This is a genomic window from Streptomyces sp. NPDC026538 (genome assembly GCF_055567535.1).
The window spans coordinates 1-115343 of sequence record NZ_JBVHQG010000003.1 but is presented as its reverse complement, the minus strand read 5'-3'; the positions used below and the strand labels follow the sequence as shown (position 1 = coordinate 115343).

The following is a 115343-nucleotide window of genomic DNA, read 5'->3' as shown; positions in this document are numbered from 1 at the left end:
GACGTCCGCCCACTGCCGGGTGCTCTCCCGGCCGTGGTCGGGGTACGGCCGGCCGTTTCCGATGCGCTTGAAGATCACACGGAAAGCCTACCGGTCCTGACGTTCCGGGCGCAGCCATGGCGACCGAGTGCGACGCTGGAAAAGACGCCGTAAAGGCAACCAAAAAGGTAAAACGGGAACAGGGGTTCGATGATGAGTGCCGGTGAAGCCGCCGCGGCCGGCGACCCGCCCTCGCCTGAGCCCCCGGCCGCCGCCGCGATCGCCACCGGGTACGCCTTCACCGGGCAGGCCTTGGACCTCGGTGCCCTCCTCTGGGACGGTCGGTGCCGTGCCGACGCCCCGATCCGCATCCCGCTCCCCATGCTCAACCGGCACGGCCTGGTCGCCGGCGCCACCGGCACCGGCAAGACCAAGACGCTCCAGCTGATCGCCGAACAGCTCTCGGCGCAGGGCGTCCCGGTGTTCCTGGCGGACGTCAAGGGCGACCTGTCCGGCATCGCCCGCCCCGGCCGGCGCGACGGGAGGGTCCTGGAGCGGGCGGGTGAAGTGGGTCAGGCGTGGACGGCCACCGGCTTCCCCGCCGAGTTCCTCGCACTCGGCGGCCTCGGCCACGGCGTCCCGGTGCGCGCCACGATCACCAGCTTCGGCCCGGTGCTGCTCTCGAAGGTGCTCCAGCTGAACCGGACCCAGGAACAGTCCCTCGGCCTGGTCTTCCACTACGCCGACACCAAGGGCCTCGAGCTGATCGACCTCAAGGACCTGCGCGCGGTGGTCGCCTTCCTCACCTCCGACGAGGGCCGTTCCGAACTGAAGGACATCGGAGGGCTGTCGACGGCCACGGCCGGGGTGATCCTGCGTTCGCTGACCGCGTTCGAGGCGCAGGGCATGGCGGACTTCTTCGGCGAGCCGGAGTTCGACACGGCCGACTTCCTCCGTACGGCACCGGACGGCCGGGGCATCGTCTCGGTCCTGGAACTCCCAGCCGTGCAGGACAAGCCGCTCCTCTTCTCCACCTTCCTGATGTGGCTGCTGGCCGACCTCTTCCACGACCTTCCCGAGATCGGCGACGCCGACAAGCCGAAGCTGGTCTTCTTCTTCGACGAGGCGCACCTGCTGTTCGACGACGCCTCGAAGGCGTTCCTGGAATCGATCACCCAGACAGTGCGCCTGATTCGCTCGAAAGGGGTCGGCGTCTTCTTCGTCACGCAGACCCCGAAGGACGTACCGTCCGACGTCCTGGCCCAGCTCGGCAACCGCGTCCAGCACGCGCTCCGCGCCTTCACCCCCGAGGACCAGAAGGCGCTGCGGGCGACCGTGCAGACCTTCCCCAAGTCGTCGTACGACCTCGAAGAGCTGCTCACCGGCCTCGGCACCGGCGAGGCCGTGGTCACCGTGCTCAGCGAGAAGGGCGCCCCGACGCCGGTCGCGGCGACCCGGCTGCGGGCCCCGGAGTCCCTGATGGCCCCGGTCGACGCGGCGGAACTCGACGAGGCGGTACGGGCGTCCGACCTCCACGGACGTTATGCACAGGCTGTGGACCGGGAGTCGGCGTTCGAGAAGCTGCGGCGGACCCCGGCCGCCGCGCCGAAGGCCGCGCCCCGCGACGAGAAGCCCCCGCCCGAAGAGGAACCCTCCCTGGTCGAACAAGTGGTCGGCAGCGGGATGTTCAGGTCCCTCGCCCGTTCCGTCGGCACACAGCTCGGCCGCGAGATCACCCGATCGCTGTTCGGCACGGCGCGCCGGCGCAGGTGAGCCGGGTCCCTGGGTGAGCCGGCTCCCGGGTGAGCTGGATCCCCGGGTGAGCCGAGTGGCCCGAGTGGCCCGGGTGACCACGTGGGCCAGGTGCGACAGGTGGGCCGGGCGCCCCGTGCGGGCCGCCCGGCTGCCGACCGACCGATCAACCGCGTTTCTGTTCCTGAGGCAGCGGCCTCGGCGGCTCCACCAACTTCGCCTCCGGCTTCGGCGCGCTGCGGACGGCCTCCGCGCGCAGCAGGGCGCGCAGGACCGCGTACGGGTCTGAGGACATGGCTGTGTTCCTTGCGTCGTACTGACTGACCTGGGGGAGTGCGGGACCTGTCGGTCGGTCAGCAGCGCAGGACCACGGTGCGCAGCAGGGGCGTGGCGTACGGCGGACGCGGTGCCGTCGCGCACGGGCGGTGGCGGTCCGCCGGGTCGGCGGGCGCCGCGTCGGGGAGCGGCGCGAGGCGCTGGGGTACGTCGGCGCGGTGCACGGCGCGGGCGGGGAGCCGCAGCGGGGTGTCGAGGACGTCGTACTCGGCGGTCTCCGCCGAGGCGGCCGGGGCGGTCGCGGCAAGGGCCTCCGCCGCCGTCGGGGCGCCGGGCAGCAGCAGGGCGAGCAGCAGCACGAGCGCCCGCAGCCAGGCGTGTCCTGGCTGCGGGCGCCCGGAGGGGGAACCGCTGCTCATGGCGGTCATCTCCCCACGCGGCGGACGGTGTTCATCGCACCCGGCGCGAGATCCGCTCGCTCGGCGTACCGGCGGGGCGCGAGGTTGACGCCGCTCACAGGGCCTGCGGGATGTGCTTGGCCCGGCTGCGGATGCCGAACGAGGAGATGATCTCCACGATGCCGACGACCACCAGCCAGATACCGGCGACCAGGGTCAGCACGGCGACCGACTGGAACGGCGAGACGATCAGCACGATGCCGGCGATGAAGGTGACGATCCCGAGGAAGACCATCCAGCCGCGGGCGGGCATCCCGGGGTCGTGCACGGCGGCGATCGTCTGGGTGATCCCGCGGATCAGCCAGCCGATCCCGATCCACAGGGCGAGCAGCAGGATCGACTCCAGCGGGCCGCGGAAGCAGAACAGACCCAGCAGGATCGACAGTGCGCCGCTGATGAAGGCCAGCACGCGCAGCGAGGTCGTCTTGTGCGTGCCGAACGCGGCGACCAGCTGGAAGACGCCGCTGATCAGCAGGTAGACGCCGAAGAGCACACCGGCGGCGAGCAGCGAGGCGCCCGGCCAGACGAGGACCAGGATGCCCAGGATCAGGGAGGCGATCCCGGTGACCAGTACGGTCTGCCAGGCCGCCTTCGAGAGGGCGTGCAGGGGCCCCTCGAAGGGCGGCTCGGGCTCATGCCGGTAGGCGCTCGCGGGTGCGGGCGCGGGCGTGGAGGCTGCGGCGGACGCGGACGCCGGGACCGAGGCCGAGGCCGGGGTGGTCGGGGCCGGGGCGGTGTGAGCCGTGCGGTCGTCGTCGGCGGGGCCGGTGCTGGGAGGCTCGCTCATGCCTCCAGCTGAAACCGACGGGAGCGGCCCTGCCAGCAGGGAGGGGCTGATCGGGTGACAGAGCCCTCACCGTCCCGGCCGCTTTCTCCGGCTGCTTCTCCGGGCTGCTTCTCCCCGGTCCGCGCAGCCTCGGCCGCGGTCCGCCGGCCACTTCCGCGGGCTGCTTCTCCCCGTCTCGCGCCCCGTCCCAGCCGCCCCCCGGCTGCCTACTTCTCCCCGGCCTTCGCCGCCTTCGCCGCCGCCTTCATCTCCTGCTTGTGCGCCCGCACCTTCGCCAGTGACTCGGGTCCCGTGATGTCGGCCACCGACCGGAACGACTCCGCCTCCCCGTACGCACCCGCCGCCTCCCGCCACCCCTTCGGCCGTACCCCCAGCTGTTTGCCCAGCAGGGCGAGGAAGATCTGCGCCTTCTGCCTGCCGAACCCGGGCAGTTCCTGGAGCCGCTTCAGCAGTTCCGTGCCGCTGTCGACGTCGCGCCAGATGCCTTCGGCGTCACCGTCGTAGTGGTCGACGAGGTACTGACACAGCTGCTGGATCCTCTTGGCCATGGAGCCGGGGTAGCGGTGCACCGCCGGCTTCTCGGAGAGCAGCGCGGCGAAGGCCTCGGGGTCCTGGGCGGCGATCTCGTGCGCGTCCAGGTCGTCCGTCCCCATCCGCTGGGCGATGGTCGCCGGCCCCTTGAACGCCCACTCCATCGGGACCTGCTGGTCGAGCAGCATGCCGGTGAGCGCGGCGAGTCTGCTGCGGCTGAGGAGTCCGTCGGCCTCGGGGTCCTGGGCGAGATGCAGAGTCGTGGCGTCGGCCCCGGTGTCGGGCCTGCCCTTGGCGTTGGCGTTCATGGCTCGATGATCCCGCGCCCGGACCCGCCCCGCGCGCCTGCGGCGGGGCGGCCTCCGCCGCTCCCGCACCCCTCACGTACGATTCCCCACGATTCAACTTAGGCAAGGCTAACCTTAGGTAAGAGGTGTCGCAGGGTGACCATCAAGACGTACCGAGACCCCTGGGGCATCCCGCACCTGCGGGCCGCCGACGCCCGTGAACTCGCCCGTGCGCAGGGCCGGGTCACCGCCCACGACCGGGCCTGGCAGCTGGAGGTCGAACGGCACCGGGCCCAGGGCACGTCGGCGTCCTTCCTCGGCTCCCCGGCCGTCGCGTGGGACGTGTTCGCCCGCCGGGCCCGCCTGGCGGACACCGCGCGACGCTGTTTCGAGGCGCTGCGGAGACAGGACCCGGAGACGGCGGCCTGGGTGCGCGCGTACGTGGCCGGGGTGAACGAGGGCCTGGCGGGCGGAGCCGCCCGCACGCCCGAGTTCGCCCGCACCGGCCTCGCCCCCGGCGTCTGGAAGCCCTGGCACCCCCTGGGCGTCTGGCTGGCCACCCATATCCTGTTCGCCGGCTTCCCGGCCAAGCTGTGGCGCGAGGAGGCGATACGGCACCTGGGGGAGGACGCGGTCCCCTTGTTCGCCACGGACGGGCCGGGCACCTCCGGCAGCAACGGCTGGCTGCTCGCGGGCCCCCGCACGACCACCGGCCAGGCACTGCTGGCCGGCGACCCGCACCGCTTCATCGAGGCGCCCGGCGTCTACCAGCAGATCCGCCTCTCCTGCCCGGAGTTCGACGTGGTCGGCCTGGCCGTCCCGGGCGTCCCCGGCATCGCCCACTTCGCCCACACGGGCACGGTCGCCTGGTCCATCACCAACGCGATGGCCGACTACCAGGACGTCTACCGCGAACGCCTGCGCTTTACGGAGACCGGCGTGGAGGCCCTGGGTCCGGACGGCACCTGGCACCGGGCCGAACGGCACACGGAGACGGTGGAGGTGGCGGGAGAGCCACCGATGCGCATCGAGGTGCTCGAAACCGAACGCGGCCCGGTGATCACGGCACCCGACCTGACAGCCGCCGACGGCGGCCGGCCCCCGCAGGGGCCACCCGCACCCGACGACGAAAGCCGCACGGGTAGGGGTGCGGGTGGGAAGAAGCACGCCGATGGCGAAGCCGAGGCGTTGGCGTTGCGCTACCCGCCCCGCGTCACCGCCGACCTCGGCTTCAGCGCCCTCCTCCCCCTCCTCCGGGCTCGCCGCGTCGCCGACGTCGACCGTGCCTTCGACGCCTGGACCGAGCCCGTCAACGTCGTGCACGCCGCCGACACCGACGGAGGCCTCCTGCACCGCGTCGCCGGCCGCGTCCCGGTCCGCTCCCACACCAACCGCACCCGCCTCGCCCCCGCCTGGCTCCCCGGCCACGCCTGGCAGGGCTGGCACCAGATGCCGTACGGCGACCTCACCGACGGCGTGGCCGTGATGGCGAACCAGCGTGGCCCGGCGGCCCCCCTCGGCGTCGAGTTCGCCCCGCCCCACCGCGCCGACCGCATCCGCGCGCTCCTCGACGAGCGCCGCACCTGGTCCGCCGCCGACCTGCCCGCGATCCACACCGACACCCACCTCGCGTCCGCCGCCCCCCTCCTCGACCTCCTCGCGGCCCTCGACGGCCTCACCGCCGGGGCCGCCGGACTCCGCGACCGGCTCCTGGCCTGGGACCGCCGGATGGACGCCGACAGCGCCGGCGCCGCCGCCTACGCGGCCGTACGTTCGGCGGTCGTACGACACCTCGCCGCGCACCCCGCCTTCGCCGCCCTCGCCGAACCCCCCGCCCACCCCGAGGTCCTGCTCCCCTGGCTGGCCCTCACCCCGCGCATCGCCTTCGCCCTGGAACACCTCCTGAGGGCGGAGGAGCTGTACGGCATCGACCGTCCCGCCGTCGTCCGTAGGGCAGTCGAGGAGGTCGCCGCCGGCAGAAGCGCCGGTACCGACACCGGCACCGGCACCTGGGGCGACACCCACCGCCTCGCCCCCTGGCAGGCGCTGCCCGAGCCGTCGTACGACGGACCGGCCCTGTCCGGTGACCACGACTGCGTGCTGTGCACCTCGGCCGTGCCCGGTCTCACCGACCTCTCCGCGCGTGGCCCGGCCGCCCGGTACGTCTGGGACCTGGCGGACCGCGACAACAGCCTCTGGGTGGTGCCGCTCGGCGCCGACGGCGTCCCCGGCGCACCGCACCACACCGACCAACTCGCCCTGTGGCTCAGGGGCGATCTGGCCCCGGTCAGCACCGACTGGGACCGACTGGAACTCGTGGAGGAAACCGATGTCTGAGCAATCGATCTCCCAGGGACTGATGTCCGAGCAACCGATCTCCCAGCGACCGATGTCCGAGCAGCCGGACGCCTCCGTCACCACCCCCGTCCCCGTCCCCTCCTCCGTCTCGGAACACATCGTCGGCGACTTCGGCACCGTCCGTCTCCGCCCCCTCGACGCCGAGCGGGACGCGGACGTCGTCCACACCTGGGTCAGCGCGGAACGCGCCGTCTTCTGGGGCATGACCGGCCTCACCCGCGCCGAGGTCGGCGAGATCTACGCCCATATGGCCACCCTCGACACCCACCACGCCTACCTCGCCGAGAGGGACGGCACCCCGGTCGCGCTCCTCCAGACGTACGAGCCGGAGGCCGACCGCGTGAGCGAGTGCTACGACGTCCGCCCCGGAGACATCGGCATCCACGTCCTCCTCGCCCCGGCCGGACCGGAAGGCCCCCGCCCCGGCTGGACGGAAGCCCTCCTCTCCGCCTTCACGGAGTTCGCCCTGCGCACCCTCGACCGCCGGCGCATCGTCGTCGACCCGGACGTCCGCAACGCGAAGGCGATCGCCCGCTTCGTCCGCCAGGGATTCACCCCCGGCCCGGCCGTCGTACTCCCCGAGATCGACCTCCCCGACGTCCACCTGCCCGAGAAGCACGCTCAACTGGCTTTCCTCACCCGGCCGGTAGCCTTCCCGGATGTCCTCCCCGATGCTGACCCCCGACGACCTGATCGCCCACTACGACCTGGAGCCGATCCCTCGTGAAGGCGGCCTGTTCCGGCAGACCTGGGCCGGTCCCGAACGTGCCGACGGCCGCCCCGAGGGCACCGCGATCGTCGGCCTCCTCATCGCCGACGACTTCTCGGCCCTGCACCGCCTCCCCACCGACGAGATCTGGCACCACTACCTGGGCGACCCCCTGAACCTCCTGCTCCTCGCCCCCGACGGCACCATCCGCACCCCCGTCCTCGGCCCGGACCTCCGCGCCGGCCAGCAGATCCAGCTCACCGTCCCGGCCGGCACCTGGATGGGCGGCCGGGTGGCACCGCCCGGCTCCTGGACCCTGTTCGGCTGCACCATGGCCCCCGGATTCACCTTCGAGGGGTACGAACACGGGAACGCGGCCCACCTCACGGCGCGTTACCCCTCCGAAGCGGCCCGCATCACGGGACTCTGCCGTCCATGACCCACCTACTGGACGGACAGGTCGCCCTGGTCACGGGCGCGAGCGGCGGCATCGGCCGGGCCATCGCGCTGCGCCTCGGCGAGGAGGGCGCGGCGGTGGCCGTGCACTGCCGCACGGCGGTGACGGCGGCGCGGGAGGTCGCCTCGGCGATCGGCGACCGAGCGGTCGTCGTGCAGGGCGACCTGACCGACGAGGCGACCTGCCACCGGATCGTCCGGGAGGCCGCGGACCGGTTCGGCGGCCGGCTGACCGCGCTGGTCAACAACGCGGCCGTACAACCCGTACAGCCCCTGCCCGGCATGACCGCGGCCGACTGGCGTGCGGTCGTCGACACCGACCTCGGCAGCGTCTTCGCCTGCACCCAGGCGGCCGCCGACCTCATGCGCGACCAGCCCGACGGCGGCACGATCACCCACATCGCCTCCATCGAGGCGTCCCACCCGGCCGTCGGCCACGCCCACTACAGCGCGGCCAAGGCGGCGGTGGTGATGCACGCGAGAGCGGCGGCCCTGGAGTACGGCCGCCTCGGCATCCGCGTCAACACGGTCTCCCCCGGCCTGATCGACCGGGAGGGCCTGGCGGACGCCTGGCCGGAGGGGGTGCGGAGATGGCAGGAGGCGGTGCCCACGGGTCGCCTGGGCCGCCCGGAGGACGTGGCGGACGCGGTGGTCTTCCTGGCCTCCTCGCTGGCGTCGTGGATCACCGGCCACGACCTGGTGGTGGACGGTGGGGTGTCCGCCCGGCCGACCTGGTGACGGCCCCTGAGGGACGCGGGGCCGTATCCGACGTGCGGCTACCGCCGAGCAGGCCGCGGCAAGGCCCCAACCGGCCGCAGGCACAATGAGCGCTACCGGCCCCCCATCCGTATGACCCATGAACGCCTGCTTCCGAACTCAGGACGGTGACGTGAGCGAAGAACACGGCCGGCGGTGCATATCCACCCCCCACAGGGCAGACCCACGCGGTACGTTGCGCACCCTCGCCCTCCTCGGCACCCTCCTCACCGCGCTCTTCCTCGCGTCGGCCGCCCCCGCCTCCGCGCACGCGGCCCTGCGCGGCAGCGACCCCGCCGACGGCGCCGTACTGAAGTCGTCGCCCGGGTCGGTCACCCTGACCTTCACCGAGTCCGTCGGCCTACTCGACGACTCGTTCCGGGTGTACGACCCCACCAACCACCGGGTGACCACCGGCGACGCCGAACACGGCCCCGCCGGCTCGGACACCGCCCGGATCACCTTCCCGAAGAAACTCGGCACCGGCACGTTCACCGTGTCCTGGCGGGTCGTGTCGGCGGACAGTCACCCCGTCTCCGGTGCCCTCACCTTCTCCGTGGGCAAACCGTCGGCGACCACGGCGGCCGTCCCCACCGGCCCGGTCGAGAACCCGGCCACCGGCAGCCTCTACGACATCGGCCGCTACGCCGCGTACCTCGCCGTGGCGCTGCTGATAGGCACCGTCGCCTTCATAGCCGTCTGCCGTCCGCCGGACGCGGCCCCGCTGCGCAAGCCGGTCCGGACGGCCTGGTGGGCCCTGCTGGCCGCCACCCTCTTCCTCTTCGTCCTCCGCTCCCCGTACGAGGAGGGCACCTCCCCGGCGACGGCCTTCGACCTGTCCGCACTCGCCAAGAGCGCGACGGGCCGTCCGGGCCTGGTCCTGCTGGCCAGGGTCGCCCTCCTGGCGGTCACGGCAGGTCTGTACGCCTTCTTCCGCCGCGGGCGTGCGGACCGGCTCCGCCCGTCGTCCCGCCCCTTCCTGGTCACGGCCGCCGTCCTCGCCGTCGCCCTGGCCCTGACCTGGGCGACGGCCGAACACGCCTCGGCCGGCATCCAGGTGCCCCTGGCGATGACGTCCTCGGTGCTGCACCTCCTGGCGATGTCGCTCTGGCTGGGCGGCCTCACGGCCCTCCTCACCACCCTCTACCGGGCCACAACTCCCCTCCCGGCCGCCGTCGTCACCCGCTTCTCCCGGGTGGCCTTCGCCTCGGTGACGGTCCTCGTGGTCACCGGCGTGTACCAGTCCTGGCGCGGCCTGGGCTCCTGGCAGGCGCTCACCGACACCACGTACGGCCGTCTCCTGCTCGTGAAACTCGCCGCCGTGACCGTGCTGCTGGCGGCGGCCTCCCAGTCCCGCCGCTGGACGGCGAAGCTGGCGGGCGTCCCGGCGGCGACCGCGGCGACGACCCGCGACCGCGTCCCGCAGACGGTCGGCGCGCCGCCCCAGGAGATCCCGCCGGCCGCGGCGGAGCCGGTCCCCGGGCCGGACCACCGGGCCCTGCGCCGCTCGGTCCTCGCCGAAGTCGCCATCGGCGTCGCCGTCCTGGTCGTCACCACGATCCTGACGGGCACGCTGCCCGGCCGCGCGGCCGCCGAGGCGGCCGGGTCGGGCACGGGAACGGCCGCGGCCGGCGGCATCCCGGCGACCTCCGTGGCGATGGTCCCCTTCGACGTCGGCACCCCGAACGGCCACGGCAAGGTGCAGATCACCCTGGACCCGGGCCGGGTCGGCGGCAACTCCGTACAGGCGGTCGTCTTCGGCCCCGACGACGGCATCTCCGCCGTCCCCGAACTCCGTCTCTCCTTCACCCTCACCGCCCAGAAGATCGGCCCCCTCCCCGCCGACCTCACCGACCGAGGCGGCTACTGGGCCACCAACTCCGTCAACCTCCCCATCGCGGGCGAGTGGACGATGAACCTGACGGTCCGGGTATCGGACCTGGACCAGGTGACGGTGGCGAGGAAGATCCGAATCACCGGGTGACGGGCCGGCCGCGGCGGTCGGCGCCCGTCCGTAGGAGCGGGTGGGGGCGGAACTGAGACCGAGAACGTCGATGGGCCCCCTGTTTCTCCGGGGGCCCATCGACGCCTATGTGCCGCTCTCCGGGCCGTACCACTGGAGAGCGTGGCCGGTCACTGCCGCGATGCGGGCGAAGTCGTGGGCTGCCGTACGCCGGTGAAGGCAACCAGAACCGCAACCACAGAAGTACAGCCGTTGCTCACGCCCTGCGCCAGGCGCTGAGCAGTTCCTCGGGGCCGTACACCGCTTGAAGGCCGGAACAACCGACCCCGCTTCGGGAGACCGCGACGAGCGGTACGGGCTCGTCGGTGATCGCCGCCCGGTGCTTCTGCAGTGCGGCCAGGTCGTGGCTGTCGAACGCGGAGTTCTCCAGCCACTTGACCGAGCCGAGGAAGAGCAAGTGCTTGGCCACCGGCTGCCGGTCGGCACCCACCAAGTCGATTTCGACGTCGTTGCTGCGGGTCCAGTACCCGCCGATCGCCGGGGCTGCGGGCAGGAGCCCGTCCGGCAGGAGGCGGGCGAGGGATTCCCGGACGAGAGGTTCGATCGCGCGGCCCCGCCAACTCGTCCACTGTTCTTTGATCCGGCCCAGCGTGAGATCTCCCCGCATCCGCTCGATCTCCGCCATGTGCGGATCCAGAAATGCGAGCCAGAAGCGCAGATAGGGATCTGCCACCCGGTAGCGGCGTTCCTTCGACGGCCTCAATGAGAGCGGCAGCTCGGCGGCCACGACCCGTTTCTCGGTCAGGACGTCCGTGGCTCGGGTGAGAGTGGTGTGGGCGATGCCACCGGCCGCGCGGGCGATGTTGGTGAAGGTCCGCTCCCCGCTTCCGATGGCCCGCAGCACCTCCCTGCTCATCGCCTGCGGTGGAAACTCCGCGGCAAGTGAGCGCTCGGCGGAGACCAGCAGCGCAGAGATCGGGTTGTCCAGCGAGTCGCGGAGGAACTCCCAGATGTCGGCTCCGGCCTGCCACTCCGCGCAGATCAGCGGGAGACCGCCCGTGATCAGGGCGGCGTCGAACGCGTCTGCCGGCGACAGGTCGAGCATCTCGCCGATGTCGGCGGGGTTCAGCGGCCCCACGATCATTTCCCGGCCCCGCTGATGGAAGGGGCGGTCGTAGCTGTTCAGCGCCTCCATCATGGAGAGGTCGGATCCGACCAGGAGGAGGAGTACCGGCTTGCGGCTGAGCAGGCGGTCCCATGCCCGCTGGAGCATGCCCTCGAAGGCGTCGATGCGGTCCATGAGATAGGGAACCTCGTCGATGACGATCACGCTCGGGCTGTCGTCGGGAAGGATCTCCGCGAGCAGCCTGAACGCCGCGTTCCACTGTTCCGGGGCCTCCTCCGTGAACAGTTCCCGTTCCGGGAGGGTGGATCTGGCGACGGCGTCGAGCAGTTCCGTCAGCTCGTCCTCCGTGGTGCCGCCCGCCGCGGTGTAGAAGACGTACGGCATCTCCGTACGCCGGAGGAACTCCTCGACCAGGCTGGACTTGCCGACCCGCCGCCTTCCCCGCATGAGGACGCACTGTCCCGGTTTCGCCGACCCGACGGCAGAGCGAACCGCCTGCAAGGCGTTGCCGAGGACGCTCAGTTCGCGATCCCGCCCGATGAAACGACGCACACAAACCTCCCGACAGGAATAGTATCTCCAGCGATACTATTGACGTCGATACCATCCTGCCTCTATTTGGGCATGAGGCTCATGACGCCGTGGCCACGGGAGACGGCGACAGCTAGCTCGCACCCGGCGATGATCGATGCCGTTACGGAAGGCATCCGATGTCGAACGGGGTGGGCTTAAACCGGGCTGAGTGAGACGGAAAGTGAGACGGGCAGCGGCGCCGTTGGTGGACGCTCACCAGCCACGCTCGCGGGCCATGGTGATGAGCGTTTCGGCCTCGGAGGAGCGGTCGGCCAGTTCGCCGGCGCTGCGGATCTGCTCTTCGGTCATGCCGCGCTTCACCAGCTGGATCGCTTCGTGGATCCCGTCTCCGTTGCCGCGGTCGAGCATGGCCAGGAACCACCGCACGGCCTGGACGGGGTCCGGCGCTGTTCCCAGACCGTCGCGGTACCAGCAAGCGGCGGCGAACATCGCACCCGCGTGGCCCCGCTCCGCGGCATGCAGGTACCAGCTCAGCGCTTCGGCGTCCTCATCGATCGCGGCGAGGCGATCACCGAGTACGGCAGCGGCCTGTGTCACGCCCCCTTCGACTGCTTGGCGCAGCAAGCGCAGGCACTCGTCGTGGTCTCTCACCCGCGCATCGCCGTTGATGTGCATGCCCGCCAAGTTGAACGCGGCGTACGCGTCACCGGCCTCCGCGGCCGCTGTGAAGAGGGCCTCGGCCTGGAATGCGTCTGCCGGGACGCCGCGGCCGGTGCGGTACAAGAAGCCCAAAGTCCGTTGGGCTGCCGGATGCCCGGCCCGTGCTGCGGCTGTCGCGTAGGTCAGCACCATCGGCAGAGCCGAATCGTCCACGAAGTCGAGCAGCGCTCCGGCCACCAGGGCCTGCGCGTCGACGTCCCCGGCATCGGCCAGAGCCTTCAGAGGCGCGATCCCCGTGACCACCAGGTTCGCCGACTCCACACTGCCGGCATTGGAACCAGCGATCCAGACAGTGACAGCGGCCTTCCAGTCTTCCCTGGCAGCGGCTTGCCGACCTCGCTCGATGAACTCGGCGGCTCTGTCAGGAGGGACGGGAACATCGCTCATAGCGAGAGATCCTGCCGCACGGCATGTCCGCACGGACCACGAGGATCTGATCTTGGAAAGTGAGACGGACAACGTCGAAGGGCCCCCTGTTTCCAGGGGGCCCTTCGACATCGTGCCCGGTGAGGCACTGGCGGAGGATACGAGATTCGAACTCGTGAGGGGTTGCCCCCAACACGCTTTCCAAATGTTCGTCTGGGGGTTCGGGAGTGATCAGGAGTGTCCTGACCTGCGGCGGAGTGGGGCTGGGGGCGGGTGGCGGACGGCGCTGGACGGGAGTGAATGCAACCAGAACTGCAACCAGTACTGGCAGCCCAGGGCGGACGTGCTGGCCGCCACGGGTAGCCCGCCACGCAGTGGCAGGATGCTGACGACTGGCTCCTGGCTGCTTCGGTCAGTCCTCGTCAGGCACGGCCTGCGCCCCGTCGCGCCCGCGCATGCGGACGAAGATTGGGTTGGTGGCAGCGGAGGTCTCCTCCAGGCTGATGGCCGAGGTCCGCAGCCACCTCGCCGACGTCATCGAGCGCGCGCGACGGGAGGAAACCCCGACGATCACCACTCGGCGCGGCAAGCAGGAAGCTGTCGTGATCGACGTTCAGGAGTACCAGCGTCTGCAACCACGGCACAGCGCATTCGGCCTGGCTAGACGCTTGTCCCTTTGGGCTCGGTCTCTGTTGGGCCATGATCCATGACAACGGTCTGGTGCGCATCAACGCGATTGGCTGTGCTCCGTGTGCCCCTCCGCCGGCACGCCGACGTCCGAGAAGATGTCCGACGCCTGCTGCCTCATGAGTTCAGCGGCAGCGCTGTCGGTCTTGTGCAGTGCGCGGGCGAGTGCGACGAGAGCGCGGGCCTCCCCCAGCCGGTGGCCGGTCTCGCGATGGATGGCCAGGGCCTCGTGGCCGAGGGCGACGGCTGTGGAGTGCGCAGCCTCGGACGCCGTCGCCTGGCACAGCACCGTGAGCGCCTGACCCTCCACCACCTGGAAGCTGTACTCACGGGCCAGGCGCAGCGCCTCCTCGGCTCGACGGCGGGCGTCTTCGTGGCGGCCGAAGTGCTGGTGAGTGAGGGCGAGCCCCAGGAGACTGTCCGCCGCGGCGCGCCGGAAGCGTGCCTCGTGGGCCAGGGCGAGAGCCCGACGGTCGGTCTGAAGTGCCTGTTCGTCGTGGGCCAGTTGGCGGTGGGCGGCGGCGATCGTGTTGAGGATGGCGGCCTGGATCCAGCGCCGTTCCGGGGCCCGGACCATGGCCAGGGCGCGCTCGGTCCGTTTCAGGGCCTCGTCCGGGCGGCCGCACTCGATGTCGATCTTCGCGAGGGCGTCGAGCATCATCGCGTGGCCGTCGCGGTAACCGGCCCTCTTCTCATCGGCCAGCTCGGGACCGAGGAGGTCACGCGCGTCGGTGAAGCGGCCGAGTTCCCAGTACACCCAGCCCAGAATCTGCAGCGCCAGGCCGTCGTCCCACCCGCTGCTCCCCTCTTCGCGGCCAAGGGTCCCCTCGATATGACCGGCGGCCTCGTGCAGTCGGCCCAGATCCCGGCAGGCCATACCGAGACCGATCGTCCCATACCCTACGAAGTAACGGTTCCCGGTCTCCCGGAAGCGGCGCAGGCCGGCGGTGAAATGCTCGTAAGCGCTGTCGAGGCGCGCCATGCTCCAGTCCACGAAGCCCCGGACCCCGTATGCTGCCGCTTCGCCGGTCGCCCAGCCGAGTTCACGGCTGAGGTCCAGCGCGCGCACGTGATGATCCATCGCCTGCCTGGCATCCGCTCGTTCCCACAGGATGATGCCGAGGACGAAATGCATGGCGGCCTGACCGTACCGGTCGCCCTCGGCCGTGGCCGCTTCCAGTGCCGTCTGCGTGGTGGACTGCCAGGTTGCCCGGGGCAGATAGAGCCAGAAGTGGCCGAACAGAGAGTTGGCGAGGTGCCAGGCGACAGCGCGCGGGCCGTGCTGGCCGGCGTGGGCGATGACGGCGAGAAGGTTCGTGCGCTCGGCCTCCAGCCACTGGGCGCCGTCGGACGGAAGCTTCGGAAGGTCGTCGGCGGCGAGGGCGGCGGGCAGATCCGGGAAGATCCAGGTTCCCGCGGCGGCACGGGCGGCATTGACGTACCAGATCAGGATCCGTTTGAGCGCGGCGTCACGATCCGCCGCCGCCTCTTCCACCTGCACCCGCTCCCGCGCGTACTCATGAAGGAGATCATGGAAGCGGTAACGGCCCTCCGCCACGGGCTCGATCAGATGCGCGGCGGCCAAGGCGCTGAGCAGACGGCGAGCCTGTGACAGCGGTGCGTCCAGGACGGCGGCGGCGACTTCGGCGGTGAACTCCGGTCCGGGGAACAGACCGAGTAGGCAGAACAGCCGGCGCGCGAGTGGAACCAGCACTCGGTACGACGCCGAAAACGCTTTCTGCAAGGGTGAGTTGGGCTCACCGTCCGGCACCAGGGCCGTCAGTCGACCACCCTCCGACATCTCGCCCACCAGATCGGCCAGCCGTAGACCGGGATCGCCCGCCAGCCGGGCCGCGGCCAAGCACAGCGCCAGCGGAAGGCTGCCGCATAGTCGGATCAGTTCGTCGACGGCGTGGGGTTCGGCGGACAGGCGGTCCGGGCCGAGTGCCTCGCCGAGCAGCGCGCGGGCGTCGGCCGGCTGGAGGAGGTCCAGTGGCAGGGGGTGTGCTCCGTCGCGGGCCACGAGGTCGCCGAGCCGGTTGCGGCTGGTGACGACGACACAGCAGGACGGGGTGCCGGGGAGCAGTGGACGGACCTGCTCCGCCGAGGCCGCGTTGTCCAGCAGGACCAGCAGGCGTCGGCCGGCCAGCAGGGTCCGGTACGTGCGTGCCTGCGTCTCGTCGTCGGCGGGGATCTCCGACGCCGCCAGCCCCAGACTCCGAAGCAAGAGCTCAAGTGCTTCGCCAGCCTTGAGCGGTGGCCGGTCGTGGTCGAACCCGTGCAGGTTGACGTACAACTGGCCGTCCGGGAAACGATTCCGCACCTGATGTGCCCAGTGCACCGCCAGCGCGGTCTTGCCGATGCCGGCGGCGCCGCCGATGGCCGAGATGACCACCGTGTTCGCCGACCCCTGCCCCTGCTCCGGCGAAAGCAACGTGTGCAGTCTGGCGAGTTCGCCGGTGCGGCCGGCGAATCCCGCGGCATCGTGCGGCAACTCGGCCGGCGTCGGCGGAGCGCTGTCGCGCGGTGGGTGAGTGCTCCGACCCGGTGATCCCGGTGGTACCGGCGCGCCTGCTGCCGGACCATCACGGAGGAGGAGCTCTGAGCGTGTCTGCCCGGGCGGGGCCGTCCGGCCGAGGAGACTTGCGTCATTCTGGCGCAGTACCGCCTCGTGCACCCGGCGGAGTTCCTCACCGGGATCGACGCCGAGCTCGTCGCGGAGGCGTACGCGCATGTCCTCGTAGGCGTTCAGCGCGTCCGCCTGACGTTCGCAGCCGTACAGAGCCCGCATACGCAACGCCACCAGTGACTCGTCGTACCGCTCCGGCGCGGACTGCGCGGCGAGGTCGTCCATGGCATCGCCGAACCGGCCTAGCAGAACAAGGCATTCGAGCCGGGCCAGCCGGAGCGTCCGCCGGCGTTCCCGCAGTCGCTCCCGCTCGGCCTGTGCAAACGGCCCCGGCAGGTTGGCCAAGGGCTCGCCCTGGAACAGCAGGAGTGCCGCGGACAACTGGCCCGTTGCGGTGGCCAGGTCTCCGGACGCTTTGGTGCGAAGCGCCTCATCGCCCCGCTCGGTCAGGTCCGCCACATCGAGCCGGGCGTCGTCGGCGACGAAGCGGTACCAGCCCTTGCCGCTGCGGATCACCGACTCGGTGTGGCGGGTGCCTTCGGCATCCAGTGCCCTGCGCAGCGGGTTGACGTGACTGGCCAGCACCTTGTGGCCGGAGGCGGGTGGCTCCGAAGCCCACACCGAATCGAGCAGTTGATCATGGCTCACCACAGCTCCCCGACGGAGCAGCAACGCGGCCAGCACAGCCTGCCGCTTTACGGGTCCCAGATCCAGAAGCGTTCCGCCCCGCCAGGCCCGTAACCGTCCGAGCACCTCGATCCGAAGCCGATGAGGAGTTCCCCCGTCCACCGCGAAGCCTCCGCTCCCGCACATCACCGGAATTTCATCAGCATTGCAGCACCCCGGGCCATGGTGACGGACACGACATTGCACAACCCGCACAACTGAAGGGGAACCAGTGACCGAAGTGGAGTCGGTGGCCACAGCGTTGGCTACAGGGGTGGCAGCCGGACTCACGGACTCCGGGCTCGGAGCCGTCCACGATCTGCATGCCGTGCTCAAGGAGGCGGTCCGCCGACGGTTGGCCGAGGGTGGTGGCAACAGGGGGAAGAGCGGCTACGGCGTACGGGTGCTTGACGCATACGAGACGGACCCCGACGTGTGGTGGACCCGGCTGCTGCAGGTCCTGACGGGCTCCGGGGTGGACACGGACGAGGAGATCCTCGCGGCGGCCCGCGCCGTGCTCCGCGCGGAGCGCCGGACGAGCCACATCACCCTGGACGTTCCCGGCACCCATGGGGCCCTGGTCGGGGAAAGCGCTACACGGCACAACGCGTTTGGCCGATGATGCAGTGGAGGACTCTCCTGGCCACTCTGTTGGGCGCGGGTGTCGCCATGGGGACCTCCCTGTTGGTGGAGGCGCATAAAGGCCACCGCGAGTTGATGCTGGAGTCACGAAAGCACAAACGCGACGTCACGTCCGAGTGGCAGAGGACCGGACCCGGCGCGACCTGTGCACGGGCTTTCTCGCAGTGCTGACCCAGGGCCGCAGCGAGCTGAGGCACCTGAGCGGGAGCACTGAGATGTCGGAGGCGGAGCGCACCCGGACGGCTCGACGGGCCTTCGCGCGCTGCTATGAACTGCGTTACCAACTTGAGCTCTTCGCTCCGGCGGAGGTGGTGGATCCCGCACTTGCCTATTTCCGATGCGTGCGCAGCTTCCGCTGCGCGGCACATCAGGCGGCGACCGCCCAGCGGGTCCGGGCCGGGATCGGGGCGACGGGGGCGGTGGTGATGCGGTGCATGGTGTTCTCCGGTGGATTGATTTGGTCCGTGGCATGTGGCTGGGCGGTCGGCGTCACGCGTGCCGGCTCAGCGCCCGCAGCGCCAGCCGGCCGCACAGCGCGGCGAGCGGCAGCTCGGCGCCGAGCGCCATGGCGACCGCGGTGGCGAAGTCGCCGCCCGGGGCCGCGGTCGTGGTGTCGAACCAGGCGTCCACCACAAGCAGCGTCGCGGTCGCGGCGGCTGCCAGGGCGTGCCGCCGGTCGCCGCGGGCGGCGAGGAGGCCGGTGGCGATCAGGCCGAGCGCCTCCAGCGCGTCGAGCCCGACCCAGGCGACCGGCCAGTGCGCCGCGGTCGCGGTGGCCGGCAGGCCGGTGGCCAGCACGTACAGCCACGGCAGCAGGGCGAGCCCGCAGGCGACCAGCAGCCCCCCGGCCCGCCGCATGCCCCGCGCCGGGCGCGGCTCCTCCGCCTCTTCGTGGAGCGGGATGACCTCGGCGCGGTCGAAGCCCTCGGCACCGGCCAATTCGTCATTGCGCAACACCAGTTGACGCATCGTCTTCCCCCGCTCCCCGTCGGCTGTCCCCTTCACGTACTCCAGCCTCCGGCGTGCACTGGGGCGCCGTCAGTCACGCAGGGTTCCGACCCGGGGTGGAGAAAAGTGCACCCCCGAACAGGGCGGCAGCGTCATGGCATGGGGATGGCCTGCGGCTTTACCGTTTGACGCATGCAACTCACGACGTGGCTGCAGCTGGTGCTGGGCCGGCCGTTCCGCAGGGCGGGACACCGGACCGCGCTCGTCGCCGCCGGCCTGCCGCTCCACCTCGCCGTGGTGCCACTGTGGCTCTGGCTGGCCGGCACGATGGCGGCGTTGGTGCCGGCCGTGACTCCGCTGCCCGTGCTGCTCACGCTCGTGGCGCTGCCCGTGCTGCTCACGCTCGTGGTGACACCCCTGCTGACCGTCGGGCAGCGGCGGCGCTACCGGGCACTCGTCGGCAAGGACCTCCCGCGCCCCGCCGCACCCGGGCCCGGACGCAACTGGAAGTCGGCGGTGCGCCGGCTGACCGGCCGGGCCTTGTGGCGGCAGGTCTGCTACCACGCCGTGGCGGGTCCGCTGCTCGCCGTCCTGGACCTCGCCGTCCTCGCCGTCTGGGCCGCCGCTCTCGTGGCCGCCTCCATCTACGTGTGGATCTGGGCGCTGCCCCCGCAGTGGCGGGTCACCGACCTCGGATACACCACGCAGGCCGCGTACATCACCGCCGGCGGCCTCGCCCTGCTGTTCCTCGGGCCCCGGCTGACCGGCGCTCTGGTGCGGCTGGACACCCGGGCGGCCGAGGCCCTGCTCGGCCCCAGCCGCACGGAGAAGCTGGCCCGCCGGGTAGCCGACCTCGCCGAGAGCCGGGCCGGTGTGCTCGACGCCGCCGACGCCGAGCGGCGGCGGATCGAGCGCGACCTGCACGACGGCGCACAGCAGCGCCTCGTCGCACTCGCCGTCAACCTGGGCCTGGCCAGGTCCACCCTCGGCGACCTGCCGGAGGACGCCCGCAAGGTGATCGACGAGGCGCACCGCGAGGCGAAGGAGGCGATCGCCGAGCTGAACGACCTGGTGCGCGGCCTGCATCCGGCCGTCCTTGAGGACCGCGGCCTCGACGCCGCGCTGTCCGGGGTCGCCGCCCGCCTCCCGATCCCGGTGCGCGTGGCGGTGGACCTGCCGCAGCGCCCCTCACCCACGGTCGAGGCCGTCGCGTACTTCGTGGTCTCCGAAGCCCTGACGAACGTGGTCAAACACGCCCAGGCGACCCGGGCGGACGTGACCGTGGAGCGGATCGGGGAGACACTGCTGGTGGTCGTCGCGGACGACGGCGCGGGCGGCGCGGATCTCGCGGCGGCCGGCGGTGGCACCGGGCTCGCCGGGCTCGCCAAGCGCGTCGCGTCCGTCGACGGCACGTTCTCCTGCCGCAGCCCCGCCGGGGGCCCGACCGTCATCACCGTGGAGCTGCCGTGCGCGCCGTGATCGCCGAGGATTCCCTCTTGCTGCGCATCGGCGTGGTCAAGGTGCTGGAGGCGGCCGGTTTCGAGATGTGCGCGCAAGTCGCCGACGCAGAAGGGCTGCTGGCAGCCGTCGAGGAGCACCGGCCCGACATCGCCGTGGTCGACGTGCGCATGCCGCCCGGCTTCACCGACGAGGGAGTGCGCGCCGCGCTGGTGATCCGCCGCCAGTACCCGCGTACCGCCGTGCTCCTGCTGTCGCAGTACGTGGAGGAGCGGTACGCCGCCGATCTGCTCGCCGCCAACACCTCGGGTGTCGGCTATCTGCTCAAGCAACGGGTCGCCGACGTCGAGGAGTTCGCCGAGGCGGTACGCCGGGTGGCGGCCGGCGGCACCGCGCTCGACCCGCAGGTCGTCGCGCAGCTGCTGGTGCGCCGGCACAGCGGTCCGCTCGACCGGCTGACACCGCGCGAGCGGGAGGTGCTGGAGCTGATGGCGGGCGGCCGGTCCAACTCCGGCGTCGCCGCCGAGCTGGTCGTGAGCGAGAGCGCGGTCGCCAAGCACATCAACAGCATCTTCACCAAGCTCGACCTGCCCAAGGCCGACGCCGACCACCGCCGCGTCCTGGCGGTGCTGCGCTTCCTGGGCGTTGCGACCGCATAGTGCGCGATCACGCCCGCATGCCCAGTCGACAACGGTGCTGAGCAGCACTTAGTGGGGAATGCGGCGCCTTCGGACAGGTGCTCTCCACCAGGCTTTGCCGCGCTGGGTGCCGAAGGCGGTGGCCGTCGTGCGGAGGGCCATGGCATGGGTGGGGCTGGTCATCACTGCTGTCCTCGCAGTCTTCGGGGTTGGGCGCGGTGGCTCGGGCTGGTCGGTCGGCTGTTGTCCGGAGCGGACGTGATGTCAGGGCGGTCGTCGCGTCAGCGCCTTCGTCCCGGGTTCGGCGGCGCCGGTGCGTGGTGGCACAGGCCGACGCCGACGAGGAGCTGAACTGGGTCGTCTCGGTGGACTCCACGATCGTGCGAGCCCATCAGCACGCGGCCGGAGCCCGCAAAAAGGGGCCCCGGCCGAAGAGCCGTACGACCACGCCATCGGCCGGTCCCGTGGCGGACTGACCACGAAGATCCATCTCGCGGCCGATGGCAACTGCCGGCCCCTGGCCTTCCATCTCACCGCCGGACAGGCCGGTGACGCGCCTGCCTTCGCTCACGTGATGGCGCGGCTGCGTGTTCCCCGACAGCGGCAGTCCTCGCAGACAAGGCGTATTCGTCGCGGGCCATCCGTGAACACCTCAGGCGGCGCGGCATCCGGGCGGTCATCCCGTGCCGGCCGATCAACGCGGCCACCGTCTGCGACGCGGCAGCCGGGGTGGCGGGCCACCCGCCTTCGACCGCGAGACCTACAAGCAACGCAACACGGTCGAACGCTGCATCAACCGCTTGAACCAGTGGCGAGGCATCGCCACCCGCTACGAGAAGACAGCAGCCATCTACCTGGCCGGACTCCACGTTGCGAGCATCTTCCTCTGGTCAGCCAGGTGATCCAAACGAAACCGCCTAGATGTCAGCTGCCTCGCTGACGTCCCCTGACCCGCGGATCGTGAGGCAAAGGTGTTTGCGGGGTCACAGGACGTATCGCCCTCTTGTAGGGGGCGATACGCCCTGCCGCGCCGCTGGCTAACCCATGGTCTTGGCGCCGTCCAGGGACTCGCGGATGATGTCGGCGTGGCCGGCGTGCTGGGCGGTCTCGGTGATGATGTGCATCAGTACCCGGCGGGCCGACCATCGCGCGCCCGGCTCTGACCACGGGGCCTTCGGTAGTGGTTGTGTGGCGTCCAGGTCGGGGAGGGTGGCGACCAGTTCGTCGGTTCGGCGGGCTACCTCAGCGTAGACGGCGAGCACGCCGGTCAGCGTCTCGGCGGGCAGCATCCGGAACTCGTCGGCCCGTCGGGCCCAGTCGGCCTCGGTCATGGTGGTGAAGTCGGGCATCGCCGACGGGCCGTCCAGGATGAACTGTGCCCAGGCTCGCTCGACCGCAGTGACATGTTTGATCAGGCCGCCCAGGCACAGCTGGCTGATGGTGGTCCGGCGCCCGGCCTCCTCATCGGTGAGGTCACGGGTGGTGAATTGCAAGAAGTGCCGATGCTTGGCCAGGGCCTCCAGCAAGTCGGCGCGCTCGCCGGTGGCGGTCGGCTCATGGGCCGAGTCGTGCGTGGCCAGTTGGTTGACAGTGGTCTCGCTCATGGTCGCTCTGCCTTCCGTGGTTCGTGTTCAGCCGGGCCAGGAGGACGCTAGGGGGCATGGAGGCCAGATCCTGACCTAAATGACCGGACGGGTGAGCATGCTCGGCGCACCATCGGCCTGCCCGATCCGCTGATCAGGATTCTCCGCCAGCACCAGGAAGCCCAGGAGCGGGAGCGGATCGCCGTCGGTGCTGACTGGGAGGGCAAGGGGTACGTCTTCGCCTCGCCGATCGGCGGAGCGCTGAGCCCGAATACCGACTTCCACACCTGGAAGCGGCTGCTTCGGGATGCCGGGGTCCGGATCGGCCGTCTCCATGACGCTCGCCACACCACCGCGACCGTCCTCCTGATCCTCGGCGTCCCGGACGTCGTGATCGACTCGATCATGGGTTGGGAGCCCGGGGGAGCGGCCCGGATGCGCGCCCGGTACATGCACGTGACCGGGGCCATGCTTCGAAAGGTCGCGCAGCAAGTTGGCGACGCGCTCTGGGAGCTCCCGGAAACGAACTGAGACGGAAACTGAGACGGACAACGTCGAAGGGCCCCACCGCGAACGGTGGGGCCCTTCGACATCGTGCCCGGTGAGGCACTGGCGGAGGATACGAGATTCGAACTCGTGAGGGGTTGCCCCCAACACGCTTTCCAACTGTCCGCGCGGCCGTCCGGGAGCGTCCGCAGACGTTCGCGGGGCAGGCCAGAGGGAGTGCGCGTACGGCGGTGAACAGTGACGGCCGTGGGCGCACTGGACAAAGACCAGGACAAGGAGACGACAACACCCGCTTTAGGAGCGAAGCTTGAGCGAGTGTCCCTCCGGCCTGCGTACTGTCCATTAGGGCGGACGCCGTGGGTCAGGTCTGCTCTGTGGTGCGAACGGCCGGTGGCCAGGGTGGGTGCGCGGGTACGGTCGGGATGCTGGTTGGGACCGGGTTCGGGGGAGTTGTGGTGATGGACGGGGAGGCGCGGTACGGCGCTGACGGTGGGGACCATGTGGATTTCCGTGGCGGGTCGTTCAACGGCCGGGTCACGGGCAAGGAGGTTCACCATCACTACGGGGCCGGGCGGCCGGCTGTCGTGTGGCCGTATCAGGTGGGGGTGATTCCGCCGCGGGCGGGTTGTTTCCAGTCCCGTGCCGAGGTGTTGCGTCTGCGGGAGGGACTCTCGGGTGGGCAGGCCGCGGTCCTGGTGGGGCAGGACACGGTTCAGGGTCAGGTGCTGGCTGGGATGGGCGGGGTGGGCAAGACCCAGCTCGCTGCCGACTACGCTCGCACCGCCTTGCAGGCGGGTGAGCTGGATCTGCTGGTGTGGGTCAACGCGAGTAACGCCACCGCGGCCGCGTCCGGGTATGCGCAGGCCGGCGTGGAGATCTTGGGTGCCGATGCGGCGGACCGGGAAACGGCCAGCCGTGCGTTCCTGGCTTGGCTGGAGCCCAAAGCTGGTGCCACGGCGTGCCGGTGGCTGGTCGTCCTGGACGACGTCACCGATCCCGCTGGCCTGAACGGGCTGTGGCCGCCGAACAGCCCGCACGGCCGGACTCTGGTCACCACCCGCCGTCGGGACGCTGCCCTGCCCGGCCGGCTGATCAAGGTCGGTCTGTTCACCGAGGACGAATCTCTCGCCTACCTCACCTCCTCGCTGGACGCTCGTAACTGCCACGAGCCCGACGACCAGCTGATCGCGCTCGCCAACGATCTGGGCCACTTGCCGCTCGCGTTGTCACAGGCCGCTGCCTATCTCATCGACGCCGGCATCAGCGCCGCCGACTACCGGGAGCTGCTGGCCGACCGCGCCACCCTGCTCGCCGACACCGCCCCCGAAGTACTGCCCGACGGCCAGACCCAGAGTGCGGCGGCGGCGTGGTCGCTGTCCGTCGACCGCGCCGACACCCTGCGCCCGGCCGGCCTGGCCCGGCCGATGCTCCAGCTGGCCGCGTTCCTCAGCCCCAGCGGCATCCCCGAAGCCGTCCTGACCAGCACTCCCGCCCTCGACCACCTGACCTGGCACAGCGCCGACAACGACTCCCCGGCAGCATCCCAGATCACACCGCGACCAGAACAGAAGGCTGAGGCTCTTCCGTCGGTCACTGTGGCTCAGGCGGTCGGTGCTCTGCGGGCGCTGGCCCGGCTCAGCCTTATCGACCACACCCCCGCCACCCCCCACCAAGCCGTGCGTGTGCACCAGCTCATCCAACGCGCCACCCGTGACACCCTCACCACCGACCAGCACGACCAGCTTGCCCGCACCGCTGGTGACGCTCTGCTCACCGCCTGGCCGGACATTGAACGAGACACCGAACTCGCCCAAGCCCTGCGCGCCAATGCCACCACCCTCATCCGCACCACCGGAGACGCCCTGTACCGGCCCGACGCGCATACCGTGCTGTACGAGACCGGACGAAGCCTCGGCGAAGCCGGCCAGGTCACCGCCGCCACAGCCCACTTTCATGGCCTGACCGAGACCACCGGACACCTCTTCGGCCCCGACCACCCAGGCACCCTGGCCGCCCGCCACAACCTCGCCCGGTGGCGGGGGGAGGCGGGAGATGCGGCTGGTGCCGCGGCCGCGTTCGAGCAGCTGCTTGCCGATCAGCTACGTGTGCAGGGTGCGGACCACCTCCACACCCTGGCCGCCCGCCACGACCTCGCCCGGTGGCGGGGGGAGGCGGGAGATGCGGCTGGTGCCGCGGCCGCGTTGGAGCAGCTGCTTGCCGACCGACTGCGGGTGCAGGGTGCGGACCACCCCCACACCCTGGCCGCCCGCCACAACCTCGCCCGGTGGCGGGGGGAGGCGGGAGATGCGGCTGGTGCCGCGGCCGCGTTGGAGCAGCTGCTTGCCGACCGACTGCGGGTGCAGAGTGTGGACGACCCTCAGACCCTGACCACCCGCAGCAACCTCGCCTACTGGCGGGGGGCGGCGGGAGATGCGGCTGGTGCCGCGGCCGCGTTCGAGCAGCTGCTTGCCGACCGACTGCGGGTGCAGGGTGCGGACCACCCTGACACCCTGACCACTCGCCACAGTCTGGCCTTCTGGCGGGGGGAGGCGGGAGATGCGGCTGGTGCCGCGGCCGCGTTCGAGCAGCTGCTTGCCGACCGACTGCGGGTGCTCGGTGCGGACCACCCCCACACCCTGACCACCCGCAGCAACCTCGCCCGGCGGCGGGGGGAGGCGGGAGATGCGGCTGGTGCCGCGGCCGCGTTGGAGCAGCTGCTTGCCGACCGACTGCGGGTGCTCGGTGCGGACCACCCTCAGACCCTGTCCACCCGCCACAACCTCGCCCACTGGCGGCGGAAAACAACTGAAACACCTCGCACCTGAAGGCCAGCGAGATCCGAGGCCCTCTCCGAACCAGACGGGCTACCGCAGACGTTGCTGGGTACTGCGACGGCGACGGTTTTCAAGACCGGCCCTGGCTCAGGCAATAAACCCCTCTCGACCTGCGCCAACATGTCCACGGGGCGGGCGATCATCATCGTGTTGGCCGTAGGTTGGCCAACACGAACAGCGGGTCAACGCGAGCAGCCTGCTCAGGAAGCAGTACGACCATCCAACGGTCTGACTAGGAAACTTGAACCGGAAGGCAGCGCAACAGCTCCCACGCGCACTACGCTTGGCCTGGCCAACGAGGTCTAGCTAGGGGGAGACCGTGGACCCTGCACTTCTTGCTCTCGCTACTGCTGGAGCTAACTCGCTAATCAGTCTGATGACTTCGGACGCTTGGCAGCAGGCGAAGCAGGGCATCTCCCGGCTCTTCGGACGTTCTGAGGGGCCGAGAGCGGAGGACGTAAGCCGAGAGTTCGAAGAGAATCGCCAAGAGCTAACCCGAGCTATAGCTCGCGAAGACTCGGACACAGCAGACGAACTGCGCGTCGCGTGGCGAGGGAAATTCCGCCGCCTCCTGATCGAATCTCCCGATGCTGCAGAAATTTTGCGTGAACTCATCAAGGAGTGGAACTCCGCGGAGGCGAGCGGTTCGACGCCAACAACTGTCGTCACTCAGTCAGCCTCAGCCAGGGATCACGGGCGCATCTACCAGCAGGGCAGCGGAACGCAGATCAATCACTGAGGCAGGGACATGCATGAAACGCAGCCAACCTGGAATTATCTAGAGGGTTCCAGCAGAGGCAGGGGGCGCGTCTATCAGCATGGCTCCGGCTTGCAGATCAATGCCGAGAACCTGCACCTAAGCGCTCTCGAAGAATTGTCAGACCAGGCTTTCCCGTCGGCATTTTTCGCGCCAGAAAGCCTCAGCGACATTCCTCCACTTCAGCTCGGAGTCCATCGTTCCGAGGATATGGATAAAGGACTACCGCCCTACGTTCCTCGCAGCATCGATGAGCGACTAAGGAATCGAATTCGCCGTAGCTTTTCGACTGGTGAAATTGTACTTGTCGTAGGGGACTCCACTGCCGGCAAGACAAGGGCTACGTACGAGGCTCTACTTAATTGCTTCCCGGATGTCCTGACTTTCGCTCCCATCGACGGTCAAGAGGTCGTCGCCTGCATCCGAGACATACTTGCGTGTGCCGATAAGCTGGTCATCTGGCTTGACAACTTCGAGCGATACGTCGGCGTAGAAGGATTGACCCCGACCCTAGTCTCTCTCCTCAGGCGTCAAAAAATTCCCGTAGTAGCGACACTTCGTGCCGAGCAGTACCAACGCTTGTATCCTGATTTCGGCATCGCGGACAGCCACGAGCATGCATCACCTGTGGGGAGAATACTTGAACAGATCGATCCAATTATTCTCCCCCGCCTGTGGACCACTGAGGAGATCGCAAATGCGCAAGGAGAGACTGATGAGCGAATTCTGAAGGCAGTTGCATACAGTAACTACTACGGCGTCGCAGAATATCTGGCGGCTGGTCCACGACTGTACCAGCAATGGTCATTGGCCTGGGGGCCGGGATCTAATCCGCGCGGAGCAGCAATTGTAGCGGCCGCAATTGATTGCGTCCGTATGGGAATGACTAATGCCGTACCCGCGTCCCTGCTAAACAGCATGCACGAGACGTACCTAACGCGAGTAGGCGGTGCTCTGCTACGGCCTGAAAGCTTGGAAGAAGCGTTCTCATGGGCAACGAGGCGAAGGTTTGGCGTCACCAGCCTCTTGGTTGCGACGGATGACGCCGATAATTACCGGGTGTTCGATTACCTTGCTGACGCTGTTGCGCGCTCAAACGAAACACCCAGCATCCCCATGGAGTCATGGGAGGCAGCCATTGAGCACTCTAGGAACTCTCGGAAGACCCTCAGCGATATAGGCGTAGCCGCAGCATCACACAAAGAGCGCGAGATCGCGGAAAGGGCCTGGAAACTCTGCGTTCAATTGGGTTCTGTTTCAGCCCTGGTAAATCTTGGGTTGCTCTACCAGGAGGAAGGGCGCGAGACTGCCGCGATAGAGGTTTTCACTGAGGCTATGGAGAAGGGTAGTGGAAGAGCAAGCATTGAACTTGGCTTTCACTACGAGGACCACGGACAGACCGAAAAAGCGATCGAGATGTACCGAAAGGAAGCCAACAAGGGAGACATTCACGCTATTTACCACATGGGGAAGATTCTAGGAGTATCCCCTGAAGCCGAACATTATTGGCGATCTCTGGTTGAGTTGAGAGCAGAAGAAGATGCTGCACTCGACCTGATTGCTTATTATAACAAGATAGGCGACGAGGGCAAGGAAAGAGAAGCGCTCGTTTCGGGCACCGAAAAGGGCTTTCCCGGAGTAATGAACCAACTGGGAATCTTCTATGCTGAACGCAATGACAGGAAGTTGGCCCAGAAGTGGTTCACCGCAGCATCCGAAAATGGCGAGCCGCGTGGAGCATGTAATCTAGGCCGTCTTCTATATTTGGAAGGACAGGCCGACGCCGCGAAAAGAGTCCTCACTGAGGCTGCCACTTCAGGGAATCTAGCGGCTACGGGTTATTTGGGATACATCTATCATGCAGAATCAAACGACGCAGAGGCCGAGAAGTGGTGGCGCAAAGGCGTTGAGGCGGAGATAGATGATGCCTGTTATCTTCTCGCCAAGTGCATTGAAGAGAAGCGTGATGCAGAAGCCGCAAGACGCCTGTACGAAAAGGCTGCCGAGTTGGGGCACAAAAGGGCCATCACAGCGGTTGCAAAAATAGCCATAGAGGACGGGAAATACGAAAAGGCTGTCGGTCTTTTTGACCCCGTTGCCGAGAAGGTCTCTAGCGGTGCATTGTGCGACGTTGCACGGAGCATCACGCGCAAATTTCACCTGATGTCTGCCGATGTCAGGGAGTCTTCAATCGAAGCCGCTAAGTCATGGCACGAATTGGCGATGGAAAAGGGTCATAGCCACAGCGGCTGCCCCCTGGGTCTTATCCTGATACAGGAGGGCAATCTTACGGACGCCGAAAATGCGCTCAAGGCGGCAGCCAACGGTGGGCACCAACACGCCGCCGAGGTTCTCGCGGATTTGCTCGCGAGGCAGGGGCGCGGCAAAGAGGCCGCTTACTGGTCACGCGTGTCGAAGGGATTCCGAAATAATCGCATTCAACCCAAAAGGGGAAAGAAGCGCAAAAAACGACACTAAAAAGTGGATCTATTGAGGAGTAAGATTCCGAACTTCACGAGCTGGGCAGTCCGGTCGTCGTCACACTCGGCTGCCCGCCGGACCGGCCCGGCGGGCAAGGCTGTCTACGTCCTGGTCACATTGGGACCTCGGCTACGGGTTTCCGCTCCAGAACAACTGGGTCACGTCACCCCGTTTGAGGCATCATGCACTGGGACGAGCAGCAACATCAGCTGGCAGGAGTCGGCTGGTGAAGCCCTCGATACACAGCCGCTCATAGGCGGCTACGGCGGCGTCGGGTACATCCTGCTCAATGGCCAGACCCCATCCCGGGAAGACGAGCACTCGCTGCAGGGCGCCCACGATCATGTCGATCACCTTGCGAGCGTCCCCGATGGAGTCGGTGTACTCCTCCAGACCCATCGGGGTGGACGCGCACACTACTTCGACCTCAGGCCAGAGCTTCCTCATCATGGCGTACGAGCGCCGTTCTTCGTACGGCTTGCTCACGAGCAGGACGGACGAGGCCTTTACGCCGGCCTCTGCCAGCACGGCCTTGCTGAACTCGATGTTCTCCCCGGTGTTGGTCGCACGCGGCTCCAGCAAGATGGCGGAGTCCGGTACCCCGAGTTCAAGGGCGCGCTCGCGATAGTGGACCGCCTCACCGCGCGGCATGGGCGCTCGGGTCGTGGGGCTGGTGGCCCCGGTGAACACAATGACTGGCGCCATACGCTGGTGGTACAGCTCCGCTGTCACGTCAGCCACTCCCAAGTCGTGACTGCCCAAGCCAACGGCCACCGAACAGGGCCGCGGGTCATGGTGCATGCGGTGGTAGTTCCACAGAAGCTGAGCGTCCGCCCACGCCTGCGCCGAGATCATTTCTGGTCCTTCCCGTCCTGCGCCGAATCCGGAACCTTGAAGTCGTACTCCCACGCGAAGCGCGATGCCGCGTGGATGCCGACGGCGAACTCAACGACCGTGCCGTCCGCGATGTAGGTCGTGCGGTGCAGCTCCACGACGGCCTCCCCCGGCGGCAACTGCAAGAGCTTCACTTCATCCGCCGTTGGGACACGGGCGAACAAGGCTTCCCTCATGTGGTCGATCTCGTACCCCGCGTCATACAAAACCCTGTATCCGCCGCCACGGCCGGCGGGGCCCGGCGTGGGGTCGACGATGCGCGTCCCCTCTACGTGTTCAGGGCGGTAGTAGCTGGTCAGGGTGTGGGTGGGCTGGGTGCCTTCCTTCACCAAGCGGGCGCGCGCGTACACCACGGACCCAACAGGGATGCCGAGACCCTCGGCGACGAGGTCGCTCGCCTCGGTGCGGCTCACCGTCTGCGTCTGCTCGTTGCGCTTGTACTCACGCCCTGACGCCACTCGGTCGGCGATGAACGCGACCTCATCGCCGTCACGCCACTTCACCTTGTCGTATCGGGCGATGCCGAGCCGTTTGAGCGGAGTGCGCGGACGCACGACCGTCCCGTGCCCGCGCGACGACGTCACCAGCCCCTCGGCTTCAAGGGCCTTGTACGCCTGATGGACCGTGGACTTCGAGCCTTCCCCAGCCTCGACAAGGTCTCTGATCTGGGGCAACTGAGCCCCGGGGGCGTACTCGCCGTTCCTGATCTGTTCCGCAAGCCGATCCGCCAGCTCGCGCCACTTCGGTGCCACAGGCGAACTCCCTTCAACGCGAACCAGTGAAGCACAGTCCCAGGACTGTTGACAGTCCTGGGACTGCGTGTCATCTTCAATCTCAGGCCGCTCGCAGTCCTAGGACAGCGAGCGAGAAGGGCCCTTTCTTTGGGCTGCTTCAACGCCGCGTCGGTTCGGGATAGCTCGTGCACGTGGGGCCCTGAGCTGGTCGTTCCTTGACAACTGAATGGGGATCACGCCGCCTCTCCTCGGCCAAGTAGGCGGCCACGCGGGATCTCTCGCGTGATGTACAGCGCAATCCGACCTATCCGCAGCTCAGCGGCTGCGGGCCGGTTGCCTCCGCTGCGCGTCTCGTACGTGCAGCGCTGAGGGGAGCCGGAACACCCCTTCACCTGTCTGGGAGTCCGCATGGCTGCAACCGTCGAGATCGTTTCGTTCGGCTACCTGCACGACGCGCCCCCGGCGGCGCATCTCACCATTGACCTGCGTCACCACTTCCGCGACCCGCACGTCAGCCCGGAACTGCGGTACATGACCGCCGACGACGAGCCGGTACGGGCCGCCGTGCTGGCCACTCCCGGCATCGCCGCTCTGGTCGACGCCACCGCGACAGCGGTCGCCGCATTCGTGTCCGGCCCGAGTGCCGGATCCGTGATCGTCGCCGACGGATGCGCCGGTGGCCGGCATCGTGCACCCACCTTCGCCCGCGCCCTGGCCGACCGGCTGACCGCCGCCGGCCACACGGTGAGCATCCGCCACCGCGACATGGGCAAGGACGTCGTCCAGCGCTGACCCCCTTGTTCCACTGCCCCGGCAACCAGCCGTGAGGGCGCTCGTTCGAAGCGGGCCCGGGGCGCGCACGACCCGCATCACTCACTCGAAGACGGAGAAATCAACCATGTTCCGAAAGAGCCCTTCCCCGGCGGTCGAGGACAACCAGAGCCGTTCCACCGAGGACCTGCGAAACGAGTACGCGCTGATCAACCGGGAGCGAGCGGGCGGCGCGAACTCCCTGGGCGCCTTGGCCGACCAGAACGACATCGCCCGCGAGCTGGAACGGCGCGGCGAGCTGTAGGCGGCACGCCGCTATCAGCCCCGGACCCGCCGTGTGCGGGGGCCGCGACGACGCCGGATCGAATCCGGTCCGGGGGCACCGGCCGCCTACGCGCGGCCCGCCGCACGCGTGAGTGCGGCCAATCCACCACAACGGCGCGCGGCCCCAGTGCTGGAACACCGGGGCCGCTGTTCGGGCCGTTCCTATCCGAGAGGAACACGACCCAATGGAGCACATCGTCACTGTTCAGGACGCTGTTACCGCGTTCGCCGACTGGAACGAGCCGACGGACGCGGAACTGGACGCGATCGAGCAGGAGATGCCCGTGATCCTCGCGGACGTCGACCTGTTGGACGCGTACATCATCACCCTGGACCGCACCCCGACCGTCCTGGACGCCCGCCGGATCCGCCGGGCCCGCCGCCGCGCGCTCGCCGCCCGCGCGGCCCTGGTCAACCGCACGGCGAGCGAGACCCTGCCCGGCGGTGCGGCGTGAACGACGACACCCGCGAGTTCCTGGCTGCCGTCCTGGACGCCATCAACATCCCCTCCCCGGCCACCTACGGCGACCACGAAGCGTTCCAGCGCCTGCTGGAAGACCGCGCACTGGACGCGATCGTGGCCCTGCGCGGCGCTCTGGGTGAGCCGCCGGACGCCGACTGGGGGCTTGGCTGGCACACCGGTTACCTGCGTAAGCAACTCGCGCAGAAGCCGCCGACCACCTACCGCTACTACGACGCGGACGGGGGCACGGCATGAGGTACGTCAACGTCAAGCGGCTGGTGACCGTGCTGCCGGCGGTCGCGATGACCGGCGTGTCCATGGTGCTCACCCTAGCCGTGGTCGTGATGTGGCTGGGGGAATCGATGCCCAAGGGCGTCGCCCTGGTCGTCGGTCTCGGAATCGACGGCGGATGGCTGGCCACCCTCGCTTATGAGCGCCGGCTCGCCGCGCAGGGCGACCACAGCAACGCCGTGACCGGCGTCGGCTGGTCCTTCGGCGCCGTTGCCTCCGGGGTCCTGGTCACTCACGCCCTGCTTGCCGACTCAACGTCGCGGGGGGCGTGGCTGGCCGTGGCGTGGCTACCGATCGCCGCCAAGGCCCTGTGGCTGGTCCACGGCCTGTGGGAGCGCACCGCACTCACCCCGGCCGCGCTGGACATGATCCGAGGCATTCAGCAGGACGCCCGCGACGATGCCGCCGTGGCCCGTGCCCGCCTGCGGGCCGAAGCGTCTACGGAAGAGACCCGGCTGACGGCCGTGACACAGGCAGGTGCGCGCGTCGCCCGTGTCCAAGCCAGGACCGCTGACACTCTCGCCGACGCGTGGTCGAAGCTGGAGACGGCCCGCAAGGGCGAGAGCACCGGACGCGCCCTGACCAGTGTGACGGGCCGCGTCACACCCGACGTCACACCGTCCTGGGAGCTCCCAGTGTGGGGCCCGGTCGAGCCGGTTGCGGCGCTGGAGCAGGGGCCCGCGCTCACCGATGACGCGCTGGACGTCGTGGTGGACGCGATCCGGCTGAGTGAGCAGCCGCCGTTGTCGTACCGGGAGATGGCCACCCGCTTCCGCGCCGCCGGCCACTCTGCCAGTGAGGTCCGGCTCCGGGCTTCTTGGAAGCGGGTTGCCTGATGGCCGCGCTGCCGGTCTACCGGTGGCACCTCGCGCCGGACGGCTACGCCACCCGCCGCCAACTGCGGGCCCGCAACCTGCGCCCCGGCGGTCAGGACGTCGCCGCTCAGCTCGAACGCCCCCGCCGCCGACGGTCCCCGCTGGTCGCCTACCTGTACCGCGTCGACCTGGCCAAACCGGTCCGGCCCATGACGCCCGGCCGGTGGGCGGCGCTCGCCAAGGCCAATACCGCCCGCCGCACCTGCCCCGCCTGCCGGCGCGATGCCGGCTACGTCATCCCCACCGCGCTCGGTGCCTGCGCGCCCTGCGCCTACCCCGAAGGGACCGCCTGACATGGGCAAGCCCGACACCCGCCGCGTGGACCGCGAGATCACCAAGACCCAGAAGAAGCTGGAAGCGGTCCGCCGGGGTGAGTGGTGGCCGCTAACCGGCCGCGAGCGCCGGGACATGTTCCGTGCGATGGCCGGCGGCGCCCGCAGCATCCACCAGGGCCGCAGCACCGGCCGCGCCGAGACTCGCATGGACTCCATCGGATCCTCGGTCGAGAACCGGCTGAACGCCGAACTCACCGCCCTGTACGGCGAGCGCCAGCGGATCGTCAGCGAGTACGCGCAGGCCAAGGCCAAGAACAAGTCGTCGTCTGGCTGGTGGTGACCAGCCGCAACACCGGGGCCGCCGCCTCTTTGGCCGGACACGGCGGCCCCGTGCTCTCCCACTCATTCCGCCCCATGCCTGGGGCAGTCAGGAGAAGTTCCAGCATGACCGAGAACGTCATCAACCTCCACAAGCCCACCGACCCGCCCACCGACCCGCCCACCGGTCCGAACGCCCCGACCGTCCTCACGGTCGTCCCCGACCCGGCACCCGCCCCGCGGCTGCCGTTGTGGATCCGCTCCGGGCGCGCGATCCGTACGGCCGTGACGCACGACGTCACGAAGACGTCGGCCCGTGCGGCGGCCCGGCACGCCCTCTACGTCTACGGCGGCACCCGCATCGTCACCCGCCGCGCGTGGGAGGCCCGCACCCCCGCCCGTTACGAGCGGCTCATGCGCGCCGCGGAAGCGGCGGGGAACCTGGAAGAGGCCCGCGAGTGGGAAGAGCGCGGCCAGCACTTCCGGGAGGCACGCCACCGCCGCCGCATGGACCTCCTGCACTCCCCGGTCGAAGCGGCCAAGGGCGCCGCCGTCTCCGCCGGCACCGGGGTTGGGTTACTGGTCGCGCTCGGGGTGTGCATGGCCATCGCCACGAAGGACGTGACCGAGGTGGTCACGCCGCTGATGGCGGTCATCAAGTTCATCAACCTGATGATCACCATCGTTCAGGTCGTGTGGGGCCCCGCGGTCACGATCGGCCCGTTCCTCGTCCTGCTCGCCTTGTGGTCGGTGGGCGCGCACCAGAAGGCGGCGCCGTCGTGGTCCATGCCGGAGCAGCAGCGATCGAGCGAGGGTGAGCCGATCACCCCGTCGATCGTGGTCAAGGCCCTGCGCGACCTCGGAGTACCGGCCCTGCGCAACGCCATCAAGGAGATGGGTGACGCTGGCGCCGCGATGCTCGGACCGATCCGGATCGCCGGATGCGGCGTCGAGGTTGATGTCACGCTTCCTTCTGGGGTGTCCACGATCGAGGTGCAGAACCGGCGCCGGAAGCTTGCGGAGAACCTGACTCGGCATGAGCACGAGGTGTTCATCATGCTCCCCGTGGCCGCGCGCACGGTCCGGCTGTGGATCGCCGACTCGGGGGCGCTGGATGAGCCGATCGGTCCGTCTCCGCTGGCCACCGACGAGACCTTGACCGCCGACTACAAGAAGGGCCGTGCTCCGTGGGGTCAGGACCTGCGCGGCGACGCCGCGGCGCTGAGCCTGTTCCAGCGTCACCTCCTGGTCACCGGCCTGTCCAACCAGGGCAAGACCGCCTCCCTGCGCGCGCTCGCCCTGTGGGCGGCGCTCGATCGCGCGGTGGAGTTCCGGATCGCCGACCTCAAGGGCGTCGGGGACTGGGGCATGTTCGACGGTCTCGCGAGCGTTCTGATCCAGGGCCCTACCGATGACGACGTGGTCGACGCCACGTGGATGGTGGAAGACGCGCTGGAGGAGATGAACCGGCGGATCACGGTCCGGCAGCAGGACCCGAAAGCGCAGTTCAGTCCGCTGGTGGTCATCGTGGACGAAGCGCAGGTCGCGTTCATGTGCCCGGTCAAGGACGACCAGAAGAACCCCTACGGCGGCTCCAAAGCCACCAGCCGGTACTTCATGGCGGTCCGCCGGATCCACAACCAGGGCCGCGCGGTGGACGTCCTGATGTGGCAGGGCACCCAGGACCCCACCGACCAGAACCTTCCCAAGCTCGTGCGCGAGGGTGCCCACACCCGTGCCTCACTCGCGCTGGGCACGGAGTCGCAGGCCCGTATGGCGCTGGGGGACAAGGCCGTTGACGGCGGCGCCGCCCCGCACCTGCTCCGGCAGGGACTGGACAAGGGAACGCTGGTGGTCGCCTCGGACGGGATCACGGTCCCGGCCGGCCAGGCGTCCATCACGGTGCGCACGCACTACATCAACGACGACGACGCCAAGGCCATCTGCGAGCGAGCCAAGGCCCTGCGCGCCGGCATCACCACCCTGCGCGCGGTCGACCGCACCGAGGAGCGCGACGCCCTCGCCGACATTCTCACCGTCCTCGGGGACGCGCCGCGCCTGCTCACCCAGGACGTTCTCAAGCGGCTCGCCGTGCTCAGTGAGGACGCCTACGGGGCGTGGACGTTCAGCGACCTCAAGGACGCGATGGAGGCCTTCGGCGAGGAGCCCCGCAAGTCCCACGGGCGCATGTCCGTCCACCGCGATCACGTCCTTCGGGCCATCGCCAACCGCGACGAGACGGGTTCCGCTTCCACTTCCGAGTAGCGGGGAGGCAACCACCCCGTGTTCGGGGAGGCGGGGAGAACTCCCCAACCGCCTCCCCAACCCGCCTCCCCCACGTTGATCAGCGAAAACATCGTTTCAGGGAGGCGGGGAGGCGCCCAGCTCAGCGCCCTCAAACCCCCCTCTCAGCGCCCCCGGCAGGGGGTGTCCCTGCCTCCCCCGATCTGCACTGAAAGGGATTCCGCATGTACCCCAACACCACCCCCCAGACGCCCCCGCCGGGCGTCCGGATGAGCGACGACGTCGCCGCCGCCGAAGCGCGCCGGATCATCGCCGACGCCTACAAGCCCGCCCCCGACATGCCGACCTCCTACCGCGACGACTCGCCACTTCCCGCGTACGGCGACACGCCCCCGGTACTCCAGCCGGACCGGCGGATCGTGCCCGCGTGGGCCGCCGGAACCGCGGTGGCCGGCATCGGCGTCGGAGCCGCATTCGTGGGCGTCGGCTGCGGCGTCTGGCTCGCCTGCCAGGGGTTCGCCGCCGTCTCCCTCACCAGCGTTCTGTTCGTCACCCTGCCCATCGCCGCCGTCGCCGGCGTCTTCGCCGCGATCGGCACCGCACTGCGGTCGCTCAGGGGCGTGCACACCGAAACCCACCACCACTACCGGGCCCCGGTGAGCCAGCACCACAGCAGCAGCAAGACGTACGGCCTGTCCGCCCGCACCACCAACCAGCACACGAGTTGAGGAGACAACTGACGTGAGCGCCACGCTCTTCCCCGTCGCGGCCCGCATCGCCGCCGCCCTGAACCACGTCAACGGGCACGGCGAGCACGAGACCGCCATGCGCCTGATCAAGGTCACCGAAGAGGCCGGTGAGGCATCCGCCGCCTACATCGGCATGACCGGCCATAACCCCCGCAAGAACATCACCCACACCACGGCGGACGTCGCCGACGAACTGTGTGACGTCATCATCGCCGCCACCGTCGCCCTGCACTCGTTCAGCGCCACCCCGGCCGCCGACCTGACCGCGAAGTTGGACGCCGTCGCCCGCCGCCTGACCCGACGGCCGTAGCTGCGCCAAGGGCGGCCCCCCTCATCTCGCCAAAGATCACGGGGCCGCCCTTGTCCCACCAGGACCAACCAAGGAACTGGAGACATCCAGGATGACGCAACCCACCCACAACCCGCGAGCGGTCCACACGCCCTTAACGGCGGTGCACTACCGGACCGAGCCGCGCCCGGACGGCAGCACCGTCCTTGCCCTGCTCACGGTCACCGGGCCCTACGTCCTGACCGAGCACCGTTTCGAGCTGGACAAGCACCTCACCCGCTACCTGCTCAACGACCTCAAGCGGGCACTGCGCGACGTCCCGAACCCCGGACCGCGCTCGGAGGCAGCCGCGATGCTCGCCGCCCTCGACAGCGACGACCCCACCGCGTTCGACACGGCCGTGGACGCCTACACCGCCCGCCTGCACCACCTGTGGACGAACGGGGGCACGGCATGAGCGAAAACCTGATGGCGGCCGCTCTGGACGCGGCCGGCCGCGGCTGGCATGTCTTCCCCCTGCGTCCCGGAGCCAAGCCGCCCGCCCTGCACGGCGAGCGGGCATGCCCCGGCACCGGGGAGTGCACGGCCGGACACCGGAAGTGGGAGCAGCGCGCCACGACCGACCCGGACCGCATCCGCGCCGCGTGGTCGCGGGCCCCGTTCAACGTCGGTATCGCGTGCGGCCCCTCCGGGCTGCTCGTGGTCGACCTGGACGTGCCCAAGGACAAGGGCAGTGCGGACGCGCCTGACGGCGCGACAACCTTCGGAGCGCTCTGCGAGCGCGCCGGGCACGCCGTCCCCGACACCTACCGGGTCCGGACCGCGAGCGGCGGGGAGCACCTGTACTTCACCGCCCCCACCGGGATCCGGCTCGCCAACACCGCTCGGACCGTGGCCCCTTCGGTCGACACACGGGCATGGGGCGGGTACGTCGTCGCTGCCGGCTCCACCACCCCCACCGGAGCCTACGAAGCCCTGTGCGCCCCCGTGGCGGCCCCTCTGCCGGTCTGGCTCCAAACCATCCTGCAACCCGCCCCCAAGCCCGCGCAGGCCCCCTTGATGGCCGTAGCGGGGCAATCAAGGGGATATGTGGATGTAGCGCTCGCCAACGAGACGCGGACCGTCGCGGCGGCCCAACAGGGTTCGCGGGAAGGCTCGTTGTTCCGGGCGGCGCGCGCTCTGGGGCGCTTCGTCGCGTGGGGCGACCTCCCCCGGCACGTGGTCGAGCAGGCTCTTCAGGAGGCGGGGCAGGCGGCCGGCCTGTCCGCCGCCGAGTGCCGGTCGACCCTGCGCAGCGCCCTGGACTGGTCCATCACCCACAACACCGGTCGCAGGGAGGCGGCATGAGCCCCCGAACCCGCCCCCTCCTGAAGAGCATCACCACCACCCCGGACCGCCCGCACGCCGCTCCACAGCCTGTGGACACGGCGGCCGTGGGCGAGCCGGAAGGCGCCGCCCGCAAGGGCGTCCGAACAAGCCCTGACCCGCACGGGGGCACCTTCCCGGATCCGACGCCGGAGCGGCCCGGCATCCGGATCTACGCGCCGCCGGTCTACCGCCACCCCTACGACGGCGCCCGCTGGTCCAAGCGCTACGGCGACACCCCCACCGCCGCCTACGCCTGCGCGTGCGGCCTCACCGCCACCGCGACAGGCGCCGCCGACGTCGCCGCGCTGATCGCTGACTACGAGTACCACCGGGCCAAGGAGTGCACCGGGGCCGCCGCCTCGCTCACCGAAGGGAGGGCCGCCGCATGACCGACGTCATCGACGGCGCCACGCTGCTCAACGAGGTGGAGGCCTTCCACCGCCGCTTCAACGTCTTCCCGACCGAGGCCGCCTACGTCGCCGTCGCGCTGTGGGACGCGCATGCCCATCTGCTCGACTGCTTCGACTCCACGCCCCGCCTGGCTTTCCTGTCCCCGGAGCCGGGGTCGGGGAAGTCCAGGGCGCTGGAGATCGTGGAAACCCTCGTGCCTTCACCGATGACGGCGGTCAACGCGTCCGCCGCCGCCCTGTTCCGCTCCGTGTCCAACCCGTCCGGCCGGCCGACGATCCTCTTTGACGAGATCGATACGGTGTTCGGGCCGAAGGCGGGGGAGAACGAGGAGCTGCGGGGGTTCCTGAACGCCGGGCACCGGCGCACCGGGGTCACCTACCGGTGCATCGGTGACGGCGGGAACCAGACCGTTCAGGCCTTCCCGTCGTACTGCGCGGTCGCGGTCGCCGGACTCGGCTCACTCCCGGACACGATCATGACCCGGTCGGTCATCATCCGGATGCGTCGCCGGGCCCGCAACGAACGCGTGGAAGCCTTCCGGGCCCGCGTCCACGAAGGGGAAGGGCACAAGCTCCGTGACCGGCTCGCCCAATGGGCCGAACGCGCCCGCGGGTTCGTGATGGGCGCCTGGCCCGACATGCCGGACGGGGTCACCGACCGGCCTGCGGACGTGTGGGAGCCCCTGTTGGCCATCGCGGACGCGGTCGGCGGGGAGTGGCCGGAGCGGGCCCGTGCCGCGTGTGTGGCGCTGGTGACCGCGTCCAAGGCCAACGACAAAGGCAGTCTCGGGATCCGGCTGCTCGCCGACCTGCGCGACCACGTCATGGTCGGTATCGACCGCCTGCCCACCGTGGCCATCCTGGACCGGCTCAACGCCCTGGACGACGCGCCGTGGGCCGATCTGCACGGCAAGCCGCTCGACAACCGCAGGTTGTCGCGGATGCTCGCCGAGTACATGACGGCGGACAACGAGCCGATCGCCTCCCGCAACATCAAGACCGCCGGGAGCGTCCTCAAGGGCTATCACGCCGCCGATCTGTGGGACGCGTGGGCCCGCTACTGCCCCCCACCCCCGGAAAGTCCGCTACCTCCGCTACCCGGCACCGAAAACCTGACCTGACCAGCAACAACGCGGTAGCGGCAACCACCCCGAGTTGCCGCTACCGTCCCGCTACCCATCCGCTACCGCTACCCCTTACCGCTACCCCGAACAGGCCCCTGACCTGCGCGGTAGCGGCGGTAGCGGAAGTAGCGCCCCTCAGAAGGGGGTCCGGAAGGGCCCCGCTCCCAACTCCCACCACGCGAGACGAAGGAGCGTCATCCACATGGACACGGTCCAGGTCGCCGATGTCATGGACTCCACCCTCGTGCTCCTGACGGTCGAAGAGGCTGCCCGGCGCCTCCGTATCGGCAGGACCACCTGTTACGCGCTCATCCGCTCCGGAGAGCTGGAGTCCGTACCCGTCGGCCGGCTCCGTCGCGTCCCCGCCGACGCACCGGCCGCGTACGTCGCTCGCCTCCGCACCACCTACCGCGTCGCTTGAGGGCGCCTGGGGTGGCGGCACTGCCGGTCGGGCAGTCCGCCGCCCCGGTTTCCAATCCCGAGATCAAGAAGCAGGAGTCCGCCTGTGGCAGAAAAGAAGAAGGGCACCCGCCGCGCCAACGGTGAATCCGCCATCTACCTGGGCGCGGACAGCCGGTGGCACGCGCGAGTCCCGATGGGCTACAAGGACAACGGGGAGCCCTACCGGCGGCACCTGACGCGCAAGACGCGCGAGGACCTGGTTGAGGAAGTCAAGAAGCTGGAGAAGCAGCGCGACGGGGGTTCGGCACAGCAGCCGGGCAGGGCGTGGACCGTTGAGAAATGGCTTCAACACTGGGTTGAGGACATCGCCAAGCCGACCGTCAGCGAGAACACCTACGACGGCTACGAGGTCGCTGTCCGGGTGCACCTCGTGCCGGGCATCGGCAAGCACCGTCTTGACCGCTTGCAGCCCGAGCATCTGGAGAGTCTGTACGGCCGTATGCAGGCGAATGGAGCGCGCAAGGCGGGAACGGCTCACCAGGCTCACCGCACCGCTCGCACTGCGCTGGGGGAGGCGGTACGGCGCGGCTATGTGGCCAGGAACGCCGCCGCGCTGGCGAAGCCGCCCCGGATGGAAGAGGACGAATCCGAGGTGGAGCCGTACTCGGTGGAAGAGGTGCAGTGCCTGCTGCTAGAAGCCAACAAGCGCCGGAACACCGCCCGGTGGATGCTGGCGCTGGCGCTCGGTCTGAGGCAGGGGGAGACGCTCGGACTGCGCTGGTCCGACGTCGACCTGGCCAACGAGTACCTCAAGCTGCGGCGGAACCGTTTGCGCCCCCGGTATGAGCATGGATGCCCGGAGGGTTCACCCTGCGGTCGCAAGCCGGGGTACTGCCCGGACAAGGTGCAGGTCCGTCGCGAGACCAAGAACACTAAATCCCGCGCCGGCCGCCGTGCCGTGCTTCTGCCGGGCCCGCTGGTCGCCATGCTCCGGGCCCATGCCGAGACGCAGGAGCGTGAGCGCAAGGCGGCCGGCAGCCTGTGGACCGAGTCGGACTACGTGTTCACCAAACCGCTGGGTGGACCGCTGAGCCCGAACACGGACTATCACGACTGGAAGCGGCTGCTGGAGGACGCGGGGGTGAGGAACGGCCGGCTGCACGACGCCCGGCACACCGCCGCCACCGTGCTCATGCTGCTCGGTGTCCCGGACCGGGTCATCGATCAGATCATGGGGTGGGAGCCGGGCACCTCCGCGGGCATGCGGGCCCGATACCTTCACGTGCCGGACGCCATGCTCAAGGACGTGGCCCGGAAGATCGCCGAAGCCATCTGGGGAGCCCCGGAGAAACCCGCTGTGGACAAAAACCAGGACAACGAGGTCTGAGGACAACGTCGAAGGGCCCCCTGTTTCCAGGGGGCCCTTCGACATCGTGCCCGGTGAGGCACTGGCGGAGGATACGAGATTCGAACTCGTGAGGGGTTGCCCCCAACACGCTTTCCAAGCGTGCGCCCTAGGCCTCTAGGCGAATCCTCCGCTCGGAACATTACATGACCGAGAGGAGTGCTCGCGAACTCGTTCCCACCCCCTGACGTCGGGTACTCTGTGCAGAGCCCCTCACGCGGCGCTATCTGACTGAACTCCCCCAGGGCCGGAAGGCAGCAAGGGTAGGTTGGCTCTGGCGGGTGCGTGGGGGGCGCTTGCGTTTGCCGACGGGGCTGGTTGTCAGTGGGCGCCTATAACCTCGTATGCGTGTCGTCTCTCGCGCTGTACCGCCGCTATCGCCCGGAGTCGTTCGCCGAGGTCATCGGGCAGGAGCATGTCACCGGCCCGTTGCAGCAGGCGCTGCGGAACAACCGGGTCAATCACGCGTACCTGTTCAGCGGACCGCGTGGGTGCGGGAAGACGACCAGCGCACGGATCCTCGCTCGCTGCCTGAACTGCGAGAAGGGGCCGACGCCGACCCCCTGCGGCGAGTGCCAGTCATGCCAGGACCTCGCCCGTAACGGGCCCGGTTCCATCGACGTCATCGAGATCGACGCGGCCTCTCACGGTGGTGTGGACGACGCCCGTGAGCTGCGCGAGAAGGCGTTCTTCGGGCCCGCGGGCAGCCGCTACAAGATCTACATCATCGACGAGGCCCACATGGTCACGTCGGCCGGCTTCAACGCCCTGCTCAAGGTCGTCGAGGAGCCCCCGGAGCACCTGAAGTTCATCTTCGCCACCACCGAGCCCGAGAAGGTCATCGGGACCATCCGGTCGCGGACCCATCACTATCCCTTCCGGCTGGTACCGCCGGGCACGCTGCGGGACTACCTCGGCGAGGTGTGCGGCAAGGAGGACATCCCCGTCGAGGAGGGCGTGCTGCCCCTCGTCGTCCGCGCCGGCGCCGGTTCGGTGCGTGACTCCATGTCCGTCATGGACCAGCTGCTCGCCGGAGCGGGAGCGGAGGGTGTGACCTATGCCATGGCCACCTCCCTGCTCGGCTACACCGACGGGTCCCTGCTCGACTCCGTCGTCGAGGCCTTCGCGACCGGGGACGGCGCCGCCGCCTTCGAGGTCGTCGACCGCATCATCGAGGGCGGCAACGACCCCCGCCGCTTCGTCGCCGACCTGCTGGAGCGGCTGCGGGACCTGGTGATCCTCGCCGCCGTCCCGGACGCCGCGGAGAAGGGGCTGTTCGACGCCCCCGCCGACGTTCTGGAGCGTATGCAGGCCCAGGCCGGCACGTTCGGCGCCGCCGAGCTCAGCCGCGCCGCCGACCTCGTCAACGAGGGCCTCACCGAGATGCGTGGCGCCACCTCCCCCCGCCTCCAGCTGGAGCTGATCTGCGCGCGCGTGCTGCTGCCGGCCGCCTACGGCGACGAGCGGTCCATGATGGCCCGCCTGGACCGGCTGGAGCGGGGCGTCAACTTCTCGGGCGGCGGCGGCGCGCCCGCGATGGGGTACGTCCCCGGACCCGAGGCACACCTGGCGACGCCCGGAGGAGCTCCGGCGGGTGCGGTTCCCGCTCCGGTTGCTCCGGTCCCGCAGGGGGGCGGGCCTGCGGCGGCCCGTGCGGCGGTACGAGGGGGAGCAGCGCCCGAGCCGGCGCCGGCACCCGCACCCGCGCCGGTACAGGCATCCGCGCCGGCACAGGCTCCGGCACCGGCCCCGGCCGCCCCTCAGCCGCCTGTCCCCACGCCGGCCGCCCCACCGGCTCCTCCTGCCGCCACGCCCGGTGCCTGGCCGACGGCCGCCCCCGCGGGAGGCGGCGCCGCCCGGCGTCCCGGCGGCTGGCCCACGGCCACGGCCGCGGGTACGGCCACAGGCGCCCCCGCGGCCGCCCCGGCGCCGGCTGCCCAAGCCTCCGCCGCCGCACCCGTCTCCGCCCCCACCGGCGGCCCGGACCCCCGTGTCCTGTGGCCGAACATCCTGGAAGCGGTCAAGAACCGCCGCCGCTTCACCTGGATCCTGCTCAGCCAGAACGCCCAGGTCGCCGGTTTCGACGGCACCACCCTCCAGCTCGGCTTCGTCAACGCCGGCGCCCGCGACAACTTCGCGAGCAGCGGCAGCGAGGACGTACTGCGCCAGGCGCTGACCGAGCAGTTCGGCGTGCAGTGGCGGATCGAGGCCGTCGTCGACCCGACGGGCGGCGGCTCGGCCGCGGCCGGCCCCGGGTACGGCGGCGGTCAGCCCGGTGGCGGTTACGGCGGCGCACCCGCGGCGTCGTCCGGGTACGGCGGCTCCACCCCGGCGGCCCCGGCCCGCCCGGCGACGCCCCAGCCCGGGCCGCCGACGTCCACACCCCAGGGTTCCCCCGCGTCCGCCCCGAGGGCATCGGCTCCCACCGCGCCGCCCGCCGCCCCCGAACCGCCCCCGGTGTCCCCCGAGGACGACATCCCCGAGGAGGACGACCCCGACCTCGACGAGTCGGCGCTCTCCGGCCACGAACTGATCGTGCGGGAACTGGGGGCGACGGTGGTGGAGGAGATCCAGAACGAGTGACGCGGGGTGACCGCGAGGGTGCTGCGGCCGTGTGACCGGCTGCGGGCCGTCGTGGGCGCCGCGCGGTTCCCCGCGCCCCTGGGTTTGTCGGCGCATCCGACGCTGGAGGGCGACGGCGCCCAGCCGCCTGAATGAGCCCGTCCGGCGTTCGAGGACGAGGCCGTCCAGGCCGAAGCGGGGTTTGGGGGCGGCAGCCCCCGCGCACGAGCACTTCGACAGACGGCCAATCCCTCAGCCGAGCCCCCTTGGAGGATCCTCCAGTCGGTGCATCCGGCTACGCTGGCCCCCGTGAAGGTCCTCGTCATCGGCAGCGGCGCCCGCGAACACGCCCTGTGCCGCTCTCTGTCCCTCGATTCCGACGTCACCGCGCTGCACTGCGCCCCCGGCAACGCCGGTATCGGCGAGGTCGCCGAGCTGCACCGGGTCGACGCCCTGGACGGTGCTGCCGTCAGCGCCCTGGCCCGGGAGCTCGGCGCCGACCTCGTCGTCGTGGGCCCGGAGGCCCCGCTGGTCGCCGGGGTCGCCGACGCCGTCCGCGAGGCGGGTATCCCGGTCTTCGGCCCCTCCGGGGAGGCCGCGCAGATCGAGGGGTCCAAGGCGTTCGCCAAGGCCGTGATGGCGGCGGCCGGAGTGCCCACCGCCCGTTCGTACGTTTGCACAGACGCCGACGAGGTCGCCGAGGCCCTCGACGCCTTCGGAGCGCCGTACGTCGTGAAGGACGACGGACTCGCCGCCGGCAAGGGCGTCGTCGTCACCGACGACCTGGCCGCCGCCACGGCGCACGCCGCCGAGTGCGACCGCGTCGTCATCGAGGAGTTCCTCGACGGCCCCGAGGTCTCCCTCTTCGCGATCACCGACGGTGTGACGGTCCTCCCACTGCAGCCCGCCCAGGACTTCAAGCGCGCCCTGGACGGGGACCAGGGGCCGAACACCGGCGGCATGGGGGCTTACTCCCCGCTGCCCTGGGCCGACCCCAAGCTGGTCGACGAGGTGATGGAGACCGTTCTCCAGCCGACCGTCGACGAGATGCGGCGGCGCGGCACGCCGTTCTCCGGTCTCCTCTACGCCGGCCTCGCGATCACCTCGCGCGGTGTCCGGGTCATCGAGTTCAACGCCCGCTTCGGCGACCCGGAGACCCAGGTGGTCCTCGCCCGCCTGAAGACCCCGCTGGCCGGCGTCCTGCTCGCCGCCGCGAACGGCACCCTCGACGGCCTCCCGCCGCTGCGCTGGCGCGACGACGCAGCGGTCACCGTGGTGGTCGCCTCCCACAACTACCCGGACACCCCGCGCACCGGTGACCCCATCACCGGTCTCGACACGGTGGCCGCCGAGGACGCCCCGCACGCCTATGTCCTGCACGCGGGGACGAAGCGGGACGGCGACGCGGTCGTCAGCGCCGGTGGCCGCGTTCTCTCCGTGACCGCGACCGGTCAGGATCTGACGCAGGCGCGCGAGCGGGCGTATGCGGCCGTGGCGCGGATCGGGCTCGACGGATCCCAGCACCGTACGGACATCGCGGCGAAGGCGGCGGCCGAGGCGGTCGAGACGGCCGAGGCCTGAGCGCCCTCGAAGCATGCTCGAAGCGTGCACCACTCCTGTTCAGGCCCCGGACCCCGAAAATCCGGGGCCTGATCGTTGCTGTCTGTCGATCACCTCTGACCAAAGCCATTCCATCGAGTGACCGATGCCCCATCCGGCTGACGGGGGCCGAGGCCCCAACTAGGGTGCGGCGCAAGCGTTCCGGCACTTGGCCCACCGGCATTGCGATGTCAGTGGCGGGTGCCACAGTGGGGGAGTGAGCAACAGCCAGGACGGCGCCAGGACAGCAGGGAGGGGGTGAGGTCCGGACGTGACCAGTACCGGTATCGGTGTGGAGGCGGGAGCGCAGGCAGCGCGTACCCGGGCCCTTGCCGTGCTGCGCATCCGCGGCCGGGCCCTGGCCGTGGCGCTGCTGCCCGCGGCGGCCACGGTGATCCTGCTGTCCGGCGGTTCCACCGGCCATTTCGTGGGCCGGGGCTGGGACACGGCCCGCTGGATCGTCGGCGTGCTCGCCGTCGTCGTCCTGCTGGCCGCCGCCGGTATCGCCCTGGTCGTGGCCCGCGCCCGGCCGGCCGTGAGCCCGACGGTCCCGATCCCCGAGACATCCGCCCCGGACCTGTACCGGATGGTGCGCGACCTCGCCGACCGCCTCGACGTCCCGGTGCCCTCCGCCATAGCGCTCACCCCGGACTGCGACAGCTGGCTGGAGGACCGTACCCACCCGGCGCACGGGCCGCCCGCGCCCAAGGGCGGCGACGAACTCGGCAACCCGGGCCCGCACCGGCGTGTGCCGGCTGCCCCCGTGCTCGTCATCGGCTCCCCGTTCCTATGGTGGATGCGCGTCGGCGAGCTGCGTGCGGTCCTCGCCCCGGTCGTCGCCGGTACCGGACCTTCGGCGCACCCGGACATAGCCGCCGCCCGCCGCTTCGTGCGCGGGCTGGACGCGGCGGTCGCCGTCTCCTCCACGACCGGCCGATGTCCGGCGACCCGCCTGGTCTGCGCGGGCCTCGGCTGGGTGGCCCGGGTGCTGCTGCGGGGCTGCCGGGAGCACGCGGCGCTGATGGAGCGCGGCGTCGCCGCCGCGGCCGCCGAGCGCGCCCAGGCCGTGGACTACGGACTGCGGATCGTCGCCCAGGAGCAGGTCGGCCTCGCCTACGCCGGCTGGGACCGCCTTCTCACCCGGGTCGCGCTGCCCGCCTGGCGGATGGGCCGCTGGCCGTCCCGGCTGGACGCGGGCGTGGTCGCGGCGCTCACCGAGCTGTCCCGGCGCGACCGGCTGGCCGAGGGCTTCGCCTCCCGGCTCGGCGAGCGGCCCGCCTGCGACCTGCTGGAGGAGCCGGGTCTGGTGGACGAGGCCGCCTCGCTGCTCGCCGCCCGCCTGTTCCACGGCGGCCCCGCCGAGCCGGGCCCGGACTGGTCGCCGGTGGCCTGGCAGGAGTATCCGGACGAGGTCGTCGACCGCACCTGGCGCACCGAGGCGGCCCGGCTGCACCGCGTCCTGGACTCGCTCGGTGTCCGCGCCACCCTGGATCCCGCGGCCCCCGACCCCGGCGGCCCCACCCTGGCCCGGGTCCTGGACCACCTGACCGACCCGGCCGCCCACCGCAGGCCCAAGGAGCTCCCGGCCTACGACGAGGACACCGAGGAAGCCACCGGTACCGAGCGCAGCGCCGCCCTGGCCGGCGGCCTCACCGCGGCTCTCGCCCGTGAGGAAGCCGCCGTCGTCCCCCTGCCCCCCGGCACGCCCGCAGCCGCCGGACAGGGCCCCGACAGCGCCCGCTGGGACGACTGCGCGCTGCCCCTCGTCCCCCTCCAGCCCCCGCGCACCGCCCGCGAACTGCTCGCCGACCACGTCCGGGCGATGGTGTGCTGCGCGGCCGTGGACACCGCCGGAGCCACTCCCGGCCTGGACTGGCTCGACGGCCCGTCCCTGCTGGTCGACGGCGAGCGGGCCGCCGACCTGACGCCCAGAGTTCTCAGCCTCATCGAGGAGGGAGACCCGGCCCCGCTGCGAGCCTGGCTGGTCGAGTCCGGGATACGTCCCGAGAAGCCCGTACGGCTGGTCTGACCTCGGCGTTTCGACGCTTTAGCGGAGCGAACTGTTCCACTTCAGGCAAATTCGCAACGAACCGTGACCGGACGCGTGCGTTATGTGATGTGCTGGGACCGTTCGGTGAAATGGCAAGCGCATCCGACATAAGACAGACGCCACAGTCACAGCGCACGCAGCACCACGAGCGAGACCGAAACCAGGAAAGAACCAGGAACGAACCAGGCACAGTCCAGGCTCGACCGGAACAGAACAAGCTCGGCCACGAGCCCCCGTTTCACCGCACCACCGCACAACGACTCGTATCAGCAGACTTCACGGGGGCACGAGGGAGGGGAGCCACCATGGCATCGGACCACATCCGCCGCTGGGAGTCGGGAGCACTCGCGCACGCCGTCACGGACCCCTTCGGCCTGGGTCCCGTCCCCTGGCTGCGCGGCAGCGAGACCTATTTCGACGACACCGGTCATGTCGTCCCCTGGTACGTCGACCCGAGCCGGCCACAGCCCACCGGCGAGAACCCGCGGATCCCCGCACCCCGCAGTGCGGGCGGCCCCCGCTCGGCGGACGACGTGCACCGGCAGATCAAAGGATTCACCTCGACCGGCGCGGTCTCCCCGGGCGAGGCCGTCGACTTCCACATCACCGTCGACCCGCCGCAGGAATTCAGCGTCGACATCTACCGCATCGGCCACTACGGCGGCCACGGCGCCGCCAAGATCACCACCAGCCCGCGGCTGTCCGGCATCGTGCAGCCGCCGCCGCTGGCCGCCGACCGTACGGTCTCCTGCCACCACTGGTGGCTGTCCTGGCGGTTGCAGGTCCCCTCGTACTGGAGCAACGGCGCGTACGTCGCCGTGCTCACCACGGCCGACGGCTACCGCTCCCACGTGCCCTTCACGATCCGCGACAACCACCCGGCCGACCTGCTCCTGCTGCTGCCGGACATCACCTGGCAGGCCTACAACCTCTACCCCGAGGACGGCCACAGCGGCGCCAGCCTCTACCACGCCTGGGACGAGCGGGGCCGGCTGCTCGGCGAGGCCGACGCGGCGACCACCGTCTCCTTCGACCGGCCGTACGCGGGCGCGGGCCTGCCCCTGCACGTCGGCCACGCCTACGACTTCATCCGCTGGGCCGAGCGCTACGGCTACGACCTCGCCTACGCCGACGCCCGCGACCTGCACGCCGGCCGCGTCGACCCGGCCCGCTACCGGGGCCTGGTCTTCCCGGGCCACGACGAGTACTGGTCCCCGCGGATGCGCCGCACGGTCGACCTGGCCCGGGACAGCGGCACCTCGCTGGTCTTCCTCTCCGCCAACACCATGTACTGGCAGGTGGAGTTGGGGCCGTCCCCGTCCGGGGTCGCGGACCGTCTGCTCACCTGCCGAAAACGCAAGGGCCCGGGCAAACCCGTGCTCTGGCGCGAGATCGACCGGCCCGAGCAGCAGACGGTCGGCATCCAGTACGCGGGCCGGGTGCCCGAGCCGCGTCCCCTGATCGTGCGCAACGCGCGCCACTGGCTCTGGGAGGCCACCGGCGCGCAGGAGGGCGACGAACTGCCGGGCCTGGTGGCCGGTGAGGCCGACCGCTACTTCCCGCGCACCGCGCTGCCCGAGCACGAGGAGCGCATCCTGCTGGCGCACTCCCCCTACACCGACACCGACGGGGCCCTGCGCCACCAGGAGACCTCCCTCTACCGCGCCCCCTCCGGCGCCCTGGTCTTCGCCTCCGGGACCTTCGCCTGGTCACCGGCCCTGGACCGGCCCGGCCATGTCGACCCCCGTGTCCAGCGCGCCACCGCCAACCTCCTGGACCGCATCTGCAAACGGGACTGACCCAGTGTCCGAAGACAACCCGGCATACGGGAGAATCGGGGGCACCTGTACAGAACCACGGGGAGGAACCGTGTCCGGATTCGTCGAAAAGCCCGAGCCCGTCGAGGTGCCGGGACTGGTGCATCTGCACACCGGCAAGGTGCGCGAGCTGTACCAGAACGCGGCCGGGGACCTCGTGATGGTCGCCAGCGACCGCTTGTCCGCGTACGACTGGGTGCTGCCGACCGAGATCCCCGACAAGGGCCGGGTGCTCACCCAGCTCTCCCTGTGGTGGTTCGACAAGCTCGCCGACCTCGCCCCCAACCACGTCATCAGCACCGAGCTGCCCGAGGGCGCCCCCGCCGACTGGGCGGGCCGCACCCTGGTCTGCAAGTCGCTGAAGATGCTCCCGGTCGAGTGCGTGGCGCGCGGCTATCTCACCGGCTCGGGCCTGGCCGAGTACCAGGAGTCCCGTACGGTCTGCGGCCTCGCCCTGCCCGAGGGCCTGGTCGACGGCTCCGAGCTGCCCGCCCCGATCTTCACCCCGGCCACCAAGGCCGAGGTCGGCGAGCACGACGAGAACGTGTCGTACGAGGAGGTCGCCCGGCAGGTCGGCGCCGAGACGGCCGCCCAGCTGCGCCAGGCCACCCTCGCGGTGTACGGGCGGGCCCGGGACATCGCCCGGGACCGGGGGATCATCCTGGCCGACACCAAGTTCGAGTTCGGCCTGGAGCAGGGCGCCGACGGCGACGTCGCCCTGGTCCTCGCCGACGAGGTCCTCACCCCGGACTCCTCCCGCTTCTGGCCGGCCGACGAGTGGGAGCCGGGCCGGGCCCAGCCGTCGTTCGACAAGCAGTTCGTGCGCGACTGGCTGACCTCGGCCGAGTCCGGCTGGGACCGGAAGAGCGAGCAGCCCCCGCCGCCGCTGCCGCAGCGGGTGGTCGAGGCGACCCGGGCGAAGTACATCGAGGCGTACGAGCGGCTGACCGGCCAGAGCTGGAGCTGACCGCTCGAGGGGCCGCACAGAGGACCGCGTAAAGGACCGTACAAAGGACCGCGCCAAGGCAAGGGGGCCCTGCACGGCAGGGCCCACGCGAAAGGCCCCCGGTGGAGACCGGGGGCCTTTTTCGGAGCGGACGACGAGGCTCGAACTCGCGACCTCAACCTTGGCAAGGTTGCGCTCTACCAACTGAGCTACGTCCGCATGCGCCGTGGCGCGAGAGCAACTATACCCAACCTCGCTCCCGAGCGAGACGCACTGCCGTATGACGGTTCTCCGCACCGAGCTTGGTGACGGCCGAGGAGAGGTAGTTCCGTACGGTTCCCGGCGACAGCGCGGCCCGCTCGGCGATCTCCGCGACCGGTGCCCCGTCGGCCGCCAGTTCCAGCACCTCGGCCTCCCGGGCGGTCAGCGGCGAGTCGCCGGCGGAGATCGCGTCGGCGGCCAACTCGGGGTCGACGTAGCGGTTTCCCGCATGCACGGTACGGATGATCTCCGCGAGCCGCTGCGCGCTGACCGTCTTCGGGACGAACCCCCGCACACCGGCGGCCAGGGCGCGTTTCAGGTGCCCGGGGCGGCCGTGACCGGTCACGATCAGCACCTGGCAGCCGGGCAGTTCGGCCCGCAGTGATGTGGCGACCTTCACACCGTCCGCCCCCGGCATCTGCAGATCCAGTACCGCCACGTCGGGCCGATGGGCCCGCGCCATGGCGAGCGCCTCGGGCCCGGTGGCCGCCTCCGCGACCACGACGAGGTCGTCCTCGAGGCCGAGCAGGGCGGCGAGCGCGCCCCGGATCAGGTGCTCGTCGTCGGCGAGCAACAGCCGTACCGGAGAGGTCATGAGGTGACTCCGCTCACATGCGCATCGGCCGTGCGACCGGTCAGCGGCACCGAAGCCACCACCCGGAACCCGTCCGCCCCCACCGGCCCCGCCTCCAACGTGCCCTCCACCGCCGCGAGCCGCTCCCGCAGCCCGGCGATCCCGGACCCGCCACCCCCGGCCTTGCCGCCGGCCCGCACGGCGACCCCGTCGTTCTCCACCGTCAGCACCACGCGTCCCTCCAGTACCCGCAGGCCCACCGTGCACTGTCCCGCGTCTCCGTGCCGCAGGACATTGGTGGTCGTCTCCCGTACCACCCAGCCGAGGGCCGACTGCACCTCGGCGGGCAGGCCCGCGGTGTCGCCGGTCACCGTGCAGTGGATGCCGGCCGCTGCCAACACGCCCTGCGCGCCCACTAGTTCGGCCGCGAGGTCGGCGTCCCGGTAGCCCCGTACGACGGCCCGTACCTCCCGCTGCGACTCCTGGGCGATCCGCTGCACCTCGATCATCTGCTCCACGGCCTCGGGCCGTTCGCGGCGTGCCAGTTGCACGGCCAGTTCGCTCTTGAGGGCGATGACGGCGAGGTTGCGGCCGAGCACGTCGTGCAGATCGCGGCCGAACCGCAGCCGTTCCTCGGCGACGGCGAGCCGGGCGCGGGTCTCCCGGGCCTCGTCGAGCTCGTAGACGGCGTTCAGCAGCCAGACGGAGAAGCCCGAGGTGGCGGCGAGGCCGCCGCCGGCCATGAACACCACGACCGCCGTGACCAGCGCGGCGATCCCGGGCACGCCCAGCGGGACGGAGACCACGGCCGCCCCGCCCCCGAAGCCCGCGATCAGCGCCACCGCCCGCCGCCGGTCGCGGACGCCGAGCGCCGTGGTGCCGGCCCCGAACGCCAGGATCCCCACGAACACGGTGATCGCCGCGCTGTGCGTGTCGTCGCCCGGCCCGCCGTGCCCGCGCAGTACCAGGGCGGTGACGGCGAAGACGTAGGTGGCCGCGCCGAGCACCCACAGCAGCCGCACCGGCTGCTCCCGGCGGCCCCGCGTCCAGTCCAGCGCCCGGGAGGCGGTCAGCGCGCAGAGCACCGCGTGGACGACGACCATCGCGGTCATCCAGCCCGAGAGCGCCGCCCCCGCCTCCCCGAAGACGGGGAGTCCGATCGCGGTGACCTCGATCACCGCGAAGAAGTGGAACGACCAGCGCGTGTACGTCTCGACCTTGGCGGGCGTGGTCTTCGCCCGCCACCAGCCGCCTGCCCCGCTCATCCCCGGTCCCGTCCCGTTCCGTTCTGTCCCGTTCCGGCCCGCTCGCACTCAGCGCCGGGGTTCCCAGCGGAACCACCGCCGTACAGCAAACACCGCGACCACGGTCCAGGCCAGCGCGGTGAGGACCGTGCCCGTCGCCTGGTAGGCGCCGAGCTCGCCGGTCCAGCCCGCGCGGACCAGCCGGACGGCCGGGGAGAGCGGGAGGAGTTCACAGACCGAGGCGATCCGGTCGGGCAGGACGTCGGTGGGTACGGCGATGCCCGAGCCCAGCATCGAGACGAAGACCAGCGGCAGCGCGGTGACCTGGGCGCTCTCGGTGGTCCGGGTGACAACCGAGGTGAGCGCGGCGAGCGCGGCGCTGAGCAGCAGGCCCAGAAGCAGCCCGAGCAGGGTGAGATACGGCGCCTTCGGCGCACCGGCGTCGAGGAGCACCGCGCAGCCGACGGCGAGCACCAGCGCCTGGGCCAGCCCCAGACAGAGGGCGGGCAGCGCGGTGCCGGCGAGGATCTCGGCGTCGGCCGGCTCGCCGCTGCGCAGTCGCTTGAGGACGAGTTCCTCGCGGCGGGCCACGTACGCGCTCACCAGGGACGTGTACACGGCGAAGAGGAAGGAGAACCCGGTCGCCGCGGTCAGCATCAGCGTGCCGACGTTCAGCCCCTGGGTCTTCAGGTCGATCTGGTCGATGGCGGGCCGCACAGTGAACGGCAGTGCGAGCGGCACCAGCAGCGCGGTGAGCACCGCACCGCGATTGCGGCCGAGGAGCAGCAACTCGGCGCGGCCGAGCGCACCCAGCCGGCGCCGGGACGCCGAGAGCGCCGCCCGCCGCCGGGACGCGGCGGGCAACGCGTCCCGGCGCCCGCCGAGGTCCACCGTGCTCATACGACCGCCTCCTTCGCGATTCCCAGGAACGCCTCCTCCAGCGAGGCCGACCGCACCTCCAGCCGGTCCAGCTCGACCCCGGCCCGCTGGGCCCAGGTCAGCACTCCGGTGGCCGTCCGCTGCACTTCTCGGGTCCGCAGCCGTACGGCCCTGCCGTCGGTCTCGTGACCGCACACGCCCAGGGCGTCGAGCGGCGGCAGGTCGCCCACGAAGTAGCCGAGCGGCAGCTCGAAGGAGATCCGTGCGGGCCGGTCCGCGGTCACCTCGCCCGGCGTTCCGGTGGCCGCGATCCGCCCCTCGTGCAGGATGGCGAGCCGGTCGGCGAGGTCCTCGGCCTCTTCCAGGTAGTGCGTGGTGAGCAGGACGGCCGTTCCGGCCTCGCGCAGGGATCGCACCAACTCCCAGGTGTCCCGGCGCCCTTCGGCGTCGAGGCCGGTCGTCGGCTCGTCCAGGAACAGCACCTCGGGCCGGCCGAGCAGCGCGAGCGCCAGGTCGAGGCGGCGCCGCTCACCGCCGGAGAGCTGCTTGACCCGGACGTCCGCCTTGCCGGCGAGCCCGACCAGGCCGAGCGCCTCGGCCGAGGGCCGGGCTCCGGTCGTACAGCCGGCCCACATCCGGACGGTCTCGCCGGCGGTCAGCTCGGACGGGAAGCCGCCCTCCTGGAGCATCACGCCGGTGCGCGGCCGTACGGCGGCCCGCTCCCGGTGCGGATCGTGGCCCAGCACCCGGACCCGGCCCCCGGTCGGCGGTGCGAGGCCCTCCAGCAGCTCGACCGTGGAGGTCTTGCCGGCGCCGTTGGTGCCGAGGAGCGCGAAGATCTCCCCACGGCCCACGGAGAAGGTGATTCCACGGACCGCCTCGAACCCGCCCCCGTAGGCACGCCGGAGGTCTGTGACCTCAATCACGTGTTCCTTGTCTTCGATGGCTTCCATGGAACGAGCGTCCCCGCGGCCCGGGCCCGGCAGCAGTGCGCGGTGTCATCACTCCTCATGACAAATGTCAGAGCCCGAGATGGGGACCGAAGGCACACGAAAAAACCCCAGTCATATGACTGGGGTTTCTCCTACGAGCTGGAGCGGACGACGAGGCTCGAACTCGCGACCTCAACCTTGGCAAGGTTGCGCTCTACCAACTGAGCTACGTCCGCACTGCTCCCGACCGGCTCCCACCGATCGGTGCGAGCACCAGCCTACCTGATCCACAAGCATGACCAGGACCGGCGGTGCAGAGCGGGTGACAGGAATTGCACACTGCGCCTTCCCCCTGGAAGGGGGATGTTCTACTACTGAACTACACCCGCATGTACTCCGTGGGTTTCGACCTTTCGGCCGTGCCCCTCGGCGTGCTCCAGACATTAGCTGATCAGCAGGGGGGTAGCGCAAGTCGGCTGTCCTCGGGGGCCGGTGACGGTCCCTGAGGACAGCCCGAGCCGCGCCTCACTGCGCGGCGCTGAACGCCTCGTAGACCTTCTTCGGGATGCGACCGCGCGCCGGGACATCCATCTTGTTCGCCTGTGCCCAGGCGCGGACGGCCGCCGGGTCGGGGGCGACCTCCGTCTGCTTGTACGCCTTGCCCGACTTCGACCGCTTGCGGCCGGCCGTCACGTACGGCTCGAGGGCCTTACGCAGTTCCTTGGCGTTGGCTTGATTCAGATCGATCTCGTACGACTTGCCGTCGAGTCCGAAGGCGATCGTTTCCGCCGCTTCCGAGCCGTCGATGTCGTCAAAGAGAGTGACCACGACCTTCTGCGCCACGAATATCGGTCCCTTCGTGTGGCACGTCTATACAGCTCATCGACGATGACGCGATGGCGGAGATGACGTGCCGAGTATCGGCTATTGCCAATTCATTTGTACAGTGCCTGGCAATACAAAGTGAAGCCCGACTAAATCCGTCCGCGTGTCCCGGACGCAATAGATGTCGTGGGCGAACCCGGGGAACTTTCCCAGAACTTTTCGCGTGGATCCCCCGCTGTCACCCGATCGTGATGCGGCTCACGTAGTTTCCTACAACTCTACCCGCGTAGAAATTTTGTGCGGGTAGTCTGAAGATGCCTGTCGGAGCACCGGCGGGTAACTGCTCAGCAGCCAGCACCACAACACCGGGAGTGCCAGTGGCACGCGTCGTAGTCGACGTCATGCTCAAGCCGGAGATCCTCGACCCCCAGGGCCAGGCGGTCCAGCGTGCGCTGCCGCGCCTGGGTTTCGAAGGCATCTCCGATGTCCGTCAGGGAAAGCGATTCGAACTGGAAGTTGACGGGCCGGTCGACGAGGCCGCGCTCGCCCGCATCCACGATCTTGCGGAATCCTTCCTCGCCAACACGGTGATCGAGGACTTCACCGTTCGGGTGGATGAAGTCGCGGAGGCGGCCAAGTGACCGCTCGTATTGGCGTCGTCACTTTCCCGGGAAGTCTCGACGACCGGGACACCCAGCGTGCGATCCGGCTCGCGGGTGCCGAACCGGTGGCCCTCTGGCACAAGGACAAGGACCTCCACCAGGTCGACGCGGTGGTCCTCCCCGGCGGTTTCTCCTACGGCGACTATCTGCGGGCCGGTGCCATCTCCCGTTTCTCGCCGGTGATGGAGACCCTCATCGAGCAGGCGAAGGCCGGCCTCCCGGTCCTCGGTATCTGCAACGGTTTCCAGATCCTCACCGAGGCCCATCTGCTCCCGGGCGCGATGCTCGGCAACAACCACCTCCACTTCATCTGCCGCGACCAGAAGCTGCGGGTGGAGAACGCGGGGACCGCCTGGACCAGCGACTACCGCGAGGGCCAGGAGATCCACATTCCGCTGAAGAACATGGACGGCCGGTACGTCGCCGACGAGTACACGCTGGACAAGCTGGAGGCCGAGGGCCGGGTGGTCTTCCGTTACCTCGACCTCAACCCCAACGGCAGCCTCCGCGACATCGCCGGCATCACCAACGAGGCCGGGAACGTCGTAGGCCTGATGCCGCACCCGGAGCACGCCGTCGAGCCGCTCATCGGCAGCGGCCGCACCGACGGTCTGCCCTTCTTCACCTCGATCCTCAAGAAGCTGGTCAACGCATGAGCCGGACGCCTCTGGACACGGTCGAGCACGCGGCCGCGACCCCCGACGTCGAGCTGCCCTGGGCCGAACTCGGCCTGAAGAAGGACGAGTACGAGCGGGTGGTGGAGATCCTCGGCCGCCGCCCGACCGGCGCCGAACTCGCCATGTACTCGGTGATGTGGTCCGAGCACTGCTCGTACAAGTCCTCCAAGGTCCACCTCCGCCAGTTCGGCGAGAAGGCCCCGCAGAGCGACGCGCTGCTGGTGGGCATCGGCGAGAACGCGGGTGTCGTCGACGTCGGCCAGGGCTACGCGGTCACCTTCAAGGTCGAGTCGCACAACCACCCGTCGTACGTCGAGCCCTACCAGGGCGCCGCGACCGGTGTCGGCGGCATCGTCCGCGACATCATCGCGATGGGCGCCCGCCCGGTCGCCGTGGTCGACCCGCTGCGCTTCGGCGCCGCCGACCACCCCGACACCAAGCGGGTGCTGCCCGGCGTCGTCGCCGGCATCGGCGGCTACGGCAACTGCCTGGGCCTGCCCAACATCGGCGGCGAGGTCGTCTTCGACGCCTGCTACCAGGGCAACCCGCTGGTCAACGCCGGTGCCATCGGGGTGATGCGGCACGAGGACATCCACCTCGCCAAGGCCTCCGGCGCGGGCAACCAGGTCATCCTGTACGGCGCCAGGACCGGCGGCGACGGCATCGGCGGCGCGTCGATCCTCGCGAGCGAGACCTTCGACGACGCCAAGCCGTCGAAGCGTCCGGCGGTGCAGGTCGGCGACCCGTTCCAGGAGAAGCTCCTGATCGAGTGCACGCTGGAAGCCTTCGCCGAGAAGCTGGTCGTCGGCATCCAGGACCTTGGCGCGGCGGGCCTGTCCTGCGCCACCAGCGAACTGGCGTCGAACGGCTCCGGCGGCATGACCGTCACCCTCGACGACGTACCGCTGCGCGACTCGACCCTCTCACCCGAGGAAATCCTCATGAGCGAGTCGCAGGAACGCATGTGCGCGGTGGTCGAGCCGGCGAAGGTCGACCGCTTCCTGGAGATCTGCGCCAAGTGGGACGTCATCGCGACGGTCATCGGTGAAGTGACCGACGGCGACCGCCTCGAGATCTTCTGGCACGGCGAGAAGATCGTGGACGTCGACCCGCGCACGGTCGCGCACGACGGCCCGGTCTACGAGCGCCCGTACGCCCGCCCGTCCTGGCAGGACACCCTGCAGGCGGACGACGCGAACAAGCTGCCCCGGCCGGCGACCGGCGATGAGCTGAAGGACCAGGTCCTGAGGCTGGTCGGCTCCCCCAACCAGGCCTCCAAGAAGTGGATCACCTCGCAGTACGACCACTTCGTGCAGGGCAACACCGTCCTCGCCCAGCCGGAGGACTCCGGCATGATCCGCGTGGACGAGGAGACCGGCCTCGGGGTCGCCATCGCGACGGACGGCAACGGCCGCTTCGCCAAGCTGGACCCGTACGCGGGCGCGCAGCTGGCGCTGGCCGAGGCCTACCGGAACGTGGCGACGACGGGCGCCAAGCCCCTCGCCGTCTCCGACTGCCTGAACTTCGGTTCGCCGGAGGACCCGGCGGTGATGTGGCAGTTCGCCGAGGCAGTGCGCGGTCTGGCGGACGGCTGTCTGCAGCTGGGCACCCCGGTGACCGGCGGCAACGTCTCCCTCTACAACCAGACCGGCGAGGCGGCCATCCACCCCACCCCGGTGGTCGCCGTCCTCGGCGTGATCGACGACGTCGCCCGGCGCACGCCGGTCGCCTTCCAGGAGGACGGGCAGCTGCTCTACCTCCTCGGTGACACCCGCGAGGAGTTCGGCGGTTCGGCCTGGTCCCAGGTCGTCCACGACCACCTGGGCGGCCTGCCCCCGAAGGTCGACCTGGAGCGCGAGCGCCTCCTGGCCGAGATCCTGATCTCCGCGTCCCGCGACGGCATGATCGACTCGGCGCACGACCTGTCCGACGGCGGTCTGATCCAGGCGGTCGTGGAGTCGGCGCTGCTCGGCGGCAAGGGCGCGCGTCTGGTCGTACCGGACGGGCTCGACGCCTTCACGTTCCTCCTCTCCGAGTCGGCCGGGCGCGCGATCGTCGCGGTGCCGCGCTCGGAGGAGGTCCGCTTCAACGACATGTGCGGCGCGCGCGGCCTGCCGGTGGCCCGTATCGGTGTCGTGGACGGCGAGTCGGTGGAGATCCAGGGCGAGTTCGAGCTCTCGCTGGCGGAACTCCGCGAGGCCCACGAGGGCACGATCGAGGCGCTGCTCGCGTAGCCGAGGCCGGTCGTACGGCCCTGCCTGTTCCTTGCGGACGGGCAGGGCCGTTTTCCGTGCAGGACGTCCTCGGACACTCCATCCTTCTGACATGTACTTGCGTGATGTCACCCCGGACGACGTGGATGCCTATGTCCGCATGCGTTGTGATCCCGTGATGATGAAAGACCTCGGCGGGCCGTTGCCCGGCGACGGCATGAGGGACAAGGTGCGCCGGGACGCCGAGGCGGCGGCGGCCGGCACCTCCTGGATCAAGATGATCGTCCCCGATCCGGGTGTCCCCGAGGTCGTCGCGGGCCATGTGTGCCTCTGGGCGCACGAGGAGGGCGGGGAGCCGATCTCGGAGATCGGCTGGATGGTCCTCCCCGAGTTCCAGGGCCGCGGCCTCGGCAAGCTCGCCACCCGCACCCTCCTCCGACAGGCCCGGGACGAGGGCCGCTGGGGAGACATCCATGCCTTCCCGGCGACGGCCAACGGCCCCTCGAACGGCATCTGCCGATCCCTCGGCTTCCGGCTCCTCGGTGAGGTCGACGTCGACTTCGCGGACCGGGTCATCCACAGCAACCACTGGGTGATCACCCCGGCCTCCGACCTCGCCCCCGCCACCGGGGTCTGACGCCTCGGCGATCCGTCCGCCGGACGCGTGCGCGGACAGCGGTGCGGTCGATGCCGAGCTCGGTCGGGAGTTCCGCCGCGGGATCCGGCCGCTCGCAGTCGTGCGGCGCGAGCAGCAGATGCTCCGGTGTGATGCGGCGGCTGTTCGGCCCTCCTCGTCTCGGCCAGGGCGCGGGGGAGGACGGCGCGGGCGCCCGACGTGAAGGGGTGTCCGCTTGCGTGACGCGGGAACCGGTGCGGAGGGCCCGGACCGCGCCGGGTTCGTGGAGCACTCCCAGGAACCGAGGGAATACGCTCACCGCCATGCCTCCCGCCAAGAAGCGCACCAGGACGTACGACCCGGCCAGAACCCGTGCGGCGGTCCTCGCCCAGTTCGCACACGTGCGGGACGCCGTCCGTACGCTCACCCCCGAGCAGCTCGCGCTCCCCACCCGACTCGGCGAGTGGACCGTACGGGACCTCGTCGCCCATATCGGGATGGCGGTCACCGCCGTCCACCGGGCTCTGGCCGAGCCCGAGCCGGCCACGGCGGACGCGGCTCCTCTCGACTGGCCCTTCCGGACCGCCGTCAACTCCTCGGCGATCTCCGACTTCACCCGGCGGCTCGCCGACGGCCACCCCGACCTCGACGCCTACCTCGCCGAGGCCGACGACAGCCTCCGTGCCCTGCTCGCCGCCCACCCCGGCACCCGGCTGCTCGCCACCAGCGCCGGCGCGATGTCCCTGGACGACTACCTGGTCACCCGCACCGTCGAACTGGTCGTCCACACCGACGACCTCAACGCGGCCGTCGCGGGACCGGAGGTGCCGTTCGACCGGCAGGCCCTGGCCGCCTGTACCCGGCTGCTCGCCGACGCGCTCGCGGTCAAGGCGCCCGGCGGCTCCACCGAGGTGCGCGTGCCGCCGTACGCCGTGGTGCAGTGCGTCGAAGGTCCCCGGCACACCCGGGGCACCCCGCCGAACGTCGTCGAGACCGATCCGCTCACCTGGATCCGGCTGGCCACCGGACGGCTGGGGTGGCCGCAGGCGCTGGCGGACGCCAAGGTCAGCGCCAGCGGCGAGCGAGCGGACATCGGGGCCCTGCTGCCCCTCATGAGCTGAGGGAACCGATCATCCGGGGTGTGCCGTCGAACCGGCATGTACGGGTACAAGCAGCGCCCGCAGCACAGGACCCTGACCATGACGGCCGCCGCCCTGCTCGTCCCGCTCGCGGTGGCCTGCGGCGGGGAGAAAGCCGGTGTCTCCGTGGGCTCCCGGCCACCGGTGACCGGGATCGAGTGGACCGTCGACAGCGTCACCGTGGACGGCACCACCCGGCGCGCCCCGGCATCCGCCCACGTGAAGATCGACGACGGCAGGGCCGCCGGCAGCTACGGGTGCAACCAGTTCAGCGCCACGGCGAAGGTCACGGACGACCGGATCCGGCTGAGCAACGCCCGCACCACCCGCATGGCCTGCGACAACACCCGCATGACCTTCGAGCGCGCCCTCGCCCGCACCCTCACCGCGGGACCGCTCACCACCCGGGCCGACGGCAGGAAACTCACCCTCACCACCGTCGGCGGCGACCGGGTCGAGCTGTCCAGGAAGTGACCTCCGGTGCCCCGAATGATGTGCGACACCTCACTCAGAGATACGGTGTGAGGGGGTTGCGCGGGCACAGTGGCCCACGAACGTGCCCCGGCTGGAGATTCCTCCTACCGCGTTGACCAGCGGAAATGGAGAAACTGACAACCGCGTCCCCGGTCGTAGATCTATTACGGCCGGGTATCCCCAATTCGGACCAGTGGTCGATCTCGCCTACACTCGGTGCTGTGCCACGTGGTGACGGTCTCCTCAATCACGATCTGCTCCCCGGTGAGAAGGGCCCCCAGGACGCTTGCGGCGTCTTCGGTGTCTGGGCTCCGGGCGAAGAGGTCGCCAAGCTCACGTACTTCGGGCTCTACGCCCTCCAGCATCGGGGCCAGGAATCCGCGGGTATCGCGGTCAGCAACGGCTCCCAGATCCTCGTCTTCAAGGACATGGGGCTGGTCTCCCAGGTCTTCGACGAGACCTCCCTCGGTTCGCTCCAGGGGCATATCGCGGTCGGTCACGCCCGCTACTCGACCACCGGTGCCTCCGTGTGGGAGAACGCCCAGCCGACGTTCCGCGCCACCGCGCACGGCTCGATCGCGCTCGGCCACAACGGCAACCTCGTCAACACGGCGCAGCTCGCCGAGATGGTCGCCGACCTCCCCAAGGACACCCACGGCCGGTCCACCCGGGTCGCCGCCACCAACGACACCGACCTGCTCACCGCGCTCCTCGCGGCCCAGGTCGACGCCGACGGCAAGCCGCTGACCATCGAGGAGGCCGCGCACGCGGTCCTGCCGAAGGTCCGGGGCGCCTTCTCCCTCGTCTTCATGGACGAGCACACTCTCTACGCCGCCCGCGACCCGCAGGGCATCCGCCCGCTGGTCCTCGGCCGCCTGGAGCGCGGCTGGGTGATCGCCTCGGAGTCCGCCGCCCTCGACATCTGCGGTGCCAGCTTCGTGCGCGAGATCGAGCCGGGCGAGTTCGTCGCCATCGACGAGAACGGTCTGCGTACCTCACGATTCGCGGATGCGAAGCCCAAGGGCTGTGTCTTCGAATATGTGTACCTGGCCCGCCCCGACACCGACATCGCCGGGCGGAACGTCTACCTCTCCCGGGTGGAGATGGGCCGGAAGCTGGCCAAGGAAGCCCCGGTCGACGCCGATCTGGTGATAGCGACCCCGGAGTCCGGCACTCCCGCCGCCGTCGGCTACGCGGAGGCCTCGGGTATCCCGTTCGGCAACGGTCTGGTCAAGAACGCCTATGTCGGCCGGACCTTCATCCAGCCCTCGCAGACCATCCGGCAGCTCGGCATCCGCCTCAAGCTGAACCCGCTGAAGGAAGTCATCAGGGGCAAGCGGCTGGTCGTCGTCGACGACTCGATCGTGCGCGGCAACACCCAGCGGGCCCTGGTGCGCATGCTGCGCGAGGCGGGCGCGGCCGAGGTCCACATCCGGATCTCCTCGCCGCCCGTGAAGTGGCCCTGCTTCTTCGGCATCGACTTCGCCACCCGCGCCGAGCTCATCGCCAACGGCATGACCATCGACGAGATCGGCACCTCGCTCGGCGCCGACTCCCTGGCCTACATCTCCATCGACGGCATGATCGAGGCGACCACCATCGCCAAGCCGAACCTCTGCCGTGCCTGCTTCGACGGCGAGTACCCGATGGAGCTCCCGGACCCCGAGCTGCTGGGCAAGCAGCTCCTGGAGACCGAACTGGCCGCCGGTCCGGCAGCCACGGCCGCGGCCGACGCGATCCGTCGCCCGTAAGTCCCGTAGCAACCAACCCGAAAGATCCCAGGCAATGTCTGAGACTGCAGTTCCCGGTGCTTCCTACGCGGCTGCCGGCGTCGACATCGAAGCAGGCGACCGCGCCGTCGAGTTGATGAAGGAGTGGGTGAAGAAGACCCGGCGCCCCGAGGTCCTCGGCGGCATCGGCGGCTTCGCCGGCCTCTTCGACGCCTCCGCCCTCAAGCACTACGAGCGCCCGCTGCTCGCCTCCGCCACGGACGGCGTGGGCACCAAGGTCGACATCGCCCGGCAGCTGGGCGTGTACGACACCATCGGCCACGACCTGGTCGCCATGGTCATGGACGACATCGTGGTGTGCGGCGCGGAGCCGCTCTTCATGACCGACTACATCTGCGTCGGCAAGGTCCACCCCGAGCGGGTCGCCGCGATCGTCAAGGGCATCGCCGAGGGCTGTGTGCTGGCCGGCTGCTCTCTGGTGGGCGGCGAGACCGCGGAGCACCCGGGCCTCCTCGGCGCGGACGACTTCGACGTGGCCGGCGCCGGTACGGGCGTGGTGGAGGCCGACCGGCTGCTCGGCGCGGATCGTATCCGTACGGGTGACGCGGTGATCGCCATGGCGTCCTCCGGGCTTCACTCCAACGGGTACTCCCTGGTCCGGCATGTTCTGCTGAACCAGGCGGGGCTCGCGCTCGACGCGCACGTCGAGGAGCTCGGCCGCACGCTCGGCGAGGAGCTACTGGAGCCGACCAAGATCTACTCGCTGGACTGCCTGGCCCTGATCCGCACCGCCGAGGTGCACGCCTTCAGCCATGTGACCGGCGGTGGACTCGCCGCGAACCTGGCCCGGGTCATCCCGGACCACCTGCACGCGACCGTCGACCGGGCCACCTGGACGCCGGGTGCGATCTTCGACCTGGTCGGCCGGACCGGCAACGTCGAGCGGCTCGAACTGGAGAAGACGCTCAACATGGGCGTCGGCATGATCGCGATGGTCCCGCAGGAATCGGTGGACGTGGCGCTGGCCACACTGGCCGACCGCGGGGTCGACGCATGGGTGGCCGGCGAGATCACCGAGCGCGGCGAGCACTCCACGGGCGCGGAGCTGGTCGGCGACTACGCGCCGAACTAGCCGCTCCGGCGGCTGAGGAGCGAGGTCCGGGGCCGAGCCCTGTGAGACCAGCACAAAACCCGGTCCGGCGTCAGAACCCCGGACCGGGTATGTGAACGGCTAAGCAGCCGCGGGCATTACGCACCGCGACGATGTTGAGACTGGGGCCCGGACTGGTCGTCCTCGTCCTCGTCGTCATCGTCGTTGTAGAGATCCGCGTACTGGGCGTACGGGTCGTCATCCTCGTCGTCGTCCTCGAACGGCTCGCCATTCGGCGGCTGGCTCGAAGTCGAAGCGCCCAGCTCGCTGGCCAGACGTGACAGGTCAGTCCCACCGCTGTTGTACTTCAGCTGGCGGGCGACCTTCGTCTGCTTGGCCTTGGCCCGGCCGCGCCCCATGGCTCGACCCCCTCGGTGACGGGGCTCGACGGCCCCAGAGTCTGACACGCGTTCATGATCCGGAACGGACTCTCCTCGGAGAGACCGGTCCGTAGGGCTTCCACGGTACCTGAGCCCGCGCCCATACGGTACGTCGCCCGCACCACGCGCCTGGCTGCACGACCCGCGAGGCGCCCCGTCCCCGCTGGTCAACGACGATTTTAACCACTTCCTGGCGAGCGACCCGCCGACGAACGTGAGAGTTCTCTCCAACTGCCCGTCGGCGGGTACCGGAAATCCGTGCGGAAACCCGGCGTTCGGTCAGCGTGCATCCGCCGTTGCGGCTTCGTGCATCCGCTGTTCGGCGATCCGGTCGGCCGCCGCGGCAGGCGGAATCCCGTCATCCTTCGCACGAGCGAATATGGCCAGCGTGGTGTCGAAGATCTTCGCCGCCTTGGCCTTGCACCGGTCGAAGTCGAACCCGTGCAGCTCGTCGGCGACCTGGATGACCCCGCCGGCGTTCACCACGTAGTCCGGCGCGTAGAGGATCCCGCGGTCGGCGAGGTCCTTCTCGACGCCGGGGTGGGCGAGCTGGTTGTTGGCCGCGCCGCACACCACCTTGGCGGTCAGCGCCGGCACCGACTCGTCGTTGAGGGCGCCGCCGAGCGCGCAGGGCGCGTAGATGTCGAGGCCCTCGACGCGGATCAGGGCTTCGGTGTCGGCGGCGACCTGGACCTGGGCGTGCCGGTCGGAGATCCGGCCGACGGCCTCCCGGCGCACGTCGGTGATCACCACCCGGGCGCCTTCCTCCAGCAGGTGCTCCACCAGGTGGTGGCCGACCTTGCCGACGCCCGCGATGCCGACGGTGCGGCCGCGCAGCGACGGGTCGCCCCACAGGTGCTGGGCGCTGGCCCGCATGCCCTGGTAGACGCCGTACGCGGTGAGCACGGAGGAGTCGCCGGCGCCGCCGTTCTGCGGGGAGCGCCCGGTGGTCCACCGGCACTCGCGCGCCACGACGTCCATGTCGGCGACATACGTACCGACGTCGCAGGCGGTGACGTAGCGGCCGCCGAGCGAGGCCACGAACCGCCCGTAGGCGAGCAGCAGCTCCTCGGTCTTGTCGCGGTCGGGGTCCCCGATGATCACGGCCTTGCCGCCGCCGTGGTCCAGACCGGCCATGGCGTTCTTGTACGACATCCCGCGCGCGAGGTTGAGGGCGTCGGCGACGGCCTCCTCCTCGTTGGCGTACGGGTAGAAGCGGGTGCCGCCGAGGGCGGGGCCCAGCGCGGTGGAGTGGATGGCGATGACGGCCTTGAGGCCGCTCTTGCGGTCCTGGCAGAGCACGACTTGCTCGTGACCGCCCTGGTCCGAGTGGAACAGGGTGTGCAGGACGCCGGTGGAAACGTCGGTCACTGTGGTGACTCCCGGTTGTGTCGCGGCGAGTGGAAGCGGGGGCTCCCGTACGGGTGGCGGGAGCCTGGCATGAGCGTAGAGCTATTGCCCGGCCACCATCCGCTCCGTGTTCAGGATCACTCTCCCGCGCCGCGTGTGCACGTATGAGCGTGGGACGATTTGGTGTGGTTTCGCGGCTGCTCCGTAGTGGGTCCCGCTGGTTTCGAGCCCGGTCCGATGGGGAGGGAGCAGGCGTGCCCAAGGTGTCCTCGGTGGTCGTCCCCTACGCGACGTACCTGCGTGTGTACGAGCCGCTGGCCGCCTTCCCGGAGCCCGAGCGCGGCCACTGGACGCGCTACGCCCGCCGCTCCGACCGGCCCTCCTATCAGGACGAACTCCGGCGCGCACTGGCCGACTTGCTGCCCACCCCGCCGATCCCGGTGCCGGTGCAGGAGAGCGCCGACGCGTTCGTCCTGGAGGTCGACGGTGTCGTGTGCGTGTGCCCGTGGCGGACCAGGCTGCGCGGCTGGCAGGCCCTGCAGGAGCTGCCCGAGGAACTGCCGAACACGGTCCTGGACGCGATGCTGCCCCCGGTCGTCCGCCGGCAGGCCACGATGGACTACGAGCGGTGGCTGGCCCGCAACCCCGACTCCCGGCCCTGGATCCGGACGGCGACCTGGCAGGTGCCGTTGAACTGGTTCGTGCTGGTCTCCGACGAGGAGCGCCGGTACGACAAGGGCACCGGTGAGATCCCGCCGATGCTGCGCTACCGCACGCCGATGGTGCAGGCCCGGCGGCGGGTGGCCCGGGCGCTGCGCACGCTCAAGGACACCATCGACGAAGGGCCGCTGATCGACGGCCTGGTGGACGTCGGACGCTGGCTGGAGGAGTTCCATCCCCGCTCACTGGTCGAGCTGGACTACGGCGGCCTGGTGCACGCCCTGCCGGCCGGTGATCTGGAGGACGACCATTCGGCGGCCGACGTGGCGGCCGGCATCGAGGCGCTGCGGCAGGGCGACGGGGTCGCGGCCGGGGAGGCGTACGGGCGGCTGGTGGAGCGCTGGCGGGCGGTGCGGGACCGCCGGTCCGCGAACTGAGTACCGACGCCGACTGCTCCGTACTGAGTGTCGGGTCACCTGATGGTGTGACAGTCGGATGACACCTCGGTGACGTATGAGTGCCGAGTGATGTACGTCACGGCCCAGATGCCATGAAACAACGTACGTTGACGGCACTTCAGTGAACGCACGGGACGTTGGTCCCGATCCGGGCTTTTGCGTCAAGGGTGACGGACCGCACTTACACGGCTCTTGCGCCTCTTGCCACTCCTCGTGCCAAAATAGGACAAGGAGTCCGGGGAGGGCTCCTTCCGTCCACTTGTGGTGCACTGTGGGCGGAATCTCAGCATTGCACTCGCTTTGGGGGGTCTGTCGACTCCTGATCGCCATGTGACTGATCGTCACAGTGGCGTGACTGTCCGCTATGGCATGGTCCATCGGCTTCCGCGGCTGATGACTACCTGGGAGGGCAATTCCATCGGTTTGGCCGACGCGGCTGGACGGATGGTGTAGTTGTAGTGCCGAGGACAAGCCGTTCGTCCTATAACCGACTCGACTCGCGTCCGCCATTTCGGGCAACGCGGGTCAAGGTGCAGAATTTAGAGGAAAGAACCGAGAAGGTTCGGTTCTCCCGAGGAGGCCGCTCATGACCGCTCGCACCCCTGATGCCGAGCCGCTGCTGACCCCGGCTGAGGTCGCCACGATGTTCCGCGTCGACCCCAAGACGGTCACGCGGTGGGCGAAGGCCGGCAAGCTCACGTCGATCCGCACACTGGGCGGACACCGACGCTACCGCGAGGCTGAGGTCCGCGCGCTGCTCGCGGGTATCCCGCAGCAGCGCAGCGAGGCCTGACCAACTGAATAGCGGGCAAACCGACCGGTCCCCCTACTGGCCGAGGTGCTCGCAACCCTAGCTCCGAGCGACGCGGGACCTGCCCCAACAGGGCCCACGCCCAAGCCGACAGAACTTCTCAGGCAGCGACACAGGGTGCGTCGTAGATCGCGCTGGACTCCGCCGGGTCCAGCGCGATCTTTTTTGTGCGCCCATGGGGCCGGATCGACCATGACCGGCGACTCTGTGAGCAGCCTTGTCGGAGTCTGGGGAGGCCTGTCGGATCTGCTGTGAACGCGGCCGGAGAGGTGGCGGGAGGGGGCCCGGGGGGAGCCCGCGGGCGTGCCGCGGGAGGTGTCTCAGGGTGGTGCAATTGCACATATTAAATTGACTTGTTGTAGGCGGGGTGTAAGTACCGCTGTTTCAGGAACTTATGCGGTGACTCCCGTCACATACCGCACGTGTTGTTTGTACTGCCCCGGGTGCGCTAATGGAGCCGAAGGCTCCACCGTCCCACAGGGGAACGGCCGTTGGGGCCGGCACCGCTCAGGCGCCGACGGGACCTTCGTCCTCCGCGGCGTCCTCGGGGGCCTCCGCGGCGCACGGGGCGGAGTCCATGGCCAGCCGCAGCAGCTGATGGCAGACCGGGCAGTGGCGGGTCAGGTGCCGGTACGACGAGGCGGCCGCCAGGTGGGCCCGCAACAGGGCTCGCGTCTCATGCCGCACCGAAGCCGCCATGCGCCACCTCCAGAAGGGGGTCCGAGGGGAAGCGAGCCCTGTCTTCTGGGTACCGATCGAATGTGACCCCGTCAAGAGCGCACCCTCCGCACCCGGCCAACGCCTGGAGGGGCCGGCGGCACCGCCGGGGAACACGGAAGAGGCCCGCGTCCCTTGTGGGGATGCGGGCCTCTCGGGTGATGCGGTCCTGACGGGATTTGCGGCATCCGATCGCGGCTGCGCCGCGGGCGCGGGCTCGGTCTGTCTCGGTCTCGTCGGGGTGACGTGCGAGAGGCCCGCTCCCTTGTGGGGATGCGGGCCTCTCGAGTGATGCGGTCCTGACGGGATTTGAACCCGCGGCCTCCACCTTGACAGGGTGGCGAGCACTCCAAACTGCTCCACAGGACCAGGTTTTGCGGCACTTTGTCTTCGCTGTGCTGCGAGAAGGACTGTACAGGAGGGTGAGGGTCCTGGTCGAACTCACGCAGTGTGCCCGGTCGGTTACGGTGCTGCCGAGTCGATCGCCTTCACGATCCGCTTGTCGGAGATCGGATACGCCGTGCCCAGCGCGTGCGCGAAGTAGCTGACCCGCAGCTCCTCCAGCATCCAGCGGATGTCCAGCACCTGCTGCGGCACCGGCCGCCCCTGGGGGAGCTGCTCCAGGAGCCAGGCGTACTCGTCCTGCATCTCGTGGACCTTCTCCATCCGGGTGGTGTCCCGCTGGACGTTGGTCGGCATCTGCTGGAGGCGCCGGTCGGCGGCCACCAGGTAGCGCATGAGGTCGGGGAGCCGTCGTATACCGGCCCACGTCACGAAGCCCGGCTTCACCAGGGCGTCCAGCTGCTTGCGGACGTCCGTCAGGTTTGCCAGCAGCGCGGGGCTCGCCACGGCCTTCAGACGGCGCTCACAGGCCTGCCAGGCGGCCAGTACCTGCTGTACCTGACCGACCGTGCGGACCGTCGTGTCGACGATCTCGGCGCGCACCTTGTCGTACAGCTTCCGGTACGACTCCTCGTCCCACACCGGGCCCCCGAAGTCGCCGATCAGCTTGTCCGCCGCCGCCATCGCGCAGTCGTCGAACAGGGCCTGGATCGTGCCGTGCGGGTTGGCGGACAGTGCCAGCTTCTGGGCGTTGGTGAGCTTCTCCGAGGCGAACTTCGCGGGATTGACCGGGATGTTGCGGAGGATCAGCCTGCGGGTGCCCTTCCACATCGCCTCGGCCTGCTCCTCCTCGGTGTCGAAAAGGCGGACCGAGACCGTGTCGCCGTCATCGACGAGCGCCGGGTACGCCTTCACCGGCTGGCCGGCCCGACGGGTCTCGAAGACGCGCGTGAGGGCGCCGATCGACCAGTCCGTGAGGCCCTTGCGCTCCAGCGACTCGCCGCCCTCGCGCTCCGCGGTGGCCGCGGCGGCCTGCGAGATGGCCTGGCGGGCCTTCGGCTTCAGCCGGATCTTCAGCGCCTCCAGGTCCTTGTCCTCGGCCAGCTTCCGGCGCCGTTCGTCGACGATCCGGAAGGTGATCTTCAGGTGGTCCGGGACCTTCGCCCAGTCGAAGTCCTCGGCCTCGAAGGGCACCCCGACCATCCGCTTCAGCTCGCGGGCCATGGTCGTGGTCAGCGGTTCCTGCAAAGGGACCGCGGTGTCCAGGAAGCGCTTGGCGAAGTTCGGTGCCGGCACGTAGTTGCGGCGGATCGGCTTGGGCAGGGACCGGATCAGCTCCGTGACGACTTCTTCCCTGAGGCCCGGGATCTGCCAGTCGAAGCCCTCGTCCCTGACCTGGTTGAGGACCTGGAGCGGGATGTGCAGGGTCACGCCGTCGGCGTCCGCGCCCGGCTCGAACTGGTACGTCACGCGGAACCTGAGCTGCCCCTGCTGCCAGGAGTCCGGGTAGTCGGCCTTGGTGACCGCCTCCGCCGACTCCCGGATGAGCATCTCGCGCTCGAAGTCGAGGAACTCCGGCTGCTCCTGCCGCTTCCGCTTCCACCAGGAGTCGAAATGGGCGCCGGAGACGACGTGTTCGGGCACCCGCTGCTCGTAGAAGTCGAAGAGCGTGTCGTCGTCCACGACGATGTCCCGGCGCCGGGCCCGGTGCTCCAGCTCCTCGACCTCGCTGAGGAGTCTTCGGTTGTCGGCGAAGAACTTGTGGTGGGTGCGCCAGTCGCCCTCGACCAGTGCGTTGCGAATGAAAAGCTCGCGGCTGGTCTCCGGGTCGATGCGGCCGTAGTTGACCTTCCGCTGGGCGACGATCGGCACGCCGTACAGCGTGACCTTCTCGAACGCCAGCACGGCCGCCTGGTCCTTCTCCCAGTGCGGTTCGCTGTACGTCCGCTTCAGGAGGTGCTCGGCGAGGGGTTCCACCCACTCCGGCTCGATCTTCGCGTTGACCCGGGCCCAGAGGCGCGAGGTCTCGACGAGTTCGGCGGACATCACGAACCGGGGCGTCTTCTTGAACAGGGCCGAGCCGGGGAAGATCGCGAACTTGGCGCTGCGGGCGCCGAGATACTCGTTCTTCGCGCCGTCCTTCACGTCCTTCATGCCGATGTGCGACAGCAGGCCCGCGAGCAGCGAGACATGGACGCGGTCGCCGGGGGCGTCCTCCTCGTTGAGGTGGATGCCCATCTGCTTGGCGACCGTGCGCAGCTGGGTGTAGATGTCCTGCCACTCCCGGATGCGCAGGAAGTTCAGGAACTCCTGCTTGCACATCCGCCGGAAGGACGACGAGCCGCGTTCGCGCTGCTGTTCGCGGACGTACTTCCACAGGTTGAGGAAGGCGAGGAAGTCGCTGGTCTCGTCGCGGAACCGGGCGTGCTGCTGGTCGGCCTGGGTCTGCTTGTCGGCGGGGCGTTCGCGCGGGTCCTGGATGGAGAGCGCGGCGGCGATGACCATGACCTCACGGACACAGCCGTTCTTGTCGGCCTCCAGGACCATGCGCGCCAGGCGCGGGTCGACGGGCAGCTGGGCGAGCTTGCGGCCGGTGTCGGTGAGCCGCTTGCGGGTGTCCTTCTCGGCCGGGTCGATCGCGCCCAGCTCCTGGAGCAGCTGCACACCGTCGCGGATGTTGCGGTGGTCCGGCGGGTCGATGAAGGGGAACTTCTCGATGTCGCCGAGGCCGGCCGCGGTCATCTGCAGGATGACGGAGGCGAGGTTGGTCCGCAGGATCTCGGCGTCGGTGAACTCCGGGCGGGCGAGGAAGTCGTCCTCTCCGTAGAGCCGGATGCAGACACCGTCGCTGGTACGGCCGCAGCGGCCCTTGCGCTGGTTGGCGCTGGCCTGGGAGATCGCCTCGATGGGCAGCCGCTGCACCTTGGTGCGGTGGCTGTAGCGGCTGATCCGGGCGAAGCCGGGGTCGATGACGTACTTGATGCCCGGGACGGTCAGCGAGGTCTCGGCGACGTTGGTCGCCAGAACGATCCTGCGACCGGTGTGCGGCTGGAAGACGCGGTGCTGCTCGGCGTGCGAGAGCCGGGCGTACAGCGGCAGTACCTCGGTGAACCGGTAGTTCTTCTTCTCCAGCGCGTCCGCGGTGTCCCGGATCTCCCGTTCTCCGGAGAGGAAGACGAGGATGTCGCCCTTGCCCTCGGCCTGGAGCTCCTCGACCGCGTCGCAGATCGCCGTGATCTGGTCGCGGTCGGCGTCCTCGGCGTCCTCTTCGAGGAGGGGCCGGTAACGCACCTCCACGGGGTACGTCCGGCCGCTGACCTCGACGATCGGGGCGTCCCCGAAGTGCCGGGAGAACCGCTCGGGGTCGATGGTCGCGGAGGTGATGACCACCTTCAGGTCCGGCCGCTTGGGCAGCAGCTGGGCCAGGTAGCCGAGCAGGAAGTCGATGTTGAGGGACCGCTCGTGGGCCTCGTCGATGATGATCGTGTCGTAGGCGCGCAGCTCGCGGTCGGTCTGGATCTCGGCGAGCAGGATGCCGTCCGTCATCAGCTTGACGAAGGTGGCGTCCGGGTTCACCTGGTCGGTGAAGCGGACCTTCCAGCCGACGGCCTCCCCGAGGGGCGTGCGCAGCTCCTCGGCGACCCGCTCGGCGACGGTGCGGGCGGCGATCCGGCGGGGCTGGGTGTGACCGATCATTCCCCGGACACCGCGCCCGAGTTCCAGACAGATCTTCGGGATCTGTGTGGTCTTCCCGGACCCGGTCTCACCGGCGACGATCACGACCTGGTGATCGCGTATCGCCTCCGCGATCTCGTCCTTCTTCTGACTGACGGGCAGCTGCTCGGGGTACGACACGGCGGGCACGACGGCGCGTCGGCCGGCCATCCGTTCCTCGGCCCTGGCCACCTCGGCCTCGATCTCCGCGAGGACGGCGGCCCGGGCCTCCGGCTTACGGATCTTGCGTGCACCTTCCAGCCTGCGCCCGAGCCGGTGCGCGTCGCGCAGCGAAAGCTCGGTCAGGCGGGGGGCGAGAGCGCCGAGGGCGGGGGCGGGATGCGTAGACATACGCGGTCCAGGATCTCACCTCGGGGAAATTCGTGGCGAACGCTTTTGCCTCCGGCGGTTCGGCCGGGGTCGGCCCACCGGTTTCACCGGCCTTGCCGGCCGACCGGGGTGCCGGCGGAGGGGCCCCGGCGGAGCCGACGCCGGGGGCGTCGGGGCGGGGTGAAGTCAGGGCGGAGACGGGGCGGCGGGCGGTGTGGTGGCGGGTGGTTCGGGGTGCCGGTGGGCGGTCACTGGGTGCGCTGCGTGGGCGCGGTGGTGGCGGTGGGCGCGGTCGGAGTCGGGGGCGCGGTGGGGGTGGGGGCGGCCGGGGTGGTGTGGGCGGCGGAGGCCGAGGCGGCGGCGGCCATCGACTTTGCCGTGTTGGACACCGCCTTGATCCCCAGGTATGCCGTGGTCATGCTGCTCACGGCCGTGAACGCGGCGGAGAGCACGCCGATGATCACCGACGTGTCGCCGCGCAGCCGCCAGACTCCGAAGACCGCGACCGCGGCGATCGCGAGGTTGCTGATGACGACGGCGAGCAGGCCGTATCTCGCGCGGTCCTTCTCCAGCTGGATGTCCTGGTCCCGGCTCATCTTCCCCACCCTGGTGACGTGTCGACCCGCCAGAACCTAGCGCCGAGCGGGCCCGCCGCCAAGAAGATCAGGTCAGCCCGCCGGGAAGACGTCGTAATCGCCCAGTAGGTCGGCGTAGACGTCCACCGGGCCGGTGCCGGCGTTGTAGAGGTCGATCTCGCCGTCGGCGCCGACCTTGACCAGTGCGCGGTTGGCCGCGGTGTGTCCCTTGGTGAAGTTCAGGGAGTACACGCCGGGGCGCGGTGTGCCGTCGGCGTAGGCGACGAGGTAGCCGTTGCCGGACGGGGAGGGCACCGTGAGATTCAGGTCGACGGCGGTGACCCCGGTCGCCGGGACTCCGTGGGCGCCGGTGACCTTGAGCTTGAGGGTGGCGTGGGCGGCGATCTTGGCGACCTTGCCGGTGCCGGTTCCGGAGTGGGTGTTGAGGATGCGGGCGGGGGTGACGGGCAGGAACTCCGAACCGCCCGCCGGGGTGCCGCCGTACCAGCCGGCGAGGTCCGCGCCGAGCTGCGCCGACCCCTTGCCGGCGTTGCGCAGTACGGCCTTGCCGTCCTTCAGGGGGAGCACGATCTGGGCGGAGGCGGTCTGCCCGGTGGTCCAGTACGGGCCGGTCACGCTGGAGCCGGTGGCGCCGTGCGTGGAGAGGACGAGGCTGCCGGACGACTTGGTGCTGGTCGCGGTGGTGTTCAGGACCACCGCCGACGCCCCTGCCGGGACCCCGTGGGTGCCGCCGACCGGCAGCGTGACCGCGTGTCCGCCGGCGACCGGACCGGTGCTGCCGCCGGTGCCGTTGCGGGTGTCGAGCAGCCGGAGCGGAGAGACCGGGTGGTAGGTGTCGGCGTACTGCGCGTGCGACTGGAGGCCGACCGTGGCGACATTGACCGTGACCGCACCGGTGCTGCCGTTGTAGATGTCGACCGAACCGGTCGGGGTGACCTTGACCGTCGCCTCGTCGAGCGCCGTCCGGCCGGGCTCGAAGACGATGGTGGAGGTGCCGGGACGGGCGGTGCCGGCGGTGTAGAGGGTGAGCGAGCCGCTCGCCTTGGCGGCGCTGGTGACGATCTGCAGCTGGGCGGCGTCGACGCCGTCGGAGTCGGCGCGCAGAGTGGCCGCCGACAGCTTGAGGACTCCGTGGGCGGCGATCGTCTTCTCGGTGTCGTACTGCGGGGTCACGGCGACGAAGGCGTCCGCGGCGTGGAAGGTCGTCGTGGCGGTGGTGGTACGGCCGAACAGGTCGGTCTGCGTCAGGGTGGCGGTGTGGGGGCCGGGGGCCGAGTACTGGTGAACCGTCACCTGGGTCCCGTCGCCCACGCTCTCCTGGCTGCCGTCGCCGAAGTCCACGACCCGGCTGAGCACCTCCCACGCTTCCGCCGACTCCGGAGCGATGAACTGCGCGAAGCCCGCGTTGGTCTCCCCGTTGTCCGCGGTCATGGCTGTTGCGGACAGCGAGGCGGGCGGCGGCGTGGCCGTACCCGCCTTCGTCCAGCTGCCGCCGGTCTTGGTCGTCCCGTCGGTGTCGGTGACGGTGATGCGGGCGAGGTAGTTGCCGGGCGTGGTGTAGGCGTGCGTGATGCGGGTGCCTGGTGCGCCGGTGGCGGGTGGGCTGCCGTCCCCGAAGTCGACGGAGTACGTGAGCGCCTCACCCCAGGAACTGACGGCGTCGGCCGTCACCCAGGTGGTGAACGGGGCGATCCCGCTCGGCGGGTAGGCGGCGCCGGGGATCGTGATGACGTCCTCGCGTTCGAGGGCGCCTCGGTCCGGAGCCGTCGTACCGGTGCCGGTGTTGGCGACGAGCAGGTCGTCGGCGCGCGGGTGCCCCACGGAGTCGGTGCTCAGCTCGCCGGGCGCGCCGGCGTTCGCCGAGTCGATGAGGGGGGAGTGTTCGAGCGGTGCCGCGAGGGAGTTCAGTCCCAGCCCGTCGATGTCGTGCGCGCCCTGTCCGGTCGCGTTCCGAAGTGCCGCGGTGGTGGCGTAGGGGGTGCCTGCCCAGGCGTATTCGGGACGCCGGCTCGTGGCATTCCCCATGCCGTTCGCCGCCACGTTGTAGTCGGCGGTGACCTGTCCCGCCGAGTCGCCCGACACCGTGTAGAGGGGAGCGGTGGGCGACGGACACGTGCTGCTCTGAAGCTCCTTCAAGGACTCGACCACGTTGTTCTCGACGGCGCCGGAACTCCCGCCGTCCAGCGAGATCCCAGGAGCGCACGGCGAGAGGAGCGAGTTGCTCGTGACGTCCGCGTCGGTCGTCCCGCTCGCGGTGATCCCACCCAGCTGCGGGTCGCTGATGATGTTGGTTGTCACGGTGACCCGTGCAGCGCCCTGCTCCGCTCGTACGCCGTACGCGTATCCGTTGCCGATCGAGTTCCGTGACACGGTCACGTCCGAAGACGTGCCGTCCACGGTGATCGCGGTCCCCGCGCCGACGCCACCCGGCACGGGGGCGCGCATGAAGGACAGCCGGTCGAGGGTGACGTGGTCGGATCCCGTCGACACCACCGCGTCGTTGCCGTCGTACCCGAACATCAGCGATTCGACCCGCACGTCGTGCACCGCGTCGAGGGTCAGCGCCGGCGCGGAGCCGGGCGCCGCCAGCTGGGCCCATGTGGTGGAGGCACTCGGCACCCCGGTGAAGGTGATCGGCGCGTCGCTGGTGCCCGAGTGGGTCAGCGTCACCGCTTCCGAGTACGGGCGGTCGTTCGGCGACAGGATCCGAACCGTGTCCCCCGGCTCCACCACGTCCGCCGCGGCCTGCACCGTGCAGAAGGGCAGGCTCTGCGTCCCCGTTCCGGTGTCGCTGCACGCCACGTCATGGTTCACGTACAGCGTCCCGTCGGAGCCCGGATCGGCCACGGCCGCCCCGGTCCCCCAGCCGCTCATCACCCCCGCTACGGCGATCACGGCGAGGGACAGCCCGACGGCGGGGCGGGGTCTGTGCATGGGGTCTCCACGGAGCGTTCGCGGGCGCGGTCACGAGATCGCCGGAGAGGACGAACGATCCTGGGGATACGACCGGTTGGGACCAGGGGTGGTTCGGCTCGGCGTTGACATGCAGCCGTCATGGTCTCAGGGCGACCTCAAAGGAACGCCATGCTCCGCCCCGGTCTTGCTCAAAACGGAGTCGGCCGACAGAGCGCCGGATCGGCGAGGCCTTCGGGGCATGAAAACAGCCCCTCCGGAATCCCGGAGGGGCTGCTCATTGTGGCTGGGGCCGGGGTCGAACCGGCGACCTATCGCTTTTCAGGCGATCGCTCGTACCAACTGAGCTACCCAGCCACGAGGTTTCACGTGAAACCCCAGCGGTCCTGACGGGATTTGAACCCGCGGCCTCCACCTTGACAGGGTGGCGAGCACTCCAAACTGCTCCACAGGACCAAGCTTTGTGTGCAACAGTGTCGCACACGATCTTGCGTGCCCCCAACGGGATTCGAACCCGTGCTACCGCCTTGAAAGGGCGGCGTCCTAGGCCGCTAGACGATGAGGGCTATCGGCCCGCCTGGGCGCTTCTCAGCGCGTCGGGGACGTGAGAAGCATATGGGATGGCGGGGAGTATCGCCAAAACGGTTTACGGCCCCGAGGGCGTCGGGGTGCCCGGTGGGCTTCCCGAGGGTGACGGGCTCCCCGAGGGGGAGGGAGTGGCGCCCGGCTGCCCGCGGCGGGGCCGCTGGTCGAACGCGTCTTCCGGGAGGTGACGGCTGACCTCGGCCGTCGTCTCGCCCAGACCGCCCAGTTTGATCTCGTCCCAGGCCTGGAGCCGGCGGGTGTCGCGGTCGAAGTAGAGGATCGAGGCCTCGATGGGGTCCGGGTACTTGCCCTCGACCGCGCGCAGGCCGCTGCCGCCCGTGGAGCCCTCCACCCGGAGACGGGTGCCGTGCGGCAGGATCTCGGTCTGTTCGTGGTGGATGTGGCCCGCCAGGACCAGGGGCACCTCGCCGTCCGTCATCCGCGCGGCCGTCGGTTCATGGGCGATGGCCACGTCCACCGGGGTGTCGGCCGCCCGCTGCTCCCGCAGGGCCGTGGCCAGACGGTCCCCGGCCTGTTCCTCCGCCGTGTCGCCGCCCGGCACGGCGGAGCGGTCGGGCGTGAACTGGGGATCACCGATCCCGGCGAAGCGCAGCCCGGCGATCGTCTCGGCGCGGCCGTCGTCCAGGACGTGCACGTTCTTCATCCGGGACAGATAGCGCTGGGTGATGCCCGAGTCGTGGTTGCCCCGGACCCAGACGTACGGCACGCCCAGGTCGGCGATCGGGTCCAGGAAGCCGTTCTCCGCCGCGATGCCGTGGTCCATGGTGTCGCCGGAGTCCACGATCACATTCACCTTGTACTGCTCCACCAGCGAGGCGATGATCTTCCAGCTCGCCGGGTTGAGATGGATGTCGGAGACGTGCAGCACGCGCAGGGTGGTCGGGTCCGGTGCGTAGGCGGGGAGCGTGGAGGTGACGTCGTACAGCTTCGTCACGTTGGTCACCAGGCGCGCCAGTTCCTTCTGGTAGACGTCGAATTCGGTGACGATGCTGCGCGCGTTGCCGACCAGGGCGGGGGCCGAGGAGAGCAGGCCGGAGAACCTCGGTTCCAGGACCGACTTGGGGTTCCAGGTGGCGTACGCGGTCACGCCGGAGGTGGCGAGCAGGGCGAGGGCGAGGCCGCCGGCGGTCAGGGCGCGGCGCGGGCGGCGGTAGACGGCGAGGCCGAGGGCGGTGGCGCCGCAGACGACGGCCACGCAGGAGCGTACGGCCACGTCGAGGGTGCCGTGCTCGACGTCCTGGGCGACCTCGTCCTGGAGACCGGCGAGGCGCTCGGGGTGGTCGACGAGCGCCTGGGAGCGGACCGGGTCGAGCTGGTCGACGTTGACGTCCAGGCGGACCGGCGCGGAGTGGGTGTCCAGGTAGAGGGCGCCCAGCGGGGAGACATTGATCTTCGTGCCGCCGTGGAGGGACGGCCGCAGGGTCATCGTCGTGTCCATCGGGCCGACCTGGGCCCGGACGTTCCCGACGACCAGCAGGCCGAGCCAGGCGCCGACGAGCACGACGGTTATCAGGCCGAGGACGCGGATCCAGACAGGCGGTGCGTGGGCATCGGGGGCGAGTTCAAGATCGGGCAGGCGGCCATGGGCACGGGCTCGGACGCGGACCATTGGTGCCGTATGCCCAGGATTGCGGGCGCGTATGCGACGCGGGTTGGCCGGATGTCGGGGGCTCACGGCCCGGATGACGGGGGTCCGTGGCCCGCCTCTCGGGGGTTCGCGGCCCCGATGCCGGTGGGGTCCGCGACTCTCGTACGGGCGTTCCGTGCCGGACAATGGGCCTGTGCTGGAGATGACGCGCGAGGAGTTCGAGGAACTGGTCGCCGAGGCGCTCGACCGGATCCCGCCGGAGCTGACCCGGCTGATGGACAACGTGGCGGTGTTCGTCGAGGACGAGCCCGACGACCCGTCCGTCCCTGAGCTGCTCGGGCTGTACGAGGGGACGCCGCTGACCGACCGCGGGGAGTGGTACGCGGGCGTGCTGCCGGACCGGATCACCATCTACCGCGGCCCGACGCTGCGGATGTGCGAGTCGCGCGAGGAGGTCGTCGCGGAGACCGAGGTGACCGTGGTCCACGAGATCGCCCATCACTTCGGCATCGACGACGCGCGGCTGCATGCGCTGGGGTACGGGTGAGGGGTGAACCGCGGGTGGCGGGGCCGGCACGCGCCCTTGTGCGCGGGTGACCCCGCGACGCGGGTGAGGCACCGGTGCGGGTGATGCCTCGGTTGCGTGTCCTCTTGTGGGCGGCGGGAGTTGGGGAGGTTGACTCCTTTCTTCGCCCCCGGAGGTGGCCGCCGTGCGCCCCTTGTACGTACCCGTCCGTCTGGCCGTCACCGTGATGGCCGTCGCGGCCGCCGCGGGCTGTGTGAACGTCGGGGACGACGCGGGGAAGGCCAAGCCGTCGCACTCCGCCGGGCACCGGGACGGTGACGAGGCCGACGGAGGTACCGGGGTGTCCGGCGAGGGCGGTGCGGGGTACGGCGGTGGGGTGGCCGACGGGAAGCGGGGGCATGGGGGGAAGCCGAAGCCGGGGGAGTCCGGGTCGGCGTCCGCCAAGCCGACGAAGGGCGCGAGTGCGGGGCCGACGGTGCCGGTGAAGCCGGGGAAGAGCGTGGCGCCGGGGGTACCGGCCGGACCTTCGGGGGCACCGGCGTCGCCCACTCCGCCGGCGGCCTCCCCCACGCCACCGCCGGACTCACCGACACCGCCACCGCCGGCCACGGACCCGCCGTCCGCCGAGCCGTCCTCGTCGGCGCACGAGGGCACGGGGCCGCAGCTGGTGCAACGCGAGCCGGCACCGGAGGCGGGGACGCCGGCGTAGGTCACTGTCGGCCCTCAGCGCCGGTGGCTTGGCCACCACAAGCGACGGCTTTGCCTTCGCCGCGACGAGTACCGGTGTGTCCGGCACCACGAGCGACGCGGGTCCGGCACCGCCGGAGAGTGCCGCGGGGTCCGAGCGCCGTCGCGGCGGGCGGAAAATCGAGCGGCGGAGGACGGGCGTGTGGTGTGTGAGCTGCGGGTTTGGGGGGCGGTTTGCCTTGAGGGGTGTTGGGTGCGTATGGTGGTAGATCGTTTGATCCCATTTGCCCGGCGCCACCGCAGAGCGCGCCGTGTGGCGCGTACTCTCCCTTGCCGTGGCGGACCGCATTGAGGCGGTCGTGAGCGAATCACGGAGTTGACGGGCGCGTGCCGAAGAGACTCCGGAAGGTTTCGCATTCGCATGTCCGTGTCCAGTACTGATCAGTTCGTCGTGTCCGAGAACAACGAGGACAACGAGCTGGTGACCCAGGTCTCCGAGGAGACCGCTGACACCACTGACACCACCGACACCCCTCAGATCACCTTCGCCGACCTCGGTCTCCCCGAGGGCGTCGTGCGCAAGCTCGCGCAGAACGGTGTGACCAGCCCCTTCCCCATCCAGGCCGCGACCATCCCGGACGCCCTGGCCGGCAAGGACATCCTCGGCCGTGGCCGCACCGGCTCCGGCAAGACCCTCTCCTTCGGTCTGCCCACCCTGGCCACGCTGGCCGGCGGCCGTACCGAGAAGAAGCGGCCCCGCGCCGTCATCCTCACCCCGACCCGTGAGCTGGCCATGCAGGTCGCGGACGCCCTCCAGCCCTACGGCGACGTCCTCGGCCTGAAGATGAAGGTCGTCTGCGGCGGTACGTCCATGGGCAACCAGATCTACGCCCTGGAGCGCGGCGTCGACATCCTCGTCGCCACGCCGGGCCGTCTCCGCGACATCATCAACCGCGGCGCCTGCTCCCTGGAGGACGTGCAGATCGCCGTTCTCGACGAGGCCGACCAGATGTCCGACCTGGGCTTCCTGCCCGAGGTCACCGAGCTGCTCGACCAGATCCCGGCCGGCGGCCAGCGCATGCTGTTCTCGGCCACGATGGAGAACGAGATCTCCACGCTGGTCAAGCGCTACCTGGCCGACCCGGTCACTCACGAGGTCGACAGCGCCCAGGGCAACGTCACGACGATGTCCCACCACATCCTCATCGTGAAGCCCAAGGACAAGGCGCCGGTCACCGCCGCGATCGCCTCCCGCAAGGGCCGCACGATCATCTTCGTCCGCACCCAGCTGGGCGCCGACCGGATCGCCGAGCAGCTGCGCGACGCCGGTGTGAAGGCCGACGCGCTGCACGGTGGCATGACCCAGGGCGCCCGCACCCGGACGCTGGCCGACTTCAAGGACGGGTACGTCAACGCGCTCGTCGCCACCGACGTCGCCGCCCGCGGCATCCACGTCGACGGCATCGACCTGGTCCTGAACGTGGACCCGGCCGGCGACCACAAGGACTACCTGCACCGCGCCGGCCGCACGGCCCGGGCCGGTCGTACCGGAACCGTCGTCTCCCTCTCCCTGCCGCACCAGCGCCGCCAGATCTTCCGGCTGATGGAGGACGCGGGCGTCGACGCCGGCCGTCACATCATCAATTCCGGTACGGCCTTCGAGCCCGAGGTCGCCGAGATCACCGGCGCCCGTTCGATGACCGAGGTCCAGGCCGAGTCCGCGGGCAACGCGGCGCAGCAGGCCGAGCGCGAGGTCACCCAGCTCACCAAGGAGCTGGAGCGGGCGCAGCGCCGGGCCGCGGAGCTGCGCGAGGAGGCCGACCGTCTGGTCGCCCGTGCCGCCCGCGAGCGTGGCGAGGACCCGGAGACCGCGGTGGCCGAGGCCGCTGCCGTCGCCGAGGCCGAGGCCGAGGTGGCGGAGCAGCCGGCCGCCGAGGCGCCGGCCCGTCAGGAGTCCTCCTCGTACGAGCGTCCGCGTCAGCAGCGTGACGAGCGGGGCAACTACGAGCGCCGTGACCGCCGTGACGAGCGTCCCTCCGGTGGCTTCCGCCGGGACGACCGTCGTGACGGTGACCGTGGTGGCCGTTCCTTCGAGCGTCGCGATGACCGTCCGTCCGGCGGCTTCCGCCGGGACGACCGTCGTGACGGCGGTGACCGTGGCGGCTTCCGCCGCGACGACCGTCCGTCGGGCGGCTTCCGTCGGGACGACCGCCGTGACGACCGCGGTGCCGACCGCGGTGCCCGTTCCTTCGACCGTCGTGACGAGCGTCCGTCGGGTGGCTTCCGCCGTGACGACCGCCGGGACGACCGTCGTGACGGTGACCGTGGTGGCCGTTCCTTCGAGCGTCGCGATGACCGTCCGTCGGGTGGCTTCCGCCGGGACGACCGTCGTGACGGCGGTGACCGTGGCGGCTTCCGCCGCGACGACCGTCCGTCCGGCCACCGGGGCAGCGACCGTCCCTTCAACCGCGACCACCGTGACGACCGTCCGGGCTTCCGCAGCGGCGGCCACGACCGCCCCTACGGGCGCCGTGACGACCACCGCGGCACCGGTTCCAGCTCCTTCCGCCGCGACGACAAGCCGCGCTGGAAGCGCAACGGCTGACACCGAGTGAGCTGAGCAAGGGCCCGTACGACGATCTGTCGTACGGGCCCTTCCTCATGACGGGTCCGGAAAGGTGGGGAGCGAACCTGTGTAGCGGCTGTAAGATCAGCGCACTTGTATGACGGGTGGGCAGGCCGGGGGGCCGAGGGCGTCGGAGTGAGCGGCGCCGAACCCGTCTCCGTTCCTGGGGAGGGACTCTTCGTGGTGCGTCATGCCCCTGCACGCCTGCGCCTCATCGCCGCGACCGCCGTACTGGCGGCAGCCCTGAGCCCACTGCTGCCCACCCCGTCGGCGACGGCCGGCACCGCACAGGAGACGGTCGTACCGCCGACGCTGCGCGGCACGTACACGTCCGGGGCGCTCTACGGGAAGTCGACGTACAGCGGCCACGACGGCGCCGGTGACCAGGGCGTGTTCCACAGTCTGGAGGGCGCGGGGCTGGTCTGGACGCGCTACTCCACCGGCGTCTCGGTGCCGGTGGTCCACCCGGCCGGCTACACCAGCTACTCGACCGCCGGCGGCGACGTCCTCGCGTACAGGTACGCCGACGGCCGGGTCGACCTGTGGAACGCGGCCGACGGCACCACCCGGACGATCCACACGCCCGAGGGGCTCTCGCTGCTCACCGCCTACGCCGACCTGGCAGTCGCCTACCGGCAGGTGCCCGACGGGAACGGCACGGCGACCCGCGAGATGCATCTGCTGCTGCCGCAGGACGACGGCAGCACGCGTGACGTGCCGGTGACCGGGGTGCCCGACGGATACGTGCTCGGGCAGCCCAAGGGCGGCGACGCGGACGGGCTGCTCTTCCTCGCCGGACGGACCGGCGGCGGGTCGTACACCTCGGTCATGGTCGACCGGCACACGGGGCAGGTGCGGGCGTGGACCCCACCCACCGCCAAGGTCTACCTCAACGCGCAGGTCACCCCAGCCCATGTCGTCCTCTTCAACACGAACGACCCGACGGTCCAGGTGTACTCCCGCACCGACCTGTCCGCCGCCCCGGTCGCGGTGACGCTGAGCGGCGGCGGCATGCTGCCCGCGACCGGCCTCGCGGTCGTCGGCGACTGGCTGCTGACCCAGCCCGGTACGGCGGTGATCGCCAAGCCGATCGCCGGCGGTCCTTCGAGGACCCTGCTGCCCGCGTCGAACGGCGGCGTCGCCGCCGCCTCCGACGGCGGTGCCCTGGCGGTCGGCCGTACCGGCGCCGCCGCGGACGACTGGGGCGTCCAGCGCATCCAGCCGGGCCCGGGCGGCGAGCCGACGGTGACCCAGGTCAAGGCGCTGCCCAAGCCGGCGTACAAGATCCAGGGGCTGTCGCTGGACCAGGGGCAACTGGTAGAAGCGGACGAGAGCTACTCCCGGGGGCGCGACACCTTCGGCCGTACCGTCGCCGCGACCGGCACGCCAACGTATGGCGCGCGCTCGAACTATGACGGCACGGACGTACTGCTGGGCATCTGCTCGACGACCGATGTCGGCTGTTCCCAGCTGTTCGGTACGGCCGCGGGCCGGACCGTGTGGCTGGAGCGCGGCGCCGGCGGCAGCGCCGATTCCGAAGTCGACCTGCTCCGGGCCTACGGCCCCGGGAACTCGCTCTGGGAACACGACATCCCCGTCGGCGGCCGGATCACCGACGTCTCCGGCGAGTACGTCCTCTACGCCACCCCCACCCAGCAGTACGTCTACAAGATCGGCGACGCGTCCGGTCCCAAGGTCGCTCGCACCCCCGGCGTCGCCGCCCTCTCCGGCGATCTGCTCTGGACGGCGAGCGCCACGACCCCCGGGCAGGTCAGCGCGTACGACCTGGCGGCGAAGAAGACCGTCGAGACGCTCACCCTCGACGACGGCGGCTGTGCCCCCACCGAACTCCAGGCGAACGGCCGCTACCTGTACTGGAACTGCGGTGGCACGAGGGCCGGGGTCCACGACCGTACGGCGAGGAAGTCGGTGCCCGTCCCGGCCGACGAGGCCAAGCTCGGGGACGGGTACGTCGTCACGCACGACAAGACGGCCGGGAAGCTGGTGCTGACGACGGTCGCCGGCGGGACTCCCGTCAGCCGGGTCATCGGCGACCTGCCCGACACGGGCGTCTCGCAGCGGGACGTGCGCTGGACCGTCGACGAGTCCGGTTCGAACGCGGCCTACGTGGACGACACACAGCAGATCCACCTCGTACCGTCCGGGGTGCCGCAGCAGCCCCTGCGGCTGCTCTCTCCCGCACAGAACGCGGCCTCGGTCGATCCGACGCCGGTCGACACGACACCGGACCCCCTGACCACCCTGCTGCTGTCGAAGCCGACGTCCGGGTGGCGGCTGACCGTGCGTTCCAAGGCGACCGGGAGGGTCGTGGACACGGCGGACAGCACGGCGCCGGCGCGCGGTGAGCTGAAGGTCGGCTGGTTCGGCATGGACCGGACGGCCCCCGGGGACGTGCCGTTGCCGAACGGCACGTACGAGTGGTCGCTGTCCGTCACCCCGGCCGACGGGACCGGGGCGGCGCTCCAGGCGACCGGTTCGGTGCGGATCCGGACCGGCAGCCCGGTGCGGCACGACCAGGTGGGCTCGGACGGCATCGGCGACCTGCTCACCCTCAACTCCTCGGGGACGACGCTGGCCTTCCAACAGGGCACCGGCAAGGGCGGCTTCGCCGGGACGGTCTCCGGGAAGGGCTGGTCGGCCAAGACGCTGGCCGTGCCGTACGGCGACCTGAACAACGACCGCTGCAACGACGTGCTGGTCCGCACGCCCGGCGGCGCGCTGCGCGCCTACAAGCCCGCCTGCGGTGCGGCGCTCACCCCGTCGACGTCCTACACGAGCCTCGGCACGAGCGGCTGGAACCAGTACGACGTCCTCACCTCGCCCGGCGACCTGAACAAGGACGGCCGCCCCGACCTGATCGCCCGCAACTCCGCGACCGGCGCGGTGTACCTGTACAAGACGACGAGCACCGGCAAGCTCTCCGCCCGCGTGAAGCTGTACGGCGACTGGAAGACGTACAAGAAGGTCGTCGGCGCCGGGGACCTGAACGGCGACGGGGTCGGGGACCTGGTCGCGCAGGACAAGGCGAACAACCTGTACCGGTACTACGGCACCGGCAAGGGCGGCTTCGGCGGCCGGGTGAAGATCGCCACCGGGTGGGGCTCGTCGTACAACGCGGTCGTGGGCGTCGGGGACATCACCGGGGACGGGAAGAGTGACCTGGTCATGCGGGACACGGCGGGCAACCTGTACCGGCAGACCGGGACCGGCAAGGGCACGTTCGCGGCCCGGGTGAAGATCGGGACGGGCTGGCAGGGCTACAAGGGCCTCTTCTAGCCCTGTTTCCAGAGGGTTCCAGAGTGTTTTCGGCCATGCTGTGACGCATGTCACGCCCCCGGCGAGGGAATCGCTGGGGGCATGACAGATGACGCGATAGGCAAAGCGACCTCCGACGAGGAGCGGCTGGCCCAGCTCGGCTACACCCAGGTCCTGGCCCGCCGTATGTCGGCCTTCTCGAACTACGCGGTCTCCTTCACGATCATCTCGGTCCTCTCCGGCTGTCTCACCCTCTACCTCTTCGGCATGATCACCGGCGGTCCCGCGGTGATCACCTGGGGCTGGGTGGCCGTGGGCCTGATGACCCTCTTCGTCGGCCTCTCCATGGCCGAGATCTGCTCCGCCTATCCCACCTCGGCGGGCCTGTACTTCTGGGCCCACCGCCTGGCCCCGCCCCGCAGCGCGGCCGCCTGGGCGTGGTTCACGGGCTGGTTCAACGTGCTCGGCCAGGTGGCGGTGACCGCGGGCATCGACTTCGGCGCCGCGTCCTTCCTGGGCGCCTACCTGAACCTGCAGTTCGACTTCAAGGTGACCCCGGGCCGCACGATCCTCCTCTTCGCCGCGATCCTGCTCCTGCACGGCCTGCTGAACACCTTCGGCGTCCGCATCGTCGCCCTGCTCAACAGCGTGAGCGTGTGGTGGCACGTCGTCGGTGTCGCGGTCATCGTCGGCGCGCTGACCTTCGTCCCCGACCACCACCAGTCGGCGTCCTTCGTCTTCACCGAGTTCGTGAACAGAACGGGCTGGAGCAGCGGCCCGTACGTGGTCCTGCTCGGCCTTCTGATGGCCCAGTACACCTTCACCGGATACGACGCCTCGGCGCACATGACGGAGGAGACGCACGACGCGTCGACGGCGGGCCCGCGGGGCATCGTCCGCTCGATCTGGACGTCGTGGATCGCCGGCTTCGTCCTGCTCCTCGGCTTCACCTTCGCGATCCAGTCGTACGACAAGGAACTGGGGTCCCCGACGGGGGCACCGCCGGCCCAGATCCTCCTGGACGCGCTCGGCGCGACGACCGGCAAGCTCCTGCTGCTCGTCGTCATCGGCGCCCAACTCTTCTGCGGAATGGCGTCGGTGACCGCCAACAGCCGGATGATCTACGCGTTCTCCCGCGACGGCGCGCTCCCCTTCTCGCGCGTCTGGCACACGGTCAGCCCGCGCACCCGCACCCCGGTGGCGGCGGTCTGGCTGGCGGCCTTCGCCGCGCTCGCCCTGGGCCTCCCGTACCTGATCAACTACACGGCCTACGCCGCGGTGACGTCGATCGCGGTGATCGGGCTGTACGTGGCGTACGTGATCCCGACGCTGCTGCGGGTCAGGAAGGGCGCCGCGTTCGAACGCGGGCCGTGGCATCTGGGCCGCTGGTCCGGGGCGGTCGGCGTGATCTCGGTGGCCTGGGTCGGTGTCATCACCGTCCTCTTCATGCTCCCGCAGGTCTCCCCGGTCACCTGGAAGTCCTTCAACTACGCCCCGGTGGCCGTCCTCGCGGTCCTCGGCTTCGCCGCGATCTGGTGGCAGGTCTCGGCCCGGCACTGGTTCCTCCACCCGGACAGAGCACGCCAGGAGGACACCGCCAAACTGGTCGATCTCTGACGCGCGGGGCCACTTCTGCCTCACGACGCGGCCGCGACGCCGATACCCGATCGGCGACACGGCTCCGTCCGGCTATGCTCGGGGAGGCAACATCGCCTGGGCCGTTAGCTCAATTGGCAGAGCAGTGGACTTTTAATCCATTGGTTGTGGGTTCGAGTCCCACACGGCCTACGGGATGTGGGCGGGGGATATGGCCCCTGACCTGCTGTGCAGCGCCCGGGTCGGCTTCGGCTGACTCGGGCGCTGCGGTGTTTTACGGGGTGGCGGTCAGTCAACTTCCGTGTTTGCCACCCGCGCATCGAGCGCCGTACGGAGCGCGGCCAGGGCAGCAGATCGTCCACCACCCGGTTGGCGGCCCAGTGCGAGCAGTACCGCTGCCAGGCGCCGTTCTCGACCACCACTCGTCCGGCACCGCGCCGGCCGGCCGGATCGGGGCGGCGCCGAGCCGGCACCGGGGCGCCTCCGCCCGGCCGCTCCGCCCGGTGCCTCAGCCCGCGTTGAGTTCCGTCAGCTCGGCGAGCGGGAGCGTGTGCTGGGTGTGCAAAACCTTCGCGCGCAGGTAGCGGACGTTGTGCGCGGTGCGGAAGACACCGGTCGGGACGCGGTCCCGGACGGTGACGCCGAGGCCGCGCAACTGCTCCGCCTTGTCGGGGTTGTTGGAGAGCAGGTCGAGGTCGGTGACGCCGAGGGCGGCGAGCATCTGGGCGGCGGCGGTGTAGTCGCGGCCGTCCTCGGGGAGGCCGAGGGCGGCGTTCGCCTCGTAGGTGTCGAGGCCCTGGTCCTGGAGGGCGTAGGCGTCGAGCTTGTTGTAGAGGCCGATGCCGCGTCCCTCCTGGCGCAGGTACAGCAGCACGCCGCCGCGATCCGCGATGCGCTCGACGGCCTCGCGCAGCTGGGGTCCGCAGTCGCAGCGGGCCGAGCCGAAGACGTCGCCGGTCAGGCACTCGGAGTGCAGCCGGACCAGCGGGAGCGTGCCGGGCGCGGGGTCGCCGAGCACGACGGCCACATGTTCCTGCCCGTCGCTGAGGCCATGGAACGTGACGAGTTCGGCGTCGACGCTGTAGCCGTCGGTGAAGCGCAGCGGTACCCGGACGCGGGCGCGCTGGGTGGCGGCGGGGAAGTCGGGCATCGGGTTCTCCTGTGTCCGGGTGCAGGACGGTAGCGGCCTCTGTTTCAGATTTGAAGCAGATCCACCGCTGGAACCCTACCCATGTTTTAAATTTGAAGCAACAGGGTTTTGCGGGAATATCCACGGGGTCCCACCGCGAGACCTCCTGGCCGGCCGAGGCCCTACGAGGAACCGGAACAGGGCGACGATCGCCGCCGCCAGGGAACCTCGTCGGAGGTCGGCCGCGGGGTCGACGCGTCACCCTCCAGCGCCCGTGCGATCGCCGAGCTGATCTCCTCCAGCTGGTCCACCTGCTCGGGGGAGAGATGGTCGAACACCGCCGCGCGTACCGTCTCCACGTGCCCCGGCGCCGCGCGCTCCAGCACCGCCATGCCCTCGTCGGTCAGGGCGGCGAAGCTGCTCCGCTTGTCCCACTTGCAGTCCTCGCGCCGGATCAGCCCGTCCTTCTCCAGCCGGGTCACGGCGTACGTCAGCCGGCTCCGGGTGATCTTCGACTTCTCGGCGAGGTCGGTCATGCGCAGCTTGCGCTCCGGCGCCTCGGAGAGACTGACGAGGATGCCGTAGTACAGATGCGGCATGCCGGCGTCCTGCTGGAGCTGCCGGTCCATCGCATCGTCCAGGAGGTGTGTCGCCGAGATGTAGGCGCGCCAGGCGCTCTGCTCCTTCGGCGTCAGCCAGCGAGTCGTCATACCGTCAGTGTAGGTTTGTTTCAAAGTTTAACCAAGCCTGCCCGTCGCCCTCGGGAGTGAGCACGTCCGATGCCGTACCCCTACGTCCTGCTGTCCGCCGCCGTCTCCCTCGACGGCTATCTCGACGACACCGGCCCCGACCGCCTGCTGCTCTCGTCCCCGGCCGACTTCGACCGCGTCGACGAGGTGCGGGCCTCCGTCGACGCGATCCTGATCGGAGCCGGCACCATCCGCGCGGACAACCCGCGGCTGCTGGTCAACGACCCCGGGCGGCGCGCGGCCCGGACCGCGGCGGGCAAGCCCGAGTACCCCCTCAAGGTCACGGTCACCGCGACCGGCGACCTCGACCCGGACGCGAAGTTCTGGCACACCGGCGGCGCGAAGGTCGTGTACACGACGGACATGGGTGCGGCGCGGGTCCGCGGCCTCGGTATCGCCGCGGACGTCGTCTCCCTCGGCGCCGACCTCGACTGGCCCGCGCTGCTGAGGGACCTGCGCGAGGCCCGGTCGGTCGGGCGTCTGATGGTCGAGGGCGGCGGCACCGTCCACACCCAGCTCCTCCAGCAGGGCCTGGCCGACGAACTCCAGCTGGTCCTGGCCCCGCTCTTCGTCGGCGATCCGAAGGCGCCGCGGCTGTTCGGCCCGGGCGGGTACCAGGAGGGGCGGCTGCGGCTCCTGGAGAGCCGCCGTATCGAGGACGTCGTCCTGATGCGGTACGAGCCCACCGCCCCCGGCACGGGCGGGTCGGCGTCCGCTGCGGACCGGCACTGGCTGCGACTCGCCTGCGAGCTGGCGGCCGACTGCCCGCCCTCCCGGACCGCCTTCAGCGTCGGCGCGGTGGTGGTCGCGGCCGACGGCACGGAACTGGCCCGCGGCCACTCCCGGGAGGCCGGTGACCCGGTCGTCCACGCGGAGGAGGCGGCCCTGGCCAAGATCTCCCCGGCCGACCCCCGGCTGGCCACGGCCACGGTCTACACCAGCCTCGAACCCTGCACCCACCGCGCCTCCCGGCCGCACCCCTGCGCCGAGCTGATCCTGCGGGCCGGGGTGCGGCGGGTGGTGACGGCGTGGCGCGAGCCGGACACCTTCGTCGAGGCGGCCGACGGGACGGGGATGCTGCGGGAGGCGGGGGTGGCGGTGCTGGTGCTGGGCGCGTACGAGGGGCTGGCGAAAGCACCGAACGCGCACCTGCTGGGTTGACCTCTCCGTAACCCGTGTGACTCGAGCTCTTCCGATGGCGTATGCTGGTTTCACCGACGCGGGGTGGAGCAGCTCGGTAGCTCGCTGGGCTCATAACCCAGAGGTCGCAGGTTCAAATCCTGTCCCCGCTACTGAAGACCAGGGCCGGAATCCAAGAACAAGGATTCCGGCCCTGAGTCGTATACCGGCACGTGTTCCTCCGTGTCTCCCTCTGCGTGTTCCTCATCACACCCGTCCGTACTCATCCGCCCGGTCCACACCACTCGCCGCTGCTCGCTCGCAGCCGCAAATCTGGACGGACATATATTGGACACCTGGGACATATGGGGAGTCGTGCCGTGGGCTCTGGACAGGCGCAGGAGGACGGGGCCGCAGCCGTCCGCACCCTGGCCCGCTTCCTGCCCGTCCTGCTGATCGCGGCCGGCGTCTGCTACGACCTCCTCACCCCGCGGGCCTTCACACCGGTCCCCTTCTTCACGGCCGCCCCGCTGATCGCCGCGCCCCTCTCCTCCCTCCGCGCCACCGTCCTGACCGGCCTCGCGTCCTTCCTCGCCGCCTATGCCGTGCACGCCCGCCACACCTTGAACCCCGACGTCGGCATGGCCACCGAAGTCCTCACCGTGGTCACCGTCGCCGCCCTCGCCGCCGGCATCAACCGGGTGGTCCGCCTCGGCGACCAGCGCCTCGCCTCCGCCCGCGAGATCGCGGAGACCGCCCAGCGGGCGGTGCTGCCCGAGCCCGCCCAGTGGATCGGCGGCTTCGAGATCGCCGCCCGCTACGAGGCGGCCCAGGAGGGCGCCTTCATCGGGGGCGACCTGTACGCCGTCCAGGACACCCCGTACGGCGTGCGGCTGGTCGTCGGCGACGTCCGCGGCAAGGGCATGGGCGCGGTCGCCGCCGTAGCCGTGGTGATCGGCGCGTTCCGGGAGGCCGCCGAGCAGGAGGCGACGCTGGAGGCGGTGGCGGGGCGGCTGGAGCGGGCGCTGGACCGCGAGGGTGTCCGGCGTGGCGGCGTCGACGCGTTCGAGGGGTTCACCACCGCCGTGCTCGCCGAACTCCGGCACGGCGAGGGCACGGTCCGGGTCGTCAACCGCGGCCATCCGCCGCCCCTGCTGCTGTACGGCGACGGCAGGGTGAGCCCGGTACGGGTGCCCGAGGCCGCGCTGCCGCTGGGGATGGGCGAGTTGGGGGCCTGGCCGGACCGGGCCGCCGAGCACGCGTTCCCGAGCGGGGCCACGCTGCTGCTGTTCACTGACGGCCTCTCCGAGGCGCGGGACGCGCACGGCCGGTTCTACGACCCCGAGCGGCGGCTGACCGGCCGGGTCGGCACCGCCCCCGGCCCGCTGCTGGCCCGGCTCGCGGCCGAGGTGCGCCGGCACACCGGCGGCGGCATGACGGACGACATGGCGCTGCTCGCGGTACGGCGGCCCTGAGCGCGGTGGCCGGGCCCCGTACTGGGGATCGTCACCCTCGGTGCACGGGCGACCGCCCTCCGCGTAACGGCTGAGTCACCATCAAAACGCGTGTGACTCCTGAGCCGAACAGTGCGCATGGTCAACTCGACCGTTTTCGGCCGTTCGTGGCAGGTAAGTCCATGCTTTGAAAGCTTAATGATCAAGGCGAACAGCTTGGAATCTGACAGCCGGGTCTATTAACGTTCGATAACGCAGCGCGGTCGTCCCAGCCGTCACCCGCGACGGCTCCGTGCGCACGCGCCGAATCCCGCAAGGGAACCGGGGAACCACCACCTTGGGGTGAATCGCACGGCTGCCGCCGGCAGAGATCGGCCGGTATACGCGCGTAGGAGACCTTCCTGCTCCGAACCCGTCAGCTAACCCGGTAGGCGGCGGAAGGAAAGGAGTGCGCCCGCGTGGCGTCCAACCGGCCTGCCCCGACAGCCCCGTTCGTGCCCAGCCAGCGTCAACCCGAGACCTACGGCTATGGCGGCTACCGCACCGACGAGGGCCCCTGGGAGGAGTGGAACCCCACCGAGGAGTCCCTCGCCCCGGTACGCGGCCGGCACCGGGTCGCCAAGCAGCGCGGCGGCGGCCTCGCCCGCAGCTCCACGGTCCTCGGCGTCGGCGTCATCGCCGCCGTCGGCGCGGGCGGCATGGCCAGCGCCAACACCGGCAAGCCGCCGGTCTCCATCTCGCTGCCCGACCTGCCGTCCTCCGTCGACTCCCTGCTCGGCGAGGGCGGTGGCCACCACGCCACCCAGACCGCCCTCAGCAGTGTCACCACGACGGCCGCCACCGACGCCGACGACTCCTCCCCCGACGCCGGTGAGGCGCTGCGCAGCCGGATCATCGCCCAGGCCGAGCAGCAGCAGACCCAGCTCGACGTCAAGGCCACCGCCAAGGCCGTGGCCGCCGCCGACAAGGCGGTCTCCGACGCGGAGGCCAAGGCGGAGAAGGCCGCGGCCGCCAAGGCCGCCGACGCCAAGGAGCAGGCGCAGGCCGCCGAGAAGGCGCAGGCCGAGCAGAAGCGGCTCGCCGCGCTGGCCAAGCAGTACACGCTGCCGGTCGTCTCCTACACGATCACCGGCACCTTCGGGCAGGCCGGCTCCATGTGGGCCTCCGGCTACCACACCGGCCTCGACTTCGCCGCCCCCACCGGCACGCTGATCAAGGCCGTGCACAGCGGCACCGTCACGGAGGCCGGCTGGGCCGGATCGTACGGCTACCGCACGATCATCACCCTGGACGACGGCACCGAGCTGTGGTTCTGCCACCAGTCCTCGATCGGCGTCAAGGTCGGCCAGAAGGTCGCCACCGGCGATGTCATCGGCCGCGTCGGCGCCACCGGCAACGTCACCGGCCCGCACCTCCACCTGGAGGTCCACCCCGGCGGTCAGGCCACCGGCATCGACCCGATGACCTGGCTGCGCGGCAAGGGCCTCAACCCCTGACGGACCCTACGGATCCCCGGCGGCCCTGACGACAACCCCCCGACGTCAGGGCTGCCGGTCTGGTGTGCCCGGGGGCCGGCCAGGGTCTTCCGCTTTTACGAGAACTTCGCGTTTCGGCGGCATCGGTCCGCAGGCGGCCGATGTTGAACTGAGGCATGACCCCTTCTCCCGCTTCTTCCGCTTCCCGTTCCCTCCGCAAGCTCGGCGCCTCCGATCTGGAGGTCTTCCCGCTCTGCCTCGGCGGCAACGTCTTCGGCTGGACCGCCGACGAGGCCACCTCCTTCGCCGTCCTCGACGCGTACACGGCAGCGGGCGGCAACTTCGTGGACACCGCCGACTCGTACTCGGCCTGGATCGAGGGCCACAAGGGCGGCGAGTCCGAGACCGTCATCGGCGAGTGGGTCAAGGCACGCGGCAACCGCGACGACGTGGTGATCGCGACGAAGGTCAGCCAGCACCCCAATTACCCGGGTCTGTCGGGCGCCAACATCAAGGCCGCCGCCGACGCGTCCCTGCGCCGCCTGGGCACCGACTACATCGACCTGTACTACACGCACTTCGACAAGCCCGAGATCCCGGTCGAGGAGATCATCGGCGCGCTGGACGAACTGGTGCGGGCGGGCAAGGTCCGGCACATCGCCGCGTCCAACATCACCGCCGAGCGGCTCCAGGAGTCCCTGGACTTCTCCGACCGCGAGGGCCTCGCCCGGTACGTCGCCCTCCAGCCCCACTACAACCTGGTCTCCCGCGACACCTACGAGGGGTCCCTCCAGGAGCTGGCCTCCCGCACCGGCCTCGCGGCGGTCCCGTACTTCTCCCTGGCCGCCGGCTTCCTCACCGGCAAGTACCGCCCCGGCACGACGGTCGACAGCCCCCGCGCGGGCCGCGCCGCCCAGTACCTGGAGACCGAGCGGGGCCAGAAGGTGCTCACCGCCCTCGACGAGATCGCCGAGGCCCACTCCGCCCCGGTCCCCACGGTCGCCCTGGCCTGGCTGGCAGCCCAGCCCACCGTCACCGCCCCCATCGCCTCGGCCCGCACGGTGGCACAGCTCCCGGCGCTGCTGGGAGTGGCGGACCTGGAGCTGACGGAGCAGGAACTGACACGGCTGACGGCGGCTTCCGCCTGACGCACTAACTCCGGTACGGGTTGGCGGCCGGGTACGGCACCGGCGGGCCGTACCAGCCCGGCCCCGCCCAGGCCGCCGGTGGGTACCCCGGCCAGCCGTTCGGTGCGGCCGTGCGGGCCGCGTAGTCCAGGGCGGGGCGGACCAGCTCGCGCCGGCTCCACAGCTCCGTCAGCAGCTCCCGCTCCCGCACCACGAAGTCGGCGCCCGCCCGCCCCCGCCGCCCCCGGCGGCGCAGCAGGGCGAGCGTCGTCGCGTACGCCTCGTACTCGGCGACCGCTCGCCCCGCCGGCTTGCCGAAGTGGTAGGCGGCGTACTCCCGGGCCATCTGCCGCGCCCGCATCGAGCCGAGCACGAACGGCTCGGCCGTCCCCAGCCACCCGGCGTACACATACGCCGGCAGCTCCTCCCGCACGGTCCGCAGCTCCCGCTGCCGGGTCCAGACCGCCAGCCAGGTCAGCAGCCCGAACGCCGGCACCATGAACATGCCGTACACGGCGAAGAACCCGTACTGCCCGAACGTCGACGAGCCGTTCCAGAACGCGTGCATGCTCATCGCGAGCAGCAGCCCGGCGACCGGCACGAGCACCCGCCGCATCCGCTGCCGTTCCCCGGAGAACGCGGCGATGCCGAACCCGATGCCGGTGAGGACGGTGAACAGGGGGTGCGCGAAGGGGGACATGACGATGCGCACGAAGAACGTCGCGGCGGTGACGGAGGCGATGCCGGTGCCGCCGGTCAGCCGGTCGGTCCCGAAGGCCGTACCCAGGTAGAGGATGTTCTCGGTGAACGCGAAGCCGGTGGCGGTGATCCCGGCTATCACCACCCCGTCGACGATCCCGGTGAAGTCCCGTCTGCGGAACAGGAAGACCAGGAGAACGGCCGCGCCCTTGGCGGACTCCTCGACGATCGGCGCTATCACGGTCGCCCCGAGCGTGTCCGCGCTGCTCGGGTCCGCGGTCGCCGTCGCTATCCAGCGGGTCGCGAAGCTGTTGGCGACGATCGCTATCAGCGCGGCCGCACACGCCCCCCAGGCGAACGCGAACAGCAGGTTCCGCCAGGGCCCGGGCTGGACCCGGTCGAGCCAGCGGAACGCGGCTATCAGCAGCGGCACGGGCAGCACCGCGAGCCCGAGCCCGACCAGGAAGCCCTCCGTGCCCGTCTGCTCCCGCACCAGCGCGAGGATGACCAGGCCGGAGAGGGCGAGCAGCGTGCTCAGCGCCCCGTACCGCACCCAGCGCCGCTGCCACCAGCGGGGATGCCGCAGCCCGGCACCGGTGGGGTCCGGGGGGTGCGACGGATACGGCGGGTACGGCGGCGGAAAGGTGGCCACGGCATCGACCCTAACGAGGTGACTCCGGTCGGTGCTGATCGCCCTGCTGCACCGGATGCTGTACGCGACGGAAGAGCAGATCGTTCACCACGTGTCCCTTGTCCAGCCCCTGCCCCTCGAAACGGGTCAACGGCCGGTACGGGGGACGCGCCGCGAAACCGCCCTCGGCCCGGGTGTTCTCGAACGCCGGGTGCGCGTCGAGCACTTCGAGCATCTGCTCGGCGTACGGCTCCCAGTCCGTCGCGCAGTGCACGATCGCCCCCGGCCTGAGCCGGGTCGCGGCGAGGTCGAGGAACTCGGGCTGGATCAGCCGCCGCTTGTGGTGCCGCTTCTTGGGCCACGGGTCCGGGAAGTACACCCGCAGCCCGTCCAGCGAGTCCGGCGTGAGCATCTCCCGGAGCAGGATGATCGCGTCCCCGTTGCCGACCCGGATGTGGGACAGCCCGTTCTGGTCGGCGAGGTTGAGCAGGTTCCCCTGTCCCGGCGTGTGCACGTCGACGGCGAGGATGTTGGTGTCCGGGTCCTCGGCGGCCATCTGCGCGGTCGCCTCACCCATCCCGAACCCGATCTCCAGGACGACGGGATTGGTGTTGCCGAACAGCGCACCGAGATCGATGACGTGCTGCCCGTCGATGTCCAGGCCCCACTTGGGCCACAGCCGCTGGAGGGCGTCCGCCTGCCCGGCGGTCACGCGGCTCCGCCGTGGCTGGAAGCTGCGGATCCGCCGCTCGAAGTGCGACCCGGCCGGATCGGCGCTGGGTCCGTCCGGGAACCGCGGCTCCCCCTTGGTCCGGGTGTGCCGGACGGACACACCGGGAGCGTGCGGGGAGCCCGTGCCGGGGACGGTCTCGGCGGGCCGGGGGGTCTCTGGGGCATTGAGCGAGTCAGACACAGTGGAGTCGATTTTACGGCCCGTGCGGGACGGGTCGGCCGGGTCCGGCCGGGGTCACACCGGGCGGGGGGCGGGGTGGCCGGGTCGGGCCGGGGTCACGCCGGGCGGGAGGACGGGGTGGTTGGGTCCGGCCTGGGTCACACCGAGCGCAGCATCTCGAGTGCCCGGCGCGCGACCTCCCGCCCGATCGGCAGCGAGGCCGTCGCCGCGGGCGAGGGCGCGTTCAGCACATGCACCGTCCGTGCGCCCTCCTTGATCAGGAAGTCGTCGACCAGCGAGCCGTCGCGCAGCACGGCCTGCGCCCGCACCCCGGCCGCCGCCGGCACCAGATCCGCGTCGGTCACGGCCGGCAGCAGCCGCCGTACGGCCGCCGTGAACGCCCGCTTCGACACCGACCGCCGCAGCTCCCCGCCCCCGTACCGCCAGTGCCGCCGGGCCAGCGCCCAGGTCCCCGGCCAGGCCAGCGTCCCGGCGACCTCCCGGGGCCGTACGACACCCCATCCGTACCCCTCCCGGGCCAGCGCCGGCACCGCGTTGGGCCCGATGTGCACACCTCCGTCGACGCCCCGGGTCAGATGCACCCCGAGGAACGGGAACGCCGGATCCGGCACCGGGTACACCAGCCCCCGGACCAGCTCCCGCCGCGCCAGCTCGTAGTACTCCCCGCGGAACGGCACGATCCGCATCCCCGGCTCGTCCCCGGCCAGCCGGGCGATCTCGTCGCAGTACAGCCCGGCGCAGTTCACCAGCACGCGCCCGCGTACGACGTCTCCGCGTGACGTGAGGACGGCCACGCCCCGCTCCGGCCGCCGGTCGATCCGCTCCACCCGGCCCCCGTACCGGATCTCCGCCCCCGAGGCCTCGCCGAGCTGCCGGGCGACCCCGACGAAGTCGCACACACCGGTCGTCCCGACGTGTATGGCGGCCAGCCCCCGCACCTCGGGCTCGTACTCCGCGATCTGGGCCGCCCCCAGCTCCCGCACCGGTATCCCGTTCTCCCGGCCGCGCTGCACGAGCGCGTGCAGCCGGGGCAGCTCCGCCCGCTCGGTGGCGACGATCAGCTTGCCGGTGACGGCGTGCGCGATGCCGTACTCCGCGCAGAACTTGACCATCTCGGCGGCACCCTTGACGGCGTACCGTGCCTTCAGCGAGCCGGGCCGGTAGTAGATCCCGCTGTGGATGACCCCGCTGTTCCGCCCGGTCTGATGCCGTGCGGCCCCGGCTTCCTTCTCCAGCACGGTGACCCTGGTACCGGGCGCGGCCCGGCTGATCGCGAACGCCGTGGACAGCCCGACGATCCCACCCCCGACGACGAGCACGTCACAGTCATAAGCAACCCCGGCAGACACCTGCACCACCTCCCACGCTCGATAGTGCACTGCGCCACTGACAACCACTTCAAACGCGGGGCCGGGGAAGCGTCCCTTCAGGGCACGGGGCCGCCTTCGATGTACGGCTACGGACACGCGCCCCGTCAGGGGCGCGGGGCTGTGTTCGATGTGCGGCTGTCGCGCCGCGCGGGCGCGACCGAGCGCGTACTGCTCGCGGTCGGGGACCGGCGGGTGTTCCCCGTCAGGGGCGCGGGGAACTGCGCGAACAGCCCCCACGCACCCGCACTCGCCACGTCAGGGCAACCCGGCAGACGGCTGGGCGCCCCTCACGCCGGCGCCATCAGCAGCGGACGCGCCCGCTCCCGCAGCTCCACCACCCTCGGCTCGTCCCCGTACGGCTCCAGCCGGTGCAGCAGATCCTTCACGTACTCGGTCGTCCGCGCCGACGAGATCCGCCCGGCCACCTCCACGGCCCGTACCCCCTGCTCGCACGCCGCGTCGAGGTTCCCGGACTCCAGTTCGGCGACAGCGGAGACGACCAGCCGCAGCCCGTGCGACCGGACGAACTCCTCCGTCGGCTTCGACAGCGCCTGCTCCGTGAACCGCCGCACCTGGCGCGGCGCCTTCAGGTCCCGGTAGCACTCGGCGGCGTCGGCGGCGAACCGGTCGTATCCGTAGAAGCCGAGCCAGGAGGGATCGCTGTCCCCCTCCCGCGCCCGCTCCAGCCACCCCTCCGCGGCCTTCAGCGCGGCCCCCGCGGCCTGTGCGTCACCGGCACGCGCGTGTGCCCGTGCCTCGACCAGCCGGAAGAAGCTCATGGTCCGCGCGGTGGCCAGGCCCCGGTTGCGTTCGACGGCCGCCTGCGCGAGGTCGACGCCCTCGTCGCCGAACCCGCGGTACGTCGCCTGCAACGACATCGATGCGAGGACATACCCGCCGAGCGGCACGTCGGCCGCCGCGCGGGCGAGCCGCAGCGCCTGGATGTAGTACCGCTGCGCGGCCTCCTGCTGTCCCGTGTCGAAGGCCATCCACCCGGCGAGCCGCGTCAGTTCGGCGCTCGCGCCGAACAGCGCCCGCCCGACCTCGTCGGAGTACGCGCCGAGCAGCAGCGGTGCCGCCTCCACTCGTAAGCACTCCGGCACCATCGACGAACGCCAGTCGCCGCCCCCGTACTTGGAGTCCCAGCGCCTGGCGTCCTCGGCCGCCTCCCGCAGCTTCTGCACGTCGCTGTGGCCGACTTTGAGCGGTGCGCCGGAGGCCTCGGCGGTGTTCGCCTCGCGCGCGACCGAACTGTCGGCGGGGGTTATCAGCCAGCGCGAGGCGGGCGTTGCGTACGCGCTAACTGCGAACGAACCGGCCAGCGACTGCCAGATGCCGCCGGAGCCGGCCCGGCGGCCGGCCAGGTCGAGCCGGTACAGCTCGGTGGCCGAGCGCACCGCCTGTCCGACGTCCCTGGGGAAGGCGAGGCCCACTTCGGGCGCGGGATCCGCGTCCGCCAGGCCGATCTCGTGGAGCGGCACCGGGCGGCCGAGCTTCTGGCCGATCGCGGCTGCGATGAGATGTGGCGCGGCGCCCTGCGGCACCATGCCCTTCGACACCCAGCGCGCCACCGACGTCTTGTCGTAGCGAAGAGTCAACCCGCGTTGAGCGCCAAGATCGTTGACGCGTCGCGCGAGTCCTGCGTTGCTGATTCCCGCGAGGGCGAGAACGGTGCCGAGTTTTTCGTTCGGCCCGCGTTGCTCCCTGGACATGCGCCACCCCTCGACACAGACGGCTGCCGCGATGGCATAACCACGCGGCATTCGTAAACCCAGCGTAGTTCGCCGCATCCCAAGCGTTAAGGGGCATTGTTCCGGATGGCGGGATTGTGGTCCGTACGCGAGTGCGGCCCATATACGCACCGTGCACGGCCTGTCGCGTCGTGCCCCCGCCGTGTGGCCGTGCGCCCGTCCGTGCGCTCTTCTCCGGCCATCGGGGGAGCGGTTCCATGGTCGGTGCGTGGGTCGGCCCGCTGTACTGGATCCAGTGGGCTGGGGGACACCGCCACCTCAATCCCCGCGGGTGGCGGACCGGTCCGGGAGGCGATGCCCGCCTCCCGGACTGTGCGCGTTCGAGTACGTGCGCGTGCGGTGCGTAAAGCATGTACGGAGCGTGCGCACCGCCGCGCCGACCTCGCCGAATTGGCTGAAAATCGACCCATCCTTTTGTGGGCGATCAACGCTCCTACCACGGGAATTGAGGGCGCGAAGGGCGTTCGGGGGGAGCGTACAGGGGGCGCATTCGCGTCGCAGTCGCCTTGTGTCGTAAGGCGGTTCGCCTCTTCCGCGACGCTTCCGTGGCTCTTCCGCGGCACGCGCGCGTGGCCGGTCCCGCGGCAACTCCGTGAAATCTTCCGGGGATCAAAGGCGGCCCCACCGGCCCTCCGGAGCGCGTCCTTCATGGCAGCATGGGGATCCAGTTCGTACCGTGCATGGTTGTCCACAGCCTGTGGAGGCGTCGATGCGGTGGTTGGTGGGATGGAGCAGCACCGCCTCCGGTGCCGCCACGCTCGGCTCCGCCGGCGCCCTGGGATACGACGGCGAGACCGTCCACCCCGTCGGCTCCCAGCTGCTGTGGGGCGACCCGGACCCGCTCTGGGCGGTCGGCGACTGGCGCCCCGACGAGGTGCGCGTCATCAACGCCGACGCCCAGAACCGCATCGCCGTCCTCGGCACCTGCGGCGCCACCGACGAGGAGCTGCGCCTCGGCCTCTTCACGGCGCGCGGGGGCGCACTCCGTCATCTGACCGCCTGGCCCGGCAGTTACACCGCCGTCGTCCAGGTCGGCCGCCGGGTCACCGTGTGCGGCGACCTCGCGGGCGCCCGCCCGGTCTTCCACACCCCCTGGGCAGGCGGTACGGCTTATGCCACGGCCGCGCTGCCGCTCGCCGACCTGATCGAGGCCAACCTCGACTACGGTCACCTCGCCGCGCTCCTGGCCGCCCCCGACGTACCGGCGGCGGTGCACGACTCGACCCCGTACGAGGGCGTACGGCGCATTCCGCCGGGGCATGCGCTGATCCTGCGCACCGGGGCGCGCGAGGTCGCCGGGTACGAGCAGGTGGCCTCGCTCGCGGTCGCGGCCCCCTCCGCCGATCCCGACCGTGCGGTGGACGCCGTACGGGACGCGCTCGTAGAAGCCGTACGCGCGCGGCTGTCGGCCCCCCGGCACGTCCCGGACATCGACCCCGGTCCGGTGCCCGGGATGGGCCCCGCCGCGCGGCGTGCGGCGCGCGGGATGCCGGTGCCGGGCATCGGCGCCGACCTGTCCGGCGGGCCGGCCTCCGGCACCCTCGCCCTGCTGGCCGCCGGGCTGCCCGGCATGCCCGGCACGGTCCTGGGCCACGGCACGGGCGCCGGCGAGCGCCTCCTCGCGGTCACCTTCAACGACCTCGCCGTCGGCGGCCGGGAGGCGGAACTCGAACGGGCGGGAACCCTGGCGGCCAACCCGCGGCTGCATCACGTGGTGGTCACCGGCGGCGAGGACATGCTCCCGTACGCCGACCTGGAGGGCCCCCTGACCGACGAACCGGCGCCGTCCCTCGTCCACGCCGCCAGACACCGCGCCCGCCTCGCCGCGGGCAGCGCCGACCACTTCACCGGCTACGGCGCCCGCCAGGTGCTGGACGCGCACCCCGCGCGCCTCGCCGACCTGCTGATGGACCGCAAGCGCCGGCACCTGGTCCGCCCGGTCGCCGCGCTCGCCAAGGCCGACGGCTCGGTGATGGTCTCCGCGCGCGTGTACAGCGCGGCGCGCCGGCTCGCGCGTACGCCGTACCGCGCCGGCGTCGAGTCCCTCGCCGAGCGCCTGCTGCGGCGCCGCTTCGACGAACCCGGAGGCGCGGTGGGCGCGTCCCTCGCGGCGCTCAGCTGGGCGAGACCCGGCCCGGCGGCCCGCTGGCTGACAGGGGAGGCGCTGGCTGAAGTATCGGTTCTGCTCCAGGGGGCGGCGAACCGCTCCGGCGTCGGCCCCGGGCAGCGCCCCGGCGACTACCGCGCGCGTGCCGTCCTCGCCCGCCACGCGGCCGACATCCGCATCCTGGAGCAGGCCGCCGAGATCCGCTCCCAGCGCCTGCACGCCCCCTTCCTCGACAACCAGGTGGTCCGCGCCTGCCGCGACCTCCCCGAGGCGCTGCGCGTGCGGCCGGGGGCTCGCGCCGCCATCCTCCGCACGGTGCTGGAGGGCGCCGGTGTCGCCGATCTCCCGCCGGGCTGGGGCGCCACCTCGCACGCCTCCTCCGCGGCGGCCACCCGTACGGGGCTGCGCGTGGCGGCCGACGATCTGATCGCCCTCTTCTCGACGCCGCTGCTGGCGCAGGCGGGCCTGGTGGAGGCCCGGGTGGTCCGCAAGGCGCTCCGCGGGGCGGCGGCGGGTGAACCCCTGCCGCTGGACGGCCTGGCCGACCTGGTCTCCCTGGAACTGTGGCTCCGCCGCCTGCTGTCCCGCCGGGGCACGTGCTGGACGGGAACGCCGGCACGCGCCCGTGCGGTCCCTGCGGGGATCCGGCCGATGAGGGGGGCGTTGGCGTCGGGGGCGTGACCCTCCGGGGGGCGGCCGTTGCGCTGCCGGTCGGTAGCGGAGTGCGGGTCGGTGGGGGCTTGTCGCGCAGTTCCCCGCGCCCCTTACGGGGCGCTGCCCCACCGCGTCCTACTCAGCTGCGGGCAATCGTGCGGCAGGGCGATGGGGGTCCCCCCGCTCGAGCGAAGCCGAGAGTGGGGGGAGGGTGGGCGCAGCGGCACCCTGCAAGCGCCGGTAAGTGAAACCCCCCGCCTCCAGCCCCGACCCGGGCAGCCCCTCAGGCCACCCGGCCCCGACCCGGGCAGCCCCTCAGGCCACCCGGCCCCGACCCGGGCAGCCCCTCAGGCCACCCGGCCCCGACCCGGGCAGCCCCTCAGGCAACGGCTCCAGCTCCCGCCACGGGCCCCCAGCCGACGGCTCCGGCGCCCGGCCTCCGAAACTCCCGTGCCCGAGCCCCGCGAACCCGGCGACAATGACCCGGTGCGGTACCGGATTCTGGGTGTGGCCCAGGCGACTGACGACCAGGGCACCGCCATACCCGTCGGCGGCCCCCGCCTGCGCGCGCTGCTCACCGTCCTCGCCCTGCACCCCCACCGCACCCTCACCCCGGAAACCCTCATCCAGGAGGTCTGGGCGGCGGACGACGATCCGCCGCAGGACGCCCCGGCCGCCCTCCAGGCCCTCGTCGGCCGGCTCCGCCGTGCTCTCGGCAAGGACACCGTCGCCTCCACCCCCGGCGGCTACCGCCTGGCCGCCGCCGAGGACGACATCGACCTGCACGTCTTCGAACGTCAGGTACGCGAAGGCGCGGCCGCCCTCGCCGCCGCCGACCCGGCGACCGCGCACCGCGTCCTCACCGAGGCCCTCGCCCTGTGGCGCGGCCCCGCCCTCGCCGACCTCCCCGACCGTGCGACGGCCGCCGCCCGCCCCGAGGCGCTCCGGCTGGAGGCCACCCGCACCCGCGCCGACGCCGCCCTCCGCCTCGGCCGCGCCTCCGACGCCGTACCGGAGCTGACCGCGCTGACCACGGCGCACCCGTACGACGAACCGCTGCACGCCCTCCTCATCCGCGCCCTGCGCGACTCCGGCCGCCCGGCGGACGCCCTCGCCGCGTACGAGACCGCCCGCCGCATCCTCGCCGAAGGCCTCGGCACCGACCCCGGGCCGGAACTCCAGGCCCTGCACGCGTCGTTGCTGAGACAGGAGCCGGCCCCGCCCGGCGCGCCCCCGCCCCGTACCGGCAACCTGCGTCCACGGCTTACCTCTTTCGTGGGCCGGGAACCCGAACTCGACGCGGTTCGTTCCGAATTGCACAGGGCTCGCCTCGTCACCCTCACCGGACCGGGCGGCTCCGGAAAGACCCGTCTCGCCGAGGAGGCCGCCGCCGGGCTCCCGCAGGCATGGCTCGTCGAGCTCGCCCCGCTCGACCGGCCGGAGGCGGTGCCAGGCGCGGTTGTCAGCGCGCTCGGTCTGCGCGAGACCGTGCTCATGACCAACGAGCTGGCGACCCCGCAGGCCGACCCCACGGCCCTGCTCGTCGAGTACTGCGCGCGCCGCAGCCAACTCCTGATCCTTGACAACTGCGAACATGTCATCGAAGCGGCGGCCGCCCTCGCCGAGACCCTGCTCACCCACTGCCCGGGGCTCACGATCCTGGCCACCAGCCGTGAACCCCTCGGCGTCCCCGGTGAGTCGGTTCGCCCGGTCGAGCCCCTCGCCCCCGAACAGGCGCACCGGCTCTTCGAGGAGCGCGCCGCCACGGTCCGCCCCGGCGCCCGTGGTGCGCCGGGCGAGCGGACCGCGGTCGACGAGATCTGCCGCCGGCTGGACGGACTGCCGCTCGCCATCGAGCTCGCGGCGGCCCGGCTGCGGCTGCTGACACCCCGGCAGATCGCCGACCGGCTCGACGACCGCTTCCGTCTGCTCACCTCCGGCAGCCGCACCGTCCTGCCCCGCCAGCAGACCCTGCGCGCGGTCGTCGACTGGTCCTGGGACCTGCTCGACGAGGGGGAGCGCACGGTCCTGCGCGAGGTGTCCGTCTTCGCCGGCGGCTGGGACCTCACGGCGGCCGAGGCCGTGTGCACCGGCCCCGTCGCCGACCTCGTCGGCGCGCTCGTCGACAAGTCCCTGATCGTCGCCACCCCGGACGGCCCGGACGGCACCGGCGGTATGCGCTACCGCATGCTGGAGACCATCCACGAGTACGCCGTCGAGCGTGCCGCCGAGGTCCCGGGGCTGCGCGCGGCGGCCGAGCGGCGGCACGGCGCGTGGGTGCGGGCGCTGGTGGAGGAAGCGGCGCCGAAGCTGCGGTCCGGCGAGCAGCTTCCGTGGATCCGCCGCCTGGAGACCGACCTCGACAACATCCGTGCCGCCCTCGACCGCGCGGTGTGCGCGGGCGACGAGGCGCTGGCCGGCCGGATCGTCCTCGCCGTCAGCTGGTTCTGGTGGCTGCGGAACTACCGCCTGGAGGCCATGACCTGGATGGGCGCGGTACTGCGCCTGGGCGTCGCCCGGGACGCCCTGCCGGACGGCGCGGGCCCGGAGGAACTGCGCGCGCTGGCCGACGCGGCGGACCCGGTGGGCGCGCTGCTGGCCGCTCCGGACGCCGACACCGGACACCCGCTGTACGAACTGCGCATGGACCTGAGGCTGTTCGACCTGCTCCTGGCCTCCGAGTCCCCGTCGGCCGGCGGCCTGGTGACGGACGAGCGGGCTCCGAAGTACATCGCGCTGGTCCGGGCCGCCTTCGAGGCGGGCGGTCCCCGGGCCGCCCGGCTGCCGGGCCTCATCTGGCCGCTGACCTCCTGGTTCCTGGGCAGCTCGGTGGACGTCGGCCCCGACATGGACGCCGTCGTCGCCAACTGCCGGGTGTACGGCGGCGACTGGGAGACGGGCGTCACCCTGATGTACCGCACCCACGTCATGGTCGACTCGCCCGGCAACCTGCGGGGCGTCGACGAGGACCTGGCGGAGCTGCGGGTCCTCAGCCGGCGGGTCGGGGACCGCTGGATGCGGGCGCAGGTGTGCAGCGCGGCCGGCGAGGCGGCCATGGCACGCGGCCGGTACCCGGAGGCGGAGACCGAGTACGAGGAGGCGCTGCGGCTGGCCCACGAGGTCGGCGCGTACGCCGAGACGCCGTTCCTGATCGCGCGGCTCGCCGAGATCGCCTACCGCTCCGGCGACCGGGCGGCCGCCCGGACCGCCCTGGACCGCGCGAGCGAGGCCTCCGACCGGTACGGGGTGGCGGAGTCGCAGGCGTTCGTGGCGCTGCTGCGGGCGCACATGGCCCAGCACGAGGGGGACCTGGCCCAGGCGCGCGAGTTCTGCGAGGCCGCCCGCGCGGCGACACGGGGCGGCACCCCGCCGCCACAGTTCATGGCGGGGTTCCGCGCGGTCGAGGCCCTGATCACGGCGATGGAGCAGGGTCCGCGGCAGGGGCTGCCGATCCTGGCCGGGGGGCTGCGCGAGGCGATGGAGGCGCGGTGCGCAGAGGTGATCACGGCGGCGCTGGCGGACGTCGGCGCCGATCTGCTGGCCCGGCTCGGCGATCCGGCGGGCGCGGTACGGCTGTTCGCCGCCGCCGACCACTGGCGGGCCGGCAGTGTCCGCCCCGAGCCGGAGCGCACCCGCGCCGCGGAGATCGACGCGGTCGCCCGCGCGACGCTGACTCCTGAGCACTACGCGGCCGAGCGCTCCCGCGGTGCGTCCCTCACCGAGGAGGACGTGCTGCGCGAACTGGGCGGGACGCCCGCGGGCACCGCTACCGGCAGGTGAACGTCGAATCGGCCCAGTCGGCGAGCGCCACCGAGTCGAGGCCGGTCCCCGGTTCGACCACCAGCCGCACGGTCCGGTGCCCGGCCAGGTTCACATGGACGGGTACGGCGGGCCGCCCGCCCTCGACGGTCCCGGACCGCCACAACCGCTCCCCGTCCGCGTAGACGGAGAAGGCGACCTTACCGAGGCCGAGCGTCATGTCGTCGACGCCGGCCATCGCGTCGTAGGCGGTGCACTCGCGGTTGAGGTCGATGGTGACGGAGGACCAGCCGTGCACGGTGACGCCGTTCGCATACCGCTCGCCGGCGACCGTCACCCCGTACCGCTGCCACACCCAGCTGCTCTCGCCGAGCCGCATCTCGGGCCGGGTGCCGTCACCGGTGACGTCGTAGCGCAGCTCGTTCCACCGGTAGACGACCGGGGCGGGCGGCGGAGTGGGCGTCGGGGTGGGGGTGGGCGTCGGCTTCGGGGTCGGCGTCGGAGTCGGCGTGGGGGTCGGCTTCGGCTCGGGGCTCGCAGTCGGGGTCGGGGTCGGGCTTGGGGTGGGCGTCGGGGTCGGCTCGGGGGCGAGGACGACCGGTACGGGGTGCGGCGCCCGCTTCGGCGGCGTGGGGACCGGCGTTGCTGTCCCGGGCTCGACGACCGGCGCGGAGGGGGCCGGGCGGGCCACCTCCTTGGCCGGGTGGCTGTCGTTCACCAGGGCGAGGGCCAGCGCGGCGGCGGCCGCCGCGACCACCCCGGCCGCGATGCCGGCCTTCACCGGGGCCCCCAGCCCCTCCGAGGCCGCGGCACCACCGGCACCGCCGCCCGCCCCGCCGGACGAACCGCCTGCCGCGGCGGCCGCGCCCGCGGCCCCCACTCCGGCACCGCCCGCGATGATCCCGAGCGCCTTGGCGTACCCGGCGGCCCCGAACCAGCCGATGACCGCGACCGGTACGACGGCCGGGATACCGGCGGCGACCTCCTCGATCTGGGCGGCGGCCAGCCGGCACTTGGCGCACTCCTCCAGATGCTTGCGCAGCCCCCGCTCCGCGCGGATGCGCAGCTTGCGGCGGGCGTAGCCGCCGAGCTGGTCGGCGTAGCGGGCGCACTCCTCGTCGTCGATGAGGGAGGCGCTCACATGGGCCTGGAGGTAGGCCTGCTTCAGCCCCTCACGGGCCCGGCTGGCAAGGACGCGGGTGCCGTTGGCGTCCAGCCCGAACAGGATGGCCACCTCGCTCGGCGACTCGTCCTCGACCTCGGTGTGCCACAGCACGGCCTGCCAGCGCTCGGGCAGCGAGCGGAAGGCCCGCATCGCCATCGACTGCTCGGCCTCGTGCATCGCCCGCACATCGGCACCGATGTCCAGCCCCGCTCCGAAGGAGCCAACGGACGCGGTGTCGTCGGTGGCCTCGGAGCCGCGCGCGGACTGCGCCGCGAACAGCGCGAAGTCGTCGACCAGTTGCTCGCGCCGCGCGGACTTGATCCACTGCGCGGCGACCCGCCGTACGGAGGTGAGCAGATAGGCGCGCACGGCGTACTCGGGCCCGGCTCCGCCGCGCACCGCCTGCAGCATCCGGGCGAAGACCTCGGCGGTCAGGTCGTCCGCGGTGTGCCCGTCCCGGCAGCAGGTCCGCGCGTACCGCCGTACCGCGTCCGCGTGGCGCCGGTACAGCTCCTCGTAGGCCGAGTCGTCGCCGGCCCGCATCCGATCGATCAACTGGGTGTCGGCGGGCGCCTGTTCCCGGGGCGGTGGCAGCACACTGCCGCTCCGCTGTGCCGGAACGTTCCCTTCCGGCGGTTCGCCGACGGGCGGTACACCGGCCCGGCCGCCCTGACTGGGCACCTGCGGCGAGGTCAGTTCCTCACCGGCGGACTCGTCCCGCCCGTCAACGCTCATCGTGGAACGCCCCCGATGCCTGCCCAACCCGACCGAATCACCGGGTCAGACTGCCACATTGGCTTTTGTTCAGCCCCCGGAGCGACGGACGTACCACTCGTCCGAGCGCACTTGACAGCGCGGTGCCTGACGATCACCCCTGAGGGGAAACGTCAACGGTGCGCGGGGGACCGACAGATGCCCAGAAGACTGCAGCGCCCCGCAAACTGCAGCGCCCCCGTAAGGGGCGCGGGGAACTGCGCGACCAGCCACAGTCCACCCGCACCCGCCCGCGGTCATGGCGCGGCACAGCCGTTGCGGTCGCCGGCACGAAGGACACCTGCTCGGCCAACCCAGGGCACCGTCAGGGCCGCGACCGCAGCCCCTCCAGCAGGATGTCCAGCAGCCGCGAGGAAGCCGCCGCCTGCTGCGCCGGGTCCGGCAGCGAGGGCGCCGCCGTGGCGATCACCAGGAGCACGTCGGAGACCGAGACGTCCGCCCGCAACTCGCCTGCCGCGCGGGCCCGTTCCACCAGCCTCCCGACGACTTCGAGCAGCGCGGCCGCTCCCGCGTCGTCGTCGGCGCCGGCCACCGGCTCCCGCTCCTCCGGCACCAGCCGCAACTCACCCGCGACCGGCTGCGTCCGCTGCTGCGGCACCCGGACCTCCTCGGCCCGGGCGCCGGAACCCCCGACCTCCTCCGGCACCCCGACGCGCAGCACCTGCGGCGGCAGCAACCGCCCCGCCCCCGACGCCACCGATGTCCGCAGGAAGCGCGACAGCGCCGACCACGGTTCGTCCTCCTGCCCGAGCGCGGTCCGCGCCTGGTCGGTCAGCCGGGAGGTCTCCTCCTCGGCTATCCGCCGGACCAGCACGTCCTTGCTGGGGAAGCGCCGGTACACCGTGCCGACCCCGACCCGCGCCCGCCGCGCCACATCCTCCATCGGCGCGCCGTAACCCAGTTCGCCGAAGACCTCGCGTGCCGCACGCAGCACGTGCTCGAGATTGCGCTGTGCGTCCACCCGCAGCGGCGTCGTGCGCGGCCCGTCGCCGCGTCCGTTGCCCGTCGCCGCGCTCACCGTTGCGCCGCCCGTCGCGAGGACGGAAGCCGATGACCAATGCGTGTCCTGAATATGCATCTGTGTTCCCCCGGTTAATGACGTCTCCCCCCGGAGACTCTCCCCGCACTGTGAAGGCCGGAGCGAGTGGAACTGTCGCCGATCCATCGAACGTCGACCGGGCGGACCCGCCCGTCGTGGACCGTACGGCCACATCCCCTACACCCCGTCGACACACGAACATAGTTGAGAGGCTGTCAATTCAGAAGGGGGGCGTTCCGCACAGAGCGCCCCCCGATCGGAGTACGGGTCGCTTACATCCCGATTCGCTGCCTTCGCTCCCCCTCGTCCGCCCCTGCTGACCTGGCCCCTTTCGTCCGGTCCCGGCCGTGCGTCCGGCACCCGGCACAGCGGCCCGCCGGTCACACAAATTGCCGGGGCTGTGGACAAACAACAGTCACGGGTGCGTCATGGGATGGTGAAGGAACGTGCGCGCATTCTCGTTGTCGGCGGCGGCTACGTCGGGATGTACACGGCCCTGCGGCTCCAGCGGAAGCTGAAGGCGGAGCTCAGGCGCGACGAGGTCGACATCACTGTCGTCACCCCCGATCCCTACATGACGTACCAGCCGTTCCTTCCCGAGGCGGCCGCGGGTTCGATTTCCCCTCGTCATGTCGTCGTACCGCTGCGGAGCGTTCTGGACCGGTGCCATGTCGTCATCGGCGAGGTGACGTCCATCGAGCACGCCAAGCGCACCGCCGAAGTCACCACCCTCGCCACGGCCGAGGAACGAAAAGGCGCCACATTCCTCGCATACGACGAACTGGTCCTCGCGCCCGGCTCGATCGCGCGCACGCTGCCCATCCCCGGTCTCGCCGAGCACGGCATCGGCTTCAAGACCGTCGAGGAGGCCATCGGCCTGCGCAACCACGTCATCGAGCAGATGGACATCGCCTCCTCCACCCGCGACCCCGCGATCCGCGACGCGGCCCTCACCTTCGTCTTCGTCGGCGGCGGCTACGCCGGCGTCGAGGCCCTCGGCGAACTGGAGGACATGGCCCGCTACGCCACGCGGTACTACCACAACGTCCAGCCCGAGGACATGAAGTGGATCCTCGTCGAGGCCACCGACCGGATCCTCCCCGAGGTCGGCCCCGAGATGGGCCGCTACACCGTCACCGAGCTGCGCCGTCGCAACATCCAGGTGCTGCTGAACACCCGCCTGGAATCCTGCGCCGACCGCATCGCCGTCCTCAGCGACGGCCAGCGCTTCCCGGCCCGGACGCTCGTGTGGACGGCCGGCGTCAAACCGCACCCCGTGCTCGCCGCCACCGACCTTCCGCTCACCCCGCGCGGGCGGCTGAAATGCACCGCCGAGCTGGCGATCGACGGAGTCGACCACGCATGGGCCGCGGGCGACGCCGCCGCCGTTCCCGACGTCACCGCGACCGAACCCGGCACCGATACCGCCCCCAACGCGCAGCACGCGGTCCGCCAGGCCAGGGTCCTCGGCGACAACATCGTCCACACCCTGCGCGGCGAGCCCCTCGACACCTACGCCCACGCCTACGTCGGCTCCGTCGCCTCCCTGGGACTGCACAAGGGCGTCGCCCAGGTCTACGGGCGCAAGCTGAAGGGCTACCCTGCCTGGTTCATGCACCGCGTCTACCACCTGAGCAGGGTGCCCACCTTCAACCGCAAGGCCCGCGTGCTCGCCGAATGGACCCTCTCCGGACTCTTCAAACGGGAGATCGTCTCGCTCGGATCACTCGAACATCCCCGAGCGGAGTTCGAACTCGCGGCCGGTGGAAAGCCTCCTCACAGTCCCTCCGACGACTCGAACGGGTCGTCCTGACGGAACTCAGGAACTCCACGGCCCGCCCCGGCGTCTGACGGATGTCGCCGCCGACGGCCACCCTGTCAGACTGCCCCCCGACCGAGCACAAGGCTTCTCCCCAGAACTGCACCGGGGGACTTCCCCCGGCCCCCGGCCGCTCCCGTAGCAGGCCGGAGACGACGACACGAGGCAAGGATTCGTGAACTTCACGCGCTGGAGCGCCCGGCTCCCCGGAACGCAGCGCCGCGCCGCAGCGCGGACCGAGCACGCGGTCTCCCCGGACCGACGGGGCGAAGGCTCCGTGCCCGCTGCCCGCGTCGAACAACTGACCGACGACCCGCCCTGTGTGCCCGCCGTCGACGAACTGCCCGTCCGCGACGTCCTGGACCGCGTCCCGGCCCTGGTCGCCCTCGTCCACGGCCCCGACCACCACATCGGGTACGTCAACGACGCCTACACGGCGGCCTTCGGCGTACGGCCCCCGGGCGCCCCCGCCCGCGAGGCCCTGCCCGAACTCGCCGAACTCGGTCTGCTCCCCCTCCTCGACCAGGTCCTGCGCAGCGGCAAGCCCCGCACGCTCAAGTCCCGCAAGGCGCTCGACGGCCGCACCTACACGTTCACCTGCACACCCGTCGCGGAGAACGGCGACCACGAGGGCGGCGTGCTGCTCTTCGCCACCGACGTCACCGACCACGCGGAGGCGGCCGAGCGACTGCGCGCCAGCGAGCGCCGCCAGCGCGAGACGGCCGTGACCCTCCAGCGCAGCCTCCTCCCGCAGGAACTCGAACAGCCGGACGACCTGCGCATCGCCGCGACCTACCAGCCCGGCGGCACCGAGGCCGCGGTCGGCGGCGACTGGTACGACGTCATCACCCTCGGCGGCGGCCGCACCGCCCTCGTCATCGGCGACGTGATGGGCCGGGGCGTCCGCGCGGCGGCCGTCATGGGCCAGCTCCGCACGGCCGTCCGTGCCTACGCCCGCCTGGACCTGCCCCCGCACGAGGTCCTCCAGCTCCTAGACGGCCTCGCCACCGAGATCGACGCCAACCAGATCGCCACCTGCGCGTACGCCATCCACGACCCGAACGAGGGCCGGCTGGTGTACGCCTCGGCCGGCCACCTGCCGATCCTGGTCCGCGACGAGAACGGCACCGTGCTCCGCACCGACGAGCCGACCGGGCCGCCGCTCGGCACGGGCGGCTGGATCCACACGTCGGGCTCGGTACCGCTGGGCCCCGGCTCCACCGCCGTCCTCTACACGGACGGCCTGGTGGAACGCCGTAACGAGGACCTGGACGAGGGCATCGCCGCGCTCGAACGCGCGCTGGCGGGAGCAACCGGCACCCCGCAGGTCATCTGCGACCGCCTGGTCCGCTCGGCCGGCGTCACGGCCGACCACGACGACGATGTGGCCGTCCTGGTCCTCCAGCACCCGGCCCGGACCGGCCCCGACGGCGAGCTGTTCCGCAACGCTGCGCTGGAACTCCTCGGCGGCGTCGAAGCGGCGCCACGCGCGCGTGCCTTCGCCTCCGGCGTGCTGACCAGCTGGCGCTTCCCGGTCGAACTCCATGACCTGGGCGTCCTCGCCACGAGCGAGCTGGTCGCCAACTCCCTCCAGCACGGAACCCCGCCCATGCGGCTGCGGCTCCGCCGCACCGACCGCCGCCTGATCATCGAGGTGACGGACGGCGACGACCACCTGCCCCGCCGCAGACGCGCGGAACCGGGGGACGAGTCGGGCCGGGGTATCGCGATCGTGGCGACGATCGCCTCCGGGTGGGGGTCGAGAAGAACACCGGGCGGCGGGAAAGCGGTGTGGTGCGAGTTCGTACTGCCGAAGGGCTAGGGGGAGGGCCGGGTTTCGGCTGCGGGTGGGCGGGGGGTTGCTCGCGCAGTCCCCGCGCCCCTGAAGGGGCGCCCTGCCAGCGCCGGTAAGTGCCCCCGACCGGCCACCGCTACGCGGAAACGGACTCCGCCGCGGCGCCGCCCCTCGCCACGACCACGCTCTTCGACGCGAGCCACGGCTGGTCCTGGGCCGGGGTCAGCCGCCGTCCGAGCCGTACCGCCAGCACACTGATCCCCAGCGAGAACAGCAGGAACGTCACGATGTACGGGGCGGGCAGCGACGCTGCCAGCGGGCCGCCCACCGCCGGACCGACCGCCAGCGCGAGCTGCTTCACCAGGGCGAACGCCGAGTTGTACTGCCCTGCGTGGCCTGCCGGAGCCAGGTCGGCCACCAGCGGAGCGACCGTCGGCGACAGCATCGCCTCACCCAGCCCGAACAGCGCGTACGTCGACACGAACGCGGCCGTCGCCATCTCCTGACTGCCGTGCCCCAGCCCCGCGTACCCCGCCGCGACCCAGGCCACGGCCCAGATCAGCCCGACTCCGGCGATCACCCGGGACCGCCGGCGGCGCTCGACGAACTTGAGCACGGCGAACTGCGCGACCACGATCATCAGCGTGTTCGCGGCCAGCGCGGTCCCCAGCGCGGACGTGGATATCCCCGCCGCCTCGACGCCGTACGCGCTCAGCCCGGACTCGAACTGTCCGTAGCACGCGAAGAACAGCACGAAGCCCAGCACGCTCAGCTGCACCATCGCCCGGTTCCCGAGCAACTGCTTCCAGCCGGCCTTCGCGGCCGAGGCGGGAGCGCCCGTGATCCGCGGTGCGTGCGGCGTCCGTACCGTCGACATCACCACGGCCAGCAGCAGGAACATCGCCGCCTCGATCGCGAAGAGGAGCGTGAACGAGGAGACCCGGGTCGTGTCGACCAGGTGGCCGCCGATGAGGCCACCGACACCCAGCCCCAGGTTCTGCAGGAAGAACTGCGTCGCGAACGCCCGCGACCGGGTCTCCGCCGAGGAGCAGTCCACGATCATCGTCGCCAGCGCCGGCTGCATCACGGCCTGCCCGGCACCCAGCAGCGCGGCCGCGGCCAGTACGGTCGCCGCCTGTCCCGCCAGGCCGAGGCTCAGCGCACCTGTCGCGGCCAGGACCAAGGCGGTGAGAAGGACCGGCAGTGGGCCACGCCGCACGATCGCCCGGCCGGCGAACGGCAGCACGATCAGCGCGGCCACGGCGAAGACAGCGAGCACGAACCCCGCTGTCATGGCACCGAGCCCCCGCACCTGCGCCACATAGACGTACAGGTAGGGGACGGTGAAGCCGAGCCCGAACGCGCTGAGTGCGTTCCCCACGTGGATCCGGCGCATCGCTGCGCCCATCGCCCTGGTCACGTTCACCTCTCTCAGGTCGTTAAGTCAGCGGGCTGCTGAAGTCTGAAGACTTAGAAGCTAAAGTTTCGACCTAAAGACTACATGCCGAAGGACTTCAACGCCAAGCTTGTTCGTGCGATACTTCGGGCATGGCCGACACCACCGGCGCCGGCGAGCCGACACTCGACGAACAGATCGCCGCCTACCAGCGTGAGTTCCAGGACCTCGACCCCCAGGTCGAGAAGGTCGTCTCGGCGCTGTCCCGGCTCAACCGCCGGATGAACGTCGCCTACGGCCGCCAGACCGCCGCCCTCGGCATCAGCAGCGCCGAGTGGGAGGTCCTCAAGGCCCTGGTCCTCTCCGGCGCCCCTTACCGCCTGGGCCCCAGCGAGCTGGCCAAGCGACTCGGTCTCACCCCGGCCGCGATGACCCACCGCATCGACCGGATGGTCGCCGAGGGTCTGGTCACCCGGGAGCGGGACGAGTCCAACCGCGTCCGGGTGATCGTCGAGCTGACCTCCGAGGGTCGCGAGAAGTGGCTGGAGGCCATGCGCCTCGCCTCCGTCTTCGAGGAGGAGCTGCTCCAGGACCTCTCTCCGGCCGAGCGCGGTGTGCTCGGCGAGGTCCTCACCAGGCTGCTGCGCCGCGTGGAGCACGCCCAGCCCGACGCCGGCGGCCGCCTGACCGACCTGGACTGACCCAGGTCGCGGGGGCCGGAAAAAAATCTTGACAGGGGGTACTTGACACCCCCATGGCCGATCCGTAAAGTTCTTCGGGTTGCCGCGGAGCCGTAACGGTTCTGCGACAGCACCTCCGCCGCATTAAGCGGCACCCAAACCATCAGTACGATCTCCCGACCGGGTTGATTTCGGCGTGCCCGAATTCAATTCGATTTCGGATCTCTGTGCTGTCTGGTCGAGCCACTAAGGCCCGATTGGGCATCGCGGAGCGGATCCGCTAAGGTTTGAGACGTCGGAACGGCCCAACAGCCGCGAAGACAACACCCGCTGACTGGGAATCAGACGCCGAAAGGATCTGATAGAGTCGGAACCGCCGGAAAGGGAA

Annotated in this window: 91 protein-coding genes, 10 tRNA genes, 1 other RNA gene, 2 pseudogenes and 1 riboswitch (1 of these 105 running past the window's edge); of the genes and pseudogenes, 63 read left to right on the top strand and 41 right to left on the bottom strand. The window is 70.8% G+C overall.

Annotated elements, in window-relative coordinates; translation table 11 throughout:
- On the bottom strand, positions 1-78 hold the start of the coding sequence (locus tag ACZ4N4_RS13635; protein WP_003999914.1) for a type II toxin-antitoxin system VapB family antitoxin. 219 nt of this gene lie to the left of the window's left edge; the window shows 78 of its 297 coding nt (coding positions 1-78); its start codon is at positions 76-78; its stop codon lies off the left edge, out of view.
- A 114-nt stretch (positions 79-192) separates the two neighbouring features.
- On the opposite strand from ACZ4N4_RS13635, the gene ACZ4N4_RS13630 reads away from it, so the two are divergent.
- Positions 193-1752, top strand: coding sequence for a helicase HerA-like domain-containing protein (locus ACZ4N4_RS13630; RefSeq protein ID WP_467587926.1), 1560 nt, complete (start codon positions 193-195; stop codon positions 1750-1752).
- 145 nt (positions 1753-1897) lie between these two features.
- Here the strand turns inward: ACZ4N4_RS13630 and ACZ4N4_RS13625 are convergent, their stop codons facing one another.
- The 4 genes from ACZ4N4_RS13625 to ACZ4N4_RS13610 form a co-directional block, all read right to left on the bottom strand.
- Positions 1898-2026, bottom strand: a complete 129-nt coding sequence (locus ACZ4N4_RS13625) for a hypothetical protein (RefSeq protein WP_453382255.1) — start codon at positions 2024-2026, stop codon at positions 1898-1900.
- A gap of 58 nt (positions 2027-2084) precedes the next feature.
- Complete coding sequence (locus tag ACZ4N4_RS13620) at positions 2085-2426, bottom strand: hypothetical protein (protein WP_467587923.1); 342 nt, start codon at positions 2424-2426, stop codon at positions 2085-2087.
- 94 nt (positions 2427-2520) lie between these two features.
- A complete protein-coding gene (locus ACZ4N4_RS13615) occupies positions 2521-3252 on the bottom strand; it encodes an HdeD family acid-resistance protein (RefSeq protein ID WP_467587921.1) in 732 nt (243 codons plus the stop codon).
- 206 nt (positions 3253-3458) lie between these two features.
- Positions 3459-4091 (bottom strand): HhH-GPD-type base excision DNA repair protein, encoded by a 633-nt coding sequence (locus ACZ4N4_RS13610; protein WP_467587918.1) that lies wholly within the window; start codon positions 4089-4091, stop codon positions 3459-3461.
- 135 nt (positions 4092-4226) lie between these two features.
- Between ACZ4N4_RS13610 and ACZ4N4_RS13605 the strand changes: the two genes are divergently transcribed.
- From ACZ4N4_RS13605 to ACZ4N4_RS13585, 5 genes are all read left to right on the top strand, one after another.
- A complete protein-coding gene (locus ACZ4N4_RS13605) occupies positions 4227-6407 on the top strand; it encodes a penicillin acylase family protein (RefSeq protein ID WP_467587915.1) in 2181 nt (726 codons plus the stop codon).
- A 52-nt stretch (positions 6408-6459) separates the two neighbouring features.
- On the top strand, positions 6460-7155 hold the full coding sequence (locus ACZ4N4_RS13600) for a GNAT family N-acetyltransferase (protein ID WP_467589080.1): 696 nt from the start codon (positions 6460-6462) through the stop codon (positions 7153-7155).
- On the top strand, positions 7103-7576 hold the full coding sequence (locus tag ACZ4N4_RS13595; protein WP_467589078.1) for a cupin domain-containing protein: 474 nt from the start codon (positions 7103-7105) through the stop codon (positions 7574-7576). Before ACZ4N4_RS13600 ends, ACZ4N4_RS13595 begins: the two co-directional genes overlap by 53 nt.
- Positions 7573-8331 (top strand): SDR family NAD(P)-dependent oxidoreductase, encoded by a 759-nt coding sequence (locus tag ACZ4N4_RS13590; protein WP_467587912.1) that lies wholly within the window; start codon positions 7573-7575, stop codon positions 8329-8331. The genes ACZ4N4_RS13595 and ACZ4N4_RS13590 overlap by 4 nt, the downstream gene beginning before the upstream one ends.
- A 118-nt stretch (positions 8332-8449) precedes the next feature.
- On the top strand, positions 8450-10333 hold the full coding sequence (locus tag ACZ4N4_RS13585) for a copper resistance CopC/CopD family protein (protein ID WP_467587910.1): 1884 nt from the start codon (positions 8450-8452) through the stop codon (positions 10331-10333).
- A gap of 235 nt (positions 10334-10568) precedes the next feature.
- Here the strand turns inward: ACZ4N4_RS13585 and ACZ4N4_RS13580 are convergent, their stop codons facing one another.
- The gene (locus ACZ4N4_RS13580; RefSeq protein WP_467587908.1) at positions 10569-11990 is read right to left on the bottom strand and encodes an ATP-binding protein; all 1422 of its coding nucleotides are present in this window, start codon (positions 11988-11990) and stop codon (positions 10569-10571) included.
- Between the two features lie 234 nt (positions 11991-12224).
- Positions 12225-13079 (bottom strand): tetratricopeptide repeat protein, encoded by an 855-nt coding sequence (locus ACZ4N4_RS13575; RefSeq protein ID WP_467587906.1) that lies wholly within the window; start codon positions 13077-13079, stop codon positions 12225-12227.
- A gap of 482 nt (positions 13080-13561) precedes the next feature.
- Between ACZ4N4_RS13575 and ACZ4N4_RS13570 the strand changes: the two genes are divergently transcribed.
- Complete coding sequence (locus ACZ4N4_RS13570; protein ID WP_467589075.1) at positions 13562-13768, top strand: type II toxin-antitoxin system Phd/YefM family antitoxin; 207 nt, start codon at positions 13562-13564, stop codon at positions 13766-13768.
- A 17-nt stretch (positions 13769-13785) separates the two neighbouring features.
- On the opposite strand, the gene ACZ4N4_RS13565 is transcribed toward ACZ4N4_RS13570, so the two are convergent.
- On the bottom strand, positions 13786-17298 hold the full coding sequence (locus ACZ4N4_RS13565; protein ID WP_467587904.1) for an AfsR/SARP family transcriptional regulator: 3513 nt from the start codon (positions 17296-17298) through the stop codon (positions 13786-13788).
- A gap of 16 nt (positions 17299-17314) precedes the next feature.
- Between ACZ4N4_RS13565 and ACZ4N4_RS13560 the strand changes: the two genes are divergently transcribed.
- Complete coding sequence (locus ACZ4N4_RS13560) at positions 17315-17662, top strand: hypothetical protein (RefSeq protein ID WP_467587901.1); 348 nt, start codon at positions 17315-17317, stop codon at positions 17660-17662.
- Positions 17663-18171: 509 nt separating this feature from the next.
- On the opposite strand, the gene ACZ4N4_RS13555 is transcribed toward ACZ4N4_RS13560, so the two are convergent.
- Positions 18172-18687 (bottom strand): hypothetical protein, encoded by a 516-nt coding sequence (locus tag ACZ4N4_RS13555; RefSeq protein ID WP_467587898.1) that lies wholly within the window; start codon positions 18685-18687, stop codon positions 18172-18174.
- 135 nt (positions 18688-18822) lie between these two features.
- Here ACZ4N4_RS13555 and ACZ4N4_RS13550 point away from each other — a divergent pair, with 135 nt between their 5' ends.
- From ACZ4N4_RS13550 to ACZ4N4_RS13540, 3 genes and pseudogenes are all read left to right on the top strand, one after another.
- The gene (locus ACZ4N4_RS13550) at positions 18823-20109 is read left to right on the top strand and encodes a sensor histidine kinase (RefSeq protein WP_467587895.1); all 1287 of its coding nucleotides are present in this window, start codon (positions 18823-18825) and stop codon (positions 20107-20109) included.
- On the top strand, positions 20097-20747 hold the full coding sequence (locus ACZ4N4_RS13545) for a response regulator transcription factor (protein ID WP_362728512.1): 651 nt from the start codon (positions 20097-20099) through the stop codon (positions 20745-20747). The genes ACZ4N4_RS13550 and ACZ4N4_RS13545 overlap by 13 nt, the downstream gene beginning before the upstream one ends.
- 311 nt (positions 20748-21058) lie before the next feature.
- Positions 21059-21628: pseudogene (locus ACZ4N4_RS13540) on the top strand (IS5 family transposase); the annotation flags it as partial.
- Positions 21629-21763: 135 nt separating this feature from the next.
- Here ACZ4N4_RS13540 and ACZ4N4_RS13535 read toward each other — a convergent pair.
- Positions 21764-22330, bottom strand: coding sequence for a DinB family protein (locus ACZ4N4_RS13535; protein WP_467587892.1), 567 nt, complete (start codon positions 22328-22330; stop codon positions 21764-21766).
- Positions 22331-22432: 102 nt separating this feature from the next.
- On the opposite strand from ACZ4N4_RS13535, the pseudogene ACZ4N4_RS13530 reads away from it, so the two are divergent.
- The 4 genes and pseudogenes from ACZ4N4_RS13530 to ACZ4N4_RS13515 form a co-directional block, all read left to right on the top strand.
- Positions 22433-22840: pseudogene (locus tag ACZ4N4_RS13530) on the top strand (tyrosine-type recombinase/integrase); the annotation flags it as partial.
- Positions 22841-23463: 623 nt separating this feature from the next.
- Entirely contained in the window at positions 23464-25641 is a 2178-nt protein-coding gene (locus tag ACZ4N4_RS13525) for a tetratricopeptide repeat protein (protein ID WP_467587890.1), read from the top strand.
- A gap of 385 nt (positions 25642-26026) precedes the next feature.
- Entirely contained in the window at positions 26027-26389 is a 363-nt protein-coding gene (locus tag ACZ4N4_RS13520) for a hypothetical protein (RefSeq protein ID WP_467587887.1), read from the top strand.
- Between the two features lie 9 nt (positions 26390-26398).
- Entirely contained in the window at positions 26399-28885 is a 2487-nt protein-coding gene (locus tag ACZ4N4_RS13515) for an SEL1-like repeat protein (RefSeq protein WP_467587885.1), read from the top strand.
- A gap of 183 nt (positions 28886-29068) precedes the next feature.
- Here ACZ4N4_RS13515 and ACZ4N4_RS13510 read toward each other — a convergent pair whose 3' ends face one another.
- The gene (locus ACZ4N4_RS13510) at positions 29069-29743 is read right to left on the bottom strand and encodes a YdcF family protein (protein ID WP_467587882.1); all 675 of its coding nucleotides are present in this window, start codon (positions 29741-29743) and stop codon (positions 29069-29071) included.
- Positions 29740-30534, bottom strand: coding sequence for a GntR family transcriptional regulator (locus ACZ4N4_RS13505; protein ID WP_467587879.1), 795 nt, complete (start codon positions 30532-30534; stop codon positions 29740-29742). The genes ACZ4N4_RS13510 and ACZ4N4_RS13505 overlap by 4 nt, the downstream gene beginning before the upstream one ends.
- A 390-nt stretch (positions 30535-30924) precedes the next feature.
- On the opposite strand from ACZ4N4_RS13505, the gene ACZ4N4_RS13500 reads away from it, so the two are divergent.
- The 16 genes from ACZ4N4_RS13500 (at position 30925) to ACZ4N4_RS13425 (ending at position 41806) form a co-directional block, all read left to right on the top strand.
- Positions 30925-31308 (top strand): RapZ C-terminal domain-containing protein, encoded by a 384-nt coding sequence (locus tag ACZ4N4_RS13500; RefSeq protein ID WP_467587876.1) that lies wholly within the window; start codon positions 30925-30927, stop codon positions 31306-31308.
- Between the two features lie 106 nt (positions 31309-31414).
- The gene (locus ACZ4N4_RS13495) at positions 31415-31591 is read left to right on the top strand and encodes a hypothetical protein (RefSeq protein WP_467587873.1); all 177 of its coding nucleotides are present in this window, start codon (positions 31415-31417) and stop codon (positions 31589-31591) included.
- A 205-nt stretch (positions 31592-31796) separates the two neighbouring features.
- Positions 31797-32066 (top strand): DUF6284 family protein, encoded by a 270-nt coding sequence (locus ACZ4N4_RS13490; RefSeq protein WP_467587870.1) that lies wholly within the window; start codon positions 31797-31799, stop codon positions 32064-32066.
- Complete coding sequence (locus ACZ4N4_RS13485; protein WP_467587868.1) at positions 32063-32329, top strand: hypothetical protein; 267 nt, start codon at positions 32063-32065, stop codon at positions 32327-32329. Before ACZ4N4_RS13490 ends, ACZ4N4_RS13485 begins: the two co-directional genes overlap by 4 nt.
- Positions 32326-33201: a protein spdB gene (locus ACZ4N4_RS13480; protein ID WP_467587866.1), complete on the top strand. Its 876-nt coding sequence runs from the start codon at positions 32326-32328 to the stop codon at positions 33199-33201. Before ACZ4N4_RS13485 ends, ACZ4N4_RS13480 begins: the two co-directional genes overlap by 4 nt.
- Positions 33201-33533 (top strand): RRQRL motif-containing zinc-binding protein, encoded by a 333-nt coding sequence (locus ACZ4N4_RS13475; protein WP_467587863.1) that lies wholly within the window; start codon positions 33201-33203, stop codon positions 33531-33533. Before ACZ4N4_RS13480 ends, ACZ4N4_RS13475 begins: the two co-directional genes overlap by 1 nt.
- 1 nt (position 33534) lies before the next feature.
- The gene (locus tag ACZ4N4_RS13470) at positions 33535-33855 is read left to right on the top strand and encodes a hypothetical protein (protein WP_467587860.1); all 321 of its coding nucleotides are present in this window, start codon (positions 33535-33537) and stop codon (positions 33853-33855) included.
- A 104-nt stretch (positions 33856-33959) separates the two neighbouring features.
- On the top strand, positions 33960-36098 hold the full coding sequence (locus ACZ4N4_RS13465; protein ID WP_467587857.1) for an ATP-binding protein: 2139 nt from the start codon (positions 33960-33962) through the stop codon (positions 36096-36098).
- A 203-nt stretch (positions 36099-36301) separates the two neighbouring features.
- Positions 36302-36805, top strand: coding sequence for a hypothetical protein (locus ACZ4N4_RS13460; protein WP_467587854.1), 504 nt, complete (start codon positions 36302-36304; stop codon positions 36803-36805).
- Between the two features lie 13 nt (positions 36806-36818).
- Positions 36819-37136: a MazG-like family protein gene (locus ACZ4N4_RS13455; protein ID WP_467587852.1), complete on the top strand. Its 318-nt coding sequence runs from the start codon at positions 36819-36821 to the stop codon at positions 37134-37136.
- Between the two features lie 91 nt (positions 37137-37227).
- On the top strand, positions 37228-37572 hold the full coding sequence (locus tag ACZ4N4_RS13450; protein WP_467587849.1) for a hypothetical protein: 345 nt from the start codon (positions 37228-37230) through the stop codon (positions 37570-37572).
- Complete coding sequence (locus ACZ4N4_RS13445) at positions 37569-38462, top strand: bifunctional DNA primase/polymerase (protein ID WP_467587846.1); 894 nt, start codon at positions 37569-37571, stop codon at positions 38460-38462. Before ACZ4N4_RS13450 ends, ACZ4N4_RS13445 begins: the two co-directional genes overlap by 4 nt.
- Positions 38459-38872, top strand: coding sequence for a hypothetical protein (locus ACZ4N4_RS13440; protein ID WP_467587843.1), 414 nt, complete (start codon positions 38459-38461; stop codon positions 38870-38872). Before ACZ4N4_RS13445 ends, ACZ4N4_RS13440 begins: the two co-directional genes overlap by 4 nt.
- A complete protein-coding gene (locus ACZ4N4_RS13435) occupies positions 38869-40014 on the top strand; it encodes a DUF3631 domain-containing protein (protein WP_467587841.1) in 1146 nt (381 codons plus the stop codon). Before ACZ4N4_RS13440 ends, ACZ4N4_RS13435 begins: the two co-directional genes overlap by 4 nt.
- Positions 40015-40219: 205 nt before the next feature.
- Positions 40220-40438 carry an excisionase family DNA-binding protein gene (locus tag ACZ4N4_RS13430; RefSeq protein ID WP_467587838.1) on the top strand — a complete coding sequence of 73 codons (219 nt, stop codon included), beginning with the start codon at positions 40220-40222 and terminating at the stop codon, positions 40436-40438.
- A gap of 84 nt (positions 40439-40522) precedes the next feature.
- On the top strand, positions 40523-41806 hold the full coding sequence (locus ACZ4N4_RS13425; RefSeq protein ID WP_467587836.1) for a tyrosine-type recombinase/integrase: 1284 nt from the start codon (positions 40523-40525) through the stop codon (positions 41804-41806).
- A gap of 62 nt (positions 41807-41868) precedes the next feature.
- Here ACZ4N4_RS13425 and ACZ4N4_RS13420 read toward each other — a convergent pair.
- Positions 41869-41956 (bottom strand) — tRNA-Ser (locus ACZ4N4_RS13420).
- Positions 41957-42028: 72 nt separating this feature from the next.
- Between ACZ4N4_RS13420 and ffs the strand changes: the two genes are divergently transcribed.
- From ffs to ACZ4N4_RS13390, 6 genes are all read left to right on the top strand, one after another.
- Positions 42029-42127, top strand: an RNA gene (gene ffs / locus ACZ4N4_RS13415) — signal recognition particle sRNA small type.
- A 45-nt stretch (positions 42128-42172) separates the two neighbouring features.
- Positions 42173-44407 (top strand): DNA polymerase III subunit gamma and tau, encoded by a 2235-nt coding sequence (locus ACZ4N4_RS13410; RefSeq protein WP_467587833.1) that lies wholly within the window; start codon positions 42173-42175, stop codon positions 44405-44407.
- A gap of 288 nt (positions 44408-44695) precedes the next feature.
- Positions 44696-45967: a phosphoribosylamine--glycine ligase gene (gene purD, locus ACZ4N4_RS13405; RefSeq protein WP_467587831.1), complete on the top strand. Its 1272-nt coding sequence runs from the start codon at positions 44696-44698 to the stop codon at positions 45965-45967.
- A gap of 289 nt (positions 45968-46256) precedes the next feature.
- Positions 46257-48014, top strand: a complete 1758-nt coding sequence (locus ACZ4N4_RS13400; RefSeq protein WP_467587828.1) for a hypothetical protein — start codon at positions 46257-46259, stop codon at positions 48012-48014.
- A 326-nt stretch (positions 48015-48340) separates the two neighbouring features.
- Positions 48341-49834 (top strand): N,N-dimethylformamidase beta subunit family domain-containing protein, encoded by a 1494-nt coding sequence (locus tag ACZ4N4_RS13395; RefSeq protein ID WP_453568208.1) that lies wholly within the window; start codon positions 48341-48343, stop codon positions 49832-49834.
- 70 nt (positions 49835-49904) lie between these two features.
- Positions 49905-50819 carry a phosphoribosylaminoimidazolesuccinocarboxamide synthase gene (locus ACZ4N4_RS13390; RefSeq protein WP_453568207.1) on the top strand — a complete coding sequence of 305 codons (915 nt, stop codon included), beginning with the start codon at positions 49905-49907 and terminating at the stop codon, positions 50817-50819.
- 125 nt (positions 50820-50944) lie between these two features.
- On the opposite strand, the gene ACZ4N4_RS13385 is transcribed toward ACZ4N4_RS13390, so the two are convergent.
- The 8 genes from ACZ4N4_RS13385 to ACZ4N4_RS13350 form a co-directional block, all read right to left on the bottom strand.
- Positions 50945-51017, bottom strand: a tRNA-Gly gene (locus ACZ4N4_RS13385).
- A gap of 22 nt (positions 51018-51039) precedes the next feature.
- Positions 51040-51654: a response regulator transcription factor gene (locus ACZ4N4_RS13380; protein ID WP_351744512.1), complete on the bottom strand. Its 615-nt coding sequence runs from the start codon at positions 51652-51654 to the stop codon at positions 51040-51042.
- Positions 51651-52898 carry a sensor histidine kinase gene (locus tag ACZ4N4_RS13375; protein WP_467587823.1) on the bottom strand — a complete coding sequence of 416 codons (1248 nt, stop codon included), beginning with the start codon at positions 52896-52898 and terminating at the stop codon, positions 51651-51653. The genes ACZ4N4_RS13380 and ACZ4N4_RS13375 overlap by 4 nt, the downstream gene beginning before the upstream one ends.
- Before the next feature lie 48 nt (positions 52899-52946).
- Positions 52947-53777 (bottom strand): ABC transporter permease, encoded by an 831-nt coding sequence (locus tag ACZ4N4_RS13370; RefSeq protein WP_467587820.1) that lies wholly within the window; start codon positions 53775-53777, stop codon positions 52947-52949.
- A complete protein-coding gene (locus ACZ4N4_RS13365; RefSeq protein WP_467587817.1) occupies positions 53774-54709 on the bottom strand; it encodes an ABC transporter ATP-binding protein in 936 nt (311 codons plus the stop codon). Before ACZ4N4_RS13365 ends, ACZ4N4_RS13370 begins: the two co-directional genes overlap by 4 nt.
- 139 nt (positions 54710-54848) lie before the next feature.
- Positions 54849-54924, bottom strand: a tRNA-Gly gene (locus tag ACZ4N4_RS13360).
- Between the two features lie 81 nt (positions 54925-55005).
- Positions 55006-55077 (bottom strand) — tRNA-Gly (locus tag ACZ4N4_RS13355).
- Positions 55078-55213: 136 nt separating this feature from the next.
- Positions 55214-55531: a histone-like nucleoid-structuring protein Lsr2 gene (locus ACZ4N4_RS13350; protein ID WP_351695523.1), complete on the bottom strand. Its 318-nt coding sequence runs from the start codon at positions 55529-55531 to the stop codon at positions 55214-55216.
- Positions 55532-55890: 359 nt separating this feature from the next.
- Between ACZ4N4_RS13350 and purS the strand changes: the two genes are divergently transcribed.
- The 8 genes from purS (at position 55891) to purM (ending at position 64156) form a co-directional block, all read left to right on the top strand.
- Entirely contained in the window at positions 55891-56154 is a 264-nt protein-coding gene (gene purS, locus ACZ4N4_RS13345) for a phosphoribosylformylglycinamidine synthase subunit PurS (protein WP_093501106.1), read from the top strand.
- Complete coding sequence (purQ, locus tag ACZ4N4_RS13340; protein ID WP_453568197.1) at positions 56151-56831, top strand: phosphoribosylformylglycinamidine synthase subunit PurQ; 681 nt, start codon at positions 56151-56153, stop codon at positions 56829-56831. Before purS ends, purQ begins: the two co-directional genes overlap by 4 nt.
- A complete protein-coding gene (gene purL, locus ACZ4N4_RS13335) occupies positions 56828-59086 on the top strand; it encodes a phosphoribosylformylglycinamidine synthase subunit PurL (RefSeq protein ID WP_453568195.1) in 2259 nt (752 codons plus the stop codon). Before purQ ends, purL begins: the two co-directional genes overlap by 4 nt.
- 91 nt (positions 59087-59177) lie before the next feature.
- On the top strand, positions 59178-59702 hold the full coding sequence (locus tag ACZ4N4_RS13330; protein ID WP_467587811.1) for a GNAT family N-acetyltransferase: 525 nt from the start codon (positions 59178-59180) through the stop codon (positions 59700-59702).
- A gap of 302 nt (positions 59703-60004) precedes the next feature.
- Complete coding sequence (locus ACZ4N4_RS13325) at positions 60005-60802, top strand: maleylpyruvate isomerase family mycothiol-dependent enzyme (protein ID WP_467587808.1); 798 nt, start codon at positions 60005-60007, stop codon at positions 60800-60802.
- Positions 60803-60880: 78 nt separating this feature from the next.
- Positions 60881-61294, top strand: coding sequence for an META domain-containing protein (locus ACZ4N4_RS13320; protein WP_453568189.1), 414 nt, complete (start codon positions 60881-60883; stop codon positions 61292-61294).
- Positions 61295-61515: 221 nt separating this feature from the next.
- The gene (gene purF, locus ACZ4N4_RS13315) at positions 61516-63045 is read left to right on the top strand and encodes an amidophosphoribosyltransferase (protein ID WP_360481173.1); all 1530 of its coding nucleotides are present in this window, start codon (positions 61516-61518) and stop codon (positions 63043-63045) included.
- Between the two features lie 34 nt (positions 63046-63079).
- On the top strand, positions 63080-64156 hold the full coding sequence (purM, locus tag ACZ4N4_RS13310; protein WP_453568187.1) for a phosphoribosylformylglycinamidine cyclo-ligase: 1077 nt from the start codon (positions 63080-63082) through the stop codon (positions 64154-64156).
- A 116-nt stretch (positions 64157-64272) separates the two neighbouring features.
- Here purM and ACZ4N4_RS13305 read toward each other — a convergent pair whose 3' ends face one another.
- Both ACZ4N4_RS13305 and ACZ4N4_RS13300 read right to left on the bottom strand, forming a co-directional pair.
- Positions 64273-64533 carry a DUF3073 domain-containing protein gene (locus ACZ4N4_RS13305; protein WP_351937593.1) on the bottom strand — a complete coding sequence of 87 codons (261 nt, stop codon included), beginning with the start codon at positions 64531-64533 and terminating at the stop codon, positions 64273-64275.
- Positions 64534-64833: 300 nt separating this feature from the next.
- A complete protein-coding gene (locus ACZ4N4_RS13300) occupies positions 64834-65925 on the bottom strand; it encodes a Leu/Phe/Val dehydrogenase (protein WP_453568185.1) in 1092 nt (363 codons plus the stop codon).
- 233 nt (positions 65926-66158) lie between these two features.
- On the opposite strand from ACZ4N4_RS13300, the gene ACZ4N4_RS13295 reads away from it, so the two are divergent.
- Positions 66159-67001, top strand: a complete 843-nt coding sequence (locus ACZ4N4_RS13295) for a DUF8083 family protein (protein ID WP_467587802.1) — start codon at positions 66159-66161, stop codon at positions 66999-67001.
- A gap of 607 nt (positions 67002-67608) precedes the next feature.
- Positions 67609-67815: a developmental transcriptional regulator BldC gene (bldC, locus tag ACZ4N4_RS13290; RefSeq protein WP_003949541.1), complete on the top strand. Its 207-nt coding sequence runs from the start codon at positions 67609-67611 to the stop codon at positions 67813-67815.
- Positions 67816-68340: 525 nt separating this feature from the next.
- Here the strand turns inward: bldC and ACZ4N4_RS13285 are convergent.
- The 9 genes from ACZ4N4_RS13285 to ACZ4N4_RS13245 all read right to left on the bottom strand — a co-directional run bounded on the left by ACZ4N4_RS13285 (position 68341) and on the right by ACZ4N4_RS13245 (position 78660).
- Complete coding sequence (locus tag ACZ4N4_RS13285; RefSeq protein WP_453568181.1) at positions 68341-68532, bottom strand: DUF6274 family protein; 192 nt, start codon at positions 68530-68532, stop codon at positions 68341-68343.
- 312 nt (positions 68533-68844) lie between these two features.
- Positions 68845-68919 (bottom strand) — tRNA-Asp (locus ACZ4N4_RS13280).
- 93 nt (positions 68920-69012) lie between these two features.
- The gene (gene hrpA / locus ACZ4N4_RS13275) at positions 69013-72957 is read right to left on the bottom strand and encodes an ATP-dependent RNA helicase HrpA (protein WP_467587798.1); all 3945 of its coding nucleotides are present in this window, start codon (positions 72955-72957) and stop codon (positions 69013-69015) included.
- A gap of 227 nt (positions 72958-73184) precedes the next feature.
- Positions 73185-73532, bottom strand: a complete 348-nt coding sequence (locus ACZ4N4_RS13270) for a hypothetical protein (RefSeq protein WP_467587795.1) — start codon at positions 73530-73532, stop codon at positions 73185-73187.
- 72 nt (positions 73533-73604) lie between these two features.
- Positions 73605-76466: a PKD domain-containing protein gene (locus tag ACZ4N4_RS13265; RefSeq protein ID WP_467587792.1), complete on the bottom strand. Its 2862-nt coding sequence runs from the start codon at positions 76464-76466 to the stop codon at positions 73605-73607.
- A 262-nt stretch (positions 76467-76728) separates the two neighbouring features.
- Positions 76729-76802: transfer RNA gene (locus ACZ4N4_RS13260), tRNA-Phe, on the bottom strand.
- A 24-nt stretch (positions 76803-76826) separates the two neighbouring features.
- Positions 76827-76901, bottom strand: a tRNA-Asp gene (locus tag ACZ4N4_RS13255).
- 37 nt (positions 76902-76938) lie between these two features.
- Positions 76939-77011: transfer RNA gene (locus ACZ4N4_RS13250), tRNA-Glu, on the bottom strand.
- Positions 77012-77091: 80 nt separating this feature from the next.
- Positions 77092-78660 carry a metallophosphoesterase family protein gene (locus ACZ4N4_RS13245; protein WP_453568174.1) on the bottom strand — a complete coding sequence of 523 codons (1569 nt, stop codon included), beginning with the start codon at positions 78658-78660 and terminating at the stop codon, positions 77092-77094.
- 172 nt (positions 78661-78832) lie between these two features.
- Here ACZ4N4_RS13245 and ACZ4N4_RS13240 point away from each other — a divergent pair, with 172 nt between their 5' ends.
- From ACZ4N4_RS13240 to ACZ4N4_RS13215, 6 genes are all read left to right on the top strand, one after another.
- Positions 78833-79186, top strand: coding sequence for a metallopeptidase family protein (locus ACZ4N4_RS13240; RefSeq protein WP_467587789.1), 354 nt, complete (start codon positions 78833-78835; stop codon positions 79184-79186).
- A 163-nt stretch (positions 79187-79349) separates the two neighbouring features.
- Positions 79350-79874 carry a hypothetical protein gene (locus ACZ4N4_RS13235; RefSeq protein WP_467587786.1) on the top strand — a complete coding sequence of 175 codons (525 nt, stop codon included), beginning with the start codon at positions 79350-79352 and terminating at the stop codon, positions 79872-79874.
- 399 nt (positions 79875-80273) lie between these two features.
- Positions 80274-82457 carry a DEAD/DEAH box helicase gene (locus ACZ4N4_RS13230; RefSeq protein ID WP_467587784.1) on the top strand — a complete coding sequence of 728 codons (2184 nt, stop codon included), beginning with the start codon at positions 80274-80276 and terminating at the stop codon, positions 82455-82457.
- A gap of 204 nt (positions 82458-82661) precedes the next feature.
- Positions 82662-85775 (top strand): FG-GAP repeat domain-containing protein, encoded by a 3114-nt coding sequence (locus ACZ4N4_RS13225; RefSeq protein ID WP_467587781.1) that lies wholly within the window; start codon positions 82662-82664, stop codon positions 85773-85775.
- A gap of 81 nt (positions 85776-85856) precedes the next feature.
- Entirely contained in the window at positions 85857-87371 is a 1515-nt protein-coding gene (locus ACZ4N4_RS13220) for an amino acid permease (protein ID WP_467587778.1), read from the top strand.
- A gap of 98 nt (positions 87372-87469) precedes the next feature.
- Positions 87470-87542, top strand: a tRNA-Lys gene (locus ACZ4N4_RS13215).
- Between the two features lie 316 nt (positions 87543-87858).
- Here the strand turns inward: ACZ4N4_RS13215 and ACZ4N4_RS13210 are convergent.
- Both ACZ4N4_RS13210 and ACZ4N4_RS13205 read right to left on the bottom strand, forming a co-directional pair.
- On the bottom strand, positions 87859-88500 hold the full coding sequence (locus ACZ4N4_RS13210; RefSeq protein WP_467587775.1) for a GTP cyclohydrolase II: 642 nt from the start codon (positions 88498-88500) through the stop codon (positions 87859-87861).
- A gap of 161 nt (positions 88501-88661) precedes the next feature.
- On the bottom strand, positions 88662-89189 hold the full coding sequence (locus ACZ4N4_RS13205; RefSeq protein ID WP_467587772.1) for a MarR family winged helix-turn-helix transcriptional regulator: 528 nt from the start codon (positions 89187-89189) through the stop codon (positions 88662-88664).
- Between the two features lie 69 nt (positions 89190-89258).
- On the opposite strand from ACZ4N4_RS13205, the gene ACZ4N4_RS13200 reads away from it, so the two are divergent.
- The 5 genes from ACZ4N4_RS13200 to ACZ4N4_RS13180 all read left to right on the top strand — a co-directional run bounded on the left by ACZ4N4_RS13200 (position 89259) and on the right by ACZ4N4_RS13180 (position 94424).
- On the top strand, positions 89259-90389 hold the full coding sequence (locus tag ACZ4N4_RS13200; protein ID WP_467587770.1) for a dihydrofolate reductase family protein: 1131 nt from the start codon (positions 89259-89261) through the stop codon (positions 90387-90389).
- Between the two features lie 57 nt (positions 90390-90446).
- Positions 90447-90520: transfer RNA gene (locus ACZ4N4_RS13195), tRNA-Met, on the top strand.
- Positions 90521-90712: 192 nt separating this feature from the next.
- Complete coding sequence (locus tag ACZ4N4_RS13190; RefSeq protein ID WP_467587767.1) at positions 90713-91822, top strand: PP2C family protein-serine/threonine phosphatase; 1110 nt, start codon at positions 90713-90715, stop codon at positions 91820-91822.
- Between the two features lie 270 nt (positions 91823-92092).
- A riboswitch (cyclic di-AMP (ydaO/yuaA leader) is annotated at positions 92093-92250 on the top strand.
- Positions 92251-92259: 9 nt separating this feature from the next.
- Entirely contained in the window at positions 92260-93297 is a 1038-nt protein-coding gene (locus ACZ4N4_RS13185; RefSeq protein ID WP_467587766.1) for a M23 family metallopeptidase, read from the top strand.
- A gap of 155 nt (positions 93298-93452) precedes the next feature.
- Positions 93453-94424 (top strand): aldo/keto reductase, encoded by a 972-nt coding sequence (locus ACZ4N4_RS13180; RefSeq protein ID WP_467587763.1) that lies wholly within the window; start codon positions 93453-93455, stop codon positions 94422-94424.
- Between the two features lie 4 nt (positions 94425-94428).
- Here ACZ4N4_RS13180 and ACZ4N4_RS13175 read toward each other — a convergent pair whose 3' ends face one another.
- From ACZ4N4_RS13175 to ACZ4N4_RS13160, 4 genes are all read right to left on the bottom strand, one after another.
- Positions 94429-95754 carry a PrsW family intramembrane metalloprotease gene (locus ACZ4N4_RS13175; protein WP_467587760.1) on the bottom strand — a complete coding sequence of 442 codons (1326 nt, stop codon included), beginning with the start codon at positions 95752-95754 and terminating at the stop codon, positions 94429-94431.
- Positions 95755-95764: 10 nt separating this feature from the next.
- The gene (trmB, locus tag ACZ4N4_RS13170; protein ID WP_467587758.1) at positions 95765-96646 is read right to left on the bottom strand and encodes a tRNA (guanosine(46)-N7)-methyltransferase TrmB; all 882 of its coding nucleotides are present in this window, start codon (positions 96644-96646) and stop codon (positions 95765-95767) included.
- Between the two features lie 137 nt (positions 96647-96783).
- Positions 96784-98004, bottom strand: a complete 1221-nt coding sequence (lhgO, locus tag ACZ4N4_RS13165; protein WP_467587755.1) for an L-2-hydroxyglutarate oxidase — start codon at positions 98002-98004, stop codon at positions 96784-96786.
- Positions 98005-98303: 299 nt separating this feature from the next.
- Positions 98304-99728 carry an MFS transporter gene (locus ACZ4N4_RS13160; protein WP_450768424.1) on the bottom strand — a complete coding sequence of 475 codons (1425 nt, stop codon included), beginning with the start codon at positions 99726-99728 and terminating at the stop codon, positions 98304-98306.
- A gap of 748 nt (positions 99729-100476) precedes the next feature.
- Here ACZ4N4_RS13160 and ACZ4N4_RS13155 point away from each other — a divergent pair.
- A complete protein-coding gene (locus ACZ4N4_RS13155; RefSeq protein ID WP_453568145.1) occupies positions 100477-102555 on the top strand; it encodes an asparagine synthase-related protein in 2079 nt (692 codons plus the stop codon).
- A gap of 459 nt (positions 102556-103014) precedes the next feature.
- A complete protein-coding gene (locus tag ACZ4N4_RS13150; RefSeq protein WP_467587751.1) occupies positions 103015-106308 on the top strand; it encodes an AfsR/SARP family transcriptional regulator in 3294 nt (1097 codons plus the stop codon).
- Here ACZ4N4_RS13150 and ACZ4N4_RS13145 read toward each other — a convergent pair.
- Both ACZ4N4_RS13145 and ACZ4N4_RS13140 read right to left on the bottom strand, forming a co-directional pair.
- On the bottom strand, positions 106295-108187 hold the full coding sequence (locus tag ACZ4N4_RS13145) for a sigma-70 family RNA polymerase sigma factor (RefSeq protein ID WP_467587748.1): 1893 nt from the start codon (positions 108185-108187) through the stop codon (positions 106295-106297). The genes ACZ4N4_RS13150 and ACZ4N4_RS13145 overlap by 14 nt on opposite strands.
- Positions 108188-108530: 343 nt before the next feature.
- Entirely contained in the window at positions 108531-109304 is a 774-nt protein-coding gene (locus ACZ4N4_RS13140) for a TetR/AcrR family transcriptional regulator (protein WP_467587745.1), read from the bottom strand.
- A gap of 394 nt (positions 109305-109698) precedes the next feature.
- Between ACZ4N4_RS13140 and ACZ4N4_RS13135 the strand changes: the two genes are divergently transcribed.
- Together ACZ4N4_RS13135 and ACZ4N4_RS13130 are read left to right on the top strand one after the other, a co-directional pair.
- Positions 109699-111078 carry an NAD(P)/FAD-dependent oxidoreductase gene (locus ACZ4N4_RS13135; RefSeq protein WP_467587743.1) on the top strand — a complete coding sequence of 460 codons (1380 nt, stop codon included), beginning with the start codon at positions 109699-109701 and terminating at the stop codon, positions 111076-111078.
- Positions 111079-111259: 181 nt separating this feature from the next.
- The gene (locus ACZ4N4_RS13130) at positions 111260-112906 is read left to right on the top strand and encodes an ATP-binding SpoIIE family protein phosphatase (RefSeq protein WP_467587740.1); all 1647 of its coding nucleotides are present in this window, start codon (positions 111260-111262) and stop codon (positions 112904-112906) included.
- A 109-nt stretch (positions 112907-113015) separates the two neighbouring features.
- Here the strand turns inward: ACZ4N4_RS13130 and ACZ4N4_RS13125 are convergent, their stop codons facing one another.
- Positions 113016-114299: an MFS transporter gene (locus ACZ4N4_RS13125; RefSeq protein ID WP_467587737.1), complete on the bottom strand. Its 1284-nt coding sequence runs from the start codon at positions 114297-114299 to the stop codon at positions 113016-113018.
- A gap of 128 nt (positions 114300-114427) precedes the next feature.
- Between ACZ4N4_RS13125 and ACZ4N4_RS13120 the strand changes: the two genes are divergently transcribed.
- Positions 114428-114976, top strand: a complete 549-nt coding sequence (locus ACZ4N4_RS13120; RefSeq protein ID WP_450768432.1) for a MarR family winged helix-turn-helix transcriptional regulator — start codon at positions 114428-114430, stop codon at positions 114974-114976.
- Positions 114977-115343 lie beyond the last annotated feature (367 nt).

Excerpts from the sequence above, each read along its gene's own strand:
- hrpA (WP_467587798.1), bottom strand. The coding sequence starts at position 72,957 with ATGTCTACGCATCCCGCCCCCGCCCTCGGCGCTCTCGCCCCCCGCCTG.
- ACZ4N4_RS13395 (WP_453568208.1), top strand. The coding sequence starts at position 48,341 with ATGGCATCGGACCACATCCGCCGCTGGGAGTCGGGAGCACTCGCGCAC.
- ACZ4N4_RS13520 (WP_467587887.1), top strand. The coding sequence starts at position 26,027 with ATGACTTCGGACGCTTGGCAGCAGGCGAAGCAGGGCATCTCCCGGCTC.
- ACZ4N4_RS13330 (WP_467587811.1), top strand. The coding sequence starts at position 59,178 with ATGTACTTGCGTGATGTCACCCCGGACGACGTGGATGCCTATGTCCGC.
- ACZ4N4_RS13510 (WP_467587882.1), bottom strand. The coding sequence starts at position 29,743 with ATGATCTCGGCGCAGGCGTGGGCGGACGCTCAGCTTCTGTGGAACTAC.
- ACZ4N4_RS13325 (WP_467587808.1), top strand. The coding sequence starts at position 60,005 with ATGCCTCCCGCCAAGAAGCGCACCAGGACGTACGACCCGGCCAGAACC.
- ACZ4N4_RS13320 (WP_453568189.1), top strand. The coding sequence starts at position 60,881 with ATGACGGCCGCCGCCCTGCTCGTCCCGCTCGCGGTGGCCTGCGGCGGG.
- ACZ4N4_RS13145 (WP_467587748.1), bottom strand. The coding sequence starts at position 108,187 with ATGAGCGTTGACGGGCGGGACGAGTCCGCCGGTGAGGAACTGACCTCG.
- ACZ4N4_RS13160 (WP_450768424.1), bottom strand. The coding sequence starts at position 99,728 with ATGTCCAGGGAGCAACGCGGGCCGAACGAAAAACTCGGCACCGTTCTC.
- ACZ4N4_RS13440 (WP_467587843.1), top strand. The coding sequence starts at position 38,459 with ATGAGCCCCCGAACCCGCCCCCTCCTGAAGAGCATCACCACCACCCCG.
- ACZ4N4_RS13480 (WP_467587866.1), top strand. The coding sequence starts at position 32,326 with ATGAGGTACGTCAACGTCAAGCGGCTGGTGACCGTGCTGCCGGCGGTC.
- bldC (WP_003949541.1), top strand. The coding sequence starts at position 67,609 with ATGACCGCTCGCACCCCTGATGCCGAGCCGCTGCTGACCCCGGCTGAG.
- ACZ4N4_RS13265 (WP_467587792.1), bottom strand. The coding sequence starts at position 76,466 with ATGCACAGACCCCGCCCCGCCGTCGGGCTGTCCCTCGCCGTGATCGCC.
- ACZ4N4_RS13465 (WP_467587857.1), top strand. The coding sequence starts at position 33,960 with ATGACCGAGAACGTCATCAACCTCCACAAGCCCACCGACCCGCCCACC.
- ACZ4N4_RS13445 (WP_467587846.1), top strand. The coding sequence starts at position 37,569 with ATGAGCGAAAACCTGATGGCGGCCGCTCTGGACGCGGCCGGCCGCGGC.
- ACZ4N4_RS13230 (WP_467587784.1), top strand. The coding sequence starts at position 80,274 with ATGTCCGTGTCCAGTACTGATCAGTTCGTCGTGTCCGAGAACAACGAG.
- ACZ4N4_RS13610 (WP_467587918.1), bottom strand. The coding sequence starts at position 4,091 with ATGAACGCCAACGCCAAGGGCAGGCCCGACACCGGGGCCGACGCCACG.
- ACZ4N4_RS13620 (WP_467587923.1), bottom strand. The coding sequence starts at position 2,426 with ATGAGCAGCGGTTCCCCCTCCGGGCGCCCGCAGCCAGGACACGCCTGG.
- ACZ4N4_RS13570 (WP_467589075.1), top strand. The coding sequence starts at position 13,562 with ATGGCCGAGGTCCGCAGCCACCTCGCCGACGTCATCGAGCGCGCGCGA.
- ACZ4N4_RS13380 (WP_351744512.1), bottom strand. The coding sequence starts at position 51,654 with ATGACCTCTCCGGTACGGCTGTTGCTCGCCGACGACGAGCACCTGATC.
- ACZ4N4_RS13590 (WP_467587912.1), top strand. The coding sequence starts at position 7,573 with ATGACCCACCTACTGGACGGACAGGTCGCCCTGGTCACGGGCGCGAGC.
- ACZ4N4_RS13435 (WP_467587841.1), top strand. The coding sequence starts at position 38,869 with ATGACCGACGTCATCGACGGCGCCACGCTGCTCAACGAGGTGGAGGCC.
- ACZ4N4_RS13615 (WP_467587921.1), bottom strand. The coding sequence starts at position 3,252 with ATGAGCGAGCCTCCCAGCACCGGCCCCGCCGACGACGACCGCACGGCT.
- ACZ4N4_RS13285 (WP_453568181.1), bottom strand. The coding sequence starts at position 68,532 with ATGGCGGCTTCGGTGCGGCATGAGACGCGAGCCCTGTTGCGGGCCCAC.
- ACZ4N4_RS13470 (WP_467587860.1), top strand. The coding sequence starts at position 33,535 with ATGGGCAAGCCCGACACCCGCCGCGTGGACCGCGAGATCACCAAGACC.
- ACZ4N4_RS13460 (WP_467587854.1), top strand. The coding sequence starts at position 36,302 with ATGTACCCCAACACCACCCCCCAGACGCCCCCGCCGGGCGTCCGGATG.
- ACZ4N4_RS13220 (WP_467587778.1), top strand. The coding sequence starts at position 85,857 with ATGACAGATGACGCGATAGGCAAAGCGACCTCCGACGAGGAGCGGCTG.
- ACZ4N4_RS13375 (WP_467587823.1), bottom strand. The coding sequence starts at position 52,898 with ATGAGCGGGGCAGGCGGCTGGTGGCGGGCGAAGACCACGCCCGCCAAG.
- ACZ4N4_RS13270 (WP_467587795.1), bottom strand. The coding sequence starts at position 73,532 with ATGAGCCGGGACCAGGACATCCAGCTGGAGAAGGACCGCGCGAGATAC.
- ACZ4N4_RS13180 (WP_467587763.1), top strand. The coding sequence starts at position 93,453 with ATGACCCCTTCTCCCGCTTCTTCCGCTTCCCGTTCCCTCCGCAAGCTC.
- ACZ4N4_RS13140 (WP_467587745.1), bottom strand. The coding sequence starts at position 109,304 with ATGCATATTCAGGACACGCATTGGTCATCGGCTTCCGTCCTCGCGACG.
- ACZ4N4_RS13495 (WP_467587873.1), top strand. The coding sequence starts at position 31,415 with ATGTTCCGAAAGAGCCCTTCCCCGGCGGTCGAGGACAACCAGAGCCGT.
- ACZ4N4_RS13245 (WP_453568174.1), bottom strand. The coding sequence starts at position 78,660 with ATGGTCCGCGTCCGAGCCCGTGCCCATGGCCGCCTGCCCGATCTTGAA.
- ACZ4N4_RS13490 (WP_467587870.1), top strand. The coding sequence starts at position 31,797 with ATGGAGCACATCGTCACTGTTCAGGACGCTGTTACCGCGTTCGCCGAC.
- ACZ4N4_RS13200 (WP_467587770.1), top strand. The coding sequence starts at position 89,259 with ATGCCGTACCCCTACGTCCTGCTGTCCGCCGCCGTCTCCCTCGACGGC.
- ACZ4N4_RS13535 (WP_467587892.1), bottom strand. The coding sequence starts at position 22,330 with ATGAGCGAGACCACTGTCAACCAACTGGCCACGCACGACTCGGCCCAT.
- ACZ4N4_RS13305 (WP_351937593.1), bottom strand. The coding sequence starts at position 64,533 with ATGGGGCGCGGCCGGGCCAAGGCCAAGCAGACGAAGGTCGCCCGCCAG.
- ACZ4N4_RS13155 (WP_453568145.1), top strand. The coding sequence starts at position 100,477 with ATGCGGTGGTTGGTGGGATGGAGCAGCACCGCCTCCGGTGCCGCCACG.
- ACZ4N4_RS13600 (WP_467589080.1), top strand. The coding sequence starts at position 6,460 with ATGTCCGAGCAGCCGGACGCCTCCGTCACCACCCCCGTCCCCGTCCCC.
- ACZ4N4_RS13450 (WP_467587849.1), top strand. The coding sequence starts at position 37,228 with ATGACGCAACCCACCCACAACCCGCGAGCGGTCCACACGCCCTTAACG.
- ACZ4N4_RS13630 (WP_467587926.1), top strand. The coding sequence starts at position 193 with ATGAGTGCCGGTGAAGCCGCCGCGGCCGGCGACCCGCCCTCGCCTGAG.
- ACZ4N4_RS13210 (WP_467587775.1), bottom strand. The coding sequence starts at position 88,500 with ATGCCCGACTTCCCCGCCGCCACCCAGCGCGCCCGCGTCCGGGTACCG.
- ACZ4N4_RS13500 (WP_467587876.1), top strand. The coding sequence starts at position 30,925 with ATGGCTGCAACCGTCGAGATCGTTTCGTTCGGCTACCTGCACGACGCG.
- ACZ4N4_RS13430 (WP_467587838.1), top strand. The coding sequence starts at position 40,220 with ATGGACACGGTCCAGGTCGCCGATGTCATGGACTCCACCCTCGTGCTC.
- ACZ4N4_RS13515 (WP_467587885.1), top strand. The coding sequence starts at position 26,399 with ATGCATGAAACGCAGCCAACCTGGAATTATCTAGAGGGTTCCAGCAGA.
- purM (WP_453568187.1), top strand. The coding sequence starts at position 63,080 with ATGTCTGAGACTGCAGTTCCCGGTGCTTCCTACGCGGCTGCCGGCGTC.
- purL (WP_453568195.1), top strand. The coding sequence starts at position 56,828 with ATGAGCCGGACGCCTCTGGACACGGTCGAGCACGCGGCCGCGACCCCC.
- ACZ4N4_RS13205 (WP_467587772.1), bottom strand. The coding sequence starts at position 89,189 with ATGACGACTCGCTGGCTGACGCCGAAGGAGCAGAGCGCCTGGCGCGCC.
- ACZ4N4_RS13370 (WP_467587820.1), bottom strand. The coding sequence starts at position 53,777 with ATGAGCACGGTGGACCTCGGCGGGCGCCGGGACGCGTTGCCCGCCGCG.
- ACZ4N4_RS13365 (WP_467587817.1), bottom strand. The coding sequence starts at position 54,709 with ATGGAAGCCATCGAAGACAAGGAACACGTGATTGAGGTCACAGACCTC.
- ACZ4N4_RS13120 (WP_450768432.1), top strand. The coding sequence starts at position 114,428 with ATGGCCGACACCACCGGCGCCGGCGAGCCGACACTCGACGAACAGATC.
- ACZ4N4_RS13135 (WP_467587743.1), top strand. The coding sequence starts at position 109,699 with ATGGTGAAGGAACGTGCGCGCATTCTCGTTGTCGGCGGCGGCTACGTC.
- ACZ4N4_RS13190 (WP_467587767.1), top strand. The coding sequence starts at position 90,713 with ATGGGGAGTCGTGCCGTGGGCTCTGGACAGGCGCAGGAGGACGGGGCC.
- ACZ4N4_RS13585 (WP_467587910.1), top strand. The coding sequence starts at position 8,450 with ATGAACGCCTGCTTCCGAACTCAGGACGGTGACGTGAGCGAAGAACAC.
- ACZ4N4_RS13475 (WP_467587863.1), top strand. The coding sequence starts at position 33,201 with ATGGCCGCGCTGCCGGTCTACCGGTGGCACCTCGCGCCGGACGGCTAC.
- ACZ4N4_RS13575 (WP_467587906.1), bottom strand. The coding sequence starts at position 13,079 with ATGAGCGATGTTCCCGTCCCTCCTGACAGAGCCGCCGAGTTCATCGAG.
- ACZ4N4_RS13625 (WP_453382255.1), bottom strand. The coding sequence starts at position 2,026 with ATGTCCTCAGACCCGTACGCGGTCCTGCGCGCCCTGCTGCGCGCGGAG.
- ACZ4N4_RS13550 (WP_467587895.1), top strand. The coding sequence starts at position 18,823 with ATGCAACTCACGACGTGGCTGCAGCTGGTGCTGGGCCGGCCGTTCCGC.